Annotated in this window: 110 protein-coding genes and 1 pseudogene (2 of these 111 only partly in view); 65 read left to right on the top strand and 46 right to left on the bottom strand. The window is 63.1% G+C overall.

Features of this window, described 5'->3' with window-relative positions; genetic code table 11:
• The 5 genes from HBA99_RS17465 to HBA99_RS17445 form a co-directional block, all read left to right on the top strand.
• On the top strand, positions 1-444 hold the 3' portion of the coding sequence (locus tag HBA99_RS17465; protein ID WP_030097046.1) for a class I SAM-dependent methyltransferase. It extends 276 nt beyond the left edge of the window; the window shows 444 of its 720 coding nt (coding positions 277-720); its start codon lies off the left edge, out of view; it ends in the stop codon at positions 442-444.
• A gap of 225 nt (positions 445-669) precedes the next feature.
• Complete coding sequence (locus tag HBA99_RS17460) at positions 670-3,720, top strand: ferritin-like domain-containing protein (protein WP_199252976.1); 3,051 nt, start codon at positions 670-672, stop codon at positions 3,718-3,720.
• On the top strand, positions 3,720-9,482 hold the full coding sequence (locus HBA99_RS17455; protein ID WP_070952190.1) for a non-ribosomal peptide synthetase: 5,763 nt from the start codon (positions 3,720-3,722) through the stop codon (positions 9,480-9,482). Before HBA99_RS17460 ends, HBA99_RS17455 begins: the two co-directional genes overlap by 1 nt.
• Before the next feature lie 236 nt (positions 9,483-9,718).
• Positions 9,719-12,448 carry a LuxR C-terminal-related transcriptional regulator gene (locus HBA99_RS17450; protein ID WP_070922438.1) on the top strand — a complete coding sequence of 910 codons (2,730 nt, stop codon included), beginning with the start codon at positions 9,719-9,721 and terminating at the stop codon, positions 12,446-12,448.
• A 137-nt stretch (positions 12,449-12,585) separates the two neighbouring features.
• Positions 12,586-14,364, top strand: a complete 1,779-nt coding sequence (locus tag HBA99_RS17445; RefSeq protein WP_234798082.1) for a glycoside hydrolase — start codon at positions 12,586-12,588, stop codon at positions 14,362-14,364.
• Positions 14,365-14,366: 2 nt separating this feature from the next.
• On the opposite strand, the gene HBA99_RS17440 is transcribed toward HBA99_RS17445, so the two are convergent.
• From HBA99_RS17440 to HBA99_RS17425, 4 genes are all read right to left on the bottom strand, one after another.
• The gene (locus tag HBA99_RS17440; protein WP_057967713.1) at positions 14,367-14,816 is read right to left on the bottom strand and encodes a pyrimidine dimer DNA glycosylase/endonuclease V; all 450 of its coding nucleotides are present in this window, start codon (positions 14,814-14,816) and stop codon (positions 14,367-14,369) included.
• 48 nt (positions 14,817-14,864) lie between these two features.
• Entirely contained in the window at positions 14,865-15,752 is an 888-nt protein-coding gene (locus HBA99_RS17435) for an SDR family NAD(P)-dependent oxidoreductase (protein ID WP_070952193.1), read from the bottom strand.
• 234 nt (positions 15,753-15,986) lie between these two features.
• Positions 15,987-16,178: a PASTA domain-containing protein gene (locus HBA99_RS17430; protein WP_064410396.1), complete on the bottom strand. Its 192-nt coding sequence runs from the start codon at positions 16,176-16,178 to the stop codon at positions 15,987-15,989.
• Positions 16,179-16,297: 119 nt separating this feature from the next.
• Positions 16,298-17,836: an acyl-CoA synthetase gene (locus HBA99_RS17425; RefSeq protein WP_070952194.1), complete on the bottom strand. Its 1,539-nt coding sequence runs from the start codon at positions 17,834-17,836 to the stop codon at positions 16,298-16,300.
• Positions 17,837-17,978: 142 nt separating this feature from the next.
• On the opposite strand from HBA99_RS17425, the gene HBA99_RS17420 reads away from it, so the two are divergent.
• The 5 genes from HBA99_RS17420 (at position 17,979) to HBA99_RS17400 (ending at position 22,137) form a co-directional block, all read left to right on the top strand.
• Positions 17,979-18,134, top strand: a complete 156-nt coding sequence (locus HBA99_RS17420) for a hypothetical protein (protein ID WP_109491589.1) — start codon at positions 17,979-17,981, stop codon at positions 18,132-18,134.
• Between the two features lie 4 nt (positions 18,135-18,138).
• Positions 18,139-19,269, top strand: a complete 1,131-nt coding sequence (locus HBA99_RS17415; protein ID WP_070952195.1) for a YeiH family protein — start codon at positions 18,139-18,141, stop codon at positions 19,267-19,269.
• Positions 19,270-19,359: 90 nt separating this feature from the next.
• Positions 19,360-20,685, top strand: coding sequence for a cytosine permease (locus tag HBA99_RS17410; protein WP_070922442.1), 1,326 nt, complete (start codon positions 19,360-19,362; stop codon positions 20,683-20,685).
• Positions 20,682-21,359 carry a biuret amidohydrolase gene (biuH, locus tag HBA99_RS17405; protein ID WP_057967718.1) on the top strand — a complete coding sequence of 226 codons (678 nt, stop codon included), beginning with the start codon at positions 20,682-20,684 and terminating at the stop codon, positions 21,357-21,359. Before HBA99_RS17410 ends, biuH begins: the two co-directional genes overlap by 4 nt.
• Before the next feature lie 58 nt (positions 21,360-21,417).
• Complete coding sequence (locus tag HBA99_RS17400) at positions 21,418-22,137, top strand: DUF2275 domain-containing protein (RefSeq protein ID WP_030097058.1); 720 nt, start codon at positions 21,418-21,420, stop codon at positions 22,135-22,137.
• Here the strand turns inward: HBA99_RS17400 and HBA99_RS17395 are convergent.
• Positions 22,126-23,526 carry a PepSY-associated TM helix domain-containing protein gene (locus HBA99_RS17395; protein WP_070933191.1) on the bottom strand — a complete coding sequence of 467 codons (1,401 nt, stop codon included), beginning with the start codon at positions 23,524-23,526 and terminating at the stop codon, positions 22,126-22,128. The two genes, HBA99_RS17400 and HBA99_RS17395, sit on opposite strands and share 12 nt — an antisense overlap.
• A 76-nt stretch (positions 23,527-23,602) precedes the next feature.
• Here HBA99_RS17395 and sigC point away from each other — a divergent pair, with 76 nt between their 5' ends.
• A complete protein-coding gene (sigC, locus tag HBA99_RS17390; protein WP_030097060.1) occupies positions 23,603-24,154 on the top strand; it encodes an RNA polymerase sigma factor SigC in 552 nt (183 codons plus the stop codon).
• Here the strand turns inward: sigC and HBA99_RS17385 are convergent.
• On the bottom strand, positions 24,151-24,642 hold the full coding sequence (locus tag HBA99_RS17385) for an SRPBCC family protein (RefSeq protein ID WP_070922444.1): 492 nt from the start codon (positions 24,640-24,642) through the stop codon (positions 24,151-24,153). The genes sigC and HBA99_RS17385 overlap by 4 nt on opposite strands.
• 32 nt (positions 24,643-24,674) lie before the next feature.
• On the opposite strand from HBA99_RS17385, the gene HBA99_RS17380 reads away from it, so the two are divergent.
• On the top strand, positions 24,675-25,691 hold the full coding sequence (locus HBA99_RS17380; RefSeq protein ID WP_070922445.1) for an LLM class flavin-dependent oxidoreductase: 1,017 nt from the start codon (positions 24,675-24,677) through the stop codon (positions 25,689-25,691).
• Here the strand turns inward: HBA99_RS17380 and HBA99_RS17375 are convergent.
• Positions 25,688-26,350 carry an NAD(P)H-binding protein gene (locus tag HBA99_RS17375; RefSeq protein WP_070922488.1) on the bottom strand — a complete coding sequence of 221 codons (663 nt, stop codon included), beginning with the start codon at positions 26,348-26,350 and terminating at the stop codon, positions 25,688-25,690. The two genes, HBA99_RS17380 and HBA99_RS17375, sit on opposite strands and share 4 nt — an antisense overlap.
• Positions 26,351-26,531: 181 nt before the next feature.
• Here HBA99_RS17375 and HBA99_RS17370 point away from each other — a divergent pair, with 181 nt between their 5' ends.
• The 4 genes from HBA99_RS17370 (at position 26,532) to HBA99_RS17355 (ending at position 29,983) form a co-directional block, all read left to right on the top strand.
• Entirely contained in the window at positions 26,532-27,341 is an 810-nt protein-coding gene (locus HBA99_RS17370) for an SDR family oxidoreductase (protein ID WP_070919273.1), read from the top strand.
• 14 nt (positions 27,342-27,355) lie between these two features.
• A complete protein-coding gene (locus tag HBA99_RS17365; RefSeq protein WP_234798083.1) occupies positions 27,356-28,360 on the top strand; it encodes a type 1 glutamine amidotransferase family protein in 1,005 nt (334 codons plus the stop codon).
• Between the two features lie 35 nt (positions 28,361-28,395).
• Positions 28,396-29,388 carry a CobW family GTP-binding protein gene (locus HBA99_RS17360; protein ID WP_070922446.1) on the top strand — a complete coding sequence of 331 codons (993 nt, stop codon included), beginning with the start codon at positions 28,396-28,398 and terminating at the stop codon, positions 29,386-29,388.
• A gap of 145 nt (positions 29,389-29,533) precedes the next feature.
• The gene (locus HBA99_RS17355; protein ID WP_070922447.1) at positions 29,534-29,983 is read left to right on the top strand and encodes a 2-isopropylmalate synthase; all 450 of its coding nucleotides are present in this window, start codon (positions 29,534-29,536) and stop codon (positions 29,981-29,983) included.
• A 12-nt stretch (positions 29,984-29,995) separates the two neighbouring features.
• Here HBA99_RS17355 and HBA99_RS17350 read toward each other — a convergent pair whose 3' ends face one another.
• Positions 29,996-31,474: a cytochrome P450 gene (locus HBA99_RS17350; RefSeq protein WP_030097068.1), complete on the bottom strand. Its 1,479-nt coding sequence runs from the start codon at positions 31,472-31,474 to the stop codon at positions 29,996-29,998.
• 116 nt (positions 31,475-31,590) lie between these two features.
• Here HBA99_RS17350 and HBA99_RS17345 point away from each other — a divergent pair, with 116 nt between their 5' ends.
• Positions 31,591-32,214 (top strand): TetR/AcrR family transcriptional regulator, encoded by a 624-nt coding sequence (locus tag HBA99_RS17345; RefSeq protein WP_030097069.1) that lies wholly within the window; start codon positions 31,591-31,593, stop codon positions 32,212-32,214.
• Here the strand turns inward: HBA99_RS17345 and HBA99_RS17340 are convergent.
• The gene (locus HBA99_RS17340; protein WP_057964273.1) at positions 32,185-33,060 is read right to left on the bottom strand and encodes a DUF4349 domain-containing protein; all 876 of its coding nucleotides are present in this window, start codon (positions 33,058-33,060) and stop codon (positions 32,185-32,187) included. The two genes, HBA99_RS17345 and HBA99_RS17340, sit on opposite strands and share 30 nt — an antisense overlap.
• A 137-nt stretch (positions 33,061-33,197) precedes the next feature.
• Here HBA99_RS17340 and HBA99_RS17335 point away from each other — a divergent pair, with 137 nt between their 5' ends.
• Positions 33,198-34,082, top strand: a complete 885-nt coding sequence (locus tag HBA99_RS17335) for an SDR family oxidoreductase (protein ID WP_070933469.1) — start codon at positions 33,198-33,200, stop codon at positions 34,080-34,082.
• Here HBA99_RS17335 and nadE read toward each other — a convergent pair.
• Positions 34,079-34,900, bottom strand: a complete 822-nt coding sequence (gene nadE, locus HBA99_RS17330; RefSeq protein WP_057967723.1) for an ammonia-dependent NAD(+) synthetase — start codon at positions 34,898-34,900, stop codon at positions 34,079-34,081. The two genes, HBA99_RS17335 and nadE, sit on opposite strands and share 4 nt — an antisense overlap.
• Positions 34,901-34,922: 22 nt before the next feature.
• Complete coding sequence (locus HBA99_RS17325) at positions 34,923-35,537, bottom strand: TetR/AcrR family transcriptional regulator (protein WP_030097073.1); 615 nt, start codon at positions 35,535-35,537, stop codon at positions 34,923-34,925.
• 131 nt (positions 35,538-35,668) lie between these two features.
• On the opposite strand from HBA99_RS17325, the gene HBA99_RS17320 reads away from it, so the two are divergent.
• Positions 35,669-36,196, top strand: coding sequence for an NAD(P)H-dependent oxidoreductase (locus HBA99_RS17320; protein WP_030097074.1), 528 nt, complete (start codon positions 35,669-35,671; stop codon positions 36,194-36,196).
• 77 nt (positions 36,197-36,273) lie between these two features.
• Here the strand turns inward: HBA99_RS17320 and HBA99_RS17315 are convergent, their stop codons facing one another.
• On the bottom strand, positions 36,274-37,545 hold the full coding sequence (locus HBA99_RS17315) for an MFS transporter (RefSeq protein WP_070950777.1): 1,272 nt from the start codon (positions 37,543-37,545) through the stop codon (positions 36,274-36,276).
• 605 nt (positions 37,546-38,150) lie between these two features.
• On the opposite strand from HBA99_RS17315, the gene HBA99_RS17310 reads away from it, so the two are divergent.
• The 7 genes and pseudogenes from HBA99_RS17310 (at position 38,151) to HBA99_RS17280 (ending at position 46,388) form a co-directional block, all read left to right on the top strand.
• Positions 38,151-38,393 carry a redoxin NrdH gene (locus HBA99_RS17310; RefSeq protein ID WP_005056596.1) on the top strand — a complete coding sequence of 81 codons (243 nt, stop codon included), beginning with the start codon at positions 38,151-38,153 and terminating at the stop codon, positions 38,391-38,393.
• A gap of 29 nt (positions 38,394-38,422) precedes the next feature.
• Positions 38,423-38,863: a class Ib ribonucleoside-diphosphate reductase assembly flavoprotein NrdI gene (gene nrdI / locus HBA99_RS17305; RefSeq protein WP_030097076.1), complete on the top strand. Its 441-nt coding sequence runs from the start codon at positions 38,423-38,425 to the stop codon at positions 38,861-38,863.
• Between the two features lie 53 nt (positions 38,864-38,916).
• On the top strand, positions 38,917-40,998 hold the full coding sequence (gene nrdE, locus HBA99_RS17300) for a class 1b ribonucleoside-diphosphate reductase subunit alpha (protein ID WP_232785716.1): 2,082 nt from the start codon (positions 38,917-38,919) through the stop codon (positions 40,996-40,998).
• A 411-nt stretch (positions 40,999-41,409) separates the two neighbouring features.
• Positions 41,410-43,731 (top strand): annotated as a pseudogene (locus tag HBA99_RS17295) (hypothetical protein); the annotation flags it as partial.
• Between the two features lie 1,007 nt (positions 43,732-44,738).
• Positions 44,739-45,155 carry a DUF2628 domain-containing protein gene (locus HBA99_RS17290; protein WP_070933473.1) on the top strand — a complete coding sequence of 139 codons (417 nt, stop codon included), beginning with the start codon at positions 44,739-44,741 and terminating at the stop codon, positions 45,153-45,155.
• 85 nt (positions 45,156-45,240) lie between these two features.
• Positions 45,241-45,705, top strand: a complete 465-nt coding sequence (locus HBA99_RS17285) for a DUF805 domain-containing protein (RefSeq protein WP_070950779.1) — start codon at positions 45,241-45,243, stop codon at positions 45,703-45,705.
• Between the two features lie 188 nt (positions 45,706-45,893).
• A complete protein-coding gene (locus HBA99_RS17280) occupies positions 45,894-46,388 on the top strand; it encodes a TspO/MBR family protein (protein WP_057964238.1) in 495 nt (164 codons plus the stop codon).
• Here HBA99_RS17280 and HBA99_RS17275 read toward each other — a convergent pair.
• From HBA99_RS17275 to HBA99_RS17260, 4 genes are read right to left on the bottom strand one after another with little or no spacing between them, the layout of a single operon-like run.
• On the bottom strand, positions 46,385-47,752 hold the full coding sequence (locus tag HBA99_RS17275) for a cryptochrome/photolyase family protein (protein ID WP_070952197.1): 1,368 nt from the start codon (positions 47,750-47,752) through the stop codon (positions 46,385-46,387). The two genes, HBA99_RS17280 and HBA99_RS17275, sit on opposite strands and share 4 nt — an antisense overlap.
• The gene (locus HBA99_RS17270; RefSeq protein ID WP_070952198.1) at positions 47,749-49,107 is read right to left on the bottom strand and encodes a TIGR01777 family oxidoreductase; all 1,359 of its coding nucleotides are present in this window, start codon (positions 49,105-49,107) and stop codon (positions 47,749-47,751) included. The genes HBA99_RS17275 and HBA99_RS17270 overlap by 4 nt, the downstream gene beginning before the upstream one ends.
• Positions 49,108-49,157: 50 nt before the next feature.
• A complete protein-coding gene (locus HBA99_RS17265) occupies positions 49,158-49,805 on the bottom strand; it encodes an SOUL family heme-binding protein (RefSeq protein WP_070952199.1) in 648 nt (215 codons plus the stop codon).
• Between the two features lie 23 nt (positions 49,806-49,828).
• A complete protein-coding gene (locus tag HBA99_RS17260) occupies positions 49,829-50,722 on the bottom strand; it encodes a cyclopropane mycolic acid synthase family methyltransferase (protein ID WP_070922454.1) in 894 nt (297 codons plus the stop codon).
• A gap of 224 nt (positions 50,723-50,946) precedes the next feature.
• Here HBA99_RS17260 and HBA99_RS17255 point away from each other — a divergent pair, with 224 nt between their 5' ends.
• Genes HBA99_RS17255 through HBA99_RS17230 form a run of 6 tightly spaced genes read left to right on the top strand, consistent with a single transcriptional unit; the run spans position 50,947 to position 56,338 of the window.
• Positions 50,947-52,269: an NAD(P)/FAD-dependent oxidoreductase gene (locus HBA99_RS17255; RefSeq protein ID WP_070933204.1), complete on the top strand. Its 1,323-nt coding sequence runs from the start codon at positions 50,947-50,949 to the stop codon at positions 52,267-52,269.
• Positions 52,266-53,003 (top strand): DUF1365 domain-containing protein, encoded by a 738-nt coding sequence (locus HBA99_RS17250; protein ID WP_070952200.1) that lies wholly within the window; start codon positions 52,266-52,268, stop codon positions 53,001-53,003. The genes HBA99_RS17255 and HBA99_RS17250 overlap by 4 nt, the downstream gene beginning before the upstream one ends.
• Complete coding sequence (locus tag HBA99_RS17245) at positions 53,000-54,274, top strand: class I SAM-dependent methyltransferase (RefSeq protein ID WP_081343075.1); 1,275 nt, start codon at positions 53,000-53,002, stop codon at positions 54,272-54,274. The genes HBA99_RS17250 and HBA99_RS17245 overlap by 4 nt, the downstream gene beginning before the upstream one ends.
• A complete protein-coding gene (locus HBA99_RS17240; protein ID WP_070933208.1) occupies positions 54,271-55,056 on the top strand; it encodes a DUF1295 domain-containing protein in 786 nt (261 codons plus the stop codon). Before HBA99_RS17245 ends, HBA99_RS17240 begins: the two co-directional genes overlap by 4 nt.
• Positions 55,053-55,634, top strand: a complete 582-nt coding sequence (locus HBA99_RS17235; protein WP_064409280.1) for a sigma-70 family RNA polymerase sigma factor — start codon at positions 55,053-55,055, stop codon at positions 55,632-55,634. Before HBA99_RS17240 ends, HBA99_RS17235 begins: the two co-directional genes overlap by 4 nt.
• The gene (locus tag HBA99_RS17230; RefSeq protein ID WP_070952201.1) at positions 55,631-56,338 is read left to right on the top strand and encodes an anti-sigma factor; all 708 of its coding nucleotides are present in this window, start codon (positions 55,631-55,633) and stop codon (positions 56,336-56,338) included. Before HBA99_RS17235 ends, HBA99_RS17230 begins: the two co-directional genes overlap by 4 nt.
• Positions 56,339-56,361: 23 nt before the next feature.
• Here the strand turns inward: HBA99_RS17230 and HBA99_RS17225 are convergent, their stop codons facing one another.
• On the bottom strand, positions 56,362-57,003 hold the full coding sequence (locus HBA99_RS17225; protein ID WP_070933210.1) for a metalloregulator ArsR/SmtB family transcription factor: 642 nt from the start codon (positions 57,001-57,003) through the stop codon (positions 56,362-56,364).
• Between the two features lie 68 nt (positions 57,004-57,071).
• Here HBA99_RS17225 and HBA99_RS17220 point away from each other — a divergent pair, with 68 nt between their 5' ends.
• From HBA99_RS17220 to mddA, 4 genes are read left to right on the top strand one after another with little or no spacing between them, the layout of a single operon-like run.
• Positions 57,072-57,425 (top strand): DsrE/DsrF/TusD sulfur relay family protein, encoded by a 354-nt coding sequence (locus tag HBA99_RS17220; protein WP_234796046.1) that lies wholly within the window; start codon positions 57,072-57,074, stop codon positions 57,423-57,425.
• Between the two features lie 30 nt (positions 57,426-57,455).
• Positions 57,456-58,625 carry an NAD(P)/FAD-dependent oxidoreductase gene (locus HBA99_RS17215; protein WP_234796047.1) on the top strand — a complete coding sequence of 390 codons (1,170 nt, stop codon included), beginning with the start codon at positions 57,456-57,458 and terminating at the stop codon, positions 58,623-58,625.
• Positions 58,613-59,929 (top strand): MFS transporter, encoded by a 1,317-nt coding sequence (locus HBA99_RS17210; protein ID WP_234796048.1) that lies wholly within the window; start codon positions 58,613-58,615, stop codon positions 59,927-59,929. Before HBA99_RS17215 ends, HBA99_RS17210 begins: the two co-directional genes overlap by 13 nt.
• A 38-nt stretch (positions 59,930-59,967) precedes the next feature.
• Positions 59,968-60,738, top strand: a complete 771-nt coding sequence (gene mddA / locus HBA99_RS17205) for a methanethiol S-methyltransferase (RefSeq protein ID WP_070922493.1) — start codon at positions 59,968-59,970, stop codon at positions 60,736-60,738.
• Positions 60,739-60,753: 15 nt separating this feature from the next.
• On the opposite strand, the gene HBA99_RS17200 is transcribed toward mddA, so the two are convergent.
• Positions 60,754-61,362 carry a TetR/AcrR family transcriptional regulator gene (locus HBA99_RS17200; protein ID WP_070922462.1) on the bottom strand — a complete coding sequence of 203 codons (609 nt, stop codon included), beginning with the start codon at positions 61,360-61,362 and terminating at the stop codon, positions 60,754-60,756.
• Positions 61,363-61,428: 66 nt separating this feature from the next.
• On the opposite strand from HBA99_RS17200, the gene HBA99_RS17195 reads away from it, so the two are divergent.
• Positions 61,429-61,851, top strand: a complete 423-nt coding sequence (locus tag HBA99_RS17195; RefSeq protein ID WP_070922463.1) for a hypothetical protein — start codon at positions 61,429-61,431, stop codon at positions 61,849-61,851.
• Positions 61,848-63,167, top strand: coding sequence for a cytochrome P450 (locus tag HBA99_RS17190; protein WP_070922464.1), 1,320 nt, complete (start codon positions 61,848-61,850; stop codon positions 63,165-63,167). Before HBA99_RS17195 ends, HBA99_RS17190 begins: the two co-directional genes overlap by 4 nt.
• Before the next feature lie 131 nt (positions 63,168-63,298).
• On the opposite strand, the gene HBA99_RS17185 is transcribed toward HBA99_RS17190, so the two are convergent.
• On the bottom strand, positions 63,299-63,685 hold the full coding sequence (locus tag HBA99_RS17185; RefSeq protein ID WP_070922465.1) for a DUF5997 family protein: 387 nt from the start codon (positions 63,683-63,685) through the stop codon (positions 63,299-63,301).
• A gap of 28 nt (positions 63,686-63,713) precedes the next feature.
• On the opposite strand from HBA99_RS17185, the gene HBA99_RS17180 reads away from it, so the two are divergent.
• The gene (locus HBA99_RS17180; protein ID WP_070933212.1) at positions 63,714-64,427 is read left to right on the top strand and encodes a LysR family substrate-binding domain-containing protein; all 714 of its coding nucleotides are present in this window, start codon (positions 63,714-63,716) and stop codon (positions 64,425-64,427) included.
• A gap of 25 nt (positions 64,428-64,452) precedes the next feature.
• Here the strand turns inward: HBA99_RS17180 and HBA99_RS17175 are convergent, their stop codons facing one another.
• On the bottom strand, positions 64,453-65,178 hold the full coding sequence (locus tag HBA99_RS17175; RefSeq protein WP_070933214.1) for an alpha/beta fold hydrolase: 726 nt from the start codon (positions 65,176-65,178) through the stop codon (positions 64,453-64,455).
• 219 nt (positions 65,179-65,397) lie between these two features.
• Here HBA99_RS17175 and HBA99_RS17170 point away from each other — a divergent pair, with 219 nt between their 5' ends.
• Positions 65,398-66,135: a maleylpyruvate isomerase family mycothiol-dependent enzyme gene (locus HBA99_RS17170; protein ID WP_070933216.1), complete on the top strand. Its 738-nt coding sequence runs from the start codon at positions 65,398-65,400 to the stop codon at positions 66,133-66,135.
• On the opposite strand, the gene HBA99_RS17165 is transcribed toward HBA99_RS17170, so the two are convergent.
• Genes HBA99_RS17165 through HBA99_RS17155 form a run of 3 tightly spaced genes read right to left on the bottom strand, consistent with a single transcriptional unit; the run spans position 66,115 to position 68,867 of the window.
• Positions 66,115-66,759 (bottom strand): YoaK family protein, encoded by a 645-nt coding sequence (locus tag HBA99_RS17165; RefSeq protein WP_070933477.1) that lies wholly within the window; start codon positions 66,757-66,759, stop codon positions 66,115-66,117. The two genes, HBA99_RS17170 and HBA99_RS17165, sit on opposite strands and share 21 nt — an antisense overlap.
• Before the next feature lie 30 nt (positions 66,760-66,789).
• Positions 66,790-67,983, bottom strand: a complete 1,194-nt coding sequence (locus HBA99_RS17160) for a geranylgeranyl reductase family protein (protein ID WP_070919259.1) — start codon at positions 67,981-67,983, stop codon at positions 66,790-66,792.
• A gap of 29 nt (positions 67,984-68,012) precedes the next feature.
• On the bottom strand, positions 68,013-68,867 hold the full coding sequence (locus HBA99_RS17155) for an SDR family oxidoreductase (RefSeq protein ID WP_030097098.1): 855 nt from the start codon (positions 68,865-68,867) through the stop codon (positions 68,013-68,015).
• 186 nt (positions 68,868-69,053) lie between these two features.
• On the opposite strand from HBA99_RS17155, the gene nrdF reads away from it, so the two are divergent.
• A complete protein-coding gene (gene nrdF / locus HBA99_RS17150) occupies positions 69,054-70,016 on the top strand; it encodes a class 1b ribonucleoside-diphosphate reductase subunit beta (protein ID WP_057968770.1) in 963 nt (320 codons plus the stop codon).
• Between the two features lie 121 nt (positions 70,017-70,137).
• On the top strand, positions 70,138-70,467 hold the full coding sequence (locus tag HBA99_RS17145; protein WP_030097100.1) for a DUF3349 domain-containing protein: 330 nt from the start codon (positions 70,138-70,140) through the stop codon (positions 70,465-70,467).
• Here HBA99_RS17145 and HBA99_RS17140 read toward each other — a convergent pair whose 3' ends face one another.
• The 6 genes from HBA99_RS17140 to HBA99_RS17115 form a co-directional block, all read right to left on the bottom strand.
• Positions 70,468-70,989, bottom strand: a complete 522-nt coding sequence (locus HBA99_RS17140) for a hypothetical protein (protein ID WP_070933218.1) — start codon at positions 70,987-70,989, stop codon at positions 70,468-70,470.
• Positions 70,990-70,999: 10 nt separating this feature from the next.
• Positions 71,000-72,451: an LLM class flavin-dependent oxidoreductase gene (locus HBA99_RS17135; protein ID WP_070933220.1), complete on the bottom strand. Its 1,452-nt coding sequence runs from the start codon at positions 72,449-72,451 to the stop codon at positions 71,000-71,002.
• A gap of 56 nt (positions 72,452-72,507) precedes the next feature.
• On the bottom strand, positions 72,508-73,548 hold the full coding sequence (locus HBA99_RS17130) for an NAD(P)-dependent alcohol dehydrogenase (RefSeq protein WP_030097103.1): 1,041 nt from the start codon (positions 73,546-73,548) through the stop codon (positions 72,508-72,510).
• Between the two features lie 59 nt (positions 73,549-73,607).
• The gene (locus HBA99_RS17125; protein WP_070952202.1) at positions 73,608-75,488 is read right to left on the bottom strand and encodes an ABC transporter ATP-binding protein/permease; all 1,881 of its coding nucleotides are present in this window, start codon (positions 75,486-75,488) and stop codon (positions 73,608-73,610) included.
• A gap of 132 nt (positions 75,489-75,620) precedes the next feature.
• Positions 75,621-76,451 (bottom strand): EamA family transporter, encoded by an 831-nt coding sequence (locus HBA99_RS17120; protein ID WP_420063468.1) that lies wholly within the window; start codon positions 76,449-76,451, stop codon positions 75,621-75,623.
• Positions 76,452-76,489: 38 nt separating this feature from the next.
• Entirely contained in the window at positions 76,490-77,062 is a 573-nt protein-coding gene (locus HBA99_RS17115; protein WP_070950781.1) for a TetR/AcrR family transcriptional regulator, read from the bottom strand.
• A 36-nt stretch (positions 77,063-77,098) separates the two neighbouring features.
• On the opposite strand from HBA99_RS17115, the gene HBA99_RS17110 reads away from it, so the two are divergent.
• Positions 77,099-77,515, top strand: a complete 417-nt coding sequence (locus HBA99_RS17110; RefSeq protein WP_070950782.1) for a hypothetical protein — start codon at positions 77,099-77,101, stop codon at positions 77,513-77,515.
• Positions 77,516-77,521: 6 nt separating this feature from the next.
• Here the strand turns inward: HBA99_RS17110 and HBA99_RS17105 are convergent, their stop codons facing one another.
• From HBA99_RS17105 to HBA99_RS17090, 4 genes are all read right to left on the bottom strand, one after another.
• On the bottom strand, positions 77,522-77,995 hold the full coding sequence (locus HBA99_RS17105) for an SRPBCC family protein (RefSeq protein ID WP_030097110.1): 474 nt from the start codon (positions 77,993-77,995) through the stop codon (positions 77,522-77,524).
• Positions 77,996-78,130: 135 nt separating this feature from the next.
• Complete coding sequence (locus HBA99_RS17100) at positions 78,131-78,643, bottom strand: nitroreductase/quinone reductase family protein (protein WP_030097111.1); 513 nt, start codon at positions 78,641-78,643, stop codon at positions 78,131-78,133.
• On the bottom strand, positions 78,640-78,918 hold the full coding sequence (locus tag HBA99_RS17095; protein ID WP_030097112.1) for a YciI family protein: 279 nt from the start codon (positions 78,916-78,918) through the stop codon (positions 78,640-78,642). Before HBA99_RS17095 ends, HBA99_RS17100 begins: the two co-directional genes overlap by 4 nt.
• 51 nt (positions 78,919-78,969) lie before the next feature.
• Positions 78,970-80,043 carry an ABC transporter substrate-binding protein gene (locus HBA99_RS17090; RefSeq protein ID WP_234796049.1) on the bottom strand — a complete coding sequence of 358 codons (1,074 nt, stop codon included), beginning with the start codon at positions 80,041-80,043 and terminating at the stop codon, positions 78,970-78,972.
• A 170-nt stretch (positions 80,044-80,213) separates the two neighbouring features.
• Between HBA99_RS17090 and ctaD the strand changes: the two genes are divergently transcribed.
• Complete coding sequence (gene ctaD, locus HBA99_RS17085; RefSeq protein WP_030097114.1) at positions 80,214-81,911, top strand: aa3-type cytochrome oxidase subunit I; 1,698 nt, start codon at positions 80,214-80,216, stop codon at positions 81,909-81,911.
• 18 nt (positions 81,912-81,929) lie between these two features.
• A complete protein-coding gene (gene serB, locus HBA99_RS17080; protein ID WP_030097115.1) occupies positions 81,930-83,165 on the top strand; it encodes a phosphoserine phosphatase SerB in 1,236 nt (411 codons plus the stop codon).
• An 18-nt stretch (positions 83,166-83,183) separates the two neighbouring features.
• Here serB and yczR read toward each other — a convergent pair whose 3' ends face one another.
• Positions 83,184-84,632, bottom strand: a complete 1,449-nt coding sequence (yczR, locus tag HBA99_RS17075) for a MocR-like transcription factor YczR (RefSeq protein WP_070933235.1) — start codon at positions 84,630-84,632, stop codon at positions 83,184-83,186.
• A 61-nt stretch (positions 84,633-84,693) separates the two neighbouring features.
• Between yczR and yczE the strand changes: the two genes are divergently transcribed.
• Positions 84,694-85,383 carry a membrane protein YczE gene (gene yczE, locus HBA99_RS17070; RefSeq protein ID WP_070933479.1) on the top strand — a complete coding sequence of 230 codons (690 nt, stop codon included), beginning with the start codon at positions 84,694-84,696 and terminating at the stop codon, positions 85,381-85,383.
• On the opposite strand, the gene HBA99_RS17065 is transcribed toward yczE, so the two are convergent.
• Positions 85,365-86,111, bottom strand: coding sequence for a helix-turn-helix transcriptional regulator (locus HBA99_RS17065; protein ID WP_070933237.1), 747 nt, complete (start codon positions 86,109-86,111; stop codon positions 85,365-85,367). The genes yczE and HBA99_RS17065 overlap by 19 nt on opposite strands.
• A gap of 120 nt (positions 86,112-86,231) precedes the next feature.
• Between HBA99_RS17065 and HBA99_RS17060 the strand changes: the two genes are divergently transcribed.
• From HBA99_RS17060 to HBA99_RS17040, 5 genes are read left to right on the top strand one after another with little or no spacing between them, the layout of a single operon-like run.
• A complete protein-coding gene (locus HBA99_RS17060; RefSeq protein WP_044105339.1) occupies positions 86,232-87,077 on the top strand; it encodes an ABC transporter ATP-binding protein in 846 nt (281 codons plus the stop codon).
• Positions 87,077-87,910, top strand: coding sequence for an NUDIX hydrolase (locus tag HBA99_RS17055; RefSeq protein ID WP_070933239.1), 834 nt, complete (start codon positions 87,077-87,079; stop codon positions 87,908-87,910). Before HBA99_RS17060 ends, HBA99_RS17055 begins: the two co-directional genes overlap by 1 nt.
• On the top strand, positions 87,907-88,701 hold the full coding sequence (locus HBA99_RS17050; RefSeq protein ID WP_070919254.1) for an enoyl-CoA hydratase: 795 nt from the start codon (positions 87,907-87,909) through the stop codon (positions 88,699-88,701). Before HBA99_RS17055 ends, HBA99_RS17050 begins: the two co-directional genes overlap by 4 nt.
• Before the next feature lie 21 nt (positions 88,702-88,722).
• Positions 88,723-89,688, top strand: coding sequence for a class I SAM-dependent methyltransferase (locus HBA99_RS17045; protein WP_030097122.1), 966 nt, complete (start codon positions 88,723-88,725; stop codon positions 89,686-89,688).
• Positions 89,689-89,706: 18 nt separating this feature from the next.
• Positions 89,707-90,900: a THUMP-like domain-containing protein gene (locus tag HBA99_RS17040; RefSeq protein WP_070933241.1), complete on the top strand. Its 1,194-nt coding sequence runs from the start codon at positions 89,707-89,709 to the stop codon at positions 90,898-90,900.
• Here the strand turns inward: HBA99_RS17040 and HBA99_RS17035 are convergent.
• The gene (locus HBA99_RS17035) at positions 90,854-92,146 is read right to left on the bottom strand and encodes an outer membrane protein assembly factor BamB (protein WP_070922481.1); all 1,293 of its coding nucleotides are present in this window, start codon (positions 92,144-92,146) and stop codon (positions 90,854-90,856) included. The two genes, HBA99_RS17040 and HBA99_RS17035, sit on opposite strands and share 47 nt — an antisense overlap.
• An 85-nt stretch (positions 92,147-92,231) precedes the next feature.
• On the opposite strand from HBA99_RS17035, the gene HBA99_RS17030 reads away from it, so the two are divergent.
• Positions 92,232-92,981: an acyltransferase gene (locus tag HBA99_RS17030; protein ID WP_057967380.1), complete on the top strand. Its 750-nt coding sequence runs from the start codon at positions 92,232-92,234 to the stop codon at positions 92,979-92,981.
• Here the strand turns inward: HBA99_RS17030 and HBA99_RS17025 are convergent.
• Genes HBA99_RS17025 through HBA99_RS17015 form a run of 3 tightly spaced genes read right to left on the bottom strand, consistent with a single transcriptional unit; the run spans position 92,965 to position 94,266 of the window.
• Positions 92,965-93,411, bottom strand: coding sequence for a nitroreductase family deazaflavin-dependent oxidoreductase (locus HBA99_RS17025; protein WP_046254307.1), 447 nt, complete (start codon positions 93,409-93,411; stop codon positions 92,965-92,967). The two genes, HBA99_RS17030 and HBA99_RS17025, sit on opposite strands and share 17 nt — an antisense overlap.
• A gap of 28 nt (positions 93,412-93,439) precedes the next feature.
• The gene (locus tag HBA99_RS17020; protein ID WP_070933243.1) at positions 93,440-93,934 is read right to left on the bottom strand and encodes an SRPBCC family protein; all 495 of its coding nucleotides are present in this window, start codon (positions 93,932-93,934) and stop codon (positions 93,440-93,442) included.
• Positions 93,931-94,266 carry an ArsR/SmtB family transcription factor gene (locus HBA99_RS17015; protein WP_030097128.1) on the bottom strand — a complete coding sequence of 112 codons (336 nt, stop codon included), beginning with the start codon at positions 94,264-94,266 and terminating at the stop codon, positions 93,931-93,933. The genes HBA99_RS17020 and HBA99_RS17015 overlap by 4 nt, the downstream gene beginning before the upstream one ends.
• 130 nt (positions 94,267-94,396) lie before the next feature.
• On the opposite strand from HBA99_RS17015, the gene HBA99_RS17010 reads away from it, so the two are divergent.
• Positions 94,397-95,233, top strand: coding sequence for a metal-dependent hydrolase (locus HBA99_RS17010; protein WP_030097129.1), 837 nt, complete (start codon positions 94,397-94,399; stop codon positions 95,231-95,233).
• Between the two features lie 11 nt (positions 95,234-95,244).
• Positions 95,245-96,081, top strand: coding sequence for a metal-dependent hydrolase (locus HBA99_RS17005; protein ID WP_057967394.1), 837 nt, complete (start codon positions 95,245-95,247; stop codon positions 96,079-96,081).
• A 3-nt stretch (positions 96,082-96,084) separates the two neighbouring features.
• On the opposite strand, the gene HBA99_RS17000 is transcribed toward HBA99_RS17005, so the two are convergent.
• Positions 96,085-96,696, bottom strand: coding sequence for a TetR/AcrR family transcriptional regulator (locus HBA99_RS17000; protein WP_070933245.1), 612 nt, complete (start codon positions 96,694-96,696; stop codon positions 96,085-96,087).
• Between the two features lie 89 nt (positions 96,697-96,785).
• Between HBA99_RS17000 and HBA99_RS16995 the strand changes: the two genes are divergently transcribed.
• From HBA99_RS16995 to HBA99_RS16980, 4 genes are all read left to right on the top strand, one after another.
• Positions 96,786-97,262, top strand: a complete 477-nt coding sequence (locus HBA99_RS16995) for a hypothetical protein (protein ID WP_046255919.1) — start codon at positions 96,786-96,788, stop codon at positions 97,260-97,262.
• 136 nt (positions 97,263-97,398) lie between these two features.
• Positions 97,399-98,379 (top strand): esterase family protein, encoded by a 981-nt coding sequence (locus HBA99_RS16990; protein ID WP_070933247.1) that lies wholly within the window; start codon positions 97,399-97,401, stop codon positions 98,377-98,379.
• An 84-nt stretch (positions 98,380-98,463) separates the two neighbouring features.
• On the top strand, positions 98,464-99,855 hold the full coding sequence (locus HBA99_RS16985; protein ID WP_070933248.1) for an NAD(P)/FAD-dependent oxidoreductase: 1,392 nt from the start codon (positions 98,464-98,466) through the stop codon (positions 99,853-99,855).
• 48 nt (positions 99,856-99,903) lie between these two features.
• The gene (locus HBA99_RS16980; RefSeq protein WP_070933250.1) at positions 99,904-100,539 is read left to right on the top strand and encodes a TetR/AcrR family transcriptional regulator; all 636 of its coding nucleotides are present in this window, start codon (positions 99,904-99,906) and stop codon (positions 100,537-100,539) included.
• A gap of 100 nt (positions 100,540-100,639) precedes the next feature.
• Here HBA99_RS16980 and HBA99_RS16975 read toward each other — a convergent pair whose 3' ends face one another.
• The gene (locus HBA99_RS16975; RefSeq protein ID WP_070933252.1) at positions 100,640-100,990 is read right to left on the bottom strand and encodes a branched-chain amino acid transporter permease; all 351 of its coding nucleotides are present in this window, start codon (positions 100,988-100,990) and stop codon (positions 100,640-100,642) included.
• Positions 100,983-101,711: an AzlC family ABC transporter permease gene (locus HBA99_RS16970; RefSeq protein ID WP_070933255.1), complete on the bottom strand. Its 729-nt coding sequence runs from the start codon at positions 101,709-101,711 to the stop codon at positions 100,983-100,985. Before HBA99_RS16970 ends, HBA99_RS16975 begins: the two co-directional genes overlap by 8 nt.
• Before the next feature lie 79 nt (positions 101,712-101,790).
• Between HBA99_RS16970 and HBA99_RS16965 the strand changes: the two genes are divergently transcribed.
• A complete protein-coding gene (locus HBA99_RS16965; RefSeq protein WP_057969324.1) occupies positions 101,791-102,231 on the top strand; it encodes an Lrp/AsnC family transcriptional regulator in 441 nt (146 codons plus the stop codon).
• A gap of 87 nt (positions 102,232-102,318) precedes the next feature.
• Here HBA99_RS16965 and car read toward each other — a convergent pair whose 3' ends face one another.
• Genes car through HBA99_RS16945 form a run of 4 tightly spaced genes read right to left on the bottom strand, consistent with a single transcriptional unit; the run spans position 102,319 to position 109,493 of the window.
• Positions 102,319-105,840: a carboxylic acid reductase gene (car, locus tag HBA99_RS16960; protein WP_070952205.1), complete on the bottom strand. Its 3,522-nt coding sequence runs from the start codon at positions 105,838-105,840 to the stop codon at positions 102,319-102,321.
• Between the two features lie 11 nt (positions 105,841-105,851).
• The gene (locus HBA99_RS16955; RefSeq protein WP_030094161.1) at positions 105,852-107,096 is read right to left on the bottom strand and encodes a glycosyltransferase family 4 protein; all 1,245 of its coding nucleotides are present in this window, start codon (positions 107,094-107,096) and stop codon (positions 105,852-105,854) included.
• Between the two features lie 28 nt (positions 107,097-107,124).
• Positions 107,125-108,678, bottom strand: a complete 1,554-nt coding sequence (locus HBA99_RS16950) for a 1,4-alpha-glucan branching protein domain-containing protein (RefSeq protein WP_057968168.1) — start codon at positions 108,676-108,678, stop codon at positions 107,125-107,127.
• On the bottom strand, positions 108,675-109,493 hold the full coding sequence (locus tag HBA99_RS16945; RefSeq protein WP_070952206.1) for a class I SAM-dependent methyltransferase: 819 nt from the start codon (positions 109,491-109,493) through the stop codon (positions 108,675-108,677). Before HBA99_RS16945 ends, HBA99_RS16950 begins: the two co-directional genes overlap by 4 nt.
• A 252-nt stretch (positions 109,494-109,745) precedes the next feature.
• On the opposite strand from HBA99_RS16945, the gene HBA99_RS16940 reads away from it, so the two are divergent.
• The 6 genes from HBA99_RS16940 to HBA99_RS16915 all read left to right on the top strand — a co-directional run.
• Positions 109,746-110,537 carry an electron transfer flavoprotein subunit beta/FixA family protein gene (locus HBA99_RS16940; RefSeq protein WP_005056735.1) on the top strand — a complete coding sequence of 264 codons (792 nt, stop codon included), beginning with the start codon at positions 109,746-109,748 and terminating at the stop codon, positions 110,535-110,537.
• 34 nt (positions 110,538-110,571) lie between these two features.
• Positions 110,572-111,528, top strand: a complete 957-nt coding sequence (locus tag HBA99_RS16935; protein WP_057968170.1) for an electron transfer flavoprotein subunit alpha/FixB family protein — start codon at positions 110,572-110,574, stop codon at positions 111,526-111,528.
• 8 nt (positions 111,529-111,536) lie between these two features.
• The gene (locus HBA99_RS16930) at positions 111,537-112,307 is read left to right on the top strand and encodes a hypothetical protein (RefSeq protein ID WP_131727286.1); all 771 of its coding nucleotides are present in this window, start codon (positions 111,537-111,539) and stop codon (positions 112,305-112,307) included.
• Between the two features lie 114 nt (positions 112,308-112,421).
• Complete coding sequence (locus HBA99_RS16925; RefSeq protein WP_057968172.1) at positions 112,422-113,165, top strand: SDR family oxidoreductase; 744 nt, start codon at positions 112,422-112,424, stop codon at positions 113,163-113,165.
• Between the two features lie 277 nt (positions 113,166-113,442).
• Positions 113,443-114,315, top strand: coding sequence for a GNAT family N-acetyltransferase (locus tag HBA99_RS16920; RefSeq protein WP_046254288.1), 873 nt, complete (start codon positions 113,443-113,445; stop codon positions 114,313-114,315).
• Between the two features lie 2 nt (positions 114,316-114,317).
• Positions 114,318-114,845: the 5' portion of a lysophospholipid acyltransferase family protein gene (locus HBA99_RS16915; protein ID WP_030094151.1), read on the top strand. 327 nt of this gene lie beyond the right edge of the window; only the first 528 of its 855 coding nucleotides appear in the window; the start codon lies at positions 114,318-114,320; its stop codon lies off the right edge, out of view.

The following is a 114,845-nucleotide window of genomic DNA, read 5'->3' as shown; positions in this document are numbered from 1 at the left end:
GTGCCTATCCGCTACGAATGCCGCAGCGCGCTCGAGCTGTCCCCAGATGTTGATGGCCGATTCGATCTAGTGATGTCGGTGAACACGGTGTTCCACATGGGGTCGGCGGCGACGGTGCTACCCCGACTGCGCGAACTCGTAGCGCCCGGTGGACGACTGTTGATTGTCGATGTCACACGTCCGGATAGCGACGCTGACACCGGTGCCGCGTACTCCTATGCCTTCGACAATGCCCGCATCGTCTATGAGGCGTCCGGAAGTGCAGAGCTGGCGGCTTCTGCCCTGCGCATGATGCTGCAACCGCGGTGGCTGGAAATGAGATCAGTGATTACCCCGCAAACCGTTTCGGAGTTTCTCCGTGACTACACCGCCGTACTACCGGGTGTACGCATCACTCATGACCTGATACCCACTCTGGTCGCAGCTGCCTGGGACGCTGACTGAGATCCGGAACGGAGTGCATTGACAATGAGCGTGCTCAACGTGCCGAGAGTGCATTTCGCAGGTGTCGCAGTGACACGCCTGCCGACCGGGCCGCGCAGCGGGCTGTTGGATCTCGCTACCAACCAACCACTCACTCTTGACGGTCCATTTCCACTCGAGCGCCCGGCGCGGGAATACGACGAGTTACTGGAAGCCGGCGGCAGCCGATTCGATCACTCGGGCGCGTTGAAGGCCGACGGTCCATTTCACACCCTGAAGGGATGGAATTTCGGTGGGAACGGGCATTTTTGGATCGACGCAAAAGTGGTTTCCTGCGAGCGGGTGTCAGGTGTGGTGGATACCGATGACGTTCTCGTCGGACGAGACGTGGACTTCTGGGGGCACTACTGCGAGTACACGGCGAGCACGGCCAATCGGGCAAGGGTCTTCGACGTAGATCCTTCGTCAAACTGGACCACAACACTGATGATTGGCCAGTTGGCCCTTGGTCGCCTTGGCCGCTCCCATGATGTCGGATATCTGCTGACCGGTGATGTCAATGGATACTGCCCTCCGCGTTGGCAGAACTCCCGTCACCTCGACCAGGCCGGTGGTCATCCACTTGTGCAGTGGTTGCGGCGCTCCACGTTGTTCCAGTTCGCGATAGGCCGCGACGAGGGTCTGCAATGGCTGGAGGGCGCTGGGGCCTCACCGGCCCTTGCTGCGTTGCGTGCATTGATCGATTCCGGTGCGGCAGATGGCATTGTGGTCCAGTTTGCGTTGACCGGAATGGAAGCTCCGGTCGCTCCCGACGCACCTGATCGGTGGGGGCTGCGCGGAACAATTGGACCTTGGCGTGCCACGGAGCTGCGGACCTACCCAGCGGGCCGACTACTTGCTCCGCGATCACAGGGCGCCGTCGGCGAGGATGTTTTGCTTCACATGGCGAGCGTTCGTGTGGAGGGCTCAGAGGTAACAATGAACCTGGTTACCGCGATTCCTGCCGTGCGACGACGTGCGCGAGAGGGCTACCCGCCAGTCACCCGTGTTGACGAATTGATCGATATGGGGGATTTCGAACTGCAGACAACCGCGGGGGAAGTCATCGCCGTGGTGCCGCGAAAAGCCTATCTCGACAGCAACTATCACCTGACCTCCGGAATTCTCACTGTTCCGAGGCTTGATAAAAGCCAGGAGAATCCGGATGCTGCTCTGCGATTCGTCGGCGCCGGCCGGGTATTGCTGGAAGAAGCCGAAACGGTGGTGCAGTCAGACGACGCGAGCTTGTTCCTCGAACATCCGAACTCGCGCACTGGCGAGGACTTCGCCGTTGATATTTCCGTGCGTTCGTATTTCAGAGGAGAGCCCGCTGCCGCCCAGGCGATAGGCGTCCGGCAATTCTTCAACCCACGGGCGCTGCCGCTGGATTCGGCGGCGCAAGCGCCTGGAGCACGTCCGGAAGATGTAATGATCGTCGCGCTACGTGGGTCAGGCACTGCCGGGTACACGACGAACGTCACCGTGGGCACAGATGCCCACGGTTTTGGAGTTGTCACGGTGAAAGGCATCCGTGCCGGCACCACGCGGGTACTGCTGCAGCCTGAAGGGGCGCCACTGCCTGGGTTGGAGAGTGCTTGCGGCGCATACGACAATGACGACCAACTGGGCTATTGGCCTACCGTGGGCAGTATTTCAATACGGGTGCTCCCAGATCGTTGGTACCTGGACGACTTGCATGACAGCGCCATTAGTTTTGACCTCTTGTACCGAGAGGTGTTCGCGTACTACGAGCTGCTGTACTCGTTCATGCGGACAGACGTATTGAGCCTCGCTGATGAGTTCAAGGTTGAGCCCTACGCCAGGCTCATCTGGCATGTCAGCGATCCGGCACATCGCGACCGAACCTACTTCATGCCGTCGACTCGCGATATAAGTACACCTCAAATCCGTTTGTTGCAAAGGTATTTCCTCGCGCGCGAGGCCAAGCGTCAGACTCCGCCTATCCCTACTGGGCGTCGTGTTCCCATCGAGCCGATCACTACACGTAACGAACTGCACGCCGCCCTGGATCAGGCGTTGTCGATTGAACTGGCGGTAATGATCCAGTACCTCTATGCGGCTTACTCGATTCCTACTCACGACGCTGCGAAACGCTATGTAGAAAAGGGAATTTGGACGGAAGTGCAGTCCGCTCTGGCGTGCGGCCGCGGGCCGGGGACGCTGGACAACGGATACCGGGGGCTCCTGATGAACGTGGCCAGGGAGGAGATGATTCACTTCCTCGCCATCAACAACATCCGGATGGCAGTGGGCTTGCCGTTCCAGGTACCACGGCTGGATTTCGGGCGTCTGAATGGCACGCTCTGGACTCCACTGGAATTGTCTCTCGAACCATTTGGGCTTACTGCAGTAGAGCGGTTCGTGGAACTGGAACGACCGCACGAGCTGGTACCTGGCTTGGTGGGTGATCGACCCACACCGCAAAGACCTTATCGATACGGCTCATTGAGTGAACTTTACGCTGCGATTCGGGCCGCGATTCAGCTAATGCCAGATGTCTTGGTGGCCAAGAAATATCAAGGAGGGGGAGGACACCACCTCTTCATGCGTGAGTCGGTCAATGCAATCCACCCGGATTACCAGTTGGAAGTCGACGATGTTGCCAGTGCGATATTCGCGATCGACTTCGTTACCGAACACGGAGAGGGCGGAAGGATCGCATTGCCCAACGCTGGTGAAGAGTCGCACTTCGAGACATTCCTCGGGATCTCTGCGTCGCTGGCCCAAGAACGCATGAATACGCCACTAGCAGAACGTATTCCATGGAATCCGGCATACCCGGTGCTGCGCAATCCGACACTGCATACTGTGGACGCCGCAAGGTGCCATGTCACCAATGCGCCCGCGCGGGTGGCGATGACAGCGTTCAACCGTTCCTACCAGTTGGCCGCGCAACTCATGGTGCAGCACTTTGGCTACTGTCCCGCGGGCAACTTGCGACGATCTCCCGTGATGAATTGGGCGTTAGACATAATGGTCACCGTGCTGCGCCCATTGGGCGAGCTGATTGTCACCTTGCCATCCGGGCTGGCGGGAAAGACCGCAGGGCCATCGTTCGAGCTGGAAAGTGATCCGCGGTACATTCCGCGCCCCGAAATCGCGATGGCATGCATGGCCCGTGAAGCAGATGAAATCGCCACGCTGGCTCGCGACTGTCCTGGATTGACTGTTGCCGTGCCGGACGTTCTGACCTTCCTCGGGGAACAGTTCCGCGTCTTTGCAAGGGACCAACACTGATGGATGCGCAACGTCTCAAGGGACTGGAACTCACTCGCGCACAATCCGAGCAGTGGATGGCGGTGGATCCTGCTGACGGATCCGCAGGCAACGTGGCTCACTGCGTAGAACTCACCGGCCCTGTCGATTTTCTATTACTCGCGCAGGCATGCAATTTCGAGCTTATGGCATCCGGTGCCGACGTGATCAGATTCTCTGAACACGAGGGCCGCCCATATCAATGGTTATCTCGAGGACTCAGCAGAGATCCGCTTTGGGTGGACCTTACCGAAGAGGCGGACCCGGTCGCTGCGGCGTATTCGTGGATGCGCCGTGATTACACCGAACCACGCCCTATGACGGGTAATCCGCTCACGCTCTGGGCGCTGATCAAGGTGGGGCCGGATCACTATTTTTGGTACGTGCGGTCCCATCATGCCGTGATAGACGGCTACGGCGGCCTCGCGATCACCGCCCGGATCGCCGACCACTACTCGGCGAGGATTCAGGGTGAAGAGCCAGCTCCCTATCGCGGCCTTTCGGTGTCAGAACTCATTACGCTGGAACAGGAATACACGAATTCTGAAGATTTCGGACAGGACCGTGCCTACTGGGCCGAGCGCACGGCCGAGCTAGAAATCGCAGTACATCATCACGAGGCAGAGACGCGCAGCACGCTGGAGCACCGTGCAGAGGCCGGGCTTAGCGCAGAACTAGGCGTGAGGCTGGATGCTGTTGCCGAGATGGCGGGCACAAGCATTGCCAGGGTCCTGACGGCTGCGCTCTGCGGATTCGAATCAGTGCTGTCAGGCCAGGACACGGGCACAGTGGCGCTTGCGGTTGCCGGCCGGCGGACCACGGCGCTGAAACTCTCCGGCGGGATGATCTCTAACGCGATACCGATCGCGCTCCACTGTGGGTACCCGGTCACCAGAGACGGTTTGATCAAAGCCGCCGCCTCCGCAGTGTCCAGCGGTCTGCGGCATGCGCGGTATCGGTTCGAGGACATAAGACGCGACGCCGGTGCCGTGGGATATGGGAGGAATGCATTCGGGCCCACGGTGAACATACTTTTGGCCGACAACATCGTGCGGTTGGGCGTGGCCATGGGCAAGTACGAGATTCTCACCTCGGGGAACACCGAGTACCTGCATTTCGACATCTACCGATCTGGGCCCGAGAATCTCCTACATATCAACCTTATTGGGAACGATGCCTTCTTCACCGCGACAGATATCGGGGAACGGCTAGATCGGTGTTTGAGATACCTGCGCGAGTTCTTGAGTGCCCCTGGCGACACCCCACTCGGCAAGATCAACACACTCGATGATGCGGAACGGCGCCGGGTACTTACCTGGGGCAACGGCGAGGAGCTCGCGCAGGATGCCGTTCTGCCCGAAGATTCCTCGCTCGGGGAGATCTTCCAAAGACGAGTGGCCACTCACGTAGATGAGGTGGTGATCCGCAGCGACGGTACTTCGTGGAGGTACCGAGAGTTCGCACGCCGCGTCAATAGGCTGGCTCGACAGTTGATCGAACTGGGTGTTGGGCCCGAGACCGTCGTGGCGGTTGCGATGGTGCGCTCGGTGGACATGTTGGTGAGTATGTACGCGGTGATTGTCGCAGGCGGCGCTTACCTTCCCATCGATCCGGCGTCGCCGGAACACCGCAATGCACATATCGCAGAGGCGGCCGCACCGCATCTTGTTCTCACCAGGAGTAGTGACCCTCATACCCGAGGGTTGCCGGCATCTGTCCCCGTCATCGCGGTCGACAGGATTGACCTGTCGGAGTTCTCCGATCGCCCCGTCGTCGATGCCGATCGAAGGTGCTCACTTCGGCCGGGTCACATTGCCTACATAATCTTCACCTCTGGTTCGACCGGAAGGCCCAAGGGAGTAATGGTCGATCATGCGGCCATCGTTGCCCATCTGAGATGGATGCAAGCGCGATACCACATGAGTTCCAGTGATGTGGTGTTGCACAAAACCCCTCCCACTTTTGATGTGTCGGTGTGGGAGATGTTGTGGCCAATTTTATTTGGAGCGCGAGTAGTGATTGCCGCTCCAGATGGGCATACCGATCATGCCTACTTGGAGGCTCTCATATGCACCGAGCAGGTAACGATTGCCCACTTCGTGCCTTCCGTGTTGGAGGTGTTCGCGGCCGAGGCTGAGCTATCGGCCTGTCAGAGCGTGCGGATGATCATCTCGTCGGGTGAAGTGCTGCCGGCTGATCTGGCCAGCCGCCTACGCGCGGCCGGCATCGAGATACATAACCTATATGGACCCACGGAAACAACCATTGATGTTACTTCGCACCAAGTTTCGGAGTTAGATACCGATACGGTATCGATAGGCGCACCCGTCGCGGGTACCCGGCTCTTCGTGCTGGATGGATGGCTGAGGCCGGTGCCGCCAGGAGTGCCGGGTGAATTGTATGTCGCCGGAATGCAGTTGGCGCGCGGCTACGTCAACTGCCCGGGATTGACTGCGCAGCGCTTCGTGGCCTGCCCCACCGCTGCGGGGGAGCGCATGTACCGCACCGGCGATGTGGTGCGGTGGGATGCATCAGGGAACCTAGAATATTTGGGACGCAAGGATTTTCAGCTGAAGTTACATGGAGTGCGCATTGAACCGGGTGAGATAGAAGCCGTCTTGACGGATCATCCTGCCATCGACCGTGCCGTGGTGATAGCGCATTCGGAGGGGCGAGCAAAAGATCACAGGCTGGTGGGATACGTCGTGGCGGCAGGCGACTTCGGCGTGGGGCACGAGCGCGACACAGTACATCGCTGGCGTGACGTCTACGACGAACTGTATGGCGACGGGGCGCGAGATCAGCCGTCCCGACGTGGCTTGGGGGCCGAAGACGACTTCACAGGCTGGAATAGCAGCTACACGGGAGCTCCGATTCCGTTGGATCAGATGCGTGAATGGCGTGACATGACAGTGAACCGCATTCGTGAACTCGGACCGCGACGAGTATTGGAGATCGGTGTTGGCTCGGGGCTGATTCTGTCGAAGATCGCACCCCTGTGTGAGGTCTACTGCGGTTCGGATCTCTCGCCCGTGACTGTGGCCCGCCTGGAGCGGTGGCTGGGTGATGTGAAGGAGGCTTGGGCTGGGCGTGTCCACCTTATCGCCGGTGGGGCAGACGAATTGAGTGACTACGCCACCGGACACTTTGACACCGTCGTACTTAACTCAGTCGTGCAGTACTTCCCCAGCGCGCACTACCTGCGGCGTGTTGTTGATCGGGCCCTGCGGGTACTCGCGCCAGGCGGTGCGCTGTTCATCGGTGATGTACGAAGTTTGAGATATCTGCGGGAACTCGAGACCGGGGTGGAATTGGCACGGGGAAGTGATGGCCATTCGGGCGATGTACGTCGGCGCGTGCTGAGGCGATTGTCGAATCAGCGTGAACTGTTGGTGGATCCGCACTTCTTCTCCGAGATCGCTCACGAGTTCCCCGGCGTTGTGCACGACATCCAGCTCAAGCGGGGCAGCTCGATCAACGAACTGACTCGTTACAGATATGACGTAGTCCTACATAAGATGCCCAAACCAACTGTCTCCGTGAAGAAGGCGGCGCACGTCGAGTACGTCGATATAGATGCCATCCGGTCGCTACTCCTGGGGCAAGGTATGGAATGTGTTCGAGTGCTGGCTGTTCCGCATCGGGGCTTGTTGACTGAAATCCGGGCGGTCGACGAGCTTGCGAAAAATATGAAAGACCTAGCGACACCACGGGATCGTGAGGGCAGCGCCGCTGATGGACTGCCTGAAGGACTGTTGCCAGAAGATCTCCACACGGCGGCGGCCGAGTGCGGCTACTCGTGTGCGGTCACATGGTCGGCGCGACGCGGCTACATGGAGGCCGTCTTCGTGCAGACGTCCGCGTTGAACGGCAGATGCATCGTCGATGCCTACGTCCCCGGTACTTCGAGCCGTTCTGCTAAACCAACGTCGAACAAGCCGATGGCTGGTGTCCTGGCCGAGGCCGTGCGTGAGTTCGCCGCGGCACGGCTGCCCGACTATATGGCGCCGTCGGTGATCGTGGTGCTCAGTGAGTGGCCGTTGACCGCGTCGGGAAAGCTGGATCGTGCTGGACTGCCCGCTCCGTCGATGGTGCAGGACAGGTACCGTGCTCCCACCTCCGAAGCAGAGCGGCTCTTAAGCGGCGTATTTGCTGAAGTGCTCGGAGCGGATCGGGTCGGCGTCGACGATGACTTCTTCGCGCTGGGAGGGGACAGCATTCTCTCGACGCAGATCGTGGCGCGGGCGCGCAGGATCCCCGTGGTGTTTACGTCACGCGATGTGCTCGAGAAGCGCACGGTAAGACGGTTGGTTCAGTTCATAACGAGTGGAGAAAAAACCCCTGCCCTGCAGGAAGTCTCCGGCGGAGACGTGGGTGAGATGGAATTGTCGCCTGCGGCCCAATGGTTGATGGAGTTGGGAGGCAATGGTTGCGGCCGCTTCCATCTCTCCACGCTGGTCAGATTGCCTAGAGGCATCGATCGGCGCGCGCTTGTGTCAGTGCTCACTGCGGTGATCGGACAACACGCCATGATGCGCGCTCGGTTGTGCCGCAAAGAAGTGGGATCCCAACAGGAATGGCGAATGGTTGCGGGTTCGGCGAGCTCGATAGACGTCGATGCGCTGCTGATCCGCGTCCAAGTCGAGAGTGGTCAAGGTATTCCGGAAGGCGTCTGGGAGGCGGCGGTAAGCGAGTTGAACCCATTCTTGGGCAACGTGGTCCGAGCGGTATGGCTTGACTGCGGACCTGACGGTGAGGGCAGCTTGTTGCTGGTGGCGCACCACCTGATTTTCGATGGCGTGTCTTCACGGATCGTGCTGGAGGACCTGGCGGCAGCGTGGGCGGATATCGAGGCGGGACGACCGCTCGCCCTATCGGCGGGCGGTACCTCGATGCGAACCTGGTTGCATGCCTTGCGTGCCGAGGCGAGTTCGGCGTCCCGGGTGGCGGAGCTTGCGATGTGGAAATCGATGCTTGAGGGGCCAGATCCGCTGCCGGGGATTCGGGCGCTTGATCCGGCGGTCGACACCACCTCGAAAATCCAGCGAGTGCAAACATTTATTGACGCTGAAACAACTTCGGCAATTCTTGGCCCCGGGCTGGCAGGGGAGGAGCCTCAGCTTGGCGATATTTTGATGGCTGCGTTGGCAGTCGCCGTGGCACGGTGGCAGGGCCGAAGAGGCGTGGTGCTGCCGTCGGTACTTTTGCGGCTGATAGGCCATGGTCGTCAGGAGCTTGCGGGGGCGGACCTATCGCGGACGGTGGGGTGGTTTAACTCGATATATCCACTACGGATTGACTTATCCGGCATTCATTTGGACGAAGATCCAGCAGGTAGTCGCGATATTGCCGCAGCGGTATTGGCCGTCGCCCAGCGCGTGCAAAGTATCCCGGATGGCGGTGTTGGGTATGGGCTACTTCGGTATCTGAACCGAGACACCGCACAGGAGTTGCCTGCTGAAATGCCAGGCCGGATTTGCTTTAACTATCTCGGTCAAATGCAGACCGACACAAAGGATGCCGGTGCATGGAAGCCAATCGTCGAGGGGCTGTATGAATCCATGCCAGACCCCGGGCTGCCCGCCGCCGCGGCCCTGGACATCACCGTGGTTGTGATCGACGGCCGGATGATTGGGGATTTCGGATTTCCCACGTTGTTGTTTGAGATGAGGGAGGTGCAGGAGCTGGCCGAATTGTGGGCTGACGTGCTGTCCAGTTTGGCCGTAACAGTGAGTAGTAGGTAACGAAGGGCACGAGCCCTTGTTCGATGAGTTGGCAAGGTGCACAGCTGAGTTGATTGCATGGCGCAGTGTCTTCTTAACTTGCTTTAAGCCAGGCTCCTGGTTTTGCGATTACGGTTGATCATGGCCTCTTTCTGTAGGGTGGGGCGGATTGCAGCCTTGTTCTTGTTGATTCGAGTTGACCATGACAAGAGGTTGCGGTGGAGAAGGTTAGATGGAGTTCACAATCATTGCGGCCGTTGCGCGGTCGTAATGATCACGTAAGGCGCATCGTCGAGATACTGGATGTTGCGGCAAAGACGCGGCGCTGCAAGATACTTCTGCTGGAGTCTCCGGTCGGCAGCGGCAAGAGCCGGCTACTGCTCGAGTCAATGTTGTTGGCCGACCGCCGCGGCTACGCGGTGATCGATGGTCTCCCGGAAAAGCCGCGCGTCATGAAGTCCTCGATGACACGAGCCTGTCAGCTCGAGTCTCAAATCAAGGATCTGCTCAGGCGGGGGCCGGTTTTGGTGGCGGTCGATGATCTCCAATGGGTCGACACCCCGAGCGTGGAAGCGTTGTTGGGCTTGGTTGATAGGTTTGCAGGCGTCCCGTTGGTGTGGGAATTTGCGCTCAGGCCAGGAGGTTTGGATGATCTCGGCGGGTATTTCTTCAAGGCGATGAGCCGAGATGGGCGAGCCGAGTGGCTCCAGCCACTGGGAGCGTTATCTGAGTCGGCGATTGCCGAAGTTGTCGGTGATCTGCTCGACGCGGAACCCAGTCAGGATCTGGTGAGATTGTGCGAGTGTTTTGACGCCACTCCGCAGGTCACGGTGCAGCTGATTCAGGGGCTGATAGAGGATGGCGCGATCGAGGCAAATCACGGTGTGGCGAAGCTGAAGCCTGAGAAACCTGATCCTTACGCCGGTGAAACCATAATGGCACCAGCATGTTTGGCATCTCTGGTGTCAGATCGACTTTCTGGGCTGCGGGGAGTAAGTCGAGAGGCGCTGCAAGTGGCGGCCGTTTTGGGACGGGTCTTCTGTCCGGAAGATTTATCGGAGATGCTCGGATGTTCTCCGGCGGAGTTGGTGGCTCCCCTGTCGGAGGCCGTGGCCGCTGGTTTGATTGTTGCTCAAGCGGTTGACTTCGCCTTTCCGCATGATCTGATCCGCCGTGCGGTGCTGGGGAGCGTCCCGGCTCCCTTGGTCCCGCTACTGCATCGTCAAGCCGCAGCAATGCTGGTCGAACGAAACGGTGGGCACACGGAGAGGTCCGCTGTGCATTTGTTACATGGACACGCGAATGATGCGGAGGCGGCTGGGATCATCGCCCGGATCGCTGAACGATTGATGTCGGTTGCGCCTGAGTCAGCTGCCACCTTGGCATTGCGCGGAATGGAGAAGGCGCCCAAGGGTAGTCGTGTGCACCTGAGGATGGCCGGCATTGCGGTCGTTGGGTTGCTTCGGTCCGGCAGTCTAGCTCGAGCGGCCGAAATCGCTGAGCAGGTCATGCGCGACCCGTGGGAGGGAGCCGGCGTAATGGTTGACCGGGTTCGGGCGGGCCTGATTACCGCGATGGCACTGCGCGGAGAGACGGACGGAGCTTTTGTGCTGGCATCGAATTCACAAGGTCCTGCAGACGGTCGTGCTGTACGTCGTACCCAGCTGGTGCGGCTGGCGCTTTCGTTCTTTTCGCAGATCGAGTCTGTCGAGACTACGGCCGAGGGGATCCTGTCCGATTCGACATCATGCCCAGCCTCCATGACGATGGCGGCGATGTCGATACGTGCGACGGTGTCCTGGCGTCGAGGCAAGGCTTCCGATGCGTTGTGCGCAATCGAGGAATCGGTTGACCTGTGGCAAAGACAATCTGGGGACTCCTTTGATTCCTACCCGTTGTGGCAGAAGGCGTGGATGCTGCTGCGGATGCAGGAATTGGACGCCGCCGACAGCGCAATCGAGGCCCTCGGCCGGGTTATTGAGTCCAGCAGGACGGAAGTGCTGGTTCCGGTCTATTTGTCGTTGCGTGGATGGTGCCGACTCGCCCGCGGCGATGTGGCCGGAGCAGAAGTGGACGGCTCCGATGCGTTGAGCTTGTGTTATCGCTACCGGATGCAACTGCCCGTTCCGTGGCTGCACGCGTTTCTGGCATGTACTGCGCTACGCCGTGGCGAGCTGGGATTGGCATCCGACTGCGTGCAACGCCTTGACGAGTGTCTCCCGCACGATCAGCAACATCCGTTGTGGGGGCTGCGGTGCCTGATCCGCGCTCAGGTAAGTGCGGCCGGCGGTGAGCCTGGGACGGCCTTCCGAGCTCTGCTCGACGCTGGCGACAGCCTGGAACTGATAATCGCGGACCCTGCGTCTGCAGCCTGGTGTGTGCGGCTGGCGCGGAGTGTCGGCCACGAATCCTTTGCTCGGGATGTAGTACGGACCTCCCGGATGATCAGCGAGCTGAACCCGGATCAGCCATTCTTGGCGGTAGTGGCGGATCACTGCCGGGCACTGATGGACCGTGATGCCGTTATCGTCAAATCCCTTGCGGGCCAATATACGGACCCGTGGGTTCACGCTTCGGCGACAGAGGACGCCGGGGTGTTGCTGGCAGCAGTGGACCGTGCGGCCGCGGTAGCTGAACTCAGTGCCGCGATGGCGGTTTACGTGGAGTTGGGCGCGGACTGGGACGCTGCCCGGGTTCGGCATCGGCTGCGTGACCTCGGTGTCCGACGGCGGCATTGGAGTCACACCACGCGTGCATCCACGGGTTGGGCAAGTCTGACCATTGCCGAGGAGAAGGTGGCGCGGCTGGCCGCTGGAGGTCTTACCAATCGCCAGGTCGCGCGGGAGCTCTTTATCTCCGCCCACACAGTGGGGTTCCATCTGCGCCAGATTTACCGCAAGCTGGAGATTCGGTCGCGGGTAGATCTGGCAAGAATCGCGCCACCTGAAGTGTGCGATGTGCTGGGTGGCGAGCGGGGAGAAGGATGATCTGTGATTCACCCACAGGTGGTGGGGCTGCACGGGGAGGCGCATTTGTTGTCGCAGTTGTCGTGCTCATCGCGGCCGTAGCGTGCGTCTCTTCAGGTCCGCGTTCCAGAAAGCCGACCATTTCCGGTGATGGCACAGTGGTCACTTTCCCTGTCGGCGAAGACGTTCTGCGGTTGGATCTGCGCGACCTCCGTGTGAACGGAGCGGCGGAGCTTTCACGGGCGACCGTGACACGTATCGGTGCGCCGAGTGCGGTCCGGATAGACGATCGCGGTGCGGTGACGTGGAGCTATCCAGACAGCGGATTTACGTTTACCGCGACTGCTCGCGATGGCCGTCTCGTTGTCGATGTGACGAGTGATCGAGATCAGAACCTGGCATGGCCCATTACGGGCGCCGATGCCACTGACTTGCAATTGCCGCTCGGGGGCGGCGTGAGCATCCCGATTCACGATCCCACCTGGACCAAACCCGAGGTGGGTATCGTGGGCGACCATCCCATACAGGAATTGACCATGCCAATCTTGGGCTACTCCTACGTGGGCACCGGGGTCAGCTATGTCGTGCCCACGGATCTGGGCTCGACGCTGACGCTGGACTCCAATCTGGTGGGCACGGTGTCGCACACATTCAGCAAGAGCCGCGGCACCCAGAACTATGCCGTGGCTATGGCGATTACCGATGGATCGCCCACCGCCGCAGCACGGAATTACCGCACGCTGCTCCAAGAGCAGAACAAATTCGTCACCCTGGCCGACAAAATCAAGGCCAATCCGGACGTACAAAAGCTGATCGGGGCATTTCACGCGTACACGTGGGCCGGTGGGCGTGAACCTGAAACAGTGCTGAGACTGCGTGCGTTGGGGATACGGCGAATGTGGCTTGGGTATGACGACGATGGGGACCCGCCGATGAACTCCGCAGCCGTTGAGGCAGCGAAAGAAGCTGGGTATCTGATTGGGCCATATGTGTCCTTTGACAATGCCCAAGACCCGGCGGGGGAGATCGATAATCCCGGGTCGCGATGGCCGGCGGGCATCTATCCCAATGCCTGTGTCCACACCGCAGAAGGAAAGACAGTCAACGGATTTCAAGACCGCGGCTGCTACCTGAGCTCGCAAGCCCTAGCGCAGATGCCTGACCTCGTGCAAGCGCGGGTTCGCTCGCGCACGGCAAACGGTGCCAACAGTGTCTTTGTGGACGTCGACGCGACCGGTATGACTTTCGATGACTACACACCGGGCCACCCGATGACACAAGATCAAGACCGGCGTAACCGCGTGAATCGACTCGACGAGATTAGCAAGCGGTATGTGCTGGGTTCGGAAACGGTGGGTTCCTGGGCCGCGAGCACCGTGGCGTTCAGTCATGGATCCAGCACACCCATCATTTCCGCCCTGTGGCCCCTGGAACGGGACAAAGGAGTCTGGGGAGAGTATTGGGGGGAAGACGGACCTCAGTTCTTCTTCAAGCAAGTTCAGCTTCCGCCGGTGCTGCACGACACGATGTTCAATCCTAAGTATCGAATTCCACTATATGAGAGCGTATTTCACGACTCATTGGTCAGCACTGATAGGTGGGAGCTGCCGTTCAACAAGTTCCCTGCCGAGAAGCGGAATCGGGCGCTTTTAGCGCTGCTCAATCTGGCCCCAATGATGTATGCCTTGAATACAGACACCCTTGACCGTGAAGGGGCTGATTTAGCGGCCCTGCAGACGTTCTATTCCAAGCTGAGCGACACCGCGGGTACTGAACCACTGTCCGCATTCGAATGGCTCACTGCGGATCGACTCGTGCAGCAGACAGTTTTCGGAGACAGGAAGCTCACCGTCACAGCCAATTTTGGTGATGTGCCCTACGCCGATGTTGCCCCGGGTTGTGTGGCGGCAGAACCGGGTGGTGTCTTCTGTCCGTGAACTCACACGGAGTAGGCGGGCAGCACCTTCTCCCAGTTTTCGATGTCGCCGTGTACCGGGCGAAAGATGGGGTGCGGGCGCAGCCGCGTGGAACTGTTAGTCGCGAGAAGCTCCGGATTGCGTTGGGCCAGTTTGGTGTCCAGTAGCCAGCGTTCGTAGGCGAGTTGCCCGCGATGCACGTCGATCAATGGTTCGAACGCGGCCGCGGGAAAACCGATGAGCTCACGGTTGAACCGATAGCCGCGCTGGTCGGCCTCATCGGCGAGGCCCGCCAGGTAGGCGCCGACGGCGGCAACTGGCTCTGCCAGCGATGTGAACCGTTCCAGCTGCGGGTGGTTGCGGTATCCGCGGGTGCGTCCTTGCAGCACCTTCTGCGCCAGGAGACTCTCCCGCCAGCACGCGACCAGCCCCTTGGCATCGAGGTTGCATGGATGTAGGGACCACAGTCGCATGCCTTCTCTGTACCTGACGGCAGCGATGGTGGCCGCGCAGACACGGTGCTACAGGTTCACCAACTCGCGCGACCGCTGCCAAAGTTCCTCTTGTGCCTGCTGGTTGGAGCGGATCCGCACGGCGGGCAGTACGCCCAGACCCGGGGTCGACGTGAAGAACTGCCCGCTGATTGTCGCGAGGTCATCATCGAGCACCAGCCGAATGCCCATCCGGGCTCCCTGATCGGGGCGCCGCACGAATGGTGTGCGTGAGGCCAGGCCCGCCGCGGCGGTGAGGATGCGGCTGTCCCGAACCAGCCCGGTCGAGACCATGCCCGGGCAGAAGCAATTGACCGTCACCCCGGTGCCCTCCAGCCGCCGCGCGAGTTCCTGGGTGAACAGGATGTTCATCAATTTGGACTGTCCGTACCGGACCTCGGAGCCAATGGCGTTGTAGGAGCGTGGTTCTGCGAAACGGTCCAAGTTGATGCGCGGCCACGATCGGTGCGCCTCGGATGCGGTGATGACGATGCGCGCGTGATCCGCGGCGATGATCGGCTCCAGCAACAGGTTGGTCAGCAGAAACGGGCCGAGGTGGTTGGTCGCCGTCATCAGGTCAAAGCCGTCCACGCTGGGCTTGCTCGACAGGGAATGAATGCCGGCGTTGTTCACCAGGGTGTTGATCCGGGGGTGCGTCGCGGCGATCTCGCGGGCCGCTGCCCGCACCGAGTCCAGATCGGCGAGGTCGGCCTGGATGTACTCCGGCGCGGTGATCGCCCCGTTCTCGGCCGCCAGCTCCCGGATCGTGTCGGCTGCCTTGACGGGGTCGCGTGCCACCAGCGTGAGCAGCGCCCCGCGCCGCACCAGCGCACGGGCAATTTCCTTGCCGATCCCATTGGTGGCACCGGTGATGACGATCCGGGAACCGGCGACGGGGCGATCTGGATAGGTGGCCATGATCCTCCTCAATGAGTGAACTCGATGCATTCAAATGCTGACAGTATGTGAATGCTATGAGCATTGCAATGGGTGCGGTGGTGTCAAGGACGCAGATGCCAGAGGAGGGCGGCGTGAACTCGGGCTCACGATGTGGGACGAGGTCAGCACGGCACCCTATTGGCGCGCGTGTTGGACCGCAGATTCACTCCGACGGGGTCAACCCCAGGAGCGTTTGAATAGTGTTGCTAGGCTTTAGATCCCGAAAGTCAAGGTGATCTTCGCGCCCGGTTCAAGATGTGTTCCGGCGGCGGGATCTTGCGCGATGATCCGGGATTTCTGATGGGAATCATCCACGGGGACCTCTTTGGTCGCGACGCTCACCCGGCCCAGCTTGCGCAGCACCGGCTTCACGTCGGTCCACTGCAAGCCGACCAGCTGGGGCATGACGCCCGGTTGGATCACCGGAACGGTTGCACTCGATGGGCTTGACGGCCCTTCTTGGGTGGCGGGTGTCGAGCACCCTGCGAGCAGCCCCCCGGCAATGCAGATTGCGGCCACCGTTCTCATCGAGCCCCTTCCCAATACTTTTGGCGCAAAAGTCCTTTGGCCAGCTTACCGGTGGGGGTGCGCGGAAGGGTGTCGGTGAAGTCAAAGGTGCGGGGAACTTTGTATCGGGCGATGCGCTCGCGTAGGAATTCCGTCAGCTCGGCGACCAGTGCGTCCTGGTCGGCAGACGGGTCGGCGGGTTGCACCACGGCCTTGACCGCCTCGCCCATCTCGGCATCGGGCACTCCGATCACCGCGACGTCCAGCACCTGGGGGTGTAGTGCCAGGGAGTTCTCGATCTCCTGAGGGTAGATGTTGACGCCGCCGGAGATGATCATGAATGCCTTGCGGTCGGTCAGAAAGAGGAATCCATCGTCGTCGACGTATCCGATATCGCCCGTCGTCGTCCAGGTGTCATGCTCGGGATGGCAAGCGCTGCGGGTTTTTTCGTCGTCATTGTGATAGGTGAAGGGTCGTTCCTCGCGTTCGAAGTACACCAGCCCGGCCTCGCCGGTCGGCAGCTCTGTACCTTCCTCATCGCAGATGTGCAGCACGCCCAGTGCCGGGCTGCCGACAGAGCCCGGTCGCTTGAGCCAGTTCGCGCAGTCGATGAAGGTGACGCCGTTGCCTTCGGTCGAGGAGTAGTACTCGTAGAGGATCGGGCCCCACCAGTCGATCATCGAATGCTTCACCTCGACCGGGCATGGCGCGGCGGCATGGATCGCGACCTTCAAAGACGAAGTGTCGTGCCGCAGCCGGGTTTCCTTGGGCAGCTTGAGCATTCGCACGAACATTGTGGGTACCCATTGGCTGTGGGTGATTCGGTACTTCTCGATAGCCGCCAAGGCGTCATCGGCGTCGAAGCGTTCCATCACCACGGCGGTGCCGCCCATCGACTGCACAAAGCCGCAGAACCGCAAGGGCGCGGCGTGATAGATCGGTGCTGGCGACAGGTACACGGTGTCGGCGTTGAATCCGTAGAGATGAGCGAAGAGCATCGCGAACGGATTTGGTTCGTCGACCTGCCGATCCATGAGGGGAACCTTGATGCCTTTGGGGCGTCCGGTGGTTCCCGAGGAATACAGCATGTCCGATCCCGCGGGCTGCGAGGGCAGTGGTTCGTCGGCGGCGCCGGCCAGGGCGTCCTCGTATGAGCCGTACCCGGGTACCTCGCCGCCGAACGCGAGACGCTGCGTGACCGCCGGAATATCGTCGAGAATTGCCACGGCCTGTTCGCACACACCGGCGGCGACCACGAGTGCTGTTGAACCTGAGTCGTTGACGATGTAGCTGACCTCTGCGGGGGCCAGATGGTGATTGACCGACGTGATGTATAGGCCCGAACGCAATGCGGCCCAGTACACAACGAACACCTCGGGGGCGTTGTCGCTGAGCAATGCCACATGATCGCCCTTGCGCAGTCCGGTGTCGTACCAGTACCGGGCCAGCCGCCGGGATTGCTCGTCCAATTGTCCGTAGGTGAGGGTGGCTCCGGAGCCCGCCATGACGACGGCGGGCTTGTCGGGGAACTGGGCGGCGTGGGTACCTGGGTACACGGGCGAAGACCTTCCGACGGCATTGTCTGCGGGCGCCGTCGACTGTACTTGACGGGTGTCAAGTTCGATCCCGGGCCCCGCCTCGATTCAATACGAGCGGATGTCTTGTGAGCCTGGTGGCACGCCACGAAGATTCTGGTCCGTGACCGACGAACAGTCCGGCGCCCCGGCACCTACCGAGGGCCAGCCCACAACCTCCGTCATCGCGCGCATCGGCGTCGACTGGTGGGCAACCATCATCGCCGGTGTGATCGCCCTACTCGCGGTGGCCAATGTGCTGCCCAAGATTCCGTGGTGACTCGATGACGTCAAAGACCGAGACGCAGAACCCCGACGAGGCGTACGAAAATCCCGAAGCAAGCTTCACCTCGACGCGGCCACTGGACTACGTTCCAGGCATCGTGCTGCTCATCGGTGTGGGCTTGCTGGGCAAGTACGCGCAGATTTGGTGGAAGGACCTCGCCAAGGCGCAGCACTGGACCGTCCCCGATATCGAATATGTGTTGTGGGCCATTGTGATCGGTCTGTTGATCACCAACACCATCGGGTTGCACCGCATCTTCCGCCCGGGTGTGCAGACATACGAATTCTGGCTCAAGATCGGCATCGTCGCGCTGGGTGCGCGCTTTGTGCTGGGTGATGTCCTCAAACTGGGCGGCACCAGCCTGGTGCAGATCCTGATCGACATGACGGTGGCGGGCGCCATCATTCTGTTGGCGGCCAAGTGGTTTGGCCTGAGCGGAAAGCTGGGTTCGCTACTAGCGATCGGTACTTCGATCTGCGGGGTGTCGGCCATCATCGCGGCCAAGGGCGCCATCCGTGCGCGCAATTCGGATGTCAGCTATGCCATCGCGTCCATCCTGGCGCTGGGTGCGGTGGCGCTGTTCACCCTTCCGGCGATCGGCCACGGGCTCGGACTGACTGACTATGAGTTCGGCCTATGGGCGGGCCTGGCCGTCGACAACACCGCAGAGACGGTGGCCACCGGGCGTCTGTACTCCGAGCATGCCGGTGACATCGCGACGGTCGTCAAGTCCACGCGCAACGCACTCATCGGCTTCGTGGTGCTCGGGTTCGCGTTGTACTGGGCGGCCCGCGGTGAGGCCGAGACCCTCGCGCCTGGGATCAAGGCCAAGGCGGCCTTCGTATGGGACAAGTTCCCCAAGTTCGTTCTCGGGTTCCTGGCGGTGTCCACCGTCGTGACCCTCGGATGGCTGACCAAGGGGCAGGTCAACAATCTGGTCAATGTGTCCAAATGGGCGTTTCTGCTGACCTTCGCCGGAGTCGGACTGAACACCAACTTCCGGGAGATCGCCCGCAGCGGCTGGCGTCCCCTGGTGGTCGCGGTGATCGGTTTGGTTGTGGTGGCGGCGGTGTCGCTGGGCCTCGTTCTGTTGACATCACGGGTCTTTGGCTGGGGTGCGCACATCTAGGCCCGGTCTTAGGGAACCGCGGGGTGTCGTCACGCACACGTAACCGGCACGGACTGCGGACGCAACATCGCGCCACGATCCTGTGCGTCGATGTCCACAGAAGTCGCTGCCTCAACAGATGCCGGCGCAATCCCCGTAGATGCGCCCGAATCCGGGACCGCCGAATATGAGAACGAGCCGGTTCCGCCTCATTCGCGCCGAAGTCTGACCTCGGTCGGCGCGGTGTGGCTCGGATTCCCGATGATCCTGACCTGCGCGGTGTTCGGCGGTCTCATCGTCTACTCGGTGGGATTCTGGCGCGGCATGTTGGCGATCGCATTGGGGAATGCGGTGCTGACCGGCTATGTGGGCGCCTTGAGCTACCTGGCCGGTAAGACCGGAAAGAACTTCGCGCTCACCGCGATCGGGACGTTCGGGCGACGCGGATACCGCGTGGTCTGCGCGTTCCTGGCGACCGTGGTGATCGGCTGGTTCGCGTTTCAGACGGGTCTCACCGGCTCGGTGTTGGCAGGCAGCGCCGGATGGGACGCGCGGTGGACTGCTCTTGCCGCGGGTATCGGCTATGTGGCGGTGACGCTGGTCGGCATCCGGGCGCTATCGCTGATCGGTCTCGTCGCCGCTCCGTTGTATCTGCTGCTTGGTGGGGCGGCAATTGTTCTGGCCCTGCGGAATTCGACGCTGTCAGATGCCTTTGGGTACGGCGGGGCAGCGGGCTCGGCCGCGATGAGCATGGGAGCCGCGGTGACGTTGGTGGTCGCCTGCTTCATCGATTCGGGGACCATGACCGCGGACTTCACGCGATGGTCACGCAATGGGCGACAAGGCTTTTGGGCGTCGTTCGCGGCCTTCCCACTGGGTAACAGCATCGCGATGGTGATCGGCGGCATGATCGTGGCCCTGGGTGCTGCCCGTGCCCCCGCGACAGACGGTGGCAACTTCCTCGGTGCGCTGATCGATGCGGGTGGCTGGCTGGTGCCGGTATCCATCGCATTCGTCTTCGTCAACCTGGGATCGGTGTGCACGCATTGCCTGTACAACGGCGCGGTCGGGTGGAGCCAGCTCACCGGCCACAAGATGCGATTGCTTGCGGTGCTGCTGGGCGCAGTGGGGGTGTTGTTGGCGGTGCTTGGGGTGTGGTCGCATTTCGAGCAGTGGCTGACCCTGTTGGGTGTTGTGGTCCCGCCCATCGGGACGGTGCTGATCCTCGATCAGTTGGTGCTGCCGAGATACGGAATGGGTGTGCGCGAATCGGACGTTCGGTGGGAATCCTTCGGGGCATGGGGGGCGGGTGCGGTGTCGGCGTTGGCCGCGCACCTGTGGGCGCCACAGCTTTCGGATGCTCTCGTGGGAATCGGCACCGCTGCGCTGGTCTACATCGCGGCGCGACGCACCGTTCAGCAGGGAGCGGCGGTATGACGCGACAGGTCGATGCGCAACCGTATTCGTGGCCGTTCGACGGTCCCGTGGACCCCGAACACACCGCGGTACTGTGCATCGACTGGCAGGTCGATTTCTGCGGCCCCGGCGGATATGTCGACACCATGGGGTATGACCTGTCGCTGACGCGGGCGGGGCTGGCACCGACGGCCCGTGTACTCGCGGCGGCGCGCGCGGCCGGCATGACCGTTATCCATACCCGTGAGGGCCATCGGCCGGACCTGTCCGACCTTCCGGCCAACAAGCGGTGGCGCTCGGCCAGGATCGGCGCGGAGATCGGTGTGGCGGGACCCTGCGGACGAATCCTGGTGCAGGGGGAGCCGGGGTGGCAGATCGTGCCGGAGGTCGCCCCGCTGCCGGGCGAGCCCGTCATCGACAAACCCGGCAAGGGGGCGTTCTATGCGACCGACCTCGATTTGGTGTTACGCACCCGCGGCATTCGATACATCGTGCTGACGGGCATCACGACAGACGTCTGCGTGCACACCACCATGCGTGAAGCCAACGATCGCGGTTTCGAATGCCTCATCCTGTCGGACTGCACGGGCGCGACCGATCCCGGAAATCACGTGGCCGCGCTCAAGATGGTGACCATGCAGGGCGGAGTGTTCGGCGCGGTTGCCGATTCGAATCAGCTGCTCGCGGCGTTTTAGGCACCGGCAGATCAGGGGTCTTTACACCCAACGTCACGCGATAGGCGACGATGGAGGGGTGAACTGTCAGGAAGTGCGCGAGCAGCTGTCGGCGTGGGTCGACGGTGAGCAGGCAAGCGTTGCGCGCAAGCGTCTGGATGAGCATGTGCTCTCCTGTGCGTCCTGCCGGGAATGGCTAGGGCTGGCGCGCGGGCTGGAACGTCAGTTCGCCTACGCGCGTTCGGCTCCGACCCACGACCTGACCGGGCAGATCCTGGCTGCCGCTGCTGTCGAACCCCTGACCCGAACGGCCCGTTACGCGCACTGGGCCCGTCACAACATCAACCGGTGCGCTTTGGTGCTCATCGGGCTGCTCCAACTGGGAGTGGCCGGTATGCAGGTCGCCGGAATCGACTTCGGGATGGTGTCCTCGCATCACCACGGTGCGATGACCGGAGCACACCTCATGAACGAATCCACCGCCTGGGTGGTGGCGCTCGGTGTGGCCATGGTGATCGCCGGTGTCCGTCCGGCCGCCGCGGCCGGAATGGCAACGGTGCTGGGAGCATTCGCGCTCGTACTCACCGGGTACGTCATTAATGACGCTGTCAACGACCAGGTCACCCTGGCCCGCATCATCAGTCACTCGCCGGTGCTACTCGGATTGATCTTCGCGCTGCTGGTCCTGCGCGACTACCGCGCGGGGCGTACACCGCCCAACCAGCATCGTGCGGTGTTCCTGGATGAAGTGGCAGCCGGGGAGCGGCATCTGCGCTCCGCCGACAACTCAGCCGCCTGAGGCTCCGGCGCGACGGCCGGCCATAAATCCCCACACGAGGTCGATGGCGAGGAATGCCGCCAACGAGATTCCCAGCAGCGGTGTGAACCAACCGATCGCGATGACCAGCAAGGCAAGGGCCACCAGCTCCAGGGGCTTGAGCGCGAGCAGGCCTCCCCGCTTCGGCGGCACCGGCAGGCGCCCGCTCCTGGTCGGGCGTCGGCGCCACCACATCAGGTAGCCGCGGGTTATGACGGTGATCAGCCCAATGACGATGAGCGCCACGAGGATCTGATTCGGGATGCCGAACAGGATGCCCATATGGCCGTCGATCGCCCATTCGGTCGATTTCTGCAGCAGTGACCAGTCAGCGAAGTTACTGCGCCCGGTGATCTGTCCGTTCGATGGGTTCACCGTGATGGTGTCCAGCTGCGTGGGGAGATCTCGCTTGCGCTCGGCCACCAGCCAGGCCGTATTGGGCTCCGGCGGTGGTGTCATCCACAGCGGGCCGCGCAGCCCGGCCTCGTGCACCGTCTGCAGCACCTTGTCGACGCCGGCCAGCGGCTCTCCTGTCGGCATCGGGGCGGCGCCATGATGTTCATGCCCGGTCATGGGCTTGGCGGCCGCCGGATCGAGTTCGGTGGACAGCGCCGGCCGGATGGCCTGGGTGATGTTGCCGATATTGGTGCCGGCATACCGCGACCAGGTGAGCCCTGTTACCGAAAGTGCCAGCAGCCCAACGATTATCCAGACTCCCACGGCGCCGTGCCAGGTCAATCTGCGTCGGCGCGGGGTGGCATCGCGGTCGGGGAGTGCGATCCTGCTCAGCCGTGCGGTGCGGCGGCGGTAGCCGATCCACAGGAACAGGCCGCCAAGAGCCACCACCCACAACCAGCTGGCGGCGAGCTCGCTGTAGTTGCGTCCGAACGCGCCCAGGTGCAGATTCCGGTGAAGTTCGTCGAACCAGGCACGCACCGGCAGCCACTCGCCGTAGGTGGTCAACGTTCCCCGGATCTCGCCGTTATACGGGTCGACGAACACGGTGCGTGAGTAGTCGGCAGGCACGTCCTCGGTGGCGAAGACGATCCGCGTGGAGTCATCGGGGCGTGCGGGCGGGCGGATGGACGTCACCGTCCCTGCCGGTTGTGTCGCGGTGGCCGCCGCCACCTGTTGTGAGAGTGGCAGCTGCTGGGATCCCACCGAATCGACTGTGAGTTCATGGCGGTACACGGCGGCGTCGACCTGCCCCACCAGCGCATAGGCGAGCCCAGTGAGCGCTGCGACCAGAAGGAATGGCCCAACGAGGAGCCCCGCATAGAAGTGCAGACGCAGTACGATCGGTGCGAATCGTCCCCACGCGGTGTCGGGCTGGGACTCGCGGGCCTCGGGCCGATCCTCGGTATATGTCACGGGATATTGGTCGGATGAACCGGTTAAAGAGTTCCCGCTGTTCACCTCGGAACGTCTACGACATAGAGTAGGAGTCGTGGCCACCGGCACCGACGACGATCAGCTGCTTGAACTTGCGCTGTCCGCCGGTCGTGGCGACCAATCCGCGCTCGAATCTCTGGTCAAAGCGACCCAGGCCGACGTGTGGCGATTCGTCGCTTACCTGGCCGATACCGGTGTCGCGGACGATCTCACTCAGGAGACCTACCTGAGGGCACTCGGCGCCCTCCCACGCTTCGCCGGACGCTCGACAGTGCGCACCTGGCTGCTGTCGATCGCACGCCGGGTGGTCGCCGACCATATTCGCCACCTGAAGTCACGGCCGCGAATTGCGCATGGAGCCGATCTGGAAGAGGCCTCGCTGCGCCGCCCGACGCACCGGTTCGAGGAGTTGGTGGAGCTCAAGGCACTTCTGGCCGCGCTCGACGATGACCGACGCGAAGCATTGGTGCTGACTCAGGTGGTCGGTCTGTCCTATGCCGAAACCGCCGACGTGTGCGGCTGTGCGATCGGCACCATCCGCTCCCGTGTGGCCCGTGCCCGTGACGAGCTGATCGGCTGGGCAGAGCCCGACGATATGACGGGCTAACGCGACAAGCGTTCGGCGATCTCCTGGAGGTTGGCCTCCATTCCCACCCGCCAGTCCTGCAGGCGGCGTGACACGATGCGTGCCTCCTTGTCGGGCATCGCCTCGATGGCGGGCGTCAGTCCCGAAGGGCCTGGGCCGAGGCGTCCCCACTGCCGGACGATGATTCCGTCGCTTGCCGGCTCGACCTCGAAACCCCAACTCGCCGCATACGTGCCACCCTCGGAGAGCACGTTCCACACCCAGCGGGACTCGGGCTCGACTTCGGTGATCACCGAAATGGTTTCCCATTGGCTGCCATCTCCGCCATTGGTGCCCTTGAACCGCGCACCGACCGCAACCCCGTCGGCGCCGTCGAGCCAGTGGACGTTGATGAGTTCACCGGTGCAGTAAGTGGGGAAGGCAATATCGGTGACCAGGGCCCAAGCCTCGGCAACTGTGCCCGACATCCGTTGGGACACTTCGATAGTGGGGCAGTCGCGGTATCGCATAGGCTGATCCTACTTATGCGATGGAGGACCGGATGCGTATTGGTGTGACGATCGAGCCGCGGTTGCCGGGTGCTGCCGACTTTGCGCGGCGCGCAGAGCAGCTGGGCGTCGCCTCGCTGTGGGTGCCCGAGGTGTGGGGATATGACGCCCTGACGGGGCTTGCTTACCTGGCGGCCCGCACCGAGACCATCGGGCTGGGCACTTTCGTCGTTCAGCTGGGGTCGCGATCACCGGCAATGCTCGCGACGTCGGCACTGAGCATCCAGCAGCTCTCCGGCGGGCGCTTCATGCTGGGGGTTGGGGCGTCCGGGCCACAGGTGATGGAGGGATGGCATGGCGTGCGCTTCACCAAGCCGGTGCAGACCACGCGGGAGACCATCGACATCGTCCGGATGGTGGCACGGGGGGAGCGCCTTCAGTACGAGGGACAGGTGTACAGGCTTCCGTTACCGGGGAGCGCTGGAAAACCCTTGCGGCCCTTGGTGGCACCGCAGAATGTGCCCGTGTATGTCGCGGCCATGGGTCCGGCCAACCTGGCGCTCACCGGTGAACTTGCCGACGGCTGGCTCGGTAACTCCTTCATCCCGGAACTCGCCGAGGTGTTTCTCGGCCCCATCCGTGACGCGGCGGTGTCGGCCGGGCGGCAGCTGGGCGATATCGATCTGGTGGCGCCGGTCGCTCTTGAATTCGCTGATACCGCAACCGATGCTGCCGCAGCGGTCAGGCGTCACGCCGCCGGATACGCGTTCACCATCGGCGCCATGGGGGCCTCCGGCCGAAACTTCTACAACGAGGCATTCACCCGGCTCGGATACGGAGAGGGAGTTCGCGCGGTCGAAGCACTGTGGCGCGCGGGCGATCGCGATGCAGCCCGCGACGCCGTCCCCGACGATCTGGGTCGTCTCACCAATCTCGTGGGCACCGACGAGATGATCGGCGAGCGATTGCACCGCTATCGAGCCGCGGGCATCTCGACGCTGTTGGTGAAGCTCGAAACGCCCTTCGACGAGCAGCTGCGCGCGCTCGATCGCCTGTTCGCTCTGCTCTAGAGCGCATGCACCGCAGTGGCGATGGGGGTGTTGCCCTCGGTGAGGAAGAGGATGTCGTGCGTTGTGTTCGGCGCGGGAAGCAGCTCGGCGACTACTGCCGCGACATCGGCACGGGTGACAGATCCGCGTCCAATCTTGCTGGCGGACAGGGTGACTGAGCCGGTTGGCTCCTCATCGGTGAGTAGGCCCGGGCGCAGGATGGTCCAGTCCAGGCCATCGCGTGCCCGAAGGTCCTCTTCGGCGGCCGTCTTCGCGATCACGTAGGCGATCCACGATTCGTCTCCTTCGGTGGGTGCGGGCTCGCCGGCGCCGAACGCGCTGATCTGAACGAAACGCCGTACCTGTGCGTACTCGGCGGCTTCGGCGAGCAGGACGGCGGCGGCCCTGTCCACGGTGTCCTTGCGCGCCGGGCCGCTGCCCGGTCCCGCTCCCGCCGCGAACACGGCGGCGTCCGCCCCCGCGAGGGCCACCGCGACCGATCCCACCGCGGCCGACTCCAGGTCGAGAACCAGCGGCCGTCCACCCCATGACTCCACATCGGCGGCATGGTCGGGATTGCGGATCAATGCGACGGCAGTATCGCCGCGCGCCGCGAGCAGACGGATCAGATGTGCGGCGATCTGTCCGTGACCACCGGCGATGATGATCTTCTGTGGCATGCTCTTCCTCTCGTAGTCCACGATCGGCAACCCCGCCGATCGTTCGGTCATTCCCGGTCGCGGCCCGTCTCACAAGGTGTGCTTGTTAGCTGTCAACAATCTTTTGTTGGCCGTGATCCCTGGAATCTCATTACGCTCGGGCGTGCCGGACGTAGCTGGCTGACTTCTATGAGGAGTGGACATGGTCGAGATCCCAGGGACAATTGATCCAGTCCAACCGTATCGACCGCACGAGCGGCCGTTGGCGGGGAAGGTGGCCGTCATCACCGGCGCATCGGCGAACATGGGCGCGGCGCTGGCCCGGACGTTGGCTCACGATGGGGCCCGCATCGTTGTGCACTACCGCAGCGATAACAAGAAGGAACCGGCGGCCGAGGTGGTCCGGCAGATTCAGGAGGATGGCGGCGAGGCGGTCAGCTTCCAGGCCGACCTTACGGTCCCGGAGAACTGTACGAAGCTCGCCGACGCTGCCTTCGAGGCATTCGGCCGGTGGGACATCCTGATCAACACCGCGGGAATGATTGTGCGGAAACCCTTGGCGGATATCACCGAAGAGGAATACGACGGGGTCTTCAACACCAACGCCAAGACGGTGTTCTTCATGATGCGGGAGGCGGCGCGCCGCATGGCCGACGACGGCCGGATCCTGAGCTTCGTCACCACGATGGTCGGTGCGCTGGCGCCCACGTACAGTGCTTACGCCGGATCCAAGGCACCCGTTGAGCATTTCACCAAGGCACTGGCCAAAGAGGTTGGCGGGCGCGGGATCACCGTCAACTGCATCGCACCGGGCCCGCTGCAGACGAGCTTCTTCTACCCGGCCGAGTCCGATGACAACATCGCCTGGCTGCAGTCGATGAGCATCAACGGCAAGATCGGGCGCGGTGACGACATCCTGCCCGTGGCCCGATTGCTGGTTCTTCCCGAATCGGGGTGGACAACCGCACAGACCATCTTTGTCAACGGCGGCATCATCTCCACCATCAACTAGGAATTCTGTCCTCAATGACTGATACGACGGCCAAGCGCCGTGCCCTGATCATCTTGTCGTCCGCGCGTGCGCTGCCGCTCAGCTCACCGCCGTCGACGCCGCAGATCCCGATCGGGTTCTTCCACGTGGAGCTGGCGCAGGTGCTGGCCGAATTCGAGGGTGACTACGAGTTCACGCTGGCCACCCCGGACGGTGCACCGCCCCAGATCGACGTCAACGGCTTCTCGCTACCGTGGCACGCGACCGACCGGATGACCGAGGTCTATGCGAGCTCGGTCGCGGCGTTCTCGGCTCCCGATTTCGATATCGACGCATACCGCCGCGAGCATGCCGATCTTGTCGAGCGCCGCGAGCGTGAATTGCAGCTGCTGGAGCGCCATCTGGGCCGGCTCCCGATCACCGAACCGCTGCCCTCAACGGACGCGGAGGTGCGCGCGTTCCGCCCGGAGGTGGTGCGCCGGGTGGATGCTTTGGCGCCGCGGCCGTATCTGTCGCTCTCCGAGCTGATCGGCAGGCACCGAGACCCATCGGAGCCCTTCAGCCTCGCCGACTTCGATTTCATCCATGCCCCGGGCGGGCACGCTCCGATGGTCGATTTCCACAAGAACGCGTGGCTCGGCGAGGTATTGCACACCGCCCGGGAGAACGGCGTGTACATCTCGTTGATCTGTCACGCGCCGATTGCCCTGACCTCTACGAACCTGCGGGTGAACGCCGACGGCGCCGTCTACACCGTCGAAGACAACGTCTTCTCCTCGGCCGAGGTCACGACGGTGGGCAGAGAGGGTGAGACCGGCATGCTCGACCAGGGGTACGTACACATCCCACCCGGCCCGACACGTCTGGAGTACTTCGTGGACGAGGGGCTGCGCGAGGCCGGTTTCACGGTGACCACCGCGCCCATTCCTACCTCGCTGATCCTGCTCTCGGGCAACGAGATCGGCCTCGTCACGGGCAACGGCCCGCAGACGGTGGACATCCAGGCGGCCGATATTCGCGCCGCTGTCGACAAAACCTAGACTGGCACCGTGCGGAGAATTGTCGAGAACATCGCTTGATCCCGGTCACCATTGTCTCGGGTTTCCTGGGCGCCGGTAAGACGACGCTGCTGAACAACCTGTTGCGCAATACGTTGGGTGTGCGAATAGGTGTGGTGGTCAACGACTTCGGCGCCATCAACATCGACGCCATGCTGGTCGCCGGTCAGGTTGACTCGACCATGACGATGTCCAACGGGTGTCTGTGCTGCACCGCCGACGATGACGAATTGGGCGGCATGCTGACCGTGCTCGCCGGTCGCGACATCGATGCCATCGTGATCGAGGCGAGCGGCCTGGCCGAGCCGTTGCCTTTGGTGCGCATGGTGCTCGCCGCGGCCGCCGACGATAACCGGATCGGGTACGGGGGACTCGTCACAGTCATCGACACCGCCCAGTACGAAGATGTCGCGGTGCGGCACCCGGAGATCGCGCAGCACCTGTCATTGGCAGATCTTGTGGTCCTCAACAAGATTGACCTGGCCGATGCCGGCGACCGCACTCACCTGCGCGCCGTCGTCAAGGAACGCAACCCGCGCGCGTCGATCGTCGAGACCACCGGAGCCGATGTCGACCCCCGGCTGCTGTTCGACAAGAAGGAGCGCCCGGCACCGATCGGTCAGCTCTCGCTGGAGGACCTCATCCGGGAGGACCACGGCCATCATCAGCACGCCCACCACCACTACGAAACGGTGGAGTTCGCCACCGAGCAGTCTTTGCATCCGCGGCGGCTCATCGAGTTTCTCGACAGTCAGCCCGCCGGTGTGTACCGCATCAAAGGGTTGGTGCGGCTCGGTGACAGCACGCTCGCCGTGCACACCGTGGGGGATCACATCAGCATCGATAAGGCACCCAAGCGGGCGGGGCTGGCATCGGGAGCCAATCTCGTGCTCATCGGTACGCATTTGGACGGAGACACCATCACCGAGCGCCTGCACGCTCTTGTCGATGATGCACCGGACCCCGATCACGAACGGTCGATGCTGGTCCTGGGAAAGTATTTGCGCTAATCAGACGCCACGTCTAGTGTTACTTCTCGTGCAGCGTCAACTCGTAGTAGCAACCCGCAGCGGGGTCTGATCCAGACCGACCCCTCGCTGTGGGTCGAAGCTACTACCTGTCGGTCACTTTCCCTTTCGGATGAAAGACCGGCACATGCACTCCTCAACAACAATTCCCCCGCGGACCGACCCGTTCACAGACCGCTTCGGCGTCCCACTGCCACGCGGCCTGCGCGAAGAGGCAGGCGAGATGTCCTGGACCTCGTTCTGCCAGACCTATGAGCGCAACGCAGGCTCGCTGCGGCTGGGCCAGTGGTCCGAGAATGACGGCATCTACCAAGCGACGCTCGCCATCGGTGAGCGCATCGAATCGTCCACGGCCGCCGCGTGCGGGCCCATGGCCGCGCTGACCGCCATGCTGTCCGAACGCGGGATACAGATGGAGACGCTCAGCTTCCACCAGCTGCGGGACGGCGATCAGACCTTCACCTTTGTGCACGGCACCAACGGCGCCAGCACCGCCTGGGCGATGGGACGCGCGCATGATGCCATCGCGTCATCGCTCAGGGCGGTCACCGCATGTGCCAATCGTCTGGCCTGCTGACGCCCCTTCGGATCAGTGCAAGGGCCGCAGGACGATGGGCATGCCGTCGATCGGCAGCGGCATACCGGCGTAGTCCCACTTGGCTTCGTAGTTGGGATGGGCCAGCTCAAACCGGTACCGGCGCAACAGCCGGTGCATGACGGCCTTGATCTCCAGCTGGCCGAACACCATGCCGATGCACTTGTGCGCACCCCCACCGAACGGTGAGAACGCGTACCGGTGCCGCTTGTGCTCGTTGCGGGGTTCGGCGAAACGGTCGGGGTCGAACGTGTCCGGATCGGTCCACAGCTCGGGGAGCCGGTGGTTCATGCCTGGCCAGATGTTGATCATGGTTCCGGCCGGTATGTGGAACCCGAGTAGGTCGGTATCGCGCACCGCCGACCGGATGTTGAACGGCAGCGGCGTCACAAGGCGCAGCGCCTCGTTCATCACCAGGTCGAGGCTCTCCAGCTTCTCCAGCGAGTCGATGTCCAGCGGTCCGTCGCCGAGACGGTCCGACTCTTCCCGAACCCGTTCTTGCCATTCGGGATTCGCGGCCAGGTAATAAGCCATGGTGGTGGTGGTCGACGTCGTGGTGTCGTGCGCGGCCATCATCAGGAAGATCATGTGGTTGACGATGTCGGTGTCTGTGAAGGCATCGCCCTCATCAGTCTCGGCGTGACACAGCGCCGTCAACATGTCTGCGCCCGACTCTTTTTGGCGCGCAATGCTGACCCGCTCGGCAAAGTACTCCTCGAGCAGCTTGCGCCCCTGCAAGCCCTGCCACCATTTGAACGGGGGCAGACCGAAGCGGAAGATCGCGCCGCCGGCGCGGGTGGTCGCCACGAACGCCTTGTTGACCTTCTCGAGCCGCTCGTGTTGTGAATGCGGCTCATTGCCCATGAACACCACCGACGCGACATCGAGGGTGAGTTCCTTGATGGCCGGGTAGAACAGGAATCTGCTGTCGTTGGTTGGCCATTGGGCGACGATCTCGTTCGCGACCGAGTCGATCTGTTCCACGTAGCCGGCCAGGCGGCTGCGCAGGAACGCCTGCTGCATGATCAGGCGGTGTTCGCGGTGCTCCTGGAAGTCCAGCAGCATCAGTCCGCGGCTGAAGAACGGTCCGATGACCGGAACCCAGCCCTGTTGGGAGAAGTCTTTGTTCGCGTTGCTGAATACCGCCTGGGTGGCGTCGGGACCCAGCGCTGCGACGATCTTGCCGATGGGTGTCTGTGACCAGCTGACGGGGCCGCGCTCCTGGTACATGTTGAGTACCCAGTCGATGCCGCCGCGGAACATCTCGATCATGTGCCCGAGCATCGGCAAGCCCTGGTCGCCCATCACCGGCTTCAGACCGCTTCCGGGTGGCGGCGGAGCCAGCTCGCTCAGTGGCCAGTCGCGATTGTTGAGGTAATTCTCGACGTATGCCATCCCCGGAAGGGTGTTCATGGTGGGAAGACGTCGTTTGGCCTGGTCGATGAGGTAATCGGTGCTGCTGATCGTCGCCATGGGGCGTGGCTCCTTCGCTCGCGACGAGCACATCGGTGTGCTCCAGATCATCTTCGCCACAGGACTTGACGGGTGTCAAGTTCTGTTCATACGGTATTTCAGTGCAAACTGTGCAGGTGGTCAGTCCAGCGCGCAGTGGCACGCAGACCCGTGGCGATCGCCAGCGGGACGCGATCATGACGGCTGTCGCCGAGCTCATCGCGGAAAACCACAGCTTTGCCGACCTCTCGGTCAGCGCCATCAGCGAGCGGGCGGGCGTCGGCAGGTCGGGGTTCTATTTCTACTTCGACAGCAAGTACTCGGTGCTGGCGCAGATGGTGGGCGACGCGTTCGCCGAACTTGACGAGCTCACCGACTACTTCGCGCCGCGTGGTGAGAAAGAGACGCCCGAACAGTTCGCCAACCGCATGGTGGGCAGTGCCGCCGCGTCTTTCGCGCACAACGACCCGTTGATGAAGGCGTGCCAGGAGGCACGGATCACCGATCCGACGATCGCGGGTCTGCTCGACGACCTCACCGATGTCGTTATCGAGAAGATCATCAAGATCGCCGAGATCGAGGTGAATGAGCGTGGTGCCCAGCCAATCTCGGATGACCTGCCCGCGTTGGTGCGATCACTGGTAGCGCTGACCGCGTCGACCGTGTCGGGTGACAGTTCGTTTGTCGGCCGCAACGTGGACCCAGCACGGGCGCTCGGGGTTATCGAGACCCTATGGCGTGTCAGCCTTTTGGGGCGCTGACTGCGCCGTCTCTGATCGGCGCTGTAGTACCGCGCGGCGAACGCCGTAGCCGATCGCGCCCAGAACGGTAAGCGCACCGAGCCAGGGCAGGAGTAGTCCGAAGAGCAGCAGCACGCTGTTGCCCGCCGACACGAGCCCGTCCCAGCCGCGCTCGATCTGTCCGAAGAATCCCTGGTACTTGGGTGGTGTGGGTGGGAGGCCGACTTCTTCGGCCAGGAATGTCACGGTGACCGAGCTGTAGGCGACCTGTTCCCCGAGTTGATTGCGCTGCGCGCGCAGGCTGTCGAGGTCCGCCTGACGCTTGGACAACTCGGTCTCGGCTTGGATCAGAGCTTCGGTGTCCTTGGAGTCCCGCATGATGACCAGCAGCCTGTCGACGGAGGTCTGCAGGGCGGCGATTCTGGCATCCAGGTCCACTCGCTGGGCGGTCACGTCATCGCTCTTGGTGTCGGCGGACTTGACTTTGCCCAGCTCCTTGAGTTCACGAAGAACGCCGTCGAGCTTGGCGGCGGGGATACGCAGGACGATCGAGGTGTGCGCGCGAGCCGATCCTGATCCGGCGTCTTCCGAACGGCTCTCCACCCGGCCGTTGGCCGATTCGGCCAGGCCGGCCGCTTTGTCGGCGGCCTCGGACGGGCTGGAGACGGTGATGGTCATGGTCCCGGTCTTGACGATGTCGCGTTTGGCATCGATCGGCGGTCCGTGCTGCGGGGCCTGTTGCATCGAGTCGCGGAGCGGGGCCGCCGGGAGTTGTGTGTAGGTGGGCGCCGCGGTGGCGGGGTAGCCGCCTTCCTGGGGTGCTTCAGACCGGGGGTGCGAGCCTCCTGCGCAGGCCGTCGTGGCCATCAGCACTACTGCAATTGTAGTTGCCCAAGGTAACCAACTGCGGCGAGATTGCGTGTCATCAATCGTCATATTCCGAAGGTACCGTTTGCTATTGGACCGCGCAGAAATTCAAGATCGATGGCCGGTACGGTTCAGTGATGGCATACGAATTCACCGGTAAGCGATGCTTCGTCACCGGGGCCGCTAGCGGGATCGGACGGGCCACTGCGCTGCGTCTGGGGCGCGAGGGCGCCGAGCTGTTTTTGACCGATCGCGCCGCCGACGGGTTGGAGTCCGTCGTCGCGGAGATCAATGCCGCCGGAGGGAAGGTCAGCGCCTACCGGGCGCTCGATATCTCCGACTACGACGCGGTGTCCGCCTTCGCGGCCGACATCCTGGCGACCCACCCGAGCATGGATGTCCTACTCAACATCGCGGGCATTTCGGTGTGGGGATCGGTGGACCGGCTGTCGCATCAGCAGTGGCGTTCGGTGGTCGATATCAACCTGATGGGGCCCATCCACGTCATCGAAAGCTTCGTCCCCGCGATGATCAAGGCCCGCAACGGCGGCCAGATCGTGAATGTGTCGTCGGCGGCCGGGCTGGTGGCCCTGCCATGGCATGCCGCCTACAGCGCCAGCAAGTACGGACTGCGGGGCGTCTCGGAGGTGCTGCGCTTCGATCTGGCTCGGTACAAGATCGGCGTCACGGTGGTTGTCCCTGGGGCGGTCAACACCCCGTTGGTGCGCACCGTCGACATCGCGGGAGTGGACCGTGACAACCCCGACGTCAGTAAATGGGTGAACCGATTCGTGGGGCATGCGACCTCCCCGGAGAAGGTGGCCGAACGGATTCTGCAGGGTGTCCGCCGCAACCGCTATCTCGTCTACACCGGGATCGATATCCGGGCGCTGTATCTGTTCAAGCGCACGTTGTGGTGGCCCTACAGCGTGGCGATGCGGCTCGTGAATCTCGCCTTCACGAACGCGCTGCGGCCCGGACTGCAGAAGGCGGGATCGAATCAGCCGCCGTCAGATTCCTAACGCCACCAGCGGTCGAACGGGGTGACCGGGACGGTGCGCTTGTGCCGGGTCTGCAGGTACCAGCGCTCGATGCGGTCGGCGGCCTCGACGGTGACCGCCTTGCCTTCCAGGTAGTCGTCGATCTGCGCGTAGGTGACGCCGAGCGCGACCTCGTCGGGCAGTGCGGGCCGGTCATCTTCCAGATCGGCGGTGGGCACCTTGTGGGAGATGCTTTCCGGCGCGCCGAGGTGGGAAAGAATCTGCGCACCTTGGCGTTTGGTGAGCCCGGTGAGCGGGGTGACATCGACGCCGCCATCGCCGAACTTGGTGAAGAACCCCGTGACCGCCTCGGCGGCGTGGTCGGTACCGACCACGAGGTGCCGATGCTGACCGGCGACGGCGTACTGGGCGACCATGCGTTCGCGGGCCTTGATGTTGCCGCGGACGAAGTCAGATGGCGTCTCGCCCAGGGCGTCGGCGACCGCACTGGAAACCGCGTCAGAGGCGTCCTTGACGTTGATGACGATGGAGCGGTCGGGGTCGATAAACCTCAGGGCCACTTGGGCATCGTGCTCGTCGGCCTGCACCCCGTAGGGCAGGCGGACGGCGATGAACTCTGCCTGAACCCCTTCCAGTCGTGACTCCTGCGCCGCCAGCTGGCACAGCCGCCCGGTCAGGGCGCTGTCCTGTCCACCAGAGATGCCGAGCACGAATCCCGCTGTCCCGCTGGCCCTTAGATAGTCCTTGAGGAATCCCACCCGTCGCGACACCTCGGCAGCCGGATCGATCGTGGGGGAGACGTCGAGGGCGGACCGGATCTCTTCGCGAAGGGTGCTCATTGCCCGACTGTAGAACGCCGGATCAGCGTGCGCACACCTTGCACACCAGGTCCTGCCACGCGTCGCCGAGCTGAGCTAATGACTGGCCGTTGGAGACGGTGGCGAAGTGCACGTAGCCGGGATCGATGATCGACATCAGGGCGTGGGTCTGTGCGTCGAGATCGCCGGTGCATTCGAGCTGGGCCAGCAGTGACCGGATATGTGTGCGGACGAGCATGGTCGGCGGTGCTTTGTGCCAGGCGTCGGCGTCGGCAGTGGTGGCGCGCGCGAGGTCGAGGTGCCGTTCCAGGAAGGCGAGTCGGGCGCGCCCGAACGCGATGAGCCGGGTCAGTGGGGGCGCATCCGGTCCCAGCGGCGGTGGCCCGAACATGAAAGCCTGCTGCTCGATGTGTTCTTCGTGGTCCAGCAGGGCCAGCAGCAGCCCGGTGCGGCTGCCGAATCGGCGAAAGAGGGTTCCCTTGCCAACGCCCGCCGCGTTGGCGACGGCATCCATGGACATGCTCTCCGGGCCGACCTCGTCCAGGATCTGACGTGCGGCTTCCAGCAGGCGAACCCGGTTGCGAGTGGCGACGGCACGCTCCCGGGTGGGATTCTGCGCAAGGTCGACAGAAAGCAGGGGTATTTCTTGACCAGGCATAACGCCTCAATACTAGCCGTTGGGAATCAAACGGACCACGGTCCGTATTGTAAAAGGTGACAGAGAAGCAGGATGTAGGTGCGACAAACGCGCCGCTCTGATGAAAGGTGAGCAACATGGCAGAGAAGAACGTGCTGGCAATCGTCGGAAGCCTGCGTAAGGCATCGCTCAATCGGCAGCTCGCCGAGGCCGCCGCTGAGAGTGCGCCGGCCGGTGTGAGCGTCAATATCTTCGAGGGCCTGGCCGACCTACCGCATTACAACGAGGACATCGACGGCGACAACGCGCCCGCATCCGTGGAGTCGTTGCGTGCCGCTGTGGCCGATGCCGATGCGGTCCTGCTGGTCAGCCCCGAGAACAACGGCACCGTCTCCAGTGCGCTGAAGAACGCGCTCGACTGGCTGTCCCGTCCGTTCGGCAGCAGCGTGTTCAAGGGCAAGCCCACCGTGGTGATCGGAACGTCGGCCGGAAGGTACGGCGGTATCTGGGCGATTGACGACACCCGGAAGGTGGCGTCCATCGCGACCGCCAATGTCCTTGACGACATCAAGGTGGCCGTGCCGTCCTCGGCCTTCGACGGCAAGCATCCGCGGGAGCACGCCGAGACGGTCGCCGAGCTGACCAAGGCCCTGGACGCATTGACGTCCGTCAACGATTAATTCGCAAAGGCACCACTGGCGGTCATGCCCGGCGCCGTGCCGGGCATGACCGCCTTTGTCTTCGGCCCGTAGACGATTCAGCTTCTGGATCCGGCCCAGGTTTCTTTCATCGCGGAGACGGACGCGACGCTGATCGCACAAATCGCCAGCAGCATCAGCCCGACAGCCCAGTTGCCCAGAGCGTTCTGCAGCGGGCCCGCGATCAACGGTGGGATGGCGCCTCCGAAGACGCCGGCCACGTTGAACGCCACGCCGGTGCCGCTGTAGCGGGTGCCCACGGGATAGGACTCCGGAAGGAAGCTCGCCATCGGCCCGAAGGCGAGGCCGAACAGCACGTAGGTGATCGCCATCGCGGTGAGGTAGGTCCAAAACGGTCCGCTGCTCAACAGGGGAGTGACCAGTAACGTCCACGGAAGTATCAGCCCCATGCCGGTCAATATCACCCGCCGCCGGCCAAATCGGTCGCTGAGGATTCCGCCGACCGCGGCGGACGCCATGAGCACCACCGCCCCGAGCGCGCCCGCGGTCAGGATGGCCGCGCGGGAGAAATGCAACTCGGATCGGGCGAATCCAGGGAAGTAGGTGTTGGTCATGAAGGACAGCGTGAAAATGATCAGCATCGTCCCGCAGGTGAGCGCCAGCGTGCGAGGGCTCTCCGTAAGCACATGCCGCAGAGGTGATTTGACCAGCTTGTTTTGAGCCTTCGCGTTCACGAATTCGGGTGTCTCGGCGACGTGGAGCCGGATGTACAGGCCGACGGCCACCAGGAGCCCGCTGGCGATGAAGGGTATGCGCCATCCCCACGACAGGAATGCGGGGCTGTCTTCCCCGACGGTGACACTGACGACGAGGAACACCAGGCTGCTGAGCAATAGCCCTGTCGAGCTGCCAATCGGCACAGCGGTCGCGGCGCGGCCACGATCGCGGCTTGGCGAGTATTCGGAGGACAGCAGTGCCGCCCCGCTCCATTCGCCGCCGACCGCGAGGCCCTGCACGAGGCGCAGTAAAACGATGGCCGTGGGTGCGGCGGCCCCGATCGAGGCGGCGCCGGGAACCAGGCCTACCGCCATGGTGGCGAGTCCCATGGTGATCAGGGTGACCACCAGGGTGCCCTTGCGGCTGAAGCGGTCTCCGTAGTGACCGAACAGCGCGGCACCGAGGGGGCGTGCCAGAAACGCGGTGCTGAAGGTGGCGATGGAGGCGAAGAGCGCCAGAGAATGGCTGAGATTCGGGAAGAAGACCGCGGGGAAGACGAGCGCGGCCGCCGTTCCGTAGATATAGAAGTCGTAGAACTCGATGGCCGACCCGACTGCGCTGGCCATGAACACTCTGCGGGGGCTCGGTTCCATGCGTGGCAGCTTAGGGTGCGTGCCCGCCAGGTCCTGAAGCTGCGGAACGCGGCCGAGGACGCTCCGGTCCGGCGAACATATCGGTGTCCGATCCGACCGGGTACCGGGGTACCACTTCTGCGGGCGGGGCCGCCGCCGACGTGGGACTCTTGCGCTAGATCGCGATCTGTCCCCAGATTCGTCCACAGAACTTCACAGTTTCCACAGACTCGCCAGGCGAAAAGGTTTGCCCGGCGGTGAGCGATCTGCTAGCCGGTGTCGGTGCCCGGTGGTAGACACCACATATGTTCCAGCCATCTCGGAGGGCCCGGACACGCCCTGGTTACGACACGCCGGAATTTCAGGGGTGTCAGGTCTCACGACCAGGGAATTTCACGAATGTTGTTCAGAACATCTTGTATGGGTTCCGATTGTCGGACACTAGGTGTAGTGTCTGGAACACCGAAAGGCCGGGAACCACTCCGGGCCGCCCGGCCCGGATTTTCGCCAGATCTTCTGGCCGATCCCGGCGCTCAGCCACCACGGGCGGCGTGGAATTTTCCCGGGTGCTGGACTGCTGAAAACTTTGTTGAGATGTCTACGATCGATTCGCTGAGGAGCTACGCATGAGCATCACCGTCTACACCAAGCCCGCGTGCGTACAGTGCAACGCGACGTACAAGGCCCTCGACAAGCAGGGCATCGAGTACAACGTCGTGGACATCACCGAGGTCCCCGAGGCGCGCGATTACGTGATGGCACTCGGCTACCTGCAGGCGCCCGTGGTGGTGGCCGGTGACGATCACTGGTCGGGTTTCCGCCCGGACCGCATCAAGGCGCTCGCGGGCGCAGTCGCAGTCTCTGCCTAAATAAGTAGTAAGTAGTACGGGAGCCGGGCATGGCCCATCTGGTCTATTTCTCCAGCGTGTCGGAGAACACCCACCGCTTCGTTCAGAAGCTGGGTGTTCCCGCCACCCGGATCCCGCTGCGTGGCGATATCCAGGTTGACGACCCCTATGTCCTGATCCTGCCGACCTACGGCGGCGGGCACCCGGTGCCCGGTCAGGCCGCGGGATACGTCCCCAAGCAAGTCATCAAGTTCCTCAACAACGAACACAACCGGTCTTTGATCCGCGGGGTCATCGCGGCCGGCAACACCAATTTCGGCGCGGAGTACTGCTACGCGGGCAAGGTCATCTCAGCCAAGTGTGACGTGCCATATCTGTACCGCTTTGAACTCATGGGCACCGCTGAAGACGTGCAGCAGGTGCTGGCTGGACTCGACGAATTCTGGAAGGACACACCGTGGCGCCAACCGCGACAACTGCAGAACCTGTGACCTCTGCGCACGGCTCGGCTCACGGCGAGCTGGACTATCACGCCCTCAACGCCATGCTCAATCTGTATGACGCCGACGGCAAGATCCAGTTCGACAAGGACGCCGCCGCGGCTCGGCAGTACTTCCTGCAGCACGTCAACCAGAACACGGTCTTCTTCCACAATCAGGACGAGAAGCTCGACTACCTGATCGAGAAGGAGTACTACGAGCGCGAGGTGCTCGACCAGTACTCACGCAACTTTGTGAAGTCGCTCCTGGATCGGGCCTACGCCAAGAAGTTCCGGTTCCCGACCTTCCTCGGCGCGTTCAAGTACTACACCTCCTACACGCTGAAGACCTTTGATGGAAAGCGCTACCTGGAGCGCTTTGAGGATCGCGTGGTCATGGTCGCGCTGACGCTGGCCTCCGGTGATCTGCAACTGGCCGAGAAGCTCGTCGACGAGATCATCGACGGACGCTTCCAGCCGGCAACCCCGACATTCCTCAACTCGGGCAAGAAGCAGCGCGGCGAGCCGGTGTCCTGCTTCCTGCTGCGCATCGAGGACAACATGGAGTCCATCGGGCGTTCCATCAACTCGGCGCTGCAGCTGTCCAAGCGCGGTGGCGGTGTGGCCTTGCTGCTCACCAACATTCGTGAGCATGGTGCACCGATCAAGAACATCGAGAACCAGAGCTCGGGCGTCATCCCGATCATGAAGCTGTTGGAGGACTCGTTCTCCTATGCCAATCAGCTCGGTGCCCGCCAGGGTGCCGGTGCGGTGTACTTGCACGCGCACCACCCGGACATCTACCGCTTCCTGGACACCAAGCGCGAGAACGCCGACGAGAAGATCCGCATCAAGACGCTCTCGCTGGGTGTGGTGATCCCGGACATCACCTTCGAGCTGGCCAAGAAGAACGAGGACATGTACCTGTTCTCGCCCTACGACGTCGAGCGCACCTACGGGGTGCCGTTCGCCGACATCAACGTCACCGAAAAGTATTACGAGATGGTCGATAACGGCCAGATTCGCAAGACGAAGATCAAGGCGCGCGAATTCTTCCAGACCCTCGCCGAGCTGCAGTTCGAGTCGGGTTACCCGTACATCATGTACGAGGACACCGTGAACCGGGCCAACCCGATCGAAGGCAAGATCACCCACTCGAACCTGTGCTCGGAGATCCTGCAGGTGTCGACGCCCTCGCTGTTCAACGACGATCTGTCCTACGCCAAGGTGGGCAAGGACATTTCGTGCAACCTGGGCTCGCTGAACATCGCCAAGACGATGGACTCACCGGACTTCGCGCAGACCATCGAGGTGTCGATCCGGGCGCTGACCGCGGTGTCGGATCAGACGCACATCTGGTCGGTGCCCTCAATCGAGCAGGGCAACAATGATTCTCACGCCATTGGCCTGGGGCAGATGAACCTGCACGGCTACCTGGCGCGCGAGCGCATCTTCTACGGCTCCGAAGAGGGTGTGGACTTCACCAACATCTACTTCTACACGGTGCTGTACCACGCGCTGAAGGCATCGAATCGCATTGCCGTCGAGCGGGGCAGAAGCTTCGGTGGCTTCGAGAAGTCGAAGTACGCCAGCGGTGAGTTCTTCGACAAGTACACCGATCAGGTGTGGGAACCGGCCACCGAGAAGGTGCGCCAGCTCTTCGCCGATGCCGGCATTCGCATTCCGACACAGGATGATTGGCGGCGGTTGAAGGAGTCAGTGCAGCAGCACGGCATCTACAACCAGAACCTGCAGGCGGTGCCGCCGACTGGATCGATCTCCTACATCAACCACTCGACGTCGTCGATCCACCCGGTGGCCTCGAAGATCGAGATCCGTAAGGAAGGCAAGATCGGCCGGGCGTACTACCCGGCGCCGTACCTGACGAACGACAACCTGGAGTACTACCAGGACGCGTACGAGATCGGTTACGAGAAGATCATCGACACCTATGCCGCGGCCACCCAGCATGTGGACCAGGGCTTGTCGCTGACACTGTTCTTCAAGGACACCGCCAGCACGCGTGACGTGAACAAGGCGCAGATCTACGCCTGGCGCAAGGGAATTAAGACGCTGTACTACATCCGGCTACGGCAGATGGCGCTGGAAGGCACCGAGGTCGAGGGCTGCGTCTCCTGCATGCTGTGAAGCACTTTGGGTAAAGAAGCAGGCCAGGGAAAATGCTCCCTGGCCTGCTTCTTATTCAGGGGGAGGTCTCATCCACGCATGCGCTGGATAGGCAGATTTCGGTGCCAGCTGGGGCACAGGGCACGAGGATACGGCCGCCACTAACGCGCCAGCCGCTGTCCAAAGGCTTTGGCGACGAAGTGTTGACCGCGGACGGATGCAGAATCTCGATACGTCAGTTGAAACTGCGGGAGGCTGTTGCCAGACGGCTCGCTCTCCTCCATGGTTACGCGTTTGCCGCTGCTGAGTCCTTCTCGCGCATCGGCATGTCTCTGCGTGAAGCGTGATATTTGCTACCCGCGTGGACAGTGGCGAGCGAACGGGCGTAGTGTCGTGTCCTCGAGGGGTTTGCGCTGATTCGACGGAGGCGATGTGGCGGGGAATGGTGAGTCAACTGAACAGCTGGCAGCGGTGGCGGTAGCCCGCGACAAGGCTCGTTCCGATGAAACCATACAGAAGTTGCCGGTGCGTGATCTTGAACCCGGGCGCACTGCTGGATCTGACCTCGGGCACCGGCTGGCGGCTTTCGCTGTTGGGGGTGTTCTGGTGGTTGGTGCGGTGGCTGCGTTGCACCACCTGTACCGCAGCGGTGATAGTGCCACCGAGTTGATTGGCTGGGCCGGACTGCTGCTGCTGGCTATGACTGCGCTTGGTGGTGGGGTCAAGCTTGCGATGTGGGGCGTCAGGCCGGTAGCGGCCGCGCTATCTGACGCAGTGAAAGGGCGCCTGTCTGAGCCACTGCTCGCTGTCATGGCGGCCGCTGCGGTAATCGTTGGTGCGTTGGGTATGTGGTGGACGTTCCGTGGTGGGTACGCCATCTGGTGGCAGCACCTGACCGGTGAGAGTCAGTGGTCGCTCTTGCTGGGGGTTGGGCAGATGCTGGCGGCGGTGGTCGCTGGTGCCGCGCTGTTCACCGGCGGCCGGTATGTGACCGGCCTGGCCAAGAAAGCTCTCACGGATTCAGGTCTGCTCATCGAACGCGACCGCAGCGCCGGCAAGCGCCGCGCACCGGAAGGTTTGTGGCATCCGGGCCTAGTGGCCGCACTCATCGGCGGTGGTTTGGGTTTGGTGCTGCTGACGGCTGGGATTGCTCCGCGGTTGTATGTGTGGATCACGGGCCCGGACGTGTTTCCTGCGGTGGCGGCGATTGCGGGCACGTAGGTGTGGGGGATCGGTTCGAATCTGGGGTGGTGGAAAGGCCTTGTGGGTCTGTGGAAGTGGGCCACGGATGCTTCGCAGAAGGCGGCTGCGACTGCGGGTGTTGTTGCGGTGTTGATGTTTTCGGCAAGTGGTTTGGGTTTGGGGTGGTTTAGTCCGGCGACGGTTCCGCAGGCGCGGGCGGCGTGTCCGCCGGATTGTGGTGGTCCTGGTGGTAGTGATGGTCCGCCTGGGGGTGGGCAGATGTTTCAGCCGCCGAGTCAGGGTGGGCCGCAGATGCCGGACTATCAGGGCGGTATCAATCAGGCGCCGTTGGATCAGAACAGCGGCATCAGTATCTATAACACTCAGGCGCCTTCGGTCAGCAATAACGGTGTGAACGGGTCTAGTGGGCAGCAGGGGTCTCAGCAGGGGTGGGATCAGCCCGCGCACGGTACTCAGATGCCGGATTATCAGAACGCGACGCCGTATACCCAAGGACCGGGTAAGCCGAATCCGGATTTCAACGGCGGGCAGGCCAATCCGGGATCGCAAGGCGGCCAATCAAATCAGGGTGTGCAGCAGCCAGCGCAACAACCGCCGCAGCCGCCGCAACAAGATGCGAGGCAGCAGCCGAGCCAGTCACCGGATCAGCCGGATCAGCAGAAGATCGAGGATCTAACGCGTCAGCTGCAGGAGAAGCAGCAGCAGCCCGGTCAGGATCGGCAGCGCATTGATGATCTGACTAAACAGCTGCAACAGGGAAAGCGGAACCAGAAACAGCAGCAGTCGACGAAGTTCCCGTCGAAGGACAAGAAGAAGGACGACAAGGACGAGCAGGACGACCGCGACGATCAGTCGCAGAACACCGACCTGGCCTCGTTGCTACTCGGTGCGGCGTCGACGCGGCGTCGTAAGCAGGACGAGCAGGAGCAGGGGCCGGATACGCAGGCGCTTGGTCAGGATGCATCCCAAGCGGTGCAGGGTCTTCCGGGTGATGTGCAGACCTATGTGCAGTCCGGTCAGCAGATCGGGCAGTCGTCGGGGCAGGCCGCTCAAGGCTTCGGGTCGGCCGCGCAGGCTGGTGCTTCGCTGGCCTCGTCGGCGCAATCCGGAGCGGTGAACCCGCAAGATGCCATCACCTTGGTGCAGGGGGTTTCGCAAGGCATTCAGGGCACTGCGGACGCTATCAATGCGGGCAGTCAGATCGTGAAAACCGCTCAGGGACAAGCCGATCAAGTCGCCCAAGCGGTCGGCGATGCTAACCCACAGCTCAAACCGCAAACCGAGCAATTTACGCAACTCAACGACACCGTGTCTAAGGGCGCTGAGGGTGTCGGGCAGGTCGCCAGCGGCGTATCCCAGCTGTCGGGCGCGGTGAACTCGATGAGCAGCTTGGATCCGTCCGCTGCGCAGCCGGTGGATCTGCAATCCGGGCAGGCGCCGGCAGAGATGGCGGGGCGGTCCACTTCGACAAGTGGTCCGACTCGCAGTCAACCTGCGGAATCACCGGTCGACTTCAAGCAGGAACCAGCGCCCGACCCGATCCAACCGGAGCCCTTGACCAAGGAGGAAGCGCTGACGCAGTGGGACCAACTGCAGGCAGACACGAGTAACTACAATCGCGATGTAGCTGCGCACGATGAGGCGGTAGCAAGCTATAACCGCCAGTGCACGGCACGCCCCTTTCTGCTGCCGAACGAAAGCGGCGCCTATGATGCATGCGTCCTCCAGGACGGTAACCTCCGCAAGGCAGAAGACGCACTCCACAAACGAAAATCTGCACTTGACGCCCTGCATGATGTGCTTAAGGGCAGGCTTGAAGAACTGGGCGTGGTGATAACGCCTCCTGGCGTCCGGTCTTCTCCTAGCACGGGTTCTTCTCCAGGTGCCGCTGGCGAATCACCGAGTCGGGGCTTACCGCCGGAGGGGGTAAACCCGCCCGTCGAAGGAGAGGTGACGCCCGGACCAGCCAGCCGCCCTAGTGAACAAGCGAAAGGTGGGCAGAGTCTGTGGGATGAAAAGGGCGGTGAGTGGCGATTTGCTCCTGCTGATAAGTACCACAATCAACACTGGGACTACAACCCCCACAATATGCCAAAATCCCCATGGCAAAATATTCCGATAGGTGATCTGCCCTCGAAAATAGGTGGATGATGACTGTAATAAATATCGGCCCTTATAGTTATTTCGGAGACGAGGCGACTCTTGTATCTGGAGACCAAGATGGCCTACGCATATTAGAATCCGCATTGCGTTCCGCGCGAGAATCCGGTAACGCCACGTTCGATGGCGGAGGAATGGTAAACCAAGTGGTGCGACAAAATGGTGCGGCCGACATCGAGTTCGGGCGGCAAGCTATTATTTGGCGGTTTGACGGTGCAAAACTGGATGAGCTTATCGCTTTGACAGATTCCCTGATCAGGGCCGAGGCCCCTGCACATCAGTACTTCGACATAAGTAGCCCGACTTCGACTCTAGTAATCTCCGTTGGAGAGCATGTGTGACTGCAACTAGTGTCCGCGGTAGTCGACGGAAAACTGGGCGCGCCCGAGGGTGTTTACATGAATCAGACTGATGATCCTGCCGAGTCGGTTTCGGTTTGGCAGTGGCGGTTTGATTTCTATGGCCAGTACGGTCGCCCAGGCTCTACACCCGAATCTGACGCGGCCTATAAGGCTCTACCTTTCGGTGCCAGGGTAATGCTCGGCTGCAATATATTGGCGTTCTTCTTCGGTCCCATCTACTTCTTCGTTAAGGGTATGTGGCGCAAGGGCTTCACTGTCCTGATACTCACGTTGGCGATCGGCACCGTTCTGCTCGCGGTCGATGCGTCCGAGACGATGTATCAGGCCGCCAGCGCTGGACTTGGGGGAGTGCTGATGATGACGGCGGACTACTCCTATTACCTTGACCAGATAAAGGGCAGCAGGTCATGGAACCCGTTCGAGGGCATGAAGTGGCGGAAACGGCCAAGGTGAGAACCGAGGCCTTCGAGCGGCCGATTCTCATTCCGCCACGAAGGCATGTAGTCCCACCGAACCCGACTAATCAACAGAGGCACCGATGACACACGCCGAACCGTCGCCGTCCAAGACGAATCGCCAGGAAGTCTCCAAACCCCTCGGCGCGACCGATCCATGTGATTTGACGCTCCCTTTGTATGGGGCAACATTTGGCCAGGCGATAACTCGGTTCTTCCGTAGTTACGCCCGCTTTTCTGGCCGCGCGTCTCGCAGCGAGTACTGGTGGGTCCTGCTGGCACAAACCGTGGCCGCCAGCCTCCTCGTGTGTGGAGTGGCCCTCGGCACGGACAGTGCGCTCGGGCGTCTGTACATAGCCGTGCTCATAGGATTCGTTCTGGTATGGGCCATTCCGGCCTGGGCACTGACGGTCCGCAGGCTCCACGACGCCGATTTTTCAGGATGGATAGCCCTCCTAGCGGTCTTGCCCTACATAGGATCCTTGATGCCGATTATCTTCGGCTTCCTACCTTCAAAGCCGCGTGGAGAATGTTTCGACCGCCGTTGACGACAGCCAGCGCTACGACTATGGCCGCGGCCTTAGCTGCTTGCCAGGCCTCCCGAGTGCGTTGTCTCGAAGTTTCCGCTGGAGTGTTTTCAGAACCTCGGACATGCCTCTGGCGGGACGGCCGGCGAAGTGAACCGAGATCGTGGTAGAGCGTTACCGACGTACGAAATTCTGTTTACTATGTCGATATGACTCAAGGGATTTCGCGCCGCTGGCCCAGGGAGTGGGCTGGGCTCGCCGTGTCTGTCATTGCGGTGACCATCGTCGCGGGAGTCGGCGGCGCGGCCGCGACGCGCGCTGCGGACACCTACGGGCGCCTGCAACAACCTGGCTGGGCGCCACCGGCTTACCTTTTTGGTCCTGTATGGACGGCGCTGTATGTCTTGATGGCGATATCGGCCTGGCTGGTATGGCGGTCAGAGCCATCACAGGAAAACCGTGTGCCGCTCATCGTGTACGGCGTGCAGCTCGTTCTGAACATGGCGTGGACACCGCTGTTCTTTGGACTTGGCTGGCGGGGAGTGGCATTCATCGAGATCCTCGTGCTGTGGGGATTTGTTGCCGCGACGGTGGTGCTCTTCTGGAACAGAAGCCGTTGGGCCGCAATCTTGTTGCTTCCCTACGTGGCATGGACGACCTTCGCGGCGGTGCTGAATTTCTCGGTGTGGCAGCTGAATAGCTAGTGGTCTTGCCTGGACCGGTACCGGTGCAGAGCGATGTTTCTTTCCTCTGCGTGATCGAGGATGGGTGCCGGGTACCCGCGCGTATGACCGTCGGGGTGTTTCCACGGTGTGATAGCCGAGGCTCCGGGCAGGTGCCGTAGTTCCGGGATGTACTTGCGGATGTATTCGCCGTTCGGGTCGAACTTTTGCGCCTGAGCCGTGGGGTTGAAGACTCGGAAGTACGGCGCCGCATCGGTGCCCGTTCCTGCGACCCATTGCCAGCCGTGCGTGTTGGATGCGCTGTCGGCATCGATGAGATGGTTCATGAAGTGCCTGGCTCCGTGTGGCCACCAGATGTGGAGATCCTTGGTAAGGAAGCTTGCGGTGACCATCCGTACTCGGTTATGCATCCACCCTTCGGCAAGTAGTTGTCGCATGCCGGCATCCACCAATGGGTATCCGGTTTCTCCGCGTTGCCAGGCCGTAAAGCCTTCGCCAGGTTCGGTATAGGTCAAATGCGCTAGCGCATCGGTCAAGTCGGCGCGCGCGGAGTGCGGTTGGTGGTAGAGCACGTCGGCATAGAAGTCTCGCCAGGCAAGCTCCGACATGAACTTGGCGGCGTCTTGGCCCGCGATGGCTGCCAGGTCGGCAAGCAGCGTGCGGGGGTGTATTGCCCCGACTTTGAGGTAGGGCGAGATCCTGGATGTGGCGTCCATGTCGGCGCGGTCACGCCCTACGGCGTAGCCCGTCAGCTCGCGTGTGAGGAAGTGTTCCCACTGCGCGCGGGCCGCACCCTCACCCGCGGGAGGCAATGTGATGCTGCAGCTTTGGCTGATTTCGGTGAGTAATGACCTGGCGGGGCCTGATTGTGCAGGCTTGGGAGGCTTAACCCAGGAAGGACTGGTTTTCAGCTGGGCGGGGCGCGGCCAGTGGTGTTCGCGCCAGGCGCGCTCGAATGCGGTGAACACCCGATACGCAGACCCGTCTGATTTGGTGATTCGGCCCGGCGTCACTGCGTAGGGCGAGCCCGTCTCGATCCAGTCCACACCAATCTTGGCCAGCGCCGCCGATACCGACGTATCCCGGCGCCTGCCGAAGGGGGTCGTCTCCCGGGCCACGTGCACTTCAGTCGCACCGGAACGTTCCGCCAGTTCTACCAGGATCTGTTCCGGTGCACCGGAACACAGGGAGAGCCGCCCATCGAGTTGTTGATCAAGGTCAAGAACGTTGGCGGCAAGCCATGCATCCCGCGGGCGGGCTGCGCTGCGAAGCAACTGCGGGTCCAGCACAAAGAGGGCAAGTACGTCACCGCTCGCGGCGGCAGCTTGGAGCGCGGGATTGTCGGCCAACCGCAAATCGCGGCGGGCCCACCAGATAACGGTCACGAGCCGGTATGACTTCCCAAGAGATGTCCCAGGGCGGGACCGATACTGGGAGTCCGGAAAACATGCTGACGGTCCAATAGCGTTGCGGGAGAAACACGCTGACTTGCCATCGCGAGCTCGTCGGCACCCTCGCGTCCGAGCAGCAGTGCAGGGCCGAAGGCGGGCACGGGTAAGAGTGCGGGGCGGTGGACTGCCTGGGCCAGTGCGCGTGTGTAGTCGACGTTGCGAACCACGCCGGGGGCCACGGCGTTAACGGGACCCGATAGTGAAAGGTCCCACAGACACCGGTGATAGATGTCCACCAAGTCGTCGATACCGATCCAGGGCAACCACTGGGTGCCGGAGCCCAGGCGCCCGCCCAGACCGGCCCGGAAAAGCGGGAGCAGGAGCTTGAGCGTTCCGCCGCGTGGTGACTGAACGATGCCGGTGCGGACGGTGACAACGCGGGTCTCGGCACCCTCGCCGGCTAACGCTGCCTGCTCCCAACGAGCCACCACGTTGGAAAGAAAGTCTGCCGTCGGCGGGGGAGGACTTGTCTCGGTGAGTGTTTCATCGTCTCGGTTCTTCCCGTAGTACCCGACTGCTGAGGCGCAGACGAAGGTGCCGACACCTGCGGATGCGGCGGCTCGGGAAAGTAGGCGAGTGGGCTCGATTCGGCTTGAGGCGATCAGTTCCTTATGTCGCGGGGTGAAGCGTCCCGCGATGGTGGCACCCGCCAGATGCATAACGGCATCAACGCCTTCCAACGCGGCCGGATCTGGATTATCTGGCTCCCAATTTCGCTCCGTAGGACTCTTCGGCTCTCCGCGGACCAGGCGAATCACGCGGTGTCCACCGGTGCTGAGGAACGCGGTAAGTGCGGTGCCGACCAGGCCTGATGCCCCGGTGATGGCCACTGTCGAGGCATTCATTCCGTGGTCGGCGGCCCTCCGATGTGCCGCCAGATCCCAGGTGAGTTGCCGGTGCCGGTATGCGATGAGATCGGCGAGAAGCCGTCCCGGAATGGGAGTCTCGATTGTGTCGCGTACCCGAGTGCTGCTATCGCCGACGGGCTCGAACTCGTGAATGTGCCGCCAGGGCAATGCACCACTGACCGCCGACCGCAGTCCCGTCGCGACCGCCTCGTCGACGAATCGTCGGCCGGGCAGGAACGCTTCCCGATCGTGCCGGGCGATCCAGCGCAAGCCTCCCGGTAAATCCAGGACCGCAGTCCCGTCGCGCAGCGAGGCCGCCTCGGTACGCAACTCGACCGGCGCCCACGGCGCCGCCAAGCGATTGAAGGCGCCCGGCCTGGAATGCCAGGCGAACACGTCTTTGACGGGCGCGTCGACAATCACCGAACCACTGATACCCATAAGTCTCCGATCATCGGGAAGTCTAGTTCCACCGTCCTCTGCGTTGTCCCTCAGAAGGTGTCGTCACCTTGCGCGTGGATGGGAACTGCGATCTCGTTGCGTCGAGCGCACGAGAGTGTCCACGGCGGGTCGTAGAACCAGGCTTGCGGATCGCCCGAGGTCTTTATGTTGCTGTCGCGCAGGGTATTAAGCAACTCGTCGGTTCGTTTGGCGACGGCGGCCGCCGATCGGTCGCCGCTGAAGCGCAGCACCGCGAGCGTCTCGGCCGGCACTTCGGTGAGCCGAATGCTCTCGTCGCCGGGAGTGGGCAGGCTTGCCAGCGTCCATTTCGCCGGCATGTAAAACCGGATTATTGAACCACCAGTAGGACTTGACAATTGGCTTACCGGAGCCGTCATGGCGATGGTGTCGCTTTGTTGGGCTACCGGTGCGGTCATCGAGATCTTGGCCTGCCGTTGGTTCTTGCCGAAAATGTAACCCGCAAGGCGGCGAAAACCCTCGCTGCGTGCCCGGTCGTCGTCGGCCAAGACGGTGGTTTCTGCCGCGACTCGGCTGCTGTACTGCCTGATCTGGACCGAAGCAGTCAGTGGCCGTGACGAGTATTGCGGTTCTTCGGTCCCCGAACGGATTTCGACGATATTGCCCGCAGCCTTGAGTAGTTCGGCCCCCAGAGTCCACAGCGGCACGATGGCACTCAATTTCTTGCTCCTTTCGACAAGCGCTACTTCTCGAGATACGGGATGTGCAGCTTCGGGAGGGTGAATTGGGCGACGTCGATGTAGCCGATGCGAAAGTAGTTCGCACATCCGGTGAGGTACTTCATGTAACGCTCGTACACAACCTCGTCCTGAATGGCGATGGCCTCATCCTTGTGTTCCTCGAGTGCTGCCGCCCATAGGTCCAGGGTCTTGGCGTAATGCTGCTGCAGTTGGTGAACTCGCGTGCAGGTGAAGCCCGCCCGCTCGGCATGCTCTCGCACCATCTCGATGGAGGGTAATCGCCCGCCGGGGAAGATCTCGGTGACCATGAATTTGATGAAACGCGCCAGCTCGAAGCTCAGCGGCAGGCCCTTGGCGATGATCTCGTTGGGGTGCAGCCCGGTGATGGTGTGCAGCAGCATGACACCGTCGTCAGGCAGCGCGTTGTAGGCGAACCTGAAAAAGTCGTCGTAGCGGTCAAAGCCGAAATGTTCGAACGCGCCGATCGACACGATCCGATCGACCTTGCCGTCGAACTCTTCCCACCCGTGCAGCTGGACGCTCTTTGACCGGGTGCTCGAGGACGCCGCCAAAAGCTTCTCGACGTGCGCCTTCTGATTCTTGCTCAGAGTCAAACCGATGACGTTGACGTCGTACTTTTCCAATGCGCGATTGAGGGTGGCACCCCAACCGCACCCCACGTCCAGCAGCGTCATCCCGGGCTCCAGATGCAGCTTGCCCAACGCCAGGTCGATCTTGGCGATCTGAGCCTCCTGGAGAGTCATATCGTCGCGTTCGAAGTAAGCACAGCTATATGTCTGGGTCGGGTCGAGAAAAAGACGGAAAAAGTCATCCGATAGGTCGTAGTGGGCCTGAACATCGGCGAAATGCGGGCGCAGTCGCGGTGAGTCTGACATCTGGGCAAAACCTTTCCTAGGCGGTGCGGGGAACGTCTACCTGCCGGTCTTTCTTCTGCGGGTGTACGGGCGCTGCTGCACCGGGCATGTATGTGCAGCTCTGGGGTCATTCGGTGCTAAACGCCATCCGGATGGGTCGGTTACCTAAAAATTTGAGCTCGGGCTGTGGCGCCGCTCATAGACGCAATACCCATCCGCGGGCAGGTTTACTCCGAATACGGGGTGTGAGTGCAATATCTGGCCCCGACGGGGCACGGTCCGTCGCCGTCATCGGTAGTGGTGTGGCCGGACTAACCGCAGCTCACGTGCTTTCTGCCTACGACCGGGTCTCGTTGTACGAGGCCGATGGGCGTTTCGGGGGACATGCCCACACCCAGTTCGTCGATGCAGGCCAAGGCACCCCGACCGCGCTCGACACCGCGTTCTTGGTGCACAACGACCGCACCTACCCCACACTGTGCCGATTGTTCGACGAACTCGGTATCGCCACCTCTGACACGGATATGTCGATGTCGGTGCGTGATGACAGCACTGGGCTGGAATACGCGGGCGCAAGGGGCGTGCGCGGCCTCTTTGCTTCGCCCGCGACAGCGAACCCTCGCTATCTATGGATGCTGGCAGAGGTCAAGCGGTTTCATCGCCACGCCCGCCGATTGCTCGCTGCCCCCGATACGGACGACAACGCCCTGAGTCTCGGGGATTTTGTTCGGCAGCGGGGTTTCTCACAGTTTTTCCTCGGCCGCTTCCTGACACCACTGGTGGCCGCCGTGTGGTCGTGCCCGCCCGGGCAGGCCATGGCGTATCCGGCGCAGTACCTGTTCAGGTTCCTGGACCATCACGGCATGCTGTCGGTATTCGGGTCGCCGCAGTGGAAAACAGTGGTAGGGGGCTCGCGCACGTACGTCGACGCTGTGGTGCGCGGCCTACACGAGGCATTCACCGATTCCCCTGTCACCCAGGTCAGACGGATTCCCGCGGGCGTTGTGGTGACAGCTGCGGGGCAGCCGCCGAAGGTGTTCGATGCCGCCGTGATCGCGACGCATCCCGATCAGGCGCTGGCCCTGCTGGCGCAGTCGACCGCCACCGAGCGCGAGGTGCTGAGAGCCATTGGTTACGTGAGCAATTCCGCGCAACTACATACCGACGAGTCACTGTTGCCGCGACATCCCCGTGCCCGTGCGTCGTGGAACTACCTGTGCGGCCAAGGCGGCCAGGGCGTCGTGGTGACGTATGACATCACCCGGTTGATGAGACTGCCCGGTCCGTGCAGGTTTCTGGTCACCCTCGGCGGCGAGCATCTGGTAGACCCCGGGGCGGTGCTTGCCGAAATGACCTACCAGCACCCGGTCTATACGCCGCAATCTGTTGCTGCCCAACGCAGATTGTCAAGTCTCAACGATGGCCGTATCGCGTTCGCCGGTGCGTACCACGGATGGGGATTTCATGAGGACGGTGCCGCATCGGGGCTACGTGCCGCACAAGCATTGGGTCGGGACTGGCCGGTCGGCGTGGCCACCAAGCGCGAGCATCGCGTGGGAGCACGATGAGTTCGGCGACGGCGGTTCCCTGCCTGTACCGCACCCGGATCATCCATGTGCGGCGTTCGCCGGTGACACACCGGTTCGCCTATCGCGGCTACTGCTGGTACATCGATATCGACAAGCCGCCGCGCCTGCCCTTCGGTCTGCGCGCCTTCGCCAATTTCCAAGCACGGGACCATTTCCGGGGGGATGTTGACGACACGCTGCGCCAACGCGTGGATCGATTCTTGGCTGTGCACGGGGTAGAACTGGGCGGCGGTACGGTCACCGCGCTGCTGCAGGCACGGGTGTTGGGTCACGTCTTCAACCCACTCAGCTTGTACTGGTGCCATGATCGCCACGGCAATCTCGTCCACATCATTGCCGAGGTCCACAACACCTATGGCGGACGGCACGCATACCTGCTGCCCCCGACCGCCGATTCCACAGTGGACAAACAGCTTTACGTGTCGCCATTCAACGGTGTCGACGGACAATACCAAGTTCGAGCCACTCGCCCCGGCGAGACATTGAACATCAGTATCTGGTTGCAGCGAGGCGGACATCTGCCGTTCTTCGCCGCGGTGCGCGGCACCCGGCGCCGGGCCCGGGTCGGTGAACTGTTGTGGTTGCAGGCCGTCGCGCCCCTGGCCCCACTGATGGGTGCGGTGGCCATCCGTAAAGAAGGGATCAGGCTGTGGCTGAAAGGGCTACCGGTGGTAGAGCGCACACCTACACGCGAGAGGGAAAGGATAGCGTGAACGGTCATCTCGACAGCACCACTACCGATGCGCGTGATATCGGGGCGCATCGCCGACTGGATATCGCGCCGGTTCCTTCCGGGCCGCTGGCAGTGGCACGGGCGGTAGTAGCCGACAAGCTGCTGCGCCGTGCGGCCGCGCGGCTCCCGGTGCGGGTGATGTACCCGGACGGGTCCGTTGTGGGAGCAGCAGATACGTCCCTGCCCACCATGAGAGTTCGGCAGCCGACGGCACTGGCACGACGTCTGGGTCGATCCGGCTTGATCGGATTCGGCGAGGCGTACATGGCTGGAGACTGGGACTGCGACGATCTGCCCGGCTTTCTCACCCCATGGGCAGCATCAATGGGGGAGTTGATTCCCCCTAGCTTGCAACGCTTCCGGCATCTCACCGTGCCGCGCGCTCCACGGACTCAGCGCAACGAGCCACCACAGGCCCATCGCAATGTTGCGCATCACTATGACCTGTCGAACGACTTCTTCTCGCTTTTCCTGGACGAGACGCTGACCTACTCGAGTGCGCTGTTCGACCACATCCCTGGCTCAGCAGCGATGCTGGCGGATGCCCAACACCGCAAGATCGATCGCTTGCTGGACCACGCACAGGTAGGCCCCGGCACCAGGGTTCTGGAGATCGGTACCGGGTGGGGGCAATTGTGTTTATCGGCCGCCGCTCGCGGTGCGCACGTACGGTCGGTCACCTTGTCGAGCGAGCAACGGGAACTGGCTCTGCAGCGGGTACGGGCTGCCGGTCTGTCTGACCGAGTGCAGATAGAGCTGCGCGACTATCGAGACGTTCAGGGCCAATACGACGCTATCGTGTCGGTGGAGATGCTCGAAGCGGTCGGATTCGATTTCTGGACAACGTATTTCCAAACCATCGACCGTTTGCTCAAACCAGGAGGCCGACTGGCCCTTCAGGCCATCACCATGCCCCATGAGCGGATGCTGGCCAGCCGCAACACCCATACCTGGATACAGAAGTACATTTTCCCTGGCGGTCTGCTTCCCTCGGTACGGGCAATCGCCGAAACAACCACGGATACCACGCATTTGCGGACCATCGAGACAATGTCCCTGCGGCCGCACTACGCCGAAACACTGCGGCTATGGAGTAAGCAGCTCGCGGCCCGGCGCGCGAGCGTGCTGGCGCTTGGATTCGACGACGCCTTCTACCGTATGTGGCAGCTGTATCTGGCGTATTCGGAGGCCGGGTTCCGATCCGGATATCTCGATGTCCACCAATGGATTTTCCAGCGAGGTCAACAATGAACTTCTTCACCGTGATGGTGTGCTCGCTGTGCGCTGTGGTGGCCGTGCACAGTGTCACTTTCCTGATCGGCTACCGCATAGGCCGCTACAACGTGGTCGACGTCGCGTGGGGCCTAGGGTTCATCGCAGTTGCCGTGGTGTGTACCGCGTTCGGTGACGGTGATCGGCAGCGCCAGGTTCTGCTGCTCGCGCTCGTCGGTATATGGGGTGCCCGGCTCTCGTGGCACATGTGGGTGAAGTCGGCTGGGAAAGGCGAAGATCCGCGGTACCGCGACCTGCTTGGTGGCGACTTCTCGGTGCCGCATGTGCTGCGCAAGATCTTCGTCATCCAGGCCGCTGCCACCTGGTTGGTATCCCTACCCATCCAACGCTCAGCCGTGGAAGGGCCAACCCCTGAATCGCTGCGTCCCGTGGTAGCCGTCGGTATCGGGTTGTGGCTGCTTGGAATGCTTTTCGAAGCGGTGGGTGACTTTCAGCTGCGCCGTTTCAAACAGGACCCGGCCAACAAGGGCAAGATCATGGAGCAGGGCCTATGGGCCTGGACTCGGCACCCGAACTATTTTGGTGATGCCTGCGTGTGGTGGGGGCTGTGGTTGGTCACCATCACTGGCTGGCCATCGTTGGCAACGGTGCCGTACCCGGTGCTGATGACCTACTTCCTGGTCTACGCCACCGGAGGTCGCCGCACCGAGAAGGCAATGGCCGGGCGGCCCGGATTCGCTGACTACCAACGCCGGGTCTCATTTATCCTGCCGCGTCCCCCGAAACGCGAATCGCCATGAACATTCTCCGCGATGCGTTTAGGCTCACGGGCGTGACTGGCGACCTGGATACCCTCTTGCGCAATGTCGCCGACCGTGATTCCGCGGCATTCGCCGCTCTCTACGATCACACCCGCTCGCGTGTGTACGGTCTGGTGCTGCGGGTATTACGGGACCCCGGCTATAGCGAGGAGACAACGCAAGAGATCTACCTACAGATCTGGCGTTCAGCCCAAAGCTATGACCCGACCGCCGGATCGCCTCTGGCCTGGATCATGACCTTGGCTCATCGGCGCGCCATCGACCGCGTGCGCTCGGAGCAATCCGCTGCCGACCGCGAGTCGCGCTACGGCGCCGCCACTATCGAGCGTGCTGCCGACGAGGTCACTGAATCGGTGATCCGTAGCGAAGAGCAGCGGCAAGTCACTGAATGCCTCGACACACTCACGGATACACAGCGCCAGTGTCTACATCTGGCTTACTACGACGGTTTGACTTATAACCAAGTCTCACAACGGCTTGCCGCTAATCTGGCAACTATCAAGTCTCGTATGCGTGACGCAATCAAGGCGCTGCGCCGATGCCTGGGGACACCATGACCGAACCCAACGACCTCATCACTGCCGCGACTCCATACGCACTGCATGCGTTGCCCGACGATGAACGAGACGACATCGACCGGTGGTTGTCAGCCGGCGCGCCTGAACACACGCTCTCCTTTACCCAGGAAGTGCGTGCCACACGCGAAACCATGGCGGCCCTGGCGGTAAGCACCGCAGTCGAACCCCCGGCCCGGCTTCGCCCGCGCCTGCTCAAGATTGTGGCCCGGGATATCCAAAGAGATTCCGGGGCAAAAGATATCAACCGCTGGAGAGCACCTCTGGTGGCTGTTGCGGCCGCTACCGCAATCGGGCTGGCTGCGGCTGGGATCGGAACCATCCTGCGGCCTCCGCCACCATCTGCGCAGCAGGTCTTCACCGCAACCGATGTGCGAACGGTCAGCGGCTCCATCCCCACCGGCGGTACCGCGACCGTCGTCTACTCGCGACAGAAGAACACGGCGGTGTTGGTGATGAACAATGTCGCACCACCACAACCCGGCACCGTTTATCAAATGTGGCTGATTGGCGACCGCGGGCCGGAGTCGGCGGGAACCATGGATACTCAGGCCGTCGCACCGTCGACCACAGCGGTCATACCCCACCTCGACGACTCCACCGCACTGGCATTCACTGTCGAGAAAGGCCGGGGTTCAACCTCGCCGACGGGCCCGATCATCGCGCAACTGCCGCTGAACCAGTAGCCGTCGAGCGGACGGTCCGCAGACTAACTGTCCTGGCGGGCATTCCATTCGAGCATGCCTTCGGTGAGATAGGCGGCTTCACGCTTGTGGGCGGCCAACATCCGAGCTGCGGCGGGAGCTAGTGCACAGTAGCGGCCCCGGCAGTACGCCACGATGTTGGCGGCCGGGGGCAGGTCGCGCAGGCTGTCGTTGAGTTCGTCCAGCGGGATGCTCACCGCGCCTGTCAGGTGCCCGGCGTCGAACTCCTCGCGTGGCCGCACATCGATGAGAATCACTTCGGCCTTCTGCGTTCGCTCGATCAGTTCATCGGGGCCAATCGCCTCCACGTCATCGCCAAGTAACGAACGTGCTGCCTCGGCGGCCGCAGCGATGTACTGGTTGGCGACGGCCTGGGTCGCGACGATGAGGGCTGCGACTTCCGGGCCGCTGATCCGGTAGTAGATCTTGACCCCGTCACGCCGCGTTGTCACCAGGCCTGCATGTTTGAGGATCTGTAGGTGACTCGAGGTCGAGGTGATGCTCAGGCCCGTCAGCCCCGCGATCACTTCGACGGAGCGTTCGGCCTGCGTCAGCAATTCGAGTATCTCGAGACGTTTACCGTTGGCGAGTCCCTTGCCCACGTTGGCGACCTGATCATGCAGAGAACGGCGGAGTGCGCTGGTCATTACTATCTTCCAATCTTCCTTGGAATATGGTACCAATGATGGCGGGGGGCAACTACCAGGAGGTTCGCATGAAGTTTCTATTCGTCTTGCATGACCCGCCGTATGGAACGGAGCGCACGTTCAACGGCATTCGATGGGCGCGTGAGGTCGCCGGGGATGGCAATCAGCACGAGGTAAAGGTCTTCCTGTTTGGTGACTCGGTCGGTGCGGCGAAGGTGGGGCAGTCGACCCCGAACGGCTACTACAACCTCGCCTCCATGGTACGAGGATTGCTTTCCAAAGGAATCGCGGTGGGCTGCTGCGGTATTTGCCTGGACGCCAGGGGATTCGGCGATGAGGACCTTGTCCCCGGCGCCGCACGATCGTCGATGGCCCAACTGGCTGAGTGGACCGGCTGGGCCGACCAGGTCATCAACGTCTGAGCGCTCGGATCTACAGGAATGGACACAAGCATGCCCAAAACAATCATCGTTATCGGGGCTGGAATAGGCGGACTGAGCGTACTGGAGCACCTCCGGGCAGAGGGCGCGCGGGGATCCGGCCATCACGTGATCCTTATTGACGAGGCGCGGTCGCATACACAGGGCCTGTCACTGCCGTGGATTATGCGTGGTTGGCGCACCCCGGACGAGGTTGCGGTGACGCCCTCGCCAGTTGCGCTCGGAGGCGTCGACTACATCCGCGCCGCCGTTCAAGCCGTCGATCCCGAACGACGCACCGTCTCCTTGGATAACGGTGAGCAACTCGAGTACCACGCACTTGTCATCGCGGCAGGTGCTCGCAACAACATTGGATGGCTGCCTGGCCTGCCGGAGGCTGTCGAATCGGGCGTGGCGGTTCATTTCTACGACCCCGCTGCGGCGAGGGAGGCTCATCATGCGCTCGACTCCTTCACCGAGGGGCGCGTGGTCCTCCTCGTGGCAAGTACGCCATACCGCTGCCCGGCCGCACCGACAGAAGGTGCGCTGCTAGCCGCAGATCTCTTTTGCGAAAATGGAATTCGTGAACAGGTGACTATCGACATGTTCACCCCGGAGCCGCATCCCATGGTGACCGCTGGTCCGGTGGTCGGTGCACAGCTGATCGCGATGCTGGCGGCCGCAGGCATCGGCTTCTTTGGCGAGCGCACAGCAGTCGGTGTGGACTCGGAAAGCCGGCGCATCATGTTCGCGGACGGCACAACCGAGCCCTTCGATCTGCTGATCTTCGTGCCGCCGCACAAGCCGGCGATATCGGTCGGTGAGTCTCGAGGATGGATTCCCGTCGACAATGCGACATTGGCGACGCAGTGGCCCGGGGTGTGGGCACTGGGCGATATCGCATCGGTGACGGCGCCGTCGGGGAAGCCGCTGCCGAAGGCGGCTACCTTCGCCAAATCGCAAGCCCCCGTGGTCGCTTCGGGGGTTCTCAACTATCTCAACGATAGCGAATCGATACCCGCTAGGCCGTTTGACGGCCGCGGCGAGTGCTTCGTCGAGGTGGGCGGACACCGCTCCGGGCTAGGGCAGGGAGACTTCTATGCGCTGCCTGCCGCTCGCGTGATACTGGCCGAGCCGTCGGAGGCCACCCACGACCGCAAACAGCGCGAGGAAGCCGAGTGGATCCATTGGTGGCAACGCTAGCGGCCCGTCCGCGGTTCTTGCCCCGCGGGAACATCACGGTTCTGCTGCTCTCGCAGCTCATCGGTGGATCTGGCTTGGCCGCGGGTGTCACCGCGGGAGCTCTGCTGTCTCAAAGCGCTTTCGGGACAGAACTTTTAGCAGGATTGCCCAATGCTGCGGTAACGACTGGAACTGCTTTAGCGGCAGCAGTCATCGGCAGTCTGTCGCAGCGATGGGGCCGCAGGGGTGGACTGGCATTCGGATACGGCGCCGCAGCTATCGGGAGCGCCGCAGCGGTGGTGGCGATTATCACCTCCAATGCTGCGATTCTGCTGTTGGCCTTGGGTGCTTACGGTGCTGGCAGCGCGGCCACGATGCAAGCAAGGTATGCAGGGGCCGATCTCGTTCGCTTCAAGCATCAGGCACTCGTCATGAGCGTGGTCCTGATGAGTACCTCGGCCGGTGTCCTTGTTGGGCCTGCCTTGCTTCCGCCCGCGGAGGCGTTGGCGACGCACCTGAAGCTGCCCGCGATGGCCGCGCTGTTCGTGCTGGCGGGACTGGCCTATCTGGCTGCATTCATCATCATTGCGATGTTTCTGCGGATGCCGCGTGGCGAATCAGATTCGTCTCGACCAACTGATCGTTTCGGCGCCGCGACGCCGGCGCCGTCCGGCCCCGGGCTTCGTTTCGGCACGATCACGATATGCGGGGCCCAGGCGCTCATGGTCGCGATCATGACGATGACCCCGGTGCACATGCGCCACAATGGATTCAGCTTGTCCACCACTGGGCTGGTGATCGCCCTGCATATCGCCTCGATGTACCTGCCGGCGCCGCTGTCCGGCTACCTCGTCGACCGTTTCGGATCCCGGGTGGTAGGCCAGCTGGCGGCGCTCGTGTTCAGTAGCTCGGCATTGGTAGTGCTTGTGTCCCAGGGAAGCTCTCTGATCAGCATGACAGCAGCACTGATCCTGCTCGGATGGGGTTGGAGCCTCGGCGTCGTCGCCGGTAGCACCGCCGTCACAAATGCCACAACGAGTGTCACCCGAGCCCGAATGCAGGGACGCGTGGATGCAGCGATGTCGATTGCCGGCGCCCTCGCCGGACTCCTATCGGGATTCGTCGTCGCGACAGCCGGATTCACGTGGCTTGCCTTGGGCGCCTTACTTCTGGCCGTCGGGTACTGGCTCACCGTCACCCGGCCGGTGCGGATGGGGCGCTCGGCCTTGCTTGCTCTCAGCTTCATCGCGTTCGGATGTTCGCTGCACGACATTGCGACTCAAGTGGGCAGCACGGCCAGACAAGCCAACACGGTCACCCACTGAGCTGTGTGAAGCGATACTTGAACAACCAGGAGGACGCGATGAGACGGCTATTGACCATAGGTTACGGTGCGATCAGCTACGTGATCTTTCTTGCGTCATTTCTCTACTCGATCGGCTTCGTGGGGGACTTCCTGGTGCCGCGCACTGTCGACAATGGTCTTGCTTCCTCTGTCACAGACGCTTTCGTAGTGAATGGCGTCCTGCTCGGGTTGTTCGCCGTGCCCCACAGTGTGATGGCCAGGCCTGTGTTCAAACGTTGGTGGACACGGCTCGTGCCGTCGACCATCGAACGCAGCACCTATGTGCTCGTGTCGAGTCTTCTTCTTATTCTTCTATTTTGGCAGTGGCGCACGATGCCTGCAGTGGTCTGGAATGTGAGCTGGGCGCCGGGTCGCATCGGCTTGCTTGCGCTGTTTTGGCTCGGGTGGGCCATCGTGCTCGCCTCGACGTTCATGATCAACCATTTCGATCTGTTTGGGCTACGCCAGGTCTATCTCGCCTGGAAGGGCACGCCCTACAGCCATCTCGACTTCCGGGTGACGCTGCTCTACCGGCTGGTGCGCCATCCCTTGATGCTCGGTTTCATCATCGCGTTCTGGGCCGCGCCGACAATGACGGCTGGGCACCTGCTATTCGCAATAGCGACAACGGCTTACGTCTTGATTGCGCTGCAGTTCGAGGAGCATGATCTGCGCCGGGATCTGGGCGAGCCGTACCGTGAATACAGCGGCCGCGTGCCGATGCTGATACCTGGCGCCCGGCTCCGCAAGCGCGACGTTCAACCCAGCGAAGATCCCTCTGGCTCGTAGAAAGCCTGATAGCCGTCACGAGGAGTTATCGCTCACCGGCACGAGTGCGCCGAGCGTCGCGATCGCCTGCAGCACTTCCTCGGAGTTGGGGATAGCGGTCGGGTCAGCGATCCACTGGATCATGAGGCCATCGATGATCGCCATCAGCACCGTGACGATTGTCGGTAGCGACTCGGGTGGTTCGATATCCGTTCCGGCCAGCGCAGCCTTGGCTAAATCAACTGAATGCTGGCGAACCTCGGCATAACCAGAGGCAAGGCGGTCTCGTAAATCCTGCGAGCGCAGCGCGGGTGCGTAGGACTCGATGCAAGCGTGGACAGCGGGCCGGATCTGTGCGAAGGAGTCGATTGTCGCGGCCAACACCGCCCGTATCTGTTCATACGGACTGGTGGCCGCGCTCTGGTCAAAGGCCTGCTGGACGCGCTGGTTCCATGTGGCGAAGCACTGGCCCAGGGCGTCGTTGAGCAGGGCTTCCTTGCTGCCGAAGTGGTAGTTGATCGAGGCGAGATTCACCCCTGCGGTGCGCACGATGTCTCGCGAACTCGTGTTGCCGTAACCACGTTCCTGCAGGCAATCAAGGGCACCTTGCAGGAGCTTCTCGCGGACGGTGGCCGAATCTTGCATACCCACATACTATCGTGGTAATCAAACGTTTGTGACAAACGTTTGATCACCAATTGAGGAGCGAGTATGGCAAACGACATTGTGGGTTTCGTTGGTGTGTATAACGGCGATGGCGGCGTCCGCGGTGAGCTGGCTTGGGTGCTGGGCAAGCTGCGCGGCACCGCCTCGTGCGCGCTGTGCGACATCACCCATCGTGGTGTCCGAACCAACCCGCAGTGGAAGGACCTTGCCTGCACGTTGGGGGTGCCTATCGATTTGGTACACCGTAATGAACGGTCTGCCGAGATTGAGCGGCTCACTGGTGATGTGACTCCCGCGGTGGTGGCCCAGACCACTGACGGTGACTACGTCGTCATGGGGCCCGAAGACTTCACCGGCGCATCCGGTGATGCGGTCGCGTTTGTGCGAACGCTGCGTCACGCATGCGAGGTCAAGGGCTTGGTGTGGCCCGGCCATGATGTGGCAGAACTCGGCGAGTCGGCGCGATGAACGTGACCTTGCCTCCGGGTCCGCGGTTGCCGCGGTACGTGCAAAGCGTGCTGTATCTGAAGTTCCGGGAACGGTTCTTGCCGGCGATGCGCCGCAAGTATGGCGATGTCTTCTCGCTGCAGGTGCCCCCCTATGCGGACAACCTGGTTGTATACGCGCGCCCTGAGCACATCAAGGAGATCTTCGCTGCCGACCCGAAAGTCCTGCACGCCGGTGAGGGCAACCAGATCCTCAGTTTCGCGATGGGCGAGCACTCGGTACTGATCACCGACGAGGACGAGCACGCGCGGATGCGCTCGCTGTTGATGCCCGCTTTCACTGGTGCTGCCCTGCGCGGATACCGCGCCATGATCGAGTCGGTCGCCGCCGAGCACATCGGCCAATGGCCGGCAGCCGCAGAGATCAGTGGCCTGGACCGGATGAACGCGCTAACTCTCGACATCATCTTGCGAGTCGTCTTCGGGGTTACCGACCCAAATATCAAGGCCGAATTGACTACCCGGCTGCATGCCATCATCAACATCCACCCCGCGATCTTCGCGGGGTTACCGTACCCGGCACTCAAACGCTTCCCGCCGTGGAAAGGCTTCTACGACAACCAGTGCAAGATCGACGCGATCCTCTACCAAGAAATCGCCGCCCGCCGCGTGGCCGTGGATCTGCCCGACCGCAGCGATGTGCTTTCCCGGCTCCTGCAAGGCAAAGACCCGGCAGCAGCTCCTCTGACCGATGCCGAACTGCGTGATCAGCTCATCACCTTGCTTCTGGCCGGGCACGAAACTACCGCCGCCGCATTGTCCTGGACGCTGTGGGAACTGGCCCAGAACCCGCCGATTCAAGCTGAGGTCGTCGCGGCGGCGTCCCGTGGCGATGAGCGTTACCTGGAAGCGGTCCTCAAAGAGGGGATGCGCCGCCACACCGTCATCGCATCCACCGCACGAAAGCTGACCACCGACACCGAGATCGGCGGTCGGCCTCTGCCCAAGGGAACGGTGGTGAACACCTCGATCGTATTGGCGCACGCCAACGAGGAATCACATCCCAAACCCGCCGAGTTCCGGCCCGCCCGCTTCCTGGACGGAACGGTCGCTACGAACACGTGGCTGCCATTCGGCGGCGGCGTACGCCGATGTTTGGGTGCAGGATTCGCCCTTACTGAGGGCACGGTGATCCTGCAAGAGATCTTCCGGCACTTCACCATCAGCCCCGCAAAGCACCTATCCGCTGAAACACCATGGGTCCGCAACATCACCACCGTCCCCAAACACGGTGCACGCCTATGGCTATCACCCCTGCACGACAGGATGCCCGCCTAGTGGCCCACGCCGACAACAAGACGTTCGGCCGGATCAGCAGTTTCAGCGCACGCCGCCATCCCGCAGCTCGAAGTCACCGTGTCGAACTACCCGGTACCCTTCTTCACGCCTGCGAACCTCGCTGCTCGGGATCAGCTTTCGCGGGCCTTGTCCGCGTGCAGCGCCTTCACGCGTCGCTGTTCGCGTAGCACCTCTTGGTAGCTCTCGCGTTCGGCGATCAGCCATGGCGGCTTCTCCTCGAGCAGCTGATCGATCTGCTCAGTGGTCAGCGCGCCCTCGACACCCCCGCGGGTGAGACCGGAAATCGAGACGCCCAGCTTGGCTGCCACCAGGTTCTTCGGGTGCGGTCCATGCTTGCGGAGGTCTTTGAGCCACTCGGGCGGGTCTGCCTGCAGGGCGGCCAGCTCGGCGCGGGTGATCGGGTTCTCCTGGAACTCCGCAGGGGTCGCCTGTAAGTACACGTCCAATTTCTTCGCCGCGGTGGCGGGTTTCATGGACTGCGCGTTCGGCCTGCTCATGGCATCAGCCTATCGGTAGCCTGATGCGGTGACCCCGCCATCGCTCACTCTCGGGTACGTCCCCGGCGGGACGCCCGCGAAGTGGGCCCGTATCTGGGCGGAGCGTCATCCCGGGGTCCCGCTGCAGTTGCGAGCGGTCACCGCAGCCGACGCGGCGGACGCGGTGCGGGCCGGCACCGTCGATGTGGCCTTGCTGCGGCCGCTATCCGATTCGGCCGGGCTGGCGGTGATCCCTCTCTACGACGAGACGACGGTGGCCGTGGTTCCGGTTGATCACCATCTCAGTGCCGCCGACGCGATCACCGCGGCGGACCTCGATGGCGAGCCGACGCTGGTGCCGCTCGATGATGTCCTCGACTGGGACAACGTTCCCGGGGTTCCGGTGGAGCATCGGCCCGAAACCACCGAGGACGCCATCGAACTCGTCGCGGCGGGGTTAGGAACGCTCATTGTCCCGCAGTCCTTGGCGCGGCTCTATCACCGTAAGGACCTCACCTATCGCCCGATCGCCGACGCGCCCACGTGCCCGGTGGCGCTTGCCTTTCCGGAGGGCACGCAGTCGGCACTGGTCGAGGAGTTCATCGGCATTGTGCGTGGCCGCAAACCCGGTTCATCGCGGGGACAGACCGAGGCGGCGCCAAAACGTACCGCCCGGGAGAAGACCCTGGCCAAGCAGGCCGCCCGCGCCACCGCGGGCAAGGTCGCCCGTAAGCCGGGCCGAACCGAGCGTGGCCGGCGCTGACACCGAGTGAAGTGGTGTGCGCCGGTTAGACCGGGGTATGTCGTTTCAGGAACTCGGACACCGTTTCTCGTGCAGCGGAAAGCTCCTCGGGCTCTTTCCACCGTTCGATGAATTGCGCATCCGGTACCGCGTCCACAAGTGCGCGACTGGCGATCGCGGGATGGAACCTGTCGTCACCGTTGAGGACGAGCAGCGGAACCCGGATATTCTTCAATTCCGCGTCGGGCACACTGAAGACTCGATTGTCGTTGATGAACAACGCATTCCAATATTTCTGCCATGCGGTGTCATCGGCTTCGGGGTGAGTTGACGCCAAGCCTGTCGACCACTCGTCGAAGATCTCCCGAAATGTGGCGAGATTGTCGTCCTGGCCGATGGTCTGCGCCACCACCGCGGCGGTGATCCGTTCCGGTGCGGTGGTGGCGAGTTTGGCGATGAAGGAGCCACCGATGCACATGCCCAGGATGTGGAAGCGGTCGATGCCCAGGTGATCGAGCAGGCTCAACTGATCGGACGCATAGGTCGCCCAGGTCTCTCGGCCGGTGACCCTGGCCGAGGACTGGCCTGCGTTGCGCTGATCCATCGTGATGACGCGATAGTGGGCGGAGAGTTCCTGGATGGGGTTCCATGCGACGCGTTCCCAATACGGAATCGATGAGCGCAGGCCACCGGGCGCAAGCAACAGGATGGGGTGTCCGGAGCCCTGTTCCTCGTAGTAGAGGCTGGTGTTCTCTGCATCGAAAAAAGGCACGTCACGACTCTACTGATCGTGTCTGTTCGGCGATTGCGGTAATGAGGTGGCCCCGCTGCGTGGGTTGTTGTCGAGCACGAGAACATGCATGCGTAGTGGCATGCACGGCGGCGGCACGCGATGACGATCATGTCGCGCGAAACTCGCCGCACCGTATCTGTTCGGTCAATTGAGCGGACTCGGGTCTCGGCACTTGCCGGATGCTGGTATGACTGCCGTATGACACCCGATCAGTGGCTAGAAGCGCTGCGTACCGGGATTGCGGCGGTCGTCGCGACCCCGCCCGAGCATCTGGACCGGAAAGCGCCGTCCTGCCCTGGCTGGACAGCACGCGACGTCGTGGCCCATCTCGGCGGAGTGCACCGCTGGGCCGTGGGAGTCGTTATCGGTCACAAGATTCCGTACGCGGATGTCGACCCGGAGGCTCCGACAGGGGAGACCGTCATCGGGTGGTATGCCGATCGCGCAGATAGCCTGGTCGCTGCGTTGACGTCGAACGACCTTGATGCGCCGACGAAGTCGCCGTTCGGTGAGCGGCCGGTGCGGTTCTGGTATCGCCGGCAGGCCAACGAGGTGGCGGTGCACCGCTGGGACATCGAGCACGCATACCGGGGCTGGGACGCCGCCCCCATCGACGAGACCCTCGCGGCCGATGGCATCAGCGAGTGGTCGGAGCTCTTCACACCTAGGCGTATCGGGCGTGACGGCGGCACCCCGGAGGACCTACGGGGAGCGCGAATACTTCTGCACGCCAACGACGCCGACGGCTCCTGGCTGTTGCGTGCCGATGCCGACGGCATCGGCATCGTGGACGACGACGCGGAACCGGACGCCACGATTACGGCGTCGACGTCTGACCTATTGCTGGCGCTATGGCACCGGGTTCCGTTGTCACACTTGACGGTCGATGGAGATGTGGCTCGTGTCGAGCGGGTGCTAGATCTGGTCCGGATCTAAATCCGCAGGGCTGGAACGGCGCACCAACCACGTGGTGATAGTGGCGATGAGCAGCAGCGCCAGGCCAATCCACAGTGCGTTGAGTCCGATGCGGTGGTAGGTCGCCGCACCCAGGACGGCGCCGACGGTCAGGCCCGCCCAGAGTGTGATGTAGCGCAGCCACACCCACCGAGGGCCGCCGAAGAACGCATCGACGAGTCGCTGCCCGGCCTTGACCACCGTGCCGGTGATGTAGGTGAGGCCCACCTGGACTTCGCCGGAGCGCTGGAAAACCGAGTTCATGGAGCCCATCGCGAGTGCCGTCAGGAGCAGCGCCGCGACGCCCGCGCCTAATTCCTGGGTGATCGCCGCCGCCGCCACGGTGCTTGAGGCAACCGCCAGGACGGCGACCCGTTCATGTTCGCCGCTGATGCGTGATGCGACCGCGCCGACCATCACTCCGATGAAGAACATGCCGATCAAACCGGCCGCCTTGTACGCGGATTCCCAGTGCTGGGTGGCGGTTGACGCCGCCATCCTGGTCGTGTTCCCGCTCATGAAGGACAGGAAGTACCCGCCCAGATGCACGAACCCAATCGCATCGAGAAACCCCGCGACAGTGGATAGTCCGGTGGCGAGCACCATCTCACGCCGCCGGATCGACCACACGGCGAATCAGTGCTTGTGACCGGGGCCTTGAGCCCGCTTGTACAAGGCCTTGAGCATGTTGTCGCGGAAGGTCGCGTTGTCCATCAGCTTGATGCCCTTGTCGCACAGCCACGGATTGCCCAGCGCGCGGTGCATGATCCGCCCGCGGCGGTACTCCCGGCCCCAGGCGTCGTTCATCCGCTGCTGGTAGTTGGTGAAGTCCTGTGGCCCGGCGTTCTGCAACGCCGCCACCGCGCATTCGCCTGCCGCCAAACCGGATTCGAGCGCCTTGGAGATGCCGGCGCCACTGACCGGCTTACCCGCGCCCAGCGCGTCGCCGGCGAACAGCACGCCGGGACGCCAGGGCGGCCACGCGGTGAATCCCATGGGCAGGCGCCAGGCGCGCACACCCTTGTTCTTGCGCAGCTCGGCCAGGTCGGGTAGCTCCCACTCCCTGGGCAGCTTCTTCATGTAGGTGTCGAGCACCTGCGCGGCGTTGACGTCCTGCCACTTCTTGTAGCTGTTGACGTACCCGATGCCGATGTTGATGCGTCCGGCGCCGAGTGGGAAAACCCAGCCGTATCCGATCAACGCGTCGTTGTTGTGGTGCAGTCGCAGGTCGATGTCGAGCATGTTGGAGTCTTCGCGGTTGGCTTCCATCTCGGCCCGGATCGCAATCGCGGTGTATCCCTTGACCTCGGAGTCGAGGTTCATCGCGCGCTTGATGGGGGAGTAGGCGCCGTCGGCGACAATCACCGCGTCGGCCGAGATGGTCTCGCGAGATCCATTCGCGGTTTTGACTTCGATGCCCTTGACCAGGTCGCCGTCGCCGATTGGGGCCACTGCCTCGGTGGACTGGCGCACTTCCACGCCTGCGGACTCGGCGTGCTTGAGCAGCAGGGTGTCCAGCTCAGGGCGGCGCACCACATGTCCGTGATCGGGCATACCGGGACGCTTGGGGAAGGTGAGTTCCCAGACGCTGCCGCTGTCCACGCGCACACCATCGACGCGATGGAACTGGGCGACCTCATGGGCCAGGCCCATTTTCTGTAGGTAGCTCACCGCACGGGCGGTCAGGCCGTCGCCGCAGGGCTTATCCCGCGGGAACTCGGCCTTGTCGACGAGAACCACGCTGGCGCCGGTACGGGCGGCTTGCCAGGCCGCGGATGACCCGGCCGGGCCTCCGCCGACTACCGCAATGTCGTAGTGCTTCTCGCTCACGTATCAAATAGTAAGGGCCGAGAGCGCGGCTATTCGCCGTCGGGCTTGGTCACGCCCAGGCTCGAACCCGCACGGTTCTCGTATGCGCTGCGTGCGTTGGTGTCGATATCGAGGAACACGCGATCGGTTCCGGTCTTTTTGCTCATGAACCGGCGGACCTTGGTGGGCAGGGAGTTGACGATCGTGGTGACGGCACCGAGTGGCTTGGGGACGGTGACCTGCACGCGCGGTTTCTCGATGATGCGCACCACGGCCGCGGCGATGTCTTCGGGTTCGACGGGTTTCTGGGCGCCGGTCGAATCGGTGCCTGCGATCAACTCGGTGTTGGTAAACGTCGGCAGTACGGCGCTGACCTGGACCCCTTGTGGCTCGAACTCGTCGCTCAGCGCGCGGGACAGCCCGACAACACCGAACTTGGACGCGTTGTAGACGGCCATGCCGGGGGCCGCCATCAAACCGGCCACCGAGGCGATGTTGACGATCTGACCGCCGCGACGCGCCACCATCTCGGGAAGTGCCAGGCGACAGCCGTTGATGACGCCGTACAGATTCACCTCCAGCATCGACCGAATCGCGCCGTCGCTCGTGGACAGGAATGGTCCGATCGGCATGACACCCGCGTTGTTGATGAGCACATCGACAGGTCCGCCGGCACCGGCTGCCTCCAGAAAACGCTTGAACGAGGTGGGGTCGGTCACGTCCACGGGGTGGGCGTCGACATTGCCTTCTTCTTTGAGGCCCTCGACGGCCGCGCCGAGTGCCTCAACATCACGGTCGCCGATCACCACGCGGGCGCCGCGCCGCAGCAGGGCGGTGGCGGTGGCGTAGCCGATACCGCGCGCGGCACCGGTAATGGCGATGTTCTTACCCGTGATTTTGTCCATGACCACGGACTTTACACGTGTCAAGTTTGTGTCACTGGGAATTCTGCCGAATGAGTTCGACACGCTTAACCACAACACGTTGTGTTGCGCCGCGATGTCGGCCCCCAGGGGTAGTGTCTGTCCCACAGTCAGCGAATCCCGCGAATCTGTTCGACGTTCTCCAGGAGTGGTCTCGTGAGTGAAAAACTGAAGCTGGTCAGCCGCGTCTCGGCGATCAACTGGAACCGGGTTCCCGATGAGAAGGATGCCGAGGTCTGGGACCGGCTTACCGGTAACTTCTGGCTTCCCGAAAAGGTGCCGGTATCTAACGACATTCCGTCGTGGAACACCCTCACCGATTTCGAAAAACAGTTGACCATGCGGGTTTTCACGGGCCTGACGCTGCTGGACACGATTCAGGGCACCGTGGGAGCGGTCAGCCTGATCCCCGATGCGATCACTCCGCACGAGGAGGCGGTGTACACCAACATCGCGTTCATGGAGTCGGTGCACGCCAAGAGCTACAGCTCGATCTTCTCGACGCTGTGCTCCACGCGCGAGATCGATGACGCGTTCCGCTGGTCGGAGGAGAACCCGAACCTGCAACGCAAGGCCGAGATCGTCATGCAGTACTACCGGGGCGACGAGCCGCTCAAGCGCAAGGTTGCCTCGACCTTGCTGGAGAGCTTCCTGTTCTACTCGGGCTTCTACCTTCCGATGTACTGGTCGAGCCGAGCCAAGCTCACCAACACCGCCGACATGATCCGCCTCATCATTCGTGACGAGGCGGTGCACGGGTACTACATCGGCTACAAGTTCCAGAAGGGTCTGGAGCGCGTCGATGAGGCCACCCGCGCCGAGATCAAGGAGTACACCTACGACCTGCTCTACGAACTGTACGAGAACGAAACCGATTACACCGAAGACCTTTACGACGAGGTCGGGCTCACCGAGGACGTCAAGAAGTTCCTGCGCTACAACGCGAACAAGGCCCTGATGAACCTGGGTTATGAGGCGCTGTTCCCGCGCGAGGAGACCGACGTGAACCCGGCGATCCTTTCGGCGCTGTCACCGAACGCCGACGAGAACCACGACTTCTTCTCCGGGTCCGGTTCCTCGTACGTCATCGGCAAGGCAGTGAACACCGAAGACGAGGACTGGGACTTCTAGATCTTCTACTGCTGAACAGTCCCTCGACGCCGGGGGGCTGTTCGCCGAGAACAAATGAACGGCCGGTGAACTGTACTGATGTCACCTCGCGCTGTGAACCTGCTGCAGGGACACTATTAGCGTGACGAGCACATCGATTATCGGTTCGATCCTGTCTTGGCTGTCTGCGGGATACCCCGAGGGAGTACCCCCCACGGATCGGTTTCCACTGTTGGCGCTGTTGCGCCGCACGCTGACCGAAGAGCAGGTCAAGGAAGTCGTCGCCAAGCTGACCGACCCCCAGTCGTCTGCACAGATCGACGGTGTGGTGAGTCAGGACGAGATCGAGAAGTTCATCACGGACGTGACGAAGGATGAGCCGACCGCTCAAGACATTTCGCGGGTGGCCTCGCGCTTGGCCGCAGGTGGCTGGCCGCTTGCCGGCGTGGACTCCACCGCGCTCAACGCGTAACTAGAACGCCCAGTTGCGTTCTGGGCTGAGTACGAATCCGTGTGTACCGCGGAGATCGTCCACCAAACACGCCGTGGTCTTGGGTGCCGGGGTGGCACATGTCAACGTGGTCTGGCTGCCGTCGTCGTTGTGCACTGGGGCGGCTATCCGTACCAGGTGATGGCCGGGCAGCACTGGGACACGGGACAAATCGGGGTTGCCCTGCGATTCGCCCACGGTCGCAGGGGCGCCGTTGTTCCGTGCATAGCTACCCAGATCCAGTTGCGCCGACCCGGAGCCCTTAGGCCCGATGCAGGTCCACTGAAAATACGGATTCCATCCGGCGCTTTCACACAAAACCCCATCGGGTGTCGCGAACCGGTAGACCTTGACGCTGAAGTACTGCCGGGACTCGACGGCGGGGAGCCCGCTGATGTCGGGGAAGCCCGAGGGCGGGTCGGCGGCAGCGGAACCAGCGCTAACGGTTGTCGCGCACAGCAGCGCGACCGATGCGCACACGCCTAGCCTGACGCTGCTCTTCATACACGGAAATCTACCGCCCGCGTGTCGGAGCCGGTGCGGTGGAACCCGACGACGAGGGAACGGTCGAGGGACGGTCGATGATCGTCGAGAGCGGCCCGCCGATTCGGTACTTGGCCCCTCGGTGCTCGTCGGGGAGGCGATCACCCTTGCCCAGCAGCTTGTGGCGCAATGTCCCTGATGCGTACTCGGTTTGGTAGGCGCCACGTTCGGTCAGCACCGGAACGACGTACTCGATGAAGTCCTCGAAAGTGCCGGGGGTGATCGCGTAGGCCAGATTGAAGCCGTCGACATCGGTTTCCTCCACCCATTCCTGCAGGGTGTCGGCGACTTCGGCGCCCGAGCCGACCACACGCGGTCCCATGCCACCGATTTCGCCCCACTCGGCGATATCGCGCACCGTCCACTCCCTGCCATCATCGGTGGCGGACTGGAACGCTGCGACCGCCGACAGGATCGCGTTGGAGTCCACGTTTCCGATGGGTTCGTCCAGGCCGTAACGGGCCAGATCCACGCCCATCCAGCCGGACATGAACACCAGCGCGCCCTCGGCGCTGCCGTAGCTCAGCAGCTCTCGGTGCTTGGCGTGCGCTGCTTCGGAGTTCTCGCCGGTGACCACGGTGGTGAGGTTGAAGATCTTGGCGGAGTAGGGGTCTCGCCCGGCGAGCTCCAGCTCGCGGCGGATGGTGGTGACCGTCTGGCGTAGCAGCTCTTTGGTGGGGGCCGCGGTGAACACGGCCTCGGCGTTCTCGGCGGCGAAGCGCACCCCGCGCGGTGAGGATCCCGCCTGGTAGATCACCGGGGTGCGCTGCGGCGATGGTTCCACCAGGTGCACACCGGGGACGGTGAAATGCGTTCCCTCATGGCCGATGTGATGCACCTTGTCGGGATCGGTGAAGACACCACGCGCGGCATCGCGGACAACGGCGTCATCCTCCCAGGAGCCCTCCCAGAGCTTGTAGAGCACCTCCAGGTACTCGTCGGCGTGGTCATAGCGGGCATCGTGCGCGGGCTGGTCGGTCTGTCCCATGTTGCGCGCCGCGGCGGGCAGATAGCCCGTGACCACGTTCCATCCGACCCTGCCTCCGGTGAGGTGATCGAGGGTGGATAGCCTGCGCGCGAACGGATATGGGTGTTCGAATCCGGTGCCCGTGGTGACTCCGAAGCCAAGATGTTCGGTGACAAGGGCCATCGCCGAGACCAGGAGCAGGGGATCGGCGACCGGTATCTGCGCTGCCTGGCGGATAGCGGCCTCATCGCTGGCGTCGTAGATGTCGTAGGTGCCGAGTACATCGGCGATAAACAGTCCGTCGAAGCGACCGCGTTCGAGGAGCTTGGCCAGATTCGTCCAATAGGACAGATCCTTGTACCGCCACGACTGGTCGTCGGGGTGCCGCCATAGGCCGGGGGATTGGTGCGCAACACAATTCATATCGAACGCGTTGAAGCGGATGACGCGGGTCATCCCCTCAGCATCGGCACCCCGACGACATCAGTCACCGGTTGTACTCGGGATGAAACTTACAAAGTGGCGGTGTCGATCACGAACCGGTACCGCACATCGCTGGCCACGACGCGCTCGTAGGCCTCGTTGATGTAGTTGGCGTCAATGACTTCGATCTCCGAGCCGATGCCGTGCTTGGCGCAGAAGTCAAGCATCTCTTGGGTTTCCGGGATGCCGCCGATCAACGAACCGGAAATGCTGCGCCGGTTGGTCAGCAGCGGGAAGCCGGGGACCTCGATCGGGTGCTCCGGCAGACCCAATTCCACCAGGGTGCCGTCGACACCCAGCAGGCCCAGGTACTTGCCCATGTCCAGGTTCGAGGACACGGTGTTGAGAATCAGGTCGAAGCTGCTGCGCAGCGACTTGAAGGTGTCCGGGTCGGCGGTGGCGTAGTAGTGGCTGGCGCCCAAACGCAGGCCGTCTTCCATCTTCTTGAGTGACTGGCTCAGGACCGTCACCTCGGCGCCCATCGCCTTGCCGAGCTTGACGGCCATATGGCCGAGGCCGCCGAGTCCGACGACAGCGACGCGCTTGCCGGGGCCTGCGTTCCAGTGCCGCAAGGGAGAGAAGGTGGTGATGCCTGCGCACAGCAGTGGCGCGGCCGCGTCCAGCGGCAGGCTGTCCGGGATGCGCAGCACATAGTTCTCGTCGACGACGATGGCCTGGCTGTACCCACCCTGGGTCTGGGTGCCGTCACGATCCTTGGCGCCGTAGGTGCCCACCATGCCGCGCTCGCAGAACTGCTCCAGCCCGGCGAGGCAGCTCGAACACTCACGGCACGAGTTGACGAAACAGCCGACGCCGGCATGGTCGCCCGGCTTGAACTTGGTTACTTCGGAGCCGACCTCGGTGATGACGCCGGCAATCTCGTGACCGGGGACGATGGGGTAGTTGGCGCGGCCCCACTCGTCGCGGACGGTGTGGATATCGGAGTGACAGATACCGGCGAACTTGATGTCGATGAAGACATCGTGGGGCCCTACTTCGCGCCGTTCGATAGTGGTGGGAACCAGAGGGTCCTTACCGGAAACGGCGGCATAAGCCGACACGGTGACCATATATGCATCCTTTTGCGATAGTTAACATTGCTACCGATTAAAAGCCTACTCGGCCCCGCTTATTCCTGTCCGATGGGAGAGAGCGCCCAGAGCCCCTCGCCCACCAGCTGCAATTTCTGATCGTGATGCTGATCGATGGTGCTGCGATGGCCGACGCTGACGAGTGTGCAGTTGGGCACCTCGGTGCGAAGGAGCCGATAGAGCGCGAATTCCAGCCCTTCGTCGAGCGAGGACGTGGACTCGTCCATGAACACAGCCTTGGGCTTAAGAAGCAGCACCCGGGCGAATGCGACACGTTGCTGCTCGCCGGGGGAGAGCACCTTGATCCAATCGGATTCTTCGTCGAGCCGGTCGGACAGATGACCAAGTGCCACCTTGTCGAGCGTTGTGCGCAGTTCCTCGTCGGTGAAGGTGCCGGCTGGTGCCGGGTAACTCACCGCCTCGCGCAGATCGCCGAGCGGGAGGTACGGCAGCTGCGAGAGGAACAACGTTTCGTGTTCGCCGCCGGGGCGAGTCCAATCGCCATCGGTGTAGGGCCACAGCCCGGCCAGCGAGCGCAGCAGCGTGGTCTTGCCTCCGCCCGAAGGCCCCTTGATGAGTAGCGCGTCGCCCGCGTCAAGACTCAGGTTGAGGTCGTCGATCAGACTGTCGCCATTGGGTTTACGGACGTAGATGTTGTGCAGCGTGACGCCGTCCTCCTGATCGCCCGGCTCAAGCATGGGCAGCTCGCGCGACTGTGCGTCCGCGTGTAACAGGCCATCCAGCCGCATGACGGTGGCGCGGTAGGCGGCGAAGTTGTCGTAGGCGTTTCGGAAGAACGACAGGGAAGTCTGCAGCTGGCCCGCGGCGCTGGCGCTCTGACTTACGTCGCCGTAGGTAATCTGTCCGGCGATAAGTCGCGGAACCTGGAGCACCGAGTTGAAGACCGCCGCGGTTTGCGACACCGCGAAGTTCCAGCCGGTGAAGCCCATGCTCCGATACACCAGCTGCCAGAAGTTATCGATGATTCCGTCGAAGCGGCCTTTGAGCTGCTTGGCCTCGGCCTTCTCGCCGCGATAGAAGGCCACGCTTTCCGAGGTGTCGCGCAGGCGCACCAGCGCATAGCGGAACATGGCGTTGAGGCGTTCGTTGAGGAAGTATCTGCGGATCAGCGGACGCCCGATCCGGAAGGCGATCAAGGTCGTCACGATCACGTAGATATAGGTGAGAAAAACAAGGGCTCTGGGCATTTCGTATCCGAAGACATTCAGCGGACCCGATAGACCCCACAGGATGATGGTGAACGACGGTAGCGAGATGCATGCGTTCACGGCACCGAAGGCCAGGTGTGTCGAAGAGCTTTGAAGCTGCTCCGGCGCGGCCGACATGGCGACAAAGTTGTTGATATCGGCCTGGATTCGTTGATCCGGGTTGTCGATGGTGTTGTCGATGAAGCGTGACCGGTAGAAGGCGCGCTTGGAGAGCCAGTCGGCGGTGATGCGCTCGGTAAGCCATACACGCCACCGAATGATGAATGCCTGCAACAGATATAAATCAGTGACCACCAGCGCGATGTTGATCCCCGCCAAAAGGCAGAACCGGCGGATGTTGAGCCAGAAGAATGCCTTGGCATCCGGCATTCCGCTGCCATCGCGGGCCAATGCCTGGACGATGTACTGAATCGATGCCGACATGTCGTTGTAGTAATACGTGAATACCACTGACAGACGGACATTCACCACTACCGAGAGCAGCACGAGGGCCAGGAGGGCCAAGCCTCCCCGACCGTCGCGGCTGGTGAAGTACAGGCCGGTAATGCGCCAGAATTGCCGACCCCATTGGGTGAACCGAATGATCAAGAACGCGACGGTGAGGAAAACGGCCATGGTTACCGGCCACACCCAGCCGATCCATATCAGCGATCGCCATACCTCCGTGCCCCAGTCGGTCGCCGTCTTCATCGATCAATGTCCTCCGAATCAGTCACTATCCAGTTGACCGCGGAGTGTACGGGCACATGCTGAGCACGTCCTGACAAGCGCCAAGAGTGAACTACTAGACGATGGGTTCTTGGACGCGCGTTGCTGGGTGGATCACAACGCCGTTGGGGTGCGCTTCGGGTCTTCCTCTCTGTGCGCAGCCACCGCCACCACGATTGCCAGGATGCCGAAAAGTTCTGGTGTGCTGGGAACCTGGTGCATAACAAGTACACCGATCGCGGTCGCGGAGAGTGGGAGAAGTGCCAGGAGTACCGCGAAGTGGCTTCGCCCCGCGCGCCTCAGGATCACCTGATCTAGCCCGTAGGGGATGACGTTGGAGAGCACACCCATCAGGAGTCCCAGGACGAGGATGTGAACGACGGGTACCTGACCGTGGATGCCAGCGACGCCCACAGCCAGGGCCGGGGCGGTCACGATCATGGCGACCGTGAAGCCCACCGCGAGTGAGTCTGCCGGGTTGCCCTGCAGCGCAACACGTTTTCCAAGCACGATGTATCCGGCCCAGAACAACGCGGCCAGTAGTGCGAAGGCCATTCCCACCGGCTCGGCGGAAAGCTGTACGTCGGCGATCAGGACCACGCCGACGAGCGCGGCCAGTACCGAGAATCCGTCTCGAAGGGACCGTGATCCGGCGGCGGCCACGCCGATCGGCCCCAGAAATTCGATCGCCACCGCGGTGCCCAACGGCAGCCGGTCGATGGCCAGATAGAACGACATGTTCATCAGCGCGGTGACCACGCCAAAGCTCCCCGCCCACCACAACGCCCGGCCCCGCCAGGCCGCGCCCACGGGCCGGGCGATGGCGAGGAACACGAGCGCCGCACCACATATCCGCAGCCAGGCCACGCTCACCGGGTCGAGCCAGCGGAACAGGCTGACTCCGGCCGCCGCCCCGATGTACAGGGAGGTGCCGCTGACAAGCATGAGTACCGGCGCGGTGAGCCGGTGGTGCCCGGGTTCAGTCACCGCGCTGCCAAGAGCGTGCGGACCGCGTCGGCCAGATCGTCCTCGAGCCACGCGGGCAGGGCGGGCATGTGGCGGCGTACTGCGGCATACGGCAAGTCCACCACGGCCCGCGTGAGCCGGTCGCGTGAGCGCGCATCGGTGCGGCCGTAGATGGCCCGCGTCAGATCCCGCACTGAGGTGAACAGCGGCTCGTTCATCTCGTCGAGCGTGGAGCACGCGTCGGTACCCAGGACGTCGGCACTGCGCAGGGAAAGCAGCAGCCGGGCGTCCTCAGGGCATGCACGCGCGAAGGCGGGCACCGAAAGGGCAAGTGCCACGGCAATTTCAACAGGATCGGCGGAGCTGTGTAACGCATGGAGAGCGTGCTGGTGAAAGCGCTCAACTGCACGTAGCCACGTTGCCGACATGATGGCCTCGCGGTTGCCGAAGCGGTGATTGAGCGTCCCCGGTGGTGCGCCCGAGGCTTCCGCTATCGCCGCAATGGTCGCGGCTCGGGGGCCGCCGTCGAGCAGCAGGGATCGCACCGCGTCAAGGATGGCATCGCTGGTGTGTTTGCGTTCGGGAGCCATCTGGAATATTCGTCCTAATTCTGGTAAATCTGGAATATGGAACATCTATCCTATATTGACGAGCATGCGATTCGTATCGACGCGCCGCGGGGGCAGGTGTGGGAGAGTTTGCGGCGCTACGTGGACGCGGTCTTACGATCCGCCGAGCGCAATCCGCTCGGCGCTGTGTTGGGTACCCGTCCGCGTGCGGGCTTCGCGGTAGACCGCATCGACCCCGAACAACACCTGAGTTTAACTGGGCGGCATCGTTTTTCGCGGTACAAACTAGTGTTTGAGCTCGATGACGACTGCGGCGGCACTACCCGTCTGCGCGCGCAGACGTACGCGGACTTTCCCGGGGTGCGCGGCCGGATCTACCGCGCGCTGGTGATCGGCACCCGCGGACACGTGCTGGCGACCAATCACGTGCTGCGCTCGGTGAAACGCCGCGCCGTCGATGTGGGTTCGCGTTGAACTCAGCTACGAATTCAGTTCTCGTCGTGCCGATTCCTCGGCAAGCGCCCGCTGGAAGCTCCGGACGAATCCGACCTGAGTCTTCTTGAGCTGGCGTTCCAGCAGGCCCGGTAACCGGATCTTGAGATCCAGGGAGATGTCGGCGGTCAGCCGGGATTCGGGCTCGTCGGGGATGACGGTGAACCGGCTGACGTTGTGGCGCAGGGTTCTGCTCTCCAGCAGCGTGAGCTGGCAGCCGTCGGGATACCACTCGTACTCGGTCAGGGAATCGTCGGAGATTCCGAGCGTGGAGCTCACCGTTCGCACCAGCCGTGGTGAGCCGTCGTCAAACGATTCGACGACGGTCATGGTGCTGGTGACCGGTGGCCACGTCGGCAGATGTGGCCGTAGCCAACTGTCGACGGACTCAACGTCCTTGAGTACCTCAAGGACGGTTTCCGGCCGGGCTGCGACGGTGATGTCTAAGCGTTCCTGGATCACGTTCCATCCTTCCGCGGACTGCGGGGAACGTTAGCCCAATATGAGCCCAAATGGGGGCCTTTGTGGCAAGTTGATTGTAAATTACCAGTTCAGAACCGGTACTTAAGGTACGGATACTACCTGTAACGGATAGCTTTACGGGGTGCGCTCAAGGGTGAAAACCCTGATCTCGCGTCCGGTGCGGCCCTTGTACGCGGAGTACACCTCGAGCATCGCCTCGAAGCGCCGGTAGTAGTCGTCGCGCTCGGGGCCCTGGACAAGGGTCGCGATCACGTCGAAGGTCTGGCCGGCCAGTGTCACCTTGGCCCGCGGGTCGGCGAGCAGGTTCGTGGTCCAAGCGGGGTGCTTCTCCTGGCCGAAATTACTGCCCACCAGCGCGATTCGGTCACCATCATGCAGATAAAGCAGCGGAGAGACCCGAGGCTGGCCAGACTTGCGACCCGTCGTGGTCAGCAGCAGCGTCGACAAGCCCAGCGGGCCCAGCACGGTGTATCTGCTACCGGTGCGCTCCATAACGGCCCGGTCCAGTGGCGTCAGTTTCCGGATGGTCCACGAACCCGGTTTGGTGGCGGCGAACTTGGCCGCGACCCGCGACAGAGCACTGTCCGGATTGCCCCAGCGATTCTCAGGAAAACCCTTATCGCTCATGGGATTATCTCCGCCTTGCGGCCCGCGTTGAACCCGATTCGGGTGTATTCGGCGACCCCGGCCGTGGTGTAGGGGTCGGCGGCGATCAAGGCCTCGGCGTCCTGCGCGCTGATATCGCCGGTGACCAGCACGCCCCCGGTGCCGGCCTCGTTGCGGCCACTGATCAGCAGGTTGCCTGCCGCGATCTCGCCATCGAGCCACTCCAGGTGTGCGGGGCGGACAGCGTCCACGACATCGAGCGGTTGGGTATAGGTCAGCTGCAGTACGTGGTACATGCCGGGAGCGTAACGCGTGCAGCGGCGGGCACGGGCTGGGCGACGGGGGATCTAGTTGATGGGTCGGTTGACGAACTGCAAGTCATCGAGAATCCCGCGCGCCGCGACAATTCCGTCCCCGGTCTGCCAGATCTCGTTGTTGACCGCGAACACCCGGTGGTCGCGGGTGGCGCCGAGCGCCATCCAGGGCTTGGTGCTGAAAATCCGGGCGGCGCGATCCTTGGCCGACGGGCTGGTGAACGAGACGTAGACGATGTCGCCCTCGGCGGCCGAGAAGTCGTCGGTGTCGATCTCGATGAAGGGGGTATCGCTAAACCGTTGGGTGGCAGGACGATCCAATCCCGCGGTGGCGAGCACCGATGCCGGGAAGTTGTTGGCCCCGTATACCCGCACCGTCTGATCGGTGAACTGGACGATCGAGGCCTGGAAGTGTGCGGTGTCGTTCTCGCGGCCCACCTTCTTGGCGGCGTCGACGAAATCCGACCACAGTTTGTCGGTCTCCGCGGTCCGGCGGGTCGCCTTACCTACCAGCCGGACGTGCTCGGCCAGATCGTGTCCCGACACGATCACGGTGGGAGCGATGGCGCTCAGGTCGAGGTAGGAATTCTGCTCCCCATTGGAGCTCAGGATGAGATCCGGCTTGGCGGCGCCGATCTTGGCTAGATCCGGAGATGCCATCGGGCCGATCGACGGCAGGTCGTGGACCGTCGTGCCCAGGTATGACGGGGGAGAGGTCGCGCGGTCAGCCAGCCCGACCCCGACGATGCGATCCTGCAGCCCGAGCGCACACAGGGTGTCGATGGCGCCGCCGTCAAGGACCACGATCCGCTTGGGGTCTTGGGGTACCTCGGTCTCGCCCTGTGCGTGCCTCACTTCGCGTGGCGCGGCGGGGTCGAGGGCCGCCGGATCCTTGGCGCAGGACTCGTCGGGCTTGCGCTCATTACCCAACACGCCCGCGCCGGCAATCCTCGTCGTACTGGTGACCACGGTGCTCGCGGTCTCGTTGGTGGGTTTCTCGGTACAGCCGGCCACCGTCGCCGCCGCCAGTGCCGCCGATATCACGGCAGCGCCCCAGAACCTCACTGTCTGCACCCGGTTGAACTTACCGCGCGGGGTCGTGAACACGCGGGTAGGACCACGGCAGGGCCCGGTGACCACGTCCGCGCGGATGGTAATCAACCCTAAGTACGACTCTCTGTAGGACCCGCTCCGCGATCGGGGGTGGCGCGGGCTAGGATTCACCCCAGACATGCAGTCACTGGAACGACTGCGCGCTACGAGGAATCGGAGGAGCCGTGACCGCCGAAGCACCCCCCATTGGTGGATTGCAGGCCAGCCGCCCGTTCCCGCCCCGCACGGGCGCGCGGGGCACTCTGATCTATCGCTTGATCACGACCACCGATCACAAGCTGATCGGCATCATGTACCTGGTCGCGTGCTTCGCGTTCTTCCTCATCGGCGGCTTGATGGCGCTGTTCATGCGCGCCGAGCTGGCCGTGCCGGGTCTGCAGTTCCTGTCCAACGAGCAGTTCAACCAGCTGTTCACCATGCACGGCACCGTGATGCTGCTGTTCTACGCGACGCCCATCGTGTTCGGCTTCGCGAACGTGGTGCTGCCGTTGCAGATCGGCGCCCCCGACGTCGCCTTCCCGCGGTTGAACGCCTTCTCCTTCTGGCTGTTCCTGTTCGGCGCCATGATCGGTATCGCCGGCTTCATCACCCCCGGCGGCGCCGCCGACTTCGGCTGGACCGCCTACACCCCGTTGACCGACGCCATCCACTCGCCGGGTGCCGGTGCTGACCTGTGGATCATGGGTCTGGCCGTCGGTGGTCTGGGCACCATCCTCGGTGCGGTCAACATGATCACCACGGTCGTGTGTATGCGCGCCCCCGGCATGACCATGTTCCGGATGCCGATCTTCACCTGGAACATCCTGGTGACCAGCGTGCTGGTGCTGCTGGCCTTCCCGCTGCTGACCGCGGCGCTGTTCGGTCTGGCGGCCGACCGGCACCTCGGCGCACACGTCTTCGATCCCGCCAACGGCGGTGTCCTGCTGTGGCAGCACCTGTTCTGGTTCTTCGGACACCCCGAGGTGTACATCATCGCGCTGCCGTTCTTCGGCATCGTCTCGGAGATCTTCCCGGTGTTCAGCCGTAAGCCGATCTTCGGTTACACCACGCTGATCTACGCGACGCTCGGTATCGCGGCGCTGTCCATCGCGGTGTGGGCGCACCACATGTATGCCACCGGCGCCGTGCTGCTGCCGTTCTTCTCCTTCATGACGTTCCTGATCGCCGTCCCGACGGGTATCAAGTTCTTCAACTGGATCGGCACCATGTGGAAGGGCCAGCTGACCTTCGAAACCCCGATGATCTTCTCGGTGGGCTTCCTGGTCACCTTCCTCTTCGGTGGTCTGACCGGCGTACTGCTGGCCATGCCCCCTGTCGACTTTCACGTCACCGACTCGTACTTCGTGATCGCGCACTTCCACTACGTGCTCTTCGGCACCATCGTGTTCGCGACGTACGCCGGTATCTACTTCTGGTTCCCGAAGATGACCGGCCGCCTGCTCGACGAGCGCCTCGGCAAGTTCCACTTCTGGCTGACCTTCATCGGATTCCACTCCACGTTCCTGGTGCAGCACTGGCTGGGTAACCAGGGCATGCCGCGTCGTTACGCCGACTACCTGCCCACCGACGGCTTCACCTTCCTGAACTCGTTCTCGACGGTCGGTGCTTTCATCCTGGGTGCCTCGACCCTGCCGTTCCTGTGGAACGTGTTCAAGAGCTACCGGTACGGCGAGGTTGTCACGGTCGACGACCCGTGGGGCTACGGCAACTCCCTGGAGTGGGCCACCAGCTGCCCGCCGCCGCGGCACAACTTCTCCGAGCTGCCCCGAATCCGTTCGGAGCGCCCGGCATTCGAGCTGCACTACCCGCACATGTCCGAGCGCATGCGCGCTGAGGCACATGTGGGTGGCGGCCATAAATAACGGCCGCGATACGCAGCTGTGAGTGACCGCGTCACGGTTCTGATCACCGTCACCGGGGCCGATAAACCCGGCGTCACCTCGGTGCTGATGGGGGTGCTGTCCCGCCACGGTGTCGAGCTGCTGAATGTCGAACAGGTTGTCATTCGCGGCAAGCTCACGCTCGGTGTCCTCGTCAAGGCACAGGGTCGCAGCGAAGCTGTTGAGGCGCTGCAGGACGAGCTCGAAGAGGCCATGCATACCCTCGGATTCGATGTCGACGTCGAATTCGGTGGGGACAGTTCGGTGATCAAAGATCCGTCGACGCACACCATCGTGGTGCTCGGGAGGCCGGTCACGGCGCGCGCTTTCGGCGCGGTCGCCCGCGGGCTGGCCGGTCTCGGCATCAACATCGACCTCATCCGGGGTATCGCCGACTACCCGGTGACCGGCCTGGAACTGCGCGTCACCGTCCCGCAAGCTCAGCTGACCGATGTCGACCTGCACACCGCGATGGCCCAGGTGGCCGCCGACGAGCCGGTGGATATCGCCGTCGAGCACAGCAGTCTGGACCGGCGGGCCAAGCGGCTCATCGTTTTTGACGTGGATTCGACCCTTGTCCAGGGTGAGGTCATCGAGATGCTGGCCGATCGGGCCGGCGCGCGCGAGCAGGTCGCCGCGATCACCGAGGCCGCCATGCGTGGGGAACTCGACTTCGCCGAGTCGCTGCACCAGCGGGTCGCCACACTCGCCGGGCTTCCCGAGTCGGTACTCGACGATGTCGCCGACGAATTGGTGCTCACGCCGGGCGCGCGTACCACCATCCGGACTCTGCGTCGGCTGGGCTACTCCTGCGGCGTGGTGTCGGGTGGATTCCGTCAGGTGATCGAGCCGCTGGCGCATGAACTGGCCCTGGACTTTGTGGCGGCCAATGTCTTGGAGATCGTCGACGGCAAGCTCACCGGCCGGGTGATCGGGGAGGTGGTTGACCGCCCCGGCAAGGCCAAGGCATTGCGCCAATTCGCCTATGAGGCAGGTGTTCCGCTGGCGCAAACGGTGGCCGTCGGAGACGGTGCGAACGATATCGACATGCTTTCGGCGGCCGGGCTCGGCGTGGCCTTCAATGCCAAACCCGCGCTGCGGAAGGTGGCCGACGCGTCGGTGAGCCAGCCGTATCTGGATGTGGTGCTCTTCATCCTCGGTATCACCCGCGCCGAGATCGAGGCGGCCGATGCCGTCGACGGTGGCGTGCGTCGCGTCGATATCCCGGACGACTAGCCGCTGCCGGATCGGGCCTCAGCCCACCATCGCCGAGTCGGAAAGCGGCAGTGCACCGGTCACGGTGTGCCAGGCCTGGGCCAGCAGCTCGACACCGCGTATCAACTCATCGTCATGCTGGGTGAAGGGCACTCGCACGAATCGTTCCAGCGAGCCGCCGACACCGAACCGAGGGCCGGCGGCGATACGGACCCCGAGGCGCGCGGCCGCGGCGGCGAGCGCGGTACTCATCGGGGCGGGCAACCGGGCCCAGATGCACAGTCCGCCTTCGGCTTCCTGTAGCTCCCAATCGGGGAGCCGACGACGCAGCTCGGCCAATACCAGGGCGCGCCGTGCGCGCAGGGTCGCCCGCTGCACGGCCTCCACCTCGTCCGCGTGTTCCAGAAGCTCGGCGGCGGCCAACTGCTCCAGGATCGGCGTGCCCGTGTCCATGGCGGAGCGCACTGCCGCGAGCCGGGCGACCGTAGTGCGGTCGGCACGGACCCAGCCGACGCGCATCCCGCCCCAGAACGACTTCGACATCGACCCGATGGTGACCACCAGATCGGGCCGGGCCACCAGCGAAGCCATCGGCGCGGGGGTCGAGGCCTCGTGCCAGGCACCGACAAGTGACTCATCGACAACGGTGCGGGTTCGAGTCTGGGATATTATGTCCCCCAACATCTTTCGCTGCGCAAGCGGCATCGTGAGGCCGGTGGGATTGTGGTTGTCCAGCACCAGGTAGGCCAGGTTGGGGGCCGCTTGGCGGATGGTGGTCTCCATGCCGGTCATATCCCAGCCGGATTCGCGCTCGTGGGTGTGCATCGGTACCGGAACCGGGCGCCCGCCACGCTGGGTTATCGCATCGAGTGCGCCGTGGTACGTCGGCTGCTCCACCAGGACCCGGTCGCCGGGCTCCACGAAGGCGCCGAGGAGCAAGGCGATGGCCTGCTGGGCGCCGCAGGTCACCATGATCTGATCCTCGGTAGTAGGCAGCCCGCGTCGTGAGAAGTGCTCGGCGATACGAGGGCGCAGTTCTGGAATGCCCACCAGCTCATGGCCGATCCCCCGAAGATGGGTCGGCAGCTTGGTCAGGGCCACCTGGTAGGCGTCCAGTACCGCGGCCGCCGGCGCTGCGGTCGCGGCGTTTTGCAGGTCGATCATCGGGGTTGCCAATCCCGTTGTGGCCGAGGGTGATCGGTCGGGTCCGGGCAGGGCGGTAGTGCTGCGCGCGCCCTGGCGGCCGCGCAGATATCCGCTCTCGCGCAGTTCTGCGTACGCGGCGGTGACGGTGGTGCGGCTGACGTGCAGGGCACTTGCCAATGCTCGTTCGCTGGGGATGCGGGCCCCCAGGGGCAGACGTCCGTCGATCACGAGAAGCCGGATCGCATCCGCCAACGCTCCGTAGGCGGGTCCGGCAGACCCCGCCGTGCGCCATTGGCCGAGGTGACGGGCCAGGGTGTCTGCAACGACCACACGATCGGACATAAAAGCCAGTGTGACTCAACTGGCTATTGAAAGACAAGCCAGTTGGCCAGAAAATCGTGTGGTGACCGGGAAATGGATTGGATGGAGTGCGCGCGGTACCGCGCTGTTGGTGGGTCTGTACCTGTACGGGGTCTCGATGGCACTGATGGTGCGGGCGGGCCTCGGGCTGGACCCGTGGGACGTGTTCCATCAGGGGCTCTCCCTTCGGACCGGAATGAGCATTGGGCTGGCCTCGGCGGTGACCGGTGTCGTGGTGCTTCTCGCGTGGATTCCGTTGCGTAACAAGCCTGGTGTCGGGACGATCGCCAATATTGTTGTCATCGCCGTCGCCGTCGATTCCACATTGGCCTGGTTGTCCGCGCCCTCGGCGATGGCTGTGCGGGTGGCGTTCCTGGTCGGCGGCGTACTGCTGAACGCGATTGCCACGGTGCTTTATGTCGGCGCTGGGCTGGGCCCGGGGCCTCGTGATGGACTGACAACTGGACTGGTTCATCGCACCGGTCGGTCAGTACGGCTGATCAGAACCACCATCGAGGTCATTGTGGTGGGGACGGGCTGGCTGCTCGGCGGCAACGTCGGGGTGGGGACCGTGCTCTACGCGCTAGGTATTGGCCCCCTCATTCAGGTGGTGTTGCGGCTGCTGCCACGGCGGCTGCTGGCCGCCAGCGGCTGGGGCGTGGTGTTGAGCACGCAGCGTGAGAACGCCGCGTGCGCGGCGCCGTCGAAATCACCTCAGGATGTGGCGGCCTGACTGTGCCGGTCGAGTGACTCGGCATCGGCAAACAACTGATTGCGAACCGCTTCCGGGAGGTCGAGCAGTTTGGATGTCAACTCGGACACCACTGGGTTCTGGGCGAGTTCAAGGGTGGTCAGATCGGCATCCAGCTCGTCTGCGTAGCCACTATCTGTGAAGTAACGGACATCGATGCGGAAAGCGTGCGCGATGCTCTCCAGTGCTTGCAGGGAAGGGCGTCCTCGCTGCCCATTGCGCAGCTGTGACAGATAAGGCGCCGAGACCACGGTGCCGCCGGTACGCATGAACACAAGGAATTCGCTGTTGGAGTAGGGGCCGCGGCCCGGTGTATGCAGCACCGCGAACACCCGGTTAAGTCTGGCGACGAATTCCTCTTGCGCTCGGGAGTCCTTGAACGGATAGAGGGCATTGCGGTTGCTCTCAGCCGACGAATCGAGTTTTGATGTGCGACTATCGTCCGGAATATCCGATCCTTGAATTCGCCGGTTGGCATCGATCAGGCGGCCTAGAGCCGTCGTATCGCGACGCAGCTGAGACTGGAAGGCGTCCACTCGGCGACGCCATGCCTTGAGGTCATCCCATACCCATGATCGATCCTCGCCATGAGCTGCACGTTGCTGAATGCGACATGCCTCGGCATCGAGCTGTGCGATCAGTCGATGGTTAGCAAGCCCGATGTGGTGCACCGTGTCCAGGTAGGGATCCGGATCAAGATCGTTTGTCATATGGTTGCCTAGAATTCCTTCCGAGCTTGCTGACGTATGGATGAGGATACGCGATAGAGGTCTGGGCGCATGGTCAGGACGGCCCGCGGGATGGCTCCCGCTCGCCGCTTGCCGGGCTCGATGCGGCACGATGGCCCCGTGGCCGAAATTGATCCGGACCTTCTGCTCGATTTCCGCGATGTGCTGCTGCGCCGCAATCGCAAGGTGTTGGTAGGCCCGGTTACCTGGTCGGTGGAGCTTGACGAACGGTGGGTGGTTCTCGGCCCCAACGGTGCCGGGAAGACATCGTTGCTGCGGATCGCGGCGGCCATGGAGCACCCGTCATCGGGGGAGGCCGTGATCCTCGGCGAGCGGTTGGGCCGTGTCGATGTTTCCGAGCTCAAGGCGCGAATCGGACTGAGCTCGGCCGCGCTTGCGCAGCGGATACCGGATGACGAAGTAGTGCGTGACCTGGTGGTATCGGCCGGCTATGCGGTGCTGGGGCGCTGGCGCGAGGAGTACGAGGAGATCGATACGGCGCGCGCCATCGACATGCTCGAGACGCTGGGCGCCGAGCATCTGGCAGAACGCACGTACGGCACGCTCTCCGAGGGAGAGCGCAAGAGGGTGCTCATCGCGCGTGCGCTCATGACCGATCCCGAATTGCTACTCCTCGACGAGCCGGCGGCCGGGCTGGACCTGGGTGGGCGTGAGGAACTTGTGGCCCGGCTGGGTGAGCTCGCGGCCGATCCGGATGCGCCCGCGATGGTTTTGGTGACTCACCACGTGGAGGAGATCCCACCGGGTTTCAGTCACGCGTTGTTGCTGTCCGAGGGAGGGATTGTCGCTCACGGTCTGTTGGCGGATGTGATGACCAGTGAGAATTTGTCCCGCGCGTTTGGGCAGTCGATCGTGGTTGAGATGATCGATGGGCGTTACTTCGCGCGACGCGCCCGGCCCCGCGCCGCACATTCCAGGAGGCAGTAGTGACATCTACCCCCAACGATCCAGCGCCGCCGAAGCCGGCGGCGACCGTCGTACTCATACGTGACGGCGCCGTCGGTGTCGAGGCCTTTCTGATGCGTCGCGATAACGCCATGGCCTTCGCCGGGGGAATGACGGTCTTCCCGGGCGGCGGGGTGGACTCGCGGGATCTGCGTGCGGATGTGCCGTGGGTAGGCCCGGATGTCGCGTGGTGGGCCGAACAATTCGGCGTGACACCCGAGCTGGCATCGGCACTGGTGTGCGCGGCCGCGCGCGAGACCTTCGAGGAATGCGGTGTGTTGTTCGCGGGCACCTCGGATACCTCGATCGTCGAGGACGCGGCGGTCTATCACCAGGCGCGCAAGGATCTGTCGGACAAGTCCCTGTCCTTTGCGGAGTTCCTGCAGCGCGAGGGCTTGCTTTTGCGGGCAGACTTGCTGCGGCCGTGGGCCAACTGGATCACTCCGGAGGCAGAACCGCGTCGCTATGACACCTTCTTCTTCGTCGCGGCATTGCCCTCGGGACAGGATGCCGACGGCGACAACACCGAGGCGGTCGCCTCGGGATGGCAGACCCCCGGCGCCGCGATCTCGGCCTTTACCGAACGGCGCAGTTTCTTGCTTCCGCCGACCTGGTCCCAGCTCGACGCCGTGTCCTCGTCCGGTGCGACGGTCGCGGACGTGCTGGCTTCCGTGCGGGAGATCGCGCCGATCATGCCGATCTTGACCGAGCAGGACGGCCGATGGCTCGTCCAATTCGCCGATGTGGACCGCTACGAGGCGGCCCGGCAGGGCGCCGTGGAGATCCCCGAGGTGACCGGGACGGAGCTGACGTGACCGAACCCGAGTTCGTGTCGGTGCGCACCGCGCCCGAATACCCCGGCATCGGCACCATCGCACTGTCGCGTCCGCCCACCAATGCCCTTACCCGCCAGATGTACCGCGAACTGGCGCTGGCTGCGGCCGAGGCGAACGCGCGCGAGGACATCCGGGTCGTCATTGTCTACGGCGGGCACGAAATCTTTTGCACTGGAGATGATTTGGATGAACTATCGGAGTTGACCGCCGAGGAGATGTCGCGCAGCGCCGGTGACCGGCAGGCCGCGCTGACCGCGGTGGCGGAGCTGGCCAAACCGACAGTCGCCGCCATCACCGGGTACGCCTTGGGTAGCGGCCTGGAGCTGGCACTGGCAGCCGACTGGCGGATCGCCGGGGACAACGCCAAGGTCGGTTCGCCCGAGATCCTGGCGGGCATGATCCCGGGTGGCGGCGGCACGGTGCGGTTGGCGCGCGTTGTGGGGCTGAGCCGGGCCAAGGAAATGGTGTTCAGTGGCCGCCTGGTTGGCGCCAAGGAGGCCCTGCGGATGGGGCTCCTGGACCAGATGGTGGCACCCGACGACGTCTACACCGAGGCGGCAGCGTGGGCCCGGCGCTTTGTCGACGGGCCGCCCTTGGCACTCGCCGCCGCCAAACAGGCCATCGACCACGGCTTCGACAGTCCGTTGGCCGGGGGACTGGACAGGGAACGCGAGCTGTTTTGCCAGGTGTTCGCGACGCAGGACCGCGTGGACGGGGTGGCTGCTCAGCTGGAGATCGGCCCAGGGACGGCCCGGTTCAGGGGAGCCTAACCAGGCGTTAGGCTGACGGCCATGACGGAGATTTCGGAGCCGACGACCAAGGCCACTGCGGAGCAGGTCGCTGCTGCTTTTGAGGACAACAAACTCGCCCAGATCCTGTACCACGACTGGGAGGCAGAGACCTACGACGAGAAGTGGTCCATCTCCTATGACCAGCGATGCATCGACTACGCGCGCGGCCGGTTCGACGCCATTGTGCCCGTCGAGGACCAGCGCGAGCTGCCCTACGAACGTGCCCTGGAGCTGGGGTGTGGCACCGGCTTCTTCCTGCTGAACCTGATGCAGTCGGGTGTCGCGCGCCGTGGTTCGGTCACCGACCTGTCGCCGGGCATGGTCAAGGTCGCCACGCGTACCGGCAAGGAGCTGGGTCTGGACGTCGACGGCCGGGTCGCCGACGCCGAGCGGATTCCTTATGACGACAACACCTTCGATTTGGTGGTGGGCCATGCCGTGCTGCACCACATTCCCGATGTCGAGCTGTCGCTGCGTGAGGTGCTGCGGGTGCTCAAGCCGGGCGGACGGTTCATCTTCGCCGGGGAGCCCACCACGGTCGGCAACCTCTACGCCCGCGCGCTGGCGAATCTGACCTGGAAGGCCACGGTCCAGGCGATGAAGCTGCCCGGACTGGAGAGTTGGCGGCGTCCGCAGGAGGAGCTCGACGAGAACTCGCGCGCTGCCGCCCTCGAATGGGTGGTTGACCTGCACACCTTTGATCCTGCAGACCTGGAGAAGATGGCCACCAACGCCGGTGCTGTCGCGGTGCGGACCGCCAGCGAGGAATTCACGGCCGCCATGCTGGGCTGGCCCGTGCGCACGTTCGAGTCGACGGTGCCGCCCGGCAAGTTGGGCTGGGGCTGGGCGAAGTTCGCGTTCGGCGGTTGGAAGGCGCTCAGCTGGGTCGACGAGAACGTGTGGCGTCACGTGGTGCCGAAGGGCTGGTACTACAACGTGATGATCACAGGGCTCAAGTCCTCCTAATCCCTGGAATTCCCGCCGGTGTTCGAGCCTTCCGACGTTGCATATCTGTCGTCGGAGGCAGGCAGTGCGGACCTCGCACGGGCTTCGGCGTACACGTTCTCTGCGGGCACCCTGGTGGCCGATACGGCGGCTCTGCGTACCGAATTCGGTGACCGCGCCGCAGTTTTGGCACAGACGGTGCAGCTGCGCCGTAAGGCGGCGGCCAAGCTGGGCGACGTACAGGATTGGCTGTTTACCGATGACGCGCTACAGCAGGCGACACCTGCGGCAGTGGCGCGGCATCGCGCCGAGCGCCTGGCCGATCGGGTGGTTCACGATGTCACCTGTTCGGTCGGTACCGAGCTGGCCGCCCTCGACGGTGTCGCCGCGACGGTCATCGGCAGCGATATCGATCCGGTGCGAACGGCGATGGCACGTCACAACATTGGCAGGCAAGTTCTGATCTGTCAGGCAGATGCGCTGGCACCTTCCAGTCGCGCCGACGTGGTGATTGCCGATCCGGGGCGCCGCTCCGGCGGGCGCCGGCGGTTCGACCCCTCGGCATACTCGCCGCCACTGGACCTGGTGCTGCGGACATACGCGGATCGCGATCTGGTCGTCAAATGCGCGCCGGGACTGGACTTCACCGATCTACGGGAACAGACCGGATTCGGTGGCGAGATCGAGGTTGTTTCCCTTGATGGCGGCGTTCGGGAGGCGTGTCTGTGGTCGGCAGGGTTGGCACGGGCGCGCAGGCGCGCCACGGTGCTCTCGACGGCCGGCGACGGCTTCCAGCTGACAGATGTCGATCCCGATGACTGTGCATTTGCCGAGGCGGGCGAGTGGATCATCGACCCCGATGGTGCGGTGGTGCGTGCGGGCCTGGTGCGGCAATACGCTGCGCGGCATGGGTTGTGGCAGTTGGATCCCCGCATCGCGTACCTGTCGGGGGATTCGGTGCCCGCCGGTGTGCAGGGCTACCGGGTGCTCGACGCGCTGGCGTATAGCCAGAAACGGCTGCGCCAGGCGCTCGCCGCACGAGACTGCGGTTCTGTCGAGATCACCGTGCGCGGGGTAGACGTCGACCCCGCGGTGCTGCGCACCAGGATGAAGTTGCGAGGCGGTGTGGCGCTCTCGGTCGTCATCACCCGGATAGGTAGTGACGCAAGAGCATTCGTCTGTGCGGCTAGGTCCCCGGGCGGAACCCGTACACCTGGCCCTCGCTCAGCGTGACGATCACGCGCTGATCCGGTCCAATCGAGATGCCGACCGGGACGCCGGCGGCATCGGGTAGCGGATAGCGGTTGATGGTGGCTCCGTCCGGGGTGTTGAACACCACCAGAGCCAGGCCCTTGTCTCCGTCCTTGACCACGGCATAACCGACGTTTCCGGCGGCCTGGCTGGATGTCGAGAGCGGAACGAGGTCGTCGCGCCGCCAGGCGATTTCACCCTTGCTGCCGGAGTCTTTGATGGCCACCAGGGTGGCCTTATCGCCGGTTCCGGCGATGATGGTTCCGTCCGGTGCGACGGAGGGCGGTGTGACGGCGTTGAATCCCAAGGGCAGCGACCATTTCTGGCTGCCATCGAAGGTATGCATCGCGTGGAGCGAACCCTTGCGGTCATTGATGTAGACCGTTTCGCCATCTCGAGACATCACCGGGGAGCCGATCACGCCTTCGTCAATGATCTTGTTGGCCCACTTGTGTTTCAGGGTGATGTGGCCGTCGGCGTCGTACGTGATTCCCAGCAGCACGGGTACGGGTTTTCCTGGCTGCCACAGCGTGGTGACGATGGTGCCGGTTTCCGGGTCGTAGGCGGGTGAGGCGGATACCGGACATTGCGGTCCCGCCGCTTCGCAGTCACCCAGGCCGCGCCGCGGATCGGTCGGATCGACACCTTCGAGCAGATCCATGGGGGTGCCCACGACCTCACCGCGCTGCGCGTTGAAGATCAGTATCTGACCGAGGTGCGTGACGATGAGGAGCCGTCCGGGCTCGACGATCTTGGGTGTGGTGGGTGCGCCGATTACTGGCTTGCGCCACCGGATCCACTGGGTGGGGGGAAATGACACCACGGCGCCGGGCTGGCCCATGTAGATGTTGTTGTAGCCGTCGGCGAGCGGTCCGGACCATGGGCTGCCGGTGACCATCCGGGTGCACCAGCGCTGGCGCGCGGCCTTGTTGTTCTCCCACTCCATGAGCGTGCAACCGGCAGGGGTGTCGGCACTGACCGCGATGAAGTTGTCGATGCCGATGGCCGCGGCACTGCCTATCTGGCCCTTGGTGTTCCGGCTCCATTCCAGGGTCAGTTCGCGAGCACCCTCGGTGGGCGTGTAGCTGCTGTTGTGCGCGTCGGCGTAGCTTGCGGACCAGCCTGGCGCCGCTTTGATGTTGATCCAGGAATCATCGCCGGAGCATCCGGTGACGGTGAGGAGTGTCGCGAAGACCATGCTCGCGAGTACTCGTGCCCGGGAAAGCACGGTGAGACACTCCTTCCTTAGGGGGCGGTCCGGCCCATCGCAGGGTAGCGTGCGCGCTCTGCCGCGTCCCGTAGGCTGTGCGGCCATGACGACGATGTGGGGCGCTCCCCTGCACAAGCGGTGGCGCGGACAGCGCCTGCGCGACCCGGCACAAGCCAAATTCCTGACCAAGGCCTCACTGCGATGGGTGATCGCGAACAAGGCATACACACCGTGGTACCTGGTGCGGTACTGGCGTCTGCTCAAGTTCAAGCTCTCCAATCCGCACATCGTCACGCGCGGCATGCTGTTCCTGGGCAAGAACGTCGAGATCCACTGCACACCAGAGCTGGCCCGGATGGAGATCGGCCGGTGGGTGCACATCGGCGATGGAAACTCGTTGCGCGCCCACGAGGGTTCACTGCGGCTGGGCGACAAGGTGGTGTTCGGTAAGGACAACGTCGTCAACGCCTACATCGATATCGAGTTCGGTGACTCCGCCCTGATGGCCGACTGGTGCTATGTGTGCGATTTCGACCATCGGATGGAAGACATCACCTATCCGATCAAGGACCAGGGAATCGTCAAGTCCCCGGTGCGCATCGGGCCGGATACCTGGATCGCCACCAAGGTGACGATCCTGCGGGACACGATCGTCGGCCGCGGCTGCGTGCTCGGCGCTCACGCCGTGGTCAAGGGTGTCATTCCGGACTACTCGATTGCGGTCGGTGCCCCGGCCAGGGTCGTCAAGAACCGCAAGGTGGCCTGGGACGCCTCGGCTGCGCAACGAGCTCAGCTGGCCGAGGCGCTGGCCGATATCGAACGTAAGAAGGCGGCCGCTAACTCACCGGAGTGAGGGTGAACAGCGGGAACACCCGCGTGGTGCGCTTCGTGTACTCGGCGTAGGGCGGGAAGGCCGCCACGGCACGTTCCCACCAGTTCGCACGCTCGGCGTCGTCCGAGATTTCTTCGGCACGGACGGTCTGCACGTTCTCGCCGTCGCGCAGCTCGAAGACCGGATTGGCACGCAGATTCGCAACCCAGGCGGGATTCTTCGGTGCGCCGCCGATCGAGCCGACCGCGAGGTACACGCCCTCGTGTTCCACACGCATGAGCGGCGCCTTGCGGATCTGTCCCGATTTCGCGCCGACGGTGTACAAGATCACGACGGGGATGCCCTCTAACGTGGTGCCCTCGACGCCGCCGCTGGATTCGTAGATCTCGATCTGCTCGTCGACCCACTGTGGGTTGGTGGCGATGTATTCGAAGGTGAATTCGTTGGTCACCGTGGCTGCAACACCTGCCGTGGGCGTGCTATTTCAGGTCAGCCAGCAGATCCTCGATGCGGTTGTAGCTGATCTGCATGCCCACCTCCATGCCGGACTCGATGCGTCCGTCCCGATGCTCCTTGCAGCTGTGCTGTACCAAGACCCGCATGGTGGTGACCCCGTCGACCTCGTCCAGGGTGGTGGATACCAGGGCCGAGGCATCGGGCATCCCCTCGTAGACCTCGGTATTGACCAATCGGTGGGGTCTGTCGATCTCGTGGTACGCGCCGTGGAACCCGACCTCCATGTCCGGCGCGGATTCGCACGGTTGGCTGACTACATACCGCCATGTGCCACCGACTCGCAGATCGATATCGCAGACCTGCCAGTGCGCGGTCTCGAATCCCCACCAGCGCTTGACCAGATCGGGCTCGGTGAGCGTTCGAAAGACCAGCGCAGCGGGCGCGTCGAAGGATCGGGTGATGAGAATCGTTGTATCCGAGGGAAGTTCGACGGTGGCGCTGCCATACCGACTGCTCATGGGGTCTCCTCCTGTAGTTCGGTGAGTAGGTCGTCGAGCCGGTTGAGGCGCTCGTTCCAGGTGCGTTCAAACGCGGTCACCCAGTCATGGACGGGCCGCAGAGCCGCACCGTTGACCCGATAGAAGCGGTGCCGTCCATGTGAGCGCACCCGCACCAGATCGACGGCGCGGAGCACGCCCAGATGCTTCGACACTTGCGGCTGACCCATCCTGGTCCGCGCCACCAGATCGTTCACCGTGACCTCGCCGGTGCCGATGGCACTGAGAAGGTCGCGACGGCCGGCCTCGGCGATCGCGTTGAACGCATCGGCGGTGGTGGGGGTGCGGGCCATGAAGGAAACATATACCGATATAGGTATATGTCAAGCCCGGAATCCTCGGAAAATCAGCGGATTGCGGTACCCTGAGCGCGTCGGCGATGCCGACCGAAATCAGTCATTGCGGGGTAGTGGGAAGCTGAGTATGGACAGGCCGATCAAGACCCGCCGTATCAAGTTTCGCTACCAACCTGGTTCGCTGGATCGTCATTTTGTACAAGGTGACCTGGTGTCTAGCCACATGATGGCGATGCTGTCGGCGGTGTTTCCGGAGGGTGAGGAGTTCTTCATCCGGTCGGTCCGGCGTTACTCGGACCAGATCACCGATCCTGAGCTCAAAAAGCAGGTGGCCGGGTTCATCGGCCAGGAGATGACACACGGGCGTGAACATCGCGAACTCAACGAGCGCCTGCAGGAGATGGGCTATCCCACCGCGTTCGTGGAGCGGCTGGCTCGGCGGATTTTCAACTTCCAGACCCGGAATTATCCGCCGATCTACACCTTGGCCGTCACGGCCGCGTTGGAGCATTACACTGCGGTCCTTGCCGAGACCTTGCTGACCGATCAGCGTGCCTTGGACATGCTGGGTGAGGGTGAGGTGCGTTCCATGCTGCTGTGGCACGCCTTCGAGGAAGCCGAGCACCGGTGCGTGACCTTCGATGTGTACCGCGCCGTCGGTGGTAGCGAGCGGCTACGCATCTGGGTGATGCGCCGCACCACCATCGCGTTCATCTACACCACATTCTTCGAGACGGTGATCTCGCTGCTGCGTGATAAGGCCGCCTACAACCCGGTTCGCTTGGTGAAAAGCATTGCGGCGTTGCGGCACTTGCCGTTCCTGAGTCGTGAGGTACGTCGCCGCATCGGCGAGTACAACCGTCCGGGATTCCATCCCAACGACTCCGACAATTCCGAACTGATCGAGAAATGGCATGCCGAGCTCTTCGGGGAGAACGGACAGCTGACCGGCCATCTGCACTAGCCGAGGTGATGGTGGAGCGGGAAATCAAGACCAGACGGATCAGGTTTCGCTATCCGGCCGGTTCCCTGCGGCGTCACTATGTGCAGGACGACCTGGGCATGAGTCATGTGGTGTCGGTGCTTTCGGCGGCCTTCCCTGAGGGTGAGGCGTTCATGATTCGTTCGGTGCGCGCGGTTGCCGATCAGCTGACCGATCCTGTGCTCAAGAAGCAGGTGGCAGGCTTCATCGGCCAGGAAGCCACGCATAGCCGTGAGCACCGCGACCTCAACGAGCGGCTGCAGCAGATGGGTTATCCGACCGCGTTTGTCGACCGGGCGACCCGCAGGGTTCTGGAAACGCGCTCACGCTTCTCGTCTCCCCGGTACTGCCTTGCGATGACAGCCGCGCTGGAGCATTACACCGCGATTCTCGCAGAGACCTTGCTGACAGATCAGCGGGCCTTGGACATGCTGGGTGAGGGAGAGGTGCGTTCCATGCTGCTGTGGCACGCGCTGGAGGAATCCGAGCATCGCACGGTGGCGTTCGACGTTTATCGGGCCATCGGCGGAACCCATCGCATGCGAGTATCGGTCATGTGGTTCACCACATTTGGGTTCTTCACCCTTGCCGCATGTGCGTCGTTCATCTCGCTGTTTCGGGATCGGGACTTCTACAACCCCAGGATCTTCTTTCCGAGTGTTAGCCGGCTGTTCCGTTCGCCGTTCTTCTCACGTGAGGTGTTCCGGCGATTGATGTCCTACAGTCGCAAGGATTTTCATCCCGATGAGGTAGACAACACCGAACTTATCGCGAAGTGGAATGCCGTGTTGTTTGGCGAGCAGGGGCAGATCGCCGATCATTTGCACTGACCCTCAGTGTGTCAGGTACCGCGTCAACATGTTGACCAGCTCGTCCTCGAACAGCTGCGTATCGACCGGTCGTGGACCGGCCACCAGGCGGTGTACCAGTGACTCGATGGTCGCCACCACCATCCTTGCCGCCATGGCTGTTTCGGCTATCCGGACCTCGGGGTGTGTTGCCAGGAGCGTCTCGGCCGCAGCGACGACGGAATCTTCCGAGCGATGCAACAGGGCCAGGAACTCGGGTGGGCGCGGCGCCTCTTCGAAGAGCACCCGGTGCAACCGTGGGTTGTCGCGATGGTTGTCGATGGCTGCCCTGACGAAGACTCGCAGGGTGTCTTCGATCGAATTGGGCAGTCCTGCAGACAGATGCCGCTGGATGAGGGCGAACCCTTCTTCGGTGTGCGCGGTCATCAGCTCGACGAGGATGGAGTCCTTGTTGGGGAAGTACTGATACAGCGAGCCGATCGAGATATCGGCCCGCTCGGCGATGCGATTGGTGGTCCCGGCGGCGTAACCGAAGTCGGCGAAAACGTGAGCAGCCGCATCGAGGATGCGCCGCCGGGTGGACCCTGCGCGGTCCTGTCGTGGCTGCTTGCGTGGCTGTAGCCGGGTGTTGAGCATGGTGCTGGCACCTTCCCCAAAAGCGAGTACCGCTTATGTGAGTAATTACTCATAATAGTCATTGACCAGCATATATGGAAGGAAATGAGATGAGGACGGTCTATCTGGAAACTGAACTTCCCACCGATGCCGACCGGGTGTGGAGTGCCATGCGATATGCCGGCACCTTCCTGTACCTGTGCCGTGGATTGTTCGGCATTCCCGCGCTGACGGGGCGCACCGACCCCATGCGGGTGGGCGAGATCGGCACTGCATGGCTGTGGGGGTTGCATCTGATTCCGTTGTACCGACACACCATTCACGTGATCGAGGTCGACGAGAAGACCCGTACCGTGCGCACCAACGAGCGTGGCGGCATTCTGCGCACCTGGAACCACACCCTTCATGTGCAACCCCTCGGGGACGGTCGCTGCCGGTACAGCGATTCCATAGACATCGATGCCGGGCCGCTCACCGGGCTGGCAGCCAGGGGAGCGACGGCCATCTTCCGCTATCGACAGCGGCGCTGGCACAAGCTCGTCGACAAGCACCTGCTGCCGGAGGGGCCGGCCTATACCCGGGTGTGACGGCAAGGGTCATGGGCCGTGCGGTGTGGCAAACGTCACGGCCTCCATGCCCATTCCCGGGGAGAGCGCGACGTGTTAGCGTTTTAAACACTGTTTAAATCACTGTTCTTGCTCCCCTGGAAAGGAAGTCCAGCCGATGAGACGCGTTTCTTCGATGCGTGGCGCCACCATCCGTTTTGTCAGCGCCGTGGCCGTTGGGGCCGTGGTTCTGCCGACGCTCGTCGGTATCGCTGGCGGCTCGGCGATGGCGAATGCCTTTTCGCGCCCGGGGCTTCCGGTCGAGTACCTGGAGGTGCCGTCAGCCTCGATGGGGCGCGACATCAAGGTTCAGTTTCAGGGAGGTGGCCCTAAGGCTGTCTATCTCCTTGACGGGCAGCGCGCTCGCGAAGATTTCAGCGGCTGGGATATCGAGACCACGGCTTTCGAGGACTACTACCAATCGGGCATCTCGATGGTCATGCCAGTCGGTGGACAATCCAGCAACTACACGGACTGGTACCGCCCCGCTAAAGGCAAAGACGGTGTCTGGACCTACAAATGGGAGACCTTCCTCACCGGTGAACTACCGCAATGGCTGGCCGCCAACCGGGGCGTCTCGGCCACGGGAAACGCCATCGTCGGGCTATCGATGGCGGGTCCGTCCGCACTGACCCTGTCGATTTACCACCCGCAGCAGTTCATCTACGCGGGGGCGCTGTCGGCTCCGCTGCACCCGTCGGCCAATAAATGGCAGATCTCCATCTCTATGTCCGACGCCGGCGGGTTCAGCTCGGAGGACATGTGGGGGCCCGAGAGTGACCCCGCCTGGGTTCGCAACGACCCGTACCTCAACATCGACAAGCTGATCGCCAACAACACCCGACTGTGGATCTACTGCGGCAATGCGCAGGCCACCGATCTTGATAAGGACCGCAACGGCTTTGAAAACCTCGCGGGCGGAGTCATCGAGGGGCAGGTCATCGACGCCAACAAGCAATTCGCAGACGCCTATGCGGCGGCGGGCGGCAAGAACGCTCATTTCGAATTCCCGGCAGGCGGCATCCACAACTGGACCTACTGGGGGCAGCAGTTGCGCGCCATGAAGACCGACCTCGTGGGTTACCTGACCGGGTCGTAGGGGCGAGCACCCATATTGACATTTGAGCCAGTTTCGTTAACGTAGCCCACTACACCATTCGGTCTAGTCGGTGGAGGGTTGTCGATGGACACGTTCGACGTGGCGATCGTTGGCGCACGATGCGCTGGCGCCTCGCTCGCCATTCAGCTGGCGCGGCAGGGGCTCTCGGTGTGCTTGCTCGACAAGGCTCGATTCCCCACGGACAAGGCTTCGACGCACCTTTTCACGCCCAGTGGCACAGCAGTTTTGGAGCGTTTGGGTGTGCTCGACGACGTCGTGGATGCAGGGGCGACGCCACTGCGGACCATGCGGTTGCGTAGTAACGACGTGAGCGTCACCACCCGACCTGACCCCGGTGTCATCGGAGTAATGCTTGGTATTCGGCGCGAGACCTTCGACCCGATTCTCCTGGAGCACGTCGCCCGTGCGGGCGCTGAGATCCGTACCGGCTGTCGCGTCGACGGTGTCTTGACCGACAAAGGGCGCGTCGTCGGACTGGAAACGCAGAGTGGACCCATCCACGCCGAACTCGTAGTCGGCGCAGACGGACAGCATTCGCGAATCGCCGAACGTGTTGGAGCGCGGGAGTATCTGACCATCCCTGGCTCGTACATGCCGACGTGGTCATTCTACGAGGGTGCGACCCCTCCGTATGACCTGGTGATGGGTCGGGTCGGGGAGGGGAACGGTATCGCGCTTCCTTTGGATAACGGCATCTACATCGCCATGATGGGTACACCGATGGCCAAGGCCGATGCCTTTCTGGCGGACCGTTACGCGAACTTCGATGCCGCGCTGGCACGTTGGCCCGAGATGGCCGAGGCGGTCGCGGGAGCGACGCGCCGGGGGCCGTTGCGCATCCTGCGGCGCTGGCACGGCTACTTCCGAACGGCTGCAGGCCCCGGCTGGGTGCTGGTGGGCGACGCCGGCCATTTCAAAGACCCGGCGCCCGGGCAGGGAATGGCCGATGCGTTCCGCCAGAGCGAGTCCTTGGCGGCTCGCATCGTGGCAGGATTGGGCGGCGGCACCATCGACAAAGAATTGTTGGACTGGTGGCGATGGCGCGACCTGGATACAGTGGAAATGTATTGGGCCGCATCAACTCTAGGTGAGCTGACTAATCCTGCGGCCGTCACGGATGCGGCCTTCCGGACTCTGGGTAAGAGCGATGTGGCTTTGGAGCGGATGCTGCAGGCGATCCTGCCGCGTACCGTCAAGCCGCACAGTTCCCTCCGGTTAAGGGACGTTTCGCGGATGGTCGCGTACATTGCCGCCGCGGTGGCCACGAAGCCAGGCCAGTTGACTCCGACGGCCAAAGCGGCAATATGGCAAGCACGTCAAATCGGGAGGATTGCCGTTGCTTACCCGGGGCATCGGATCGGAGCACGCCGATACCGGGAGCTGCCAGTGCTGTCGTCCGGGCTGAGTAAGCCGAAGAGTATCGAGTCGCTACGTTCGGTATCCGAAGCAAGTTAGGCGTGGCAGCTTGGCCGCTAACGCCCCGCGCGATGTTTGAATAACTTGGTGAACCAGGCGGATGCGCGTACGAGGCTGCTGGAGGCGACCGAACAGGTGCTGCTCGAAGACGGTCTGGCGGCGCTATCTGTGCGTCGGGTGACTGGGCTGGCCGGTATGAACGTCAATGCCGTCAACTACACGTTCGGAAGCAAGGATGCGCTCTTGCGAGCTCTCATGCTGAGGATCATGGAACCTGCCCTTGCCGAGCGGAGTCGCCGCCTCGACGAGGTGATACGGACGCCGGGCCATACGGTCGAAGATCTTGTTGTCGCGTTTCTTTCGCCGCATGTGTCTGCCGACGCGCAGCAGATTGCTTTGTTCATGGAAATAGGGGTCAAACCGGTACTCGAGGGCGATGTGCGGTTTGAACAAACCCGGGAGGACATCGTCCAAGAGGGGATAGGCCGGCTGGTCGCGGCGTTATCGCCATTGCTGCCTGAAGTACCTACGGAGGTCCTAGCTTTTCGCGTAGAAACGATGCTCGGCATGTCCCTCATGCACGCTATGAACAGGGACTATCTCGCCGATAAATATGGCCTGGTGAAAGGGGAGCGCAACCAATACCTCATCGATGATGTGGTGCACTTCTTCTCTCACGGACTGGCGGCGCCGACACAGCTACATCGGCTCCCTGAGTCTTAGATGCTCTGATTCCCAGAGTGTTTGGCGGCGATGCGTCGACCGTAGCTGAACACTGTTGATCCAATGAGCACTTGAGGCGTCCAGGGTGCACCAGGTGGATTTACCCGGCGATGAGCCCGAGGTGTGTCTCGCCCACGTTGGTGATGATCAGGCAGGCGAGGGTGCCGACCACGATGCTGAGCACCGCGTTGCGTCGCCAGAGATGTATGCCCACTGTCGTCACCACGCCGACGATGGGCCCGGCGCCGTGTGACGGTCCCGTCAGGTTGATCGTCGAAAGGCAATACACGGCGAGAATGGCGATGGCGCCCAGTGGAATCCAGCGTCCCAGGTCGGCAGCCAGCCCGCTGTTCTTGATGGCGTTTCGGGCAGCGAAGGGTAGAGCCCGCAAGGCGAAGGTGATCACCACGGCGGAGACCAAAGCCGCTGCGATGTAAGCGGGTTCAGGCATGGCCTGCCCGCTCTTCCGTGCCGGAGTGGGTAAGGTGGTGCCGGACAACAAGAGTGACGGTGTAGCAGCACATGGCCACGAGAATCATCGCGCCAGGGGCGATCGCCAGTGCCGCGAGTGCCGCCGCCACCGCGAGCGCGATACCCGGGATATCCGGCCGCAAACGGTAGGTGTCAAGAACGAGCACCAAGAACATGGCGATGAGCACGAAATCCAGCCCCTTCAGTCCGCTGAGGAAGGAGGCTCCGGCGAGACCGCCGGTGGTCGCCCCCGCAACCCATGAAAGGTGCAGACCGCATTGGGTCCACAGAATCCGGCGCGAGCTCAACGCCCGGCGGTCCAGCGCGGTGATCAATGCGTAGGCCTCGTCACATAGCGCGAACATGCTGTACGACTTGCCCAGTCGGCTGGCGACTCGGTCAAGGGGGAATGACATCCCGTAGAAGAGATGGCGGGAATTGACGAGGAAAGTCGTCAGCGCTATGGCCGGCACTGATGCGCCCGCAGACAGCATGCCCATCAAGATGAACTCGACCGAGCCTGCGAACAGGACTCCGGAGATGATCGGTGCCAGCCACCAGGGGAGCCCATGAGAGGTGACCACGACGCCTAATCCGATACCGAGGGCAAACAACCCCGCCCAGACAACGCCAGCATGGCTGACTGCTTTGACCAGCTCATCCCGGTGTCGAGGCTGTGGCGGCAACACCTCCTGATTCATGTAGCAATCATAGAGTGGTACGCGAGCATGATGATTGTGCATATTGCTCATCGGGAGGTCATTCCGGCAATATAGATGCATGGACAGGCTTGATCGCGCAATAATCAATCAGCTGCAGGTTAGCGGTCGCCTGACGAATCAGGAGTTGGCTGACCGGGTCGGCCTCACCCCGGCACCGTGCTTGCGACGCGTCCGCCGCTTGGAGGCCGAGGGCGTCATCACCGGCTACACCGCGTTGGTGAATCCGGCGGCACTGGGGCGCGACTTCGAGGTGATCATCTACGCCGATCTCGTGGCCAAAGACCTCGCCACTGTGGCGTCCTTCGAGGAGCGCCTGGTCGCGATGGACGAAGTCGCCGAACTCAGGCGCATGTTCGGTATTCCCGACTACTTCATCCGGGTGCAGACCGCCGACCTCGCGGCCTATGAGCAGTGGTTGAGCATCAAGCTCATGGGCGACCCGGCGATTGCCCGCGTTGACTCGCGGTTGACCATGAAACTCCTCAAATCACGCCGCTGAGTGGACGTGATAACCGCCCTGAAGATGAGTTGAGCCCTGTCAGTGCTCGTCCGGTATTGGTGGAGAGAGATGGGACTACGTGCGCGTTCAGAGCAACCCATGCGCCCGTAGATCCGCTATGTACTTGGTGATGAGCGCGTGGTCGATATGTGGAATGTCGGCGCTGTCATCGTCGCTTCCGATCTTGTAGTTCTGCACCGCTTTTCGGAACTGATCGGTGGGAGTATCGGCGCCGCGGCGCGGGCGGCCCGGGGTGCGGTAGGCATCCAGGAGCGGAAGAACCGAGCTGCGCCGTTGGTCGTCCGGCAGACCTCTTAGCGCCGTCTCGAAACGCGACAGCCATTCGTCGTAGTCGTCGATGATGTCGATGGTGTGGCCGTCTTCGACAAGCCAATCCACGAAGGTGTCCACCGAGATGCCATCATTGTGCGGGTTCATCACGTCATATGAACGGAATCCCTCGGAGTTGGCCAGCCCCAGGGTGGTGATCGCCTCCGTGACGAAATCTACTGGCAGGCCCTCGTAATGGGCCCGGGGGCGGGAGCCGTCGCCGTCACCTTGATAGAAGCTGCGCGGTGCGATTCCGGTCAGTACCAGGCTCAGGAGCATGCGGGTGAAGGCATCGGTGACGTTGAGCTGACCGCTGTACTGGCGGTGGGTGAGGATCATGTCGGAGCGGAAGACACTGACCGGCAGACCACATAGGTCGTACGCCTCGCGTAGCAGCACCTCGCCCGCCCACTTGCTGTTGGCATAGCCGTTGGCGTAGCCCGGGCCGATATGCCGAATGGGGCTGACCGTGCGAATGTCCCCGTCCTCGTCGAAATCGGGCACCGCCATCGCGACCGCCATTGTCGACAGATAGGTCACCGGCTTGATCCGCGTCGTCAGCGCCAGCCGAATAACCTCAGCGGTGCCAAGAACATTGGGGCCGAACAACTGGTTGTAGGGCAGTACGTGGTTCACCAGGGCGGCGGGATGGACAATCTTGTCGACTTCGCGAGCCAACTGCTCCCAGGTAGCGTCGTCAATGCCCAGACGTGGCTGGGTGATATCGGCGGCTATTACTCGCAGGTGCCGCCGGGCCAGCGCGCGGAATTCATCGAGCAGCACCTGATCGGTGTGGCCATACGCGGCCTCGAGGCGAGCCAGGGCGTCGTCGTCATCATCACCGCGGACCAGGCAGATCAGCTGGCCACCGGACTGGGCCAGTCGCTGCAGCCACTCCAGACAGAGGAATCTTCCGAGGTAGCCGTTGGCGCCGGTGAGCAGGACTGTGCCCACCGCGCCGGAGAATCGCTCCAGTTCCGCTGCACTGCTGAGTGTTTCGGCATCAATAAACTTGTCGAGAGTGAGTTCGTTCGCGTTGATGACAGTCACATCTGAGCCGTGCACGCTGGCCGCGGTGGCGGCACCGCTTTCTCTCGCGCCCTCGACGTAGGCGGCGAGCTTGCGCAGATCAGCGGCGGGTCCGGTGATCACGCCGACCGGCACCTCGACGTCGAATAGATCGCGCAGCAGGTTTGAAAAGGTCAACGCCGACAGGGAGTCTCCACCGAGATCGATGAAATGGTGGTCCGGACGCACCGCGTCCGAAGACATGCCGAGCAGCGCCTGGGCCGCCTCGGTGACGGTCTCGATGACCGGTCGCTGCTGCGCGGTATCGCGCAGCTGTCGCAGCTCTTGGACGCGGGCTTCGGCGAGGTCGGCATAGAGCTGTTCGAGCCGATCGCCGTAGTGCTCGATCATCTTGGGGCGTATCGGCTTACCGACGGCCGCGAGCATGCCGCTCTCGATGCTGAACGGCGTGGTCTCGATGATGAAGTCGGCGGGAAGCTCATACGAATGCAGATGACTGACGCGTGCGGTCCGCTGCAGCGATTCCCGGATCGAGTTCTTCAGGTCGACGGGGTCCGGGTGGGCGCGTAAGGCTTCCTCGGTGGGCACGATCACCGCGAGCAGATACGCGCGTTCGCTGTTCCCGTAGACAAATATCTGGCGGACCAGCGGTGCACCGACGTACACCGTTTCCAGATTCGCCACCGCGACGAACTCACCCTGGGCAAGTTTGATGACGTTGTTACGCCTATCCACGTATACCAGCTCGTCGGGGGCGATCTCCGCCATCACGTCGCCGGTCCGGTAGTAACCGTCGGCGTCGAAGACCTCGGCGGTGACATCGGGCCGCTTGTAATACCCGGGTGTCGCGGTGGCGCTCTTCACCAGCAATTCGCCACGCGGATGGGGCTTGTCGGTGGTGTAGTACCCGAGTTCGGGGACATCGATGAGTTTGTAGTCGAGCACCGGCGGACGAGAGATCTTGCCGTCCCGGAACACGCCGCCGACCTCGGTGAGGCCATACAGGTCGAGCAGGTGGAAGTTGAGAGAGGATTCCAGGAAGGTCTTCATCTCAGGGGATAACGGTGCCGTCGCGAGCATGCCGGCCACCACGCGCCCACCCAGCACATCCTCGCGCAGTTCGGCTTTGGCTGTGCGATCGGCCGACGCGGCCTCGGCGCCCTCGGCGATGAGCGCGTCAACACGTGTCTGGTAGTGCTGGAACAGCATGTCGACTACCCGCGGTACCACGCCCATGTGTGTGGGGCGGGCCAGCTGCCAGTCCTCGAAGAGCGTCGATAGATCGCTTTCGGGAACGAAATAGCAGGTGCCGCCGGGGATGAAGGCGGTCAGTAGTCCCACTCGGCCTGCGAGGTGGTTGAGCGGCAGGAAGTTGACGTTGATGATTGGGGTATCCCGGTTGGGGGCCGCGCCCGAAGACCAGAAGCGGGTCACGGTCCACTCGGTGAACATGGCTCCCTTGGGGGCGCCGGTGCTGCCGGAGGTGTACATGATCAGCGCCGTGCGCTGGTCGTCTCCGGCGGTGTACAGCACGGGCTCGGGCAGCCGCCGGCCGTTCGCAATAACCTCCGCAAGCGGCTCGACGACGACCCGCATGCCGGCAGCCTGTAGACGCTCCCTTGCGGCGGCGAGCTTCTCACGATGATCGTCGGTGTCGGGCCGGTAATCGAACACCACCACCCGCTGCAGATCGGTGAGCCCCAATGCCGCCTCTACCGCCAGGTCCAGACAGTCGGCGCTCGCCGCCACCAGCCGCGGACTGGTCTCCTCCAGCATCATGCGCAGCTGGGTCACCGATGCGTTGTGTTGCAGTGGAATCGACACCGACCCGTTCATGAGAGTGGCAAGGTCCAGGGTGACGTAATCGGGGCTGGAGAAGCCGATGGTGGCCACGAAGTCATCGGCACCAATGCGATTCTCGCCGTGCTGCCACTCGGCGAGAATCGCCGAGATGTTGTCGAGAAGCTGTCCGTAGGTGATGGTTTCGAAGGCGGGCAACAATCGATCAACGGTGCGACCGGTGGCGGGGTCGGTGACCGATTCACGGGACCGGAAGCCCATCACCGGGCGTTCGGCATAGCCGGTCAGCAGAGCGTGAAGCACCTGTGACAACCGCAGGCCGGGCACCAGCAGAGAATCCATGACCTCCGGGTCAGGCCGTGCGGCCCGGAACTGGGGGTCGGACTCGAACAGCTTCGTCGCCAGGGCCGCCGCATCGGTGTCGTAGTTGGCCTGAGTATGGGCGGTCATTAGGGGCCTCTCTACCGGTCCGGCAGCGGACGCTCGACGATTACGCTGCGGCCGAACGGTTCCCGTTCGCGACGCTTGGCCGCCACATATACCTGAGCGGTTTCGTCGGCGACAGTCGCCCAGTCGAAGTCCGCGGTAAGACGTGCGCGCGCCGCTACGGCACGTTCGGCGGCACCGGCCGGGTCATCGAGGGTGCGTTTGACGGCATCCGCGATTCCCGCCACATCGCGCGGCGTGAAGGACAAGCCGGTCGCGCCGTCGATGACGGCCTCGCCGAGCCCGCCGACGTTGGATGTGACAAGGGGAGTGCCCGCGGCGGCAGCCTCGAGCGCCACGATGCCGAATGGCTCGTAGTGGCTGGGCAGCACGATGGCGTCGGCGCGGTGCAGCCACTGCAACAGCCCCTCATGGTCCAGGTTGCCCAGGAACTGCACGGACTTGACGACCTTGTGTTTACGCGCCTGCTCGAGGAGCCAATCCTGTTGAGTGCCATCACCGGCGACCGCCAACACGGTTCCCGGGTGCGCGCGCCGGATCTTGGGCAGCGCCGCGATGGCATCGTGGATGCCCTTTTCGTATTCAAGTCGCCCGACGAAAAGCAGCACCGGTGCCGTGCCGTCGGAAGGCAGTCGGGGAGCGAACACCCAGCGGGTGACGTCGATGCCATTTCGGATGACGTGAACTTGTGGCAGCTCCGGTCCGAACAGCTCGGTCACTTCATCGAGCATCGAGGCAGAGCACGTGATCAGCGAGTCCGATTCGCGGGCCAGCCACCATTCCACCGAATGCACCTGTCGACTGATGCGTCCCGAGACCCAGCCGCTGTGCCGGCCGGCCTCGGTGGCGTGCAACGTCGATACCAGGGGCACGTCGAAATGCTCGGCGAGGGTGATCGCGGGGTGTGCCACCAGCCAATCGTGGGCGTGGACGACGTCGGGCCGCCAATCGCCGGAACCCTTGAGGCCCAAGGCCAATCCGGCGCGGACCATCGCATGTCCCATGGCCAGAGTCCAGGCCATCATGTCGGTGCCGAAATCGAAATCGTGTGGATCCTCGGCAGCCGCCACCACCCGGACGCCTTCGGACATCTCGTCGGATGTCGGGTGACTCGCCGGATCGGTACCTGATGGGCGCCGGGTGAGTACCACCACGTCATGCCCGGCCGCGGCCAGCTCGGTGGACAGGTGATGCACATGCCGGCCCAGCCCGCCGATGACCACCGGTGGGTACTCCCACGAAACCATCAGAATTCTCATTGATGAGCCTCTCGCGCGACGGTCTTGTTCATCGTGGCAGCCTCCGGGCATCAAGCGCGCCGAACAGCCCGTCCGCACGGTTCCAACCGTCGGCCAAACGGATGGCGGCATCGTGCCGTCCACTGGCCAGTGCCGCGGCGATCTCGCGGGTGGCGTGCGCGTGCAGATGCGCGCGGTAGCGCGCGTAGTCGGCCGCCGAGTCCTTGCTGACCATGAAGGGCCAGTCGCTGGACACGGTCAGCAGTGCCTCACGCAGGATCTGATCGGCTACCCGGTTACGGGTGTGCGGTGCGGGTTGTTCGTTGAGTGCCTTGTCCACCGCGGTGAGGGCGGTGTCGACCACTTCGGTGTTCAGCTGCACCAGATCGGCCACCTTCTCGCCGTTCCACACATGCCAGTCCTTACCGGAACCCCATGAGCTGGCAGGCAAGTCGAAAGGCTTGCCCACGTATCCACCTTCGCGAGCCTGTTCCAGGGTGCCCACCTGGATTCCGGCCTCGGGCAGGGCGCGAAGCACACGTTCGAGCCACATCGGTCCCTCGTACCACCAATGGCCGAACAGTTCGGTGTCGAACGCCGCGATGACATGCGCGGGCCGCCCGATGCGGTCGGACTCGGCGATCAGGCGCTGGCGCACGGTATCCACGAAGTCGCGGACATGGACGTCGATGGCTCCGTCGGCACGCTCGGGGTCGTACGGCGCCTTGGCTTCCGGTGCCACATTGCGTCCGGTAACCCGCGCGGGCTTAAGGCCGGTGTCATGGTCGTAGGTGTGGAAGTCGCGGTAGGCGGCATGGCCGGGATAGCCGGACTTCGGTGACCACACCCGGTAACTGACCGTCAGATCGCGCCCGAACGCCACCACATCTGAGTCGCCCACCGGACGGCCCAGTGAGGTGTCTCCCTGCAAAGATGGCCCGTCCACCATGAAGTGGTTGACCCCTGCGGCCGCGTAACCCTCCTCCATGCCCGGGGCGTAGGCACATTCCGGCGCCCAGATGCCGGTCGGTGCATGCCCGAAACGCTGTGCGGCATCGGCCAATCCCTCGCGCAGGGCGAACTCGCGCAGCCGGGGGTGCAGTAGCGGCTGGAATGGATGGGCGAGGGGACCGCCCAGCAGCTCAATCGCCCTTGCATCGATGAGGCTGCGCAGCGGCCCGCTGCCACCATGTCGCCAGTACTGATCGAACTCATCGAGAGCGTTTGTGGCGCTGCGGTATTCGCGGACCCCGAAGGCGCGCAGCATCTCCGGGCTCGAGGCGGTGCCGGGTTCGGCGTCGGTACTGGTGATGGTGGCAGCCTCGAAGGCGCGCAGTTGCCAATTGGCCAGCCAGCTGTGCAGCCCGGTGAGGCAGTGTGGATCATCCAGCTGTGCGGCCACTACCGGGGTGATGCCGAGAGTGATCAGGTTTTCCCGGCCCTCGGCCGCCAGCGTCCGAAGCGCCTTGAACAACGGGAGGTAGGAAGCCGACCAGGACTGATACAGCCATTCCTCGCCAACCGGCCAGCGCCCGTGGTTGGCAAGCCATGGCAGGTGCGTATGCAGCACCATGGTGAACAGCCCAGGAACCTTCTCCGTCACGGAATCACCGCAATGGCAACCAGATCCAGACTCTGGTCAATGTCGCGTTCCCCCGCGTCGATGATTTCGAAATCCTCGGTGGTCAAACCTGTGATGTCCGCGAGCAGATCCTGTGGCCACGGCGCGCCGGCGACCGCACGCTCGATCTGCGCATCGATGATCGAACCGCCGTATTTGGCGTCGAGCTCGCGAAGCCGTGGCCCGTGAAAGACACCGTAAACACCGTCCACCGAAAAGCCGTTTTCCACAAGAAGTTCGGTGAGTTCGGCGGCATTCAGCTCGCGAGTGTGGAACGGATTCAGCGGGGTATCTCGCCCGGGGGAGAAGGTGATGCGATTCGGGGTGCTGATTAGAAGGGAGCCGCCGGGGCTGAGCACGCGGGCGCACTCGCGGATGAACTGCCCCTGGTCCCACAGGTGCTCGATGACCTGGAAGTTCACCACCACATCCACCGCACCATCGGTGAGTGGCAGGTCCGCCAGATTTCCGGCGCGCATGTCCACACGGGGATACCGGGCCTTCACGTGCGCAATCGCGGACTCGTCGTAATCCAGCCCGATGACGTGCTCGGCCACGCCGGCCAGCATGTTGGCGCCGTAGCCCTCGCCACTGCCCGCCTCGAGCACCCTGCGTTCTGCGCAGAGGCCGCTGAGCCGCTCGTACACCACTTCGTGGCGGCGGAACCAGTAGTTCTCCTCGGCGACCCCGGGCACGGTCCGCTCCCCGGTCAGCGCCAAGGCGTCCGGGTCATCGGCTGATGAGCCGCTTGCGCGAAGAGGGTCAGCCGGGTGCGGGTCGGTCAGGTGCGAGTTCATCGTTTGGCAGGCTATCGGGTGAACGCCGTGTCTTAATACTGGTGGCCCAGATCACAGGCCGGAAACCAGGGGTGAACCGGCTATGGTGTACGGGCGAACTCCGTATATTACCCGTGAGTAACTTTGTTCGCCGGATTAGTCACGAAACGTGACAGTGCGACTGGCGTAGTACGGGTGCGCGCGGAACCACCACGCAGCAGATGGCCAGCACACCGCTGGCAGACAGCGAAGAGGAAGGACGATCGGAGACTTATGACGAACATTGCGGTCCTGATCAAGCAGGTCCCAGACACCTGGTCGGAGCGCAAGCTCACCGACGGTGACTTCACGCTCGACCGGGAAGCCGCCGACGCGGTACTCGACGAGATCAACGAGCGTGCCGTCGAGGAAGCGCTGCTCATCAAGGAGCGCGAGGGTGGCGACTCGGTCGTGACCGTCGTGTCGGCAGGCCCGGAGAAGGCCACCGAGGCCATCCGTAAGGCGCTGTCCATGGGTGCCGACAAGGCAGTTCACCTGCTCGACCCGGGCCTGCACGGGTCCGATGCCATCCAGACCGGCTGGGCCCTGGCCCGCGCGCTGGGTCAGGTCGAGGGTGTCGAGCTGGTTATCGCCGGTAACGAGGCCACCGACGGCCGGTCCGGTGCCATTCCCGCGATCATCGCCGAGTACCTGGGTCTGCCGCAGCTCACGCACCTGCGCAAGCTGACCGTCGAGGGCGGCGTCGTCAAGGGCGAGCGCGAGACCGACGAGGGTGTGTTCGAGGTCGAGGCCACTCTGCCGGCCATCGTCAGCGTCACCGAGAAGATCAACGAGCCCCGCTTCCCCTCCTTCAAGGGCATCATGGCCGCCAAGAAGAAGGAAGTTGCCGTGTTGACCCTCGCCGAGATCGGCGTGGAGGCCGACGAGGTGGGTGTCGCGAACGCCGGTTCGACCGTGCTGTCCTCGACTCCCAAGGCCGCCAAGACCGCGGGCGAGAAGATCACCGACGAGGGCGAAGGCGGCACCAAGGTCGCCGAGTTCCTGGTTGCGCAAAAGATCATCTAAGACTCCCTAAATACAGAAACGAGAAAGCAAAGTTATGGCTGAAGTACTTGTGCTCGTTGAGCATTCAGAGGGTGCGCTCAAGAAGGTAAGCGCCGAACTCATCACCGCCGCCCGCGTTCTGGGCGAGCCCTCGGCCGTGGTGGCCGGTCCGGCAGGTACCGCCGCGCCGCTGATCGACGGTCTCAAGGAGGCCGGCGCCGCCAAGATCTACGTCGCCGAGTCCGACGTCGTCGACAACTACCTGGTGACCCCCAAGGTCGACTTGCTGGCGAGCCTGGCCGAGACCGCCAGCCCCGCAGGCATCCTGATCGCCGCGACCACCGAGGGCAAGGAGGTGGCCGGACGCCTGGCCGCACGCCTGGGCTCGGGCCTGCTGACCGATGTCATCGAGGTGCGTGAGGGCGGCAAGGCTCTGCACTCGATCTTCGGTGGCGCGTTCTCCGTCGAGGCTCAGGCCAACGGCGACGCCCCGGTCATCACCGTGCGTCCGGGTGCCGTCGAGGCCGCGCCGGCCGCCGGTGCGGGCGAGCAGGTTGCCGTTGAGGTGCCCGCGCCCGCCGAGAACGCCACCAAGGTGACCTCGCGTCAGCCGGTGGTCGGTGGAGACCGTCCGGAGCTCACTGAGGCCAACATCGTCGTGTCCGGCGGTCGTGGTGTCGGTAGCGCCGAGAAGTTCAGCGTCGTCGAGGAGCTCGCCGATTCTCTGGGTGCCGCTGTCGGTGCCTCGCGTGCCGCGGTGGACTCCGGGTACTACCCGGGTCAGTTCCAGGTGGGTCAGACCGGTAAGACCGTGTCGCCGCAGCTGTACGTCGCGCTGGGTATCTCCGGCGCCATCCAGCACCGCGCTGGCATGCAGACCTCGAAGACCATCGTCGCGGTGAACAAGGACGAAGAAGCACCGATCTTCGAGATCGCCGACTTCGGTGTGGTGGGTGACCTGTTCAACGTCGCACCGCAGCTCACTGAGGCCGTGAAGGCTCGCAAGGGCTAAATAACCCCATGGAGCCCTGGAGCCGCCACGCTGGCGACATCCAACCTCAGGGGGCGGCTGACGGTATGCCACTGGACTATCCAGAGCCTCGACCACCGAGTCGAGCGCCCTGGGTAGTCCTTTCGGCGTTTCTGGGCACGGTTGTGCTGGGGTTGGTGATTGGCATCGTCTCCGTCGGGTCTCAGCGCAACATCGTGGGTTTTGCCGTCATGGCCCCGGGAGAGTCCCCGATGACGCGGACGCCGGTGCCTCCCGCGCCGACCTCCGGGGTGATCCCGCCTCCCAACGGGTCCACGGGGCCACTCGGGGGCGCGACGTACGGGCCGGGCGAGAAACTCCAGCCCATCTCGATGCCCTCGTACATAGCGTTCGACTTCAACCTGCCCAAGGGGTGGGGGTGTCTGCACACCGAGAACAAACCGCTGGACAAGCGCATCACGTGCATGGACGAGGCCAACGTTGGTGGAGCGGCGGGCTGGATCGGTTCCAGTCGGTGCGCCGACGGATGCGTGAAGGCGGCCCAGGACAAGGTGCGTGCGAAACTACCGGTCGATGCTCAAGCCTGGAAGCCGATCGACGATGTCACGTCTTATGCCCGGATGACAGGAGCCCTCGGAAACGGCATGCGCGTGGTCCGGATCGCGATGACATGCGCCTTTGCCTCGACCTCCGGCGGATCCCGCGACACATTGGCGGTGGCCATGCTCACCGGTCCACCCGAGACCGAGGACACCCTGCAGAAGATCGCGAACGAACTACGTTCGCGAGTTCCGGCCTAGTGCTCGCCGCGCCGTCAGCGCTGGGGCCGAGACAGCAGATTAAATGGCGGAACGTTTCCCAATCCGGCGCCGAGCTGCGACTGTTGTATGCGAGACGAGAAAGGTAATCGCACAATGAAAATCACGGTTGTTGGTGCCACCGGTCAAATCGGTTCGCGGGTGGTTTCTTTGCTCATCGCCGACGGTCATGAAGTGGTGGCGGCGTCGCTATCCGCTGGCGCGAATGTGTTGACGGGCGACGGTTTGGTGGACGCGCTCACTGGATCGAATGTGGTTGTCGACGTTGTCAATTCTCCGTCTTTCGAGGACGGGCCGGTGATGGATTTCTTCACTGCCGCGGCGCGCAATCTCGTTGATGCGGCGAACCAGACCGGTGTCGGTCATTACGTCACACTCTCCATTGTCGGTGCGGATGGTCTGCCGGACAGTGGGTACATGAGGGCGAAAGTGGCGCAGGAAAACATCATCATCGAATCCGGACTGCCGTACACGATCGTGCGGGCCACTCAGTTCCAGGAGTTCGCAGAGTCCATCACCGACACACTGGTCGTCGGCGACGAGGTTCGTGTGCCCGACGCCCGTATTCAGCTGATCGCCGCAGACGATGTGTCCGCACAGGTGGCCCAGGCCGCGGAGGCCGAGCCGCGCAACGGCATCATCAATATCGGTGGACCGGAGAAGATTTCGTTCGCCGAGATGGCGCAGGCAGTGCTTGACGCGCGTGGTGACGACAAACCGGTGGTGGTCGACCCGAGTGCTACCTATTTCGGGACGCCTGTGGATGACTTCAGTCTGGTCACCGGCGATGACGGGGTGCTGGTGCGGACGAGATTCGCCGACTGGATCGCCCGCCGGTAATCGCGCTGCGCCGCCGCACCGACTCCCGCCGCGGTTCGTTGTCACCATGAAGCGCAAACCCGGTGAGTGATGTTGGTGCTGGTCGATGGGGAAGGAACTGCTCCCGTGCGGCGGGGAGCGAGTGTCCGCGTAGCGTCTGTTAGCTCCCTGTTTGCCTTAGGGATTCACTGGCGCAAGCACGCATTTGGTGTACTGAACGCCGCAATTAACGGATCGTGCATGGACACGACACGCTTCCGATGCCGTTCCGCCGCATAACTCGGCGAATCTCGCAGTCATGAGTACCGCTTCAGTTCTCATCGCCGCAGATCAATCCATCTCAGACGTAGCGGAGGGTGCCGGAGGTGCCCTACCGGGTCCTCGGTACACCCTGCTGCTGTCGAACGATCCCGCCGATATCGATGCCGTACAACGGCTTCGATACGACGTGTTTAGCAGCGAGCCCGGATTCCAGCTCGCGAGCACCCCGGCAGCGTTCGAGGGACGCGACGCCGACCGTTTCGACGAGCACTGCGATCACCTGCTGGTGCGTGAGGACACCTCGGGTGACGTGGTGGGCTGCTACCGGATGCTGCCCCCGCCCGGCGCCATTGCCGCCGGAGGGCTTTACAGCGCAACGGAATTCGATATCAGTGGGCTCGATGCGTTGCGACCCCAGCTGGTGGAGATGGGACGCGCCGTGGTTCGGGGCGATCACCGCAACGGCGCGGTTGTGCTGCTGATGTGGGCCGGAATTCTGGCCTACCTGGACCGTTGCGACTACACCTACGTCACCGGATGCATCTCGGTTCCCATGCAGGACAACCCCGAACACGCACCCGGCAGCCAGGTGCGTGCCGTGCGCGACTTCGTGATGAAGCGGCACGCCGCCGCGCCGGAACACACGGTGCGCCCCTACAACCCGGTCGTTGTCGACGGGATGGGGCTCGACGACATCAAGCCGCCCGCCAAAGTGCAGGTTCCCGCGTTGATGCGTGGATATCTGCGGCTCGGCGCGAAGGTCCTCGGAGAACCCGCCCACGATCCCGACTTCGGTGTGGCCGACTTCATGGCATTGCTCAACAAGGACGAAGCCGATGTCCGTTATCTCAAACGGCTGAGGTCCGTTGGTGCGGCGTCGGAAATCGGCGCGGCGGCCGGCCAGGAGTAACGATGGCACCCGAATTCGCTCACGCCTGGCTGCCGAAGGCAACCTGTGACGACAGCTGCATGCGGGCCAACACCATCGACGAACCAGGGCGGCTCACGCGGACCCTGCGAACCACGACGCGCATCGCGATGGCGATCACGTTGCTCACCTTTGCGCCGCTGCTGGGAATACCACTTCCCGGGCGGGTGCGCTGGCAGCGCGGATACTGCCGGTTGATGCTGCGCTGCCTGGGCGTCCGCATTTCCGTATCCGGCGGTCCGATCCGCGATATCCGGGGTTCCCTGGTGGTCGCGGGCCATGTGTCCTGGGTCGATGTCTTCGCCATCGGCGCCGTGCTCCCGGGCTCGTTCGTGGCCCGGGCAGATCTGATTGATTGGCCCGGTTTAGGCGTCATCGCCCGGATGATGCGGGTCATCCCGATCGAGCGAGGAAACCTGCGCACCCTGCCGCGGGTGGTTGACACCGTCGCGACCCGTCTTCAGGCCGGTCAGACCGTGGTGGCGTTCCCCGAGGGCACCACCTGGTGCGGT

The organism is Mycobacteroides chelonae, from assembly GCF_016767715.1.
GTDB classification, from domain to species: Bacteria; Actinomycetota; Actinomycetes; order Mycobacteriales; family Mycobacteriaceae; genus Mycobacterium; species Mycobacterium gwanakae.
This window is presented reverse-complemented; position numbering and strand designations above follow the sequence as displayed.

Coding starts and splice junctions, on each gene's coding strand:
- HBA99_RS17455 (WP_070952190.1), top strand. CDS start 3,720: ATGGATGCGCAACGTCTCAAGGGACTGGAACTCACTCGCGCACAATCC.
- HBA99_RS17440 (WP_057967713.1), bottom strand. CDS start 14,816: ATGCGACTGTGGTCCCTACATCCATGCAACCTCGATGCCAAGGGGCTG.
- HBA99_RS17435 (WP_070952193.1), bottom strand. CDS start 15,752: ATGGCCACCTATCCAGATCGCCCCGTCGCCGGTTCCCGGATCGTCATC.
- HBA99_RS17430 (WP_064410396.1), bottom strand. CDS start 16,178: ATGCCCCAGCTGGTCGGCTTGCAGTGGACCGACGTGAAGCCGGTGCTG.
- HBA99_RS17415 (WP_070952195.1), top strand. CDS start 18,139: ATGACGTCAAAGACCGAGACGCAGAACCCCGACGAGGCGTACGAAAAT.
- HBA99_RS17410 (WP_070922442.1), top strand. CDS start 19,360: ATGTCCACAGAAGTCGCTGCCTCAACAGATGCCGGCGCAATCCCCGTA.
- biuH (WP_057967718.1), top strand. CDS start 20,682: ATGACGCGACAGGTCGATGCGCAACCGTATTCGTGGCCGTTCGACGGT.
- HBA99_RS17385 (WP_070922444.1), bottom strand. CDS start 24,642: ATGCGATACCGCGACTGCCCCACTATCGAAGTGTCCCAACGGATGTCG.
- HBA99_RS17380 (WP_070922445.1), top strand. CDS start 24,675: ATGCGTATTGGTGTGACGATCGAGCCGCGGTTGCCGGGTGCTGCCGAC.
- HBA99_RS17375 (WP_070922488.1), bottom strand. CDS start 26,350: ATGCCACAGAAGATCATCATCGCCGGTGGTCACGGACAGATCGCCGCA.
- HBA99_RS17370 (WP_070919273.1), top strand. CDS start 26,532: ATGGTCGAGATCCCAGGGACAATTGATCCAGTCCAACCGTATCGACCG.
- HBA99_RS17365 (WP_234798083.1), top strand. CDS start 27,356: ATGACTGATACGACGGCCAAGCGCCGTGCCCTGATCATCTTGTCGTCC.
- HBA99_RS17355 (WP_070922447.1), top strand. CDS start 29,534: ATGCACTCCTCAACAACAATTCCCCCGCGGACCGACCCGTTCACAGAC.
- HBA99_RS17350 (WP_030097068.1), bottom strand. CDS start 31,474: ATGGCGACGATCAGCAGCACCGATTACCTCATCGACCAGGCCAAACGA.
- HBA99_RS17340 (WP_057964273.1), bottom strand. CDS start 33,060: ATGGCCACGACGGCCTGCGCAGGAGGCTCGCACCCCCGGTCTGAAGCA.
- HBA99_RS17335 (WP_070933469.1), top strand. CDS start 33,198: ATGGCATACGAATTCACCGGTAAGCGATGCTTCGTCACCGGGGCCGCT.
- nadE (WP_057967723.1), bottom strand. CDS start 34,900: ATGAGCACCCTTCGCGAAGAGATCCGGTCCGCCCTCGACGTCTCCCCC.
- HBA99_RS17325 (WP_030097073.1), bottom strand. CDS start 35,537: ATGCCTGGTCAAGAAATACCCCTGCTTTCTGTCGACCTTGCGCAGAAT.
- HBA99_RS17315 (WP_070950777.1), bottom strand. CDS start 37,545: ATGGAACCGAGCCCCCGCAGAGTGTTCATGGCCAGCGCAGTCGGGTCG.
- HBA99_RS17310 (WP_005056596.1), top strand. CDS start 38,151: ATGAGCATCACCGTCTACACCAAGCCCGCGTGCGTACAGTGCAACGCG.
- nrdI (WP_030097076.1), top strand. CDS start 38,423: ATGGCCCATCTGGTCTATTTCTCCAGCGTGTCGGAGAACACCCACCGC.
- nrdE (WP_232785716.1), top strand. CDS start 38,917: ATGCTCAATCTGTATGACGCCGACGGCAAGATCCAGTTCGACAAGGAC.
- HBA99_RS17290 (WP_070933473.1), top strand. CDS start 44,739: ATGAATCAGACTGATGATCCTGCCGAGTCGGTTTCGGTTTGGCAGTGG.
- HBA99_RS17285 (WP_070950779.1), top strand. CDS start 45,241: ATGACACACGCCGAACCGTCGCCGTCCAAGACGAATCGCCAGGAAGTC.
- HBA99_RS17280 (WP_057964238.1), top strand. CDS start 45,894: ATGACTCAAGGGATTTCGCGCCGCTGGCCCAGGGAGTGGGCTGGGCTC.
- HBA99_RS17270 (WP_070952198.1), bottom strand. CDS start 49,107: ATGGGTATCAGTGGTTCGGTGATTGTCGACGCGCCCGTCAAAGACGTG.
- HBA99_RS17260 (WP_070922454.1), bottom strand. CDS start 50,722: ATGTCAGACTCACCGCGACTGCGCCCGCATTTCGCCGATGTTCAGGCC.
- HBA99_RS17250 (WP_070952200.1), top strand. CDS start 52,266: ATGAGTTCGGCGACGGCGGTTCCCTGCCTGTACCGCACCCGGATCATC.
- HBA99_RS17240 (WP_070933208.1), top strand. CDS start 54,271: ATGAACTTCTTCACCGTGATGGTGTGCTCGCTGTGCGCTGTGGTGGCC.
- HBA99_RS17235 (WP_064409280.1), top strand. CDS start 55,053: ATGAACATTCTCCGCGATGCGTTTAGGCTCACGGGCGTGACTGGCGAC.
- HBA99_RS17230 (WP_070952201.1), top strand. CDS start 55,631: ATGACCGAACCCAACGACCTCATCACTGCCGCGACTCCATACGCACTG.
- HBA99_RS17225 (WP_070933210.1), bottom strand. CDS start 57,003: ATGACCAGCGCACTCCGCCGTTCTCTGCATGATCAGGTCGCCAACGTG.
- HBA99_RS17220 (WP_234796046.1), top strand. CDS start 57,072: ATGAAGTTTCTATTCGTCTTGCATGACCCGCCGTATGGAACGGAGCGC.
- HBA99_RS17215 (WP_234796047.1), top strand. CDS start 57,456: ATGCCCAAAACAATCATCGTTATCGGGGCTGGAATAGGCGGACTGAGC.
- mddA (WP_070922493.1), top strand. CDS start 59,968: ATGAGACGGCTATTGACCATAGGTTACGGTGCGATCAGCTACGTGATC.
- HBA99_RS17200 (WP_070922462.1), bottom strand. CDS start 61,362: ATGCAAGATTCGGCCACCGTCCGCGAGAAGCTCCTGCAAGGTGCCCTT.
- HBA99_RS17195 (WP_070922463.1), top strand. CDS start 61,429: ATGGCAAACGACATTGTGGGTTTCGTTGGTGTGTATAACGGCGATGGC.
- HBA99_RS17190 (WP_070922464.1), top strand. CDS start 61,848: ATGAACGTGACCTTGCCTCCGGGTCCGCGGTTGCCGCGGTACGTGCAA.
- HBA99_RS17185 (WP_070922465.1), bottom strand. CDS start 63,685: ATGAGCAGGCCGAACGCGCAGTCCATGAAACCCGCCACCGCGGCGAAG.
- HBA99_RS17170 (WP_070933216.1), top strand. CDS start 65,398: ATGACACCCGATCAGTGGCTAGAAGCGCTGCGTACCGGGATTGCGGCG.
- HBA99_RS17165 (WP_070933477.1), bottom strand. CDS start 66,759: ATGGTGCTCGCCACCGGACTATCCACTGTCGCGGGGTTTCTCGATGCG.
- HBA99_RS17155 (WP_030097098.1), bottom strand. CDS start 68,867: ATGGACAAAATCACGGGTAAGAACATCGCCATTACCGGTGCCGCGCGC.
- HBA99_RS17140 (WP_070933218.1), bottom strand. CDS start 70,989: ATGAAGAGCAGCGTCAGGCTAGGCGTGTGCGCATCGGTCGCGCTGCTG.
- HBA99_RS17135 (WP_070933220.1), bottom strand. CDS start 72,451: ATGACCCGCGTCATCCGCTTCAACGCGTTCGATATGAATTGTGTTGCG.
- HBA99_RS17130 (WP_030097103.1), bottom strand. CDS start 73,548: ATGGTCACCGTGTCGGCTTATGCCGCCGTTTCCGGTAAGGACCCTCTG.
- HBA99_RS17125 (WP_070952202.1), bottom strand. CDS start 75,488: ATGAAGACGGCGACCGACTGGGGCACGGAGGTATGGCGATCGCTGATA.
- HBA99_RS17120 (WP_420063468.1), bottom strand. CDS start 76,451: ATGCTTGTCAGCGGCACCTCCCTGTACATCGGGGCGGCGGCCGGAGTC.
- HBA99_RS17115 (WP_070950781.1), bottom strand. CDS start 77,062: ATGGCTCCCGAACGCAAACACACCAGCGATGCCATCCTTGACGCGGTG.
- HBA99_RS17110 (WP_070950782.1), top strand. CDS start 77,099: ATGGAACATCTATCCTATATTGACGAGCATGCGATTCGTATCGACGCG.
- HBA99_RS17100 (WP_030097111.1), bottom strand. CDS start 78,643: ATGAGCGATAAGGGTTTTCCTGAGAATCGCTGGGGCAATCCGGACAGT.
- HBA99_RS17095 (WP_030097112.1), bottom strand. CDS start 78,918: ATGTACCACGTACTGCAGCTGACCTATACCCAACCGCTCGATGTCGTG.
- yczR (WP_070933235.1), bottom strand. CDS start 84,632: ATGTCCGATCGTGTGGTCGTTGCAGACACCCTGGCCCGTCACCTCGGC.
- HBA99_RS17065 (WP_070933237.1), bottom strand. CDS start 86,111: ATGACAAACGATCTTGATCCGGATCCCTACCTGGACACGGTGCACCAC.
- HBA99_RS17060 (WP_044105339.1), top strand. CDS start 86,232: ATGCGGCACGATGGCCCCGTGGCCGAAATTGATCCGGACCTTCTGCTC.
- HBA99_RS17045 (WP_030097122.1), top strand. CDS start 88,723: ATGACGGAGATTTCGGAGCCGACGACCAAGGCCACTGCGGAGCAGGTC.
- HBA99_RS17030 (WP_057967380.1), top strand. CDS start 92,232: ATGACGACGATGTGGGGCGCTCCCCTGCACAAGCGGTGGCGCGGACAG.
- HBA99_RS17020 (WP_070933243.1), bottom strand. CDS start 93,934: ATGAGCAGTCGGTATGGCAGCGCCACCGTCGAACTTCCCTCGGATACA.
- HBA99_RS17015 (WP_030097128.1), bottom strand. CDS start 94,266: ATGGCCCGCACCCCCACCACCGCCGATGCGTTCAACGCGATCGCCGAG.
- HBA99_RS17010 (WP_030097129.1), top strand. CDS start 94,397: ATGGACAGGCCGATCAAGACCCGCCGTATCAAGTTTCGCTACCAACCT.
- HBA99_RS17000 (WP_070933245.1), bottom strand. CDS start 96,696: ATGCTCAACACCCGGCTACAGCCACGCAAGCAGCCACGACAGGACCGC.
- HBA99_RS16995 (WP_046255919.1), top strand. CDS start 96,786: ATGAGGACGGTCTATCTGGAAACTGAACTTCCCACCGATGCCGACCGG.
- HBA99_RS16990 (WP_070933247.1), top strand. CDS start 97,399: ATGAGACGCGTTTCTTCGATGCGTGGCGCCACCATCCGTTTTGTCAGC.
- HBA99_RS16985 (WP_070933248.1), top strand. CDS start 98,464: ATGGACACGTTCGACGTGGCGATCGTTGGCGCACGATGCGCTGGCGCC.
- HBA99_RS16975 (WP_070933252.1), bottom strand. CDS start 100,990: ATGCCTGAACCCGCTTACATCGCAGCGGCTTTGGTCTCCGCCGTGGTG.
- HBA99_RS16970 (WP_070933255.1), bottom strand. CDS start 101,711: ATGAATCAGGAGGTGTTGCCGCCACAGCCTCGACACCGGGATGAGCTG.
- HBA99_RS16965 (WP_057969324.1), top strand. CDS start 101,791: ATGGACAGGCTTGATCGCGCAATAATCAATCAGCTGCAGGTTAGCGGT.
- car (WP_070952205.1), bottom strand. CDS start 105,840: ATGACCGCCCATACTCAGGCCAACTACGACACCGATGCGGCGGCCCTG.
- HBA99_RS16955 (WP_030094161.1), bottom strand. CDS start 107,096: ATGAGAATTCTGATGGTTTCGTGGGAGTACCCACCGGTGGTCATCGGC.
- HBA99_RS16945 (WP_070952206.1), bottom strand. CDS start 109,493: ATGAACTCGCACCTGACCGACCCGCACCCGGCTGACCCTCTTCGCGCA.
- HBA99_RS16940 (WP_005056735.1), top strand. CDS start 109,746: ATGACGAACATTGCGGTCCTGATCAAGCAGGTCCCAGACACCTGGTCG.
- HBA99_RS16935 (WP_057968170.1), top strand. CDS start 110,572: ATGGCTGAAGTACTTGTGCTCGTTGAGCATTCAGAGGGTGCGCTCAAG.
- HBA99_RS16930 (WP_131727286.1), top strand. CDS start 111,537: ATGGAGCCCTGGAGCCGCCACGCTGGCGACATCCAACCTCAGGGGGCG.
- HBA99_RS16925 (WP_057968172.1), top strand. CDS start 112,422: ATGAAAATCACGGTTGTTGGTGCCACCGGTCAAATCGGTTCGCGGGTG.
- HBA99_RS16920 (WP_046254288.1), top strand. CDS start 113,443: ATGAGTACCGCTTCAGTTCTCATCGCCGCAGATCAATCCATCTCAGAC.